Here is a 115343-nt window from a genome sequence, read left to right as displayed (position 1 = left end):
AACGCCTCGTGCACCTGCTGCGCCGAGTGCGGCAGGAACGGCGACAGGATCGTGTTGAGGTCGCTCACGGCCTGGGTCACGGTGTGCAGCACGGTCGCGAGCCGGTCCGGGTCGGTCTTGAGCTTCCACGGCTCGGTGTCCGACACGTACTTGTTCACCTCGCCGACCGTCTTCATCGCCTCGGCGACGGCGGCGCGCTGGCGGTGCGTCGCGATGAGCTCGCCCACGCGCCCGAACGCGGTCGTCGTCGTCGCGAGGACGCCCTCGTCGATCGGCTGGCGCTGCCCCGGCTCCGGGATCGCCCCGAAGTTCTTGTGCACGAGGTTCGCCGTGCGGTTCACGAGGTTGCCCCAGCCGGCCACGAGCTCGTCGTTCGTGCGGCGCTGGAAGTCGGCCCACGTGAAGTCGACGTCCTGCGTCTCCGGACCGGCGGACGCCACGTAGTACCGGAACGCGTCGGGCTGGTAGCGGGCCAGCATGTCGCGCACGTAGATGACGACGCCGCGCGACGACGAGAACTTCTGGCCCTCGACGTTGAGGAACTCGCTCGACACGACCTCCGTCGGGAGCTGGAGGTTCCCGTAGGCCCCCGCCGCCCCGCCCTTGCTCCCCCGGCCGTCGTAGCCGAGCAGCTCGGCCGGCCAGATCTGGGAGTGGAACGTGATGTTGTCCTTGCCCATGAAGTAGTACGACCGCGCCTCGGGGTCGTTCCAGAACGCGCGCCACGCGTCCGGGTCGCCGCTGCGCCGCGCCCACTCGATCGACGCCGAGAGGTACCCGATCACCGCGTCGAACCACACGTAGAGGCGCTTGCTCGAGTTCTCCTCCCACCCGGGCAGCGGGACCGGGATGCCCCAGTCGATGTCTCGCGTCATGGCGCGCGGGCGCACGTCGTCGAGCAGGTTGAGCGAGAACTTCAGGACGTTCGGGCGCCACGCGGTGCGCGTGCGCAGCCAGTCCCCCAGCGCGTCGACGAACGCGGGCAGGTCGAGGAAGAAGTGGTTCGACTCGACGAACTTCGGCGTCTCGCCGTTGATGCGGCTGTGCGGGTTGATGAGGTCGATCGCGTCGAGCTGGTTGCCGCAGTTGTCGCACTGGTCGCCGCGCGCGCCGTCGTAGCCGCAGATGGGGCACGTGCCCTCGATGTAGCGGTCGGGCAGCGTGCGGCCCGTGGACGGCGAGATCGCGCCCATGGTCGTCTGCTCGACCATGTACCCGTTCTTGTGGACCGTGCGGAACATCTCCTGCACGACGGCGTAGTGGTTGCGCGTCGTGGTCCGCGTGAAGAGGTCGTACGACAGGCCGAGCTGGTGCAGGTCCTCGACGATGACGCGGTTGTACCGGTCCGCGAGCTCCTGCGGGCTCACGCCCTCCTTGTCGGCCTGGACGAGGATCGGCGTGCCGTGCTCGTCGGTGCCCGAGACCATGAGGACGTCGTGACCCGCCATCCGCATGTGCCGGCTGAAGACGTCCGACGGGACACCGAAACCTGCGACGTGGCCGATGTGGCGCGGCCCGTTGGCATACGGCCACGCCACGGCCGAGAGGATGTGGGTCATGGTGCCCGATCCTAGTCGGGCAGCGCCGCGCCTCGCGGCGGCGTCCACCGCCGGGGGACGAGCGCCGCCGAGCACGGGGTTGCCGACGTTCTCAGCTCCAGGACGTCGGCAACCCCGTGCTCGGCGGAGGGAAGGCGCGTGCTCAGTACCAGTTGACGGCCTGCGAGTGCGACCACGCGCCGCACGGCGAGCCGTAGGAGCCGGCGATGTAGTCGAGGCCCCAGGCGATCTGGGTCGCGGGGTTGGTCGCCCAGTCGGCGCCCTTGCTCGCCATCTTCGAGCCGGGCAGCGACTGCGGGATGCCGTAGGCGCTCGACGTCGGGTTGTCCGCCGTCGGGTTCCAGTTGGACTCCTTGGTCCACAGCTTCTCGAGGCACGTCCACTGCGAGCCGGTCCAGCCACGCTCGGCGGCCATGGCCTGCCCGATCGTGCGCGGGTCCTTCGGGCGCTCCTTCGTGCCGGTCGTGACGACCTCGTCCACGGGAGCGGTCGTCACCTCCTGCGAGAGCTGCTCGCGCGACTCCTCGACGCCGTCCACGAGCGTGACCTCGAACGTCGTCGTGGTGACGCCGTCGGCACCCGCCTGGGTGACGGCCGACTCGTCCGTGTACTTGGCGTCGTCGGGCTGCTGCACGGTCCCGTGCGGCACGGGGGTCGTGGTCTGCTGCTGCTCGACGACGACACGCTGCACGACGAGCGACACCGCCGGCGCACCCGGCTCGGGCGCCTCGACGCGCTGGACGCTCACGCGGTCCAGGTCGCCGAGCTCGATGCCCTGCTGGTCGAGGATCGCGGGGACGCCGATGCTGCCGTCGGGCGCGACCTTCGTCTGCCCGTCGGCCACCACGTTCACCGGACCGTCGGCGTCGAGGCGCAGGCCGAGCGACGCGCGCTCGCCGGACCGCGACGCGACGAGGCGGACGTCGCCGCCGCGCTCGGCGAGGGTGTCGAGCGCCTCGTCGGCGTCGAGCGCGGTGAGCCAGACGTCGGACTGCGCGCCGTCGGTCTGGACGGTGACCTTCTTGCCGAGGCGCACCACGACGTCGTCGCCGTCGCTGAGCGCGGAGCCGGGGTCGGGAGCGACCTGGTCGCGCGCGCCGACCTCGACGCCCGCGGCGTCGAGCGCGCCACCGACGGAGCCGGCGAGCGTGCTGACGGTGGTCGTCTCGCCGTCGACGTCGATCGTCACGGTCTTGCTGGCCTCGCCGTAGGCGACGGCACCGGAGCCGACGAGCGCGACGGCGGTGGCCGCCGTGACGATCGACCAGCGGCGTCGGCGCGTGGAGCGCAGGGTCCGGGCCGCGCGGGCGGACCGACGGGTGGCGTTCTCGGGGTTCTCGGGGCTCTCGGGGCTCTCGGCGGTCGGCACCGCCTCGGGCGTGGTCTGGGGGGTGTGCGCCGTGACGTCGGCCGTCTCGGGCGCGCGGGAACGGAAGGGGTTGTGCACAGTGGTCCAAGTCGTCGGGGGCTCCCGGGCACGGGGGTCGACGGCGCGCACGCGCCCGCGGGGTGCTCCGCAGCGTGGCGGGCGCACCCGGTTCGACCAGCCGATCCGGCGTCCTGCGGCCCTCGGCGCCCTGGGCGCCCGGGAGAGACCGCGTCCCACGGCCGGCCATTACACCTGTCCCCGGTGAGCGGCTACGCGAGACACTCGACCGTAACCGATTCGTTATCGCACACCAAACCGCCTGGTCAGCTCGCGCGTCCGGCGCGCACACTCCCGGGCGCTCACCCCGCCGGCGTCACCGTGACCCGGAGCAGCCGGTCGTCGCCGTCGCGCGGCTCGCCCCGACCGTCGGTGTTGCTCGTCAGCACGTAGAGCACCGCGCTCCCGTCGTCGCCGGGCGGCGTCGCCGGGTCGACGAGGACCGCGCGCAGCCGCCCCCGGTCCGTGAGCACCGCGTGCGGCGCGCCGAACGCCGCGGCGTCGGTGCCGCCGTCGGGCGAGGCGAACGGCACGCGCCAGAGCCGCTCCCCGCGCAGCCCCGCGAGGTACGCGCCCTCACGGGTCACGGCGATCCCGCTGGGCGAGGCGTCCGACGTCGGCCACGTCGCCACCGGGTCGACGAACCCGGCGGCCGCCCCGCCCGTGCCCTCGACGTCGGGCCAGCCGTAGTTCCCGCCGGGCACGACGACGTTGAGCTCGTCGAACGTGTCCTGGCCGAACTCGGACGCGAGCATCCGACCCGTCGCGTCCCACGCGATCCCCTGGACGTTGCGGTGCCCGAGGCTCCACACCGGCGAGGCCGGGTCCGGGTTGCCCGGCGCGGGGTCGCCGTCCACCGTGACGCGCAGGATCTTGCCCGCGAGCGCACCCGGGTCCTGCGCCGCACCGCGCTGCTGCGCGTCCCCCGTCGTGACGTAGAGGTGGCCGTCGGGCCCGAACGCGAGCCGACCGCCGTCGTGCGTGGACGCCGCGGGCACGCCCTCGACGACCGGCGTCAGGGCGGAGAGCTCGCGCCCCGCGAGCGTCCCCCGCAGCACCTCGTTGCCGTCCGGCGCGGTCCGGTACACGAACACCTCCCCCGCCGCGGCGCCGCCCGCCGGGCCCACCGCGACGCCGAGGAGCCCCGACTCGCCGCGCGCGACCGTGCCGTCGCGCAGGTCGTCCGCTCCCGGCCCGGTCACCGGCTCGACGGCGCCCGTCGCCGGGTCGACGACGACCAGCCGGCGCTCGTCGCGCAGCGAGACGAGCAGCGTGCCGTCCGCGAGCGCCGCGAGCCCCCACGGCGCCGGGAACCCGGTCGCGACCTCCGCCACGTCGACGCGCACCTCCGGCACGACGAGCAGGCCGTCGGCGGCCGGTGCCTGCGACGAGCCCGACGCGTCGGGCGTGCCGGGGTCGGCCGGCGCGGACGTGGCGGTCGTGACCGACGGCGCGGGGGCGGGCGCGTCGTCCGGCGCCCCGCCCGAGCACGCGCCGAGCACGAGGGCGAGCCCGACGGCGAGCACGGGCCCGCCGGCCCGCGCGGGCACGGCGGGACCTCGCCGGGCGGCCCGGGTTCCGTGGTGGCGTCGCACCTGCCCATCGTCACCCGGGTCGGCGCGTCGCGCCGGGTGACCGCCGGCGGGGACGACGGACCTTCGGCCCGCGCCGCCGGTCCTTCGGCGGCCGCCCGGGCCGGGACGGCGAGGCATGCTGGAGCTGTCCCCGAGGTCCGGGGACGTGGGCGAGGAGGCGTGTGCACATGTCGCGGACGTACGTGGTGACGGGATCGGCATCGGGCGTGGGGGCCTGCGTGGCCGGGTTGCTGCGCGAGCGGGGCGACCGGGTCGTCGGCGTGGACCTGCGCGACGCCGAGGTCCAGGCGGACCTCAGCACCGACGAGGGTCGCGAGCGTGCGGTCGAGGAGGTGCTCGCCGCGACGGACGGCACGGTCGACGCCGTCGTCGCGTGCGCCGGGATCTCCGCGCCCGTCCCGACGACCGTCGCGGTGAACTTCTTCGGCGTCACCCGGTTCCTCACGGGCCTCCTGCCCGCGCTCGAGCGCTCGCAGGCGCCGCGCGTCGCCGTCGTGTCGTCGATGGCGACGCTCCAGCCGGTGTCCGAGGCGATCGTGGACGCGTGCCTCGCGGACGACGAGGACGAGGCCCTGCGCGTCGCCGGCACGCTCGCCGAGCAGGGCCCGCAGGTCGGGTACCTCGCCTACCCGTCGTCCAAGCGCGCGCTGTCGCGCTGGGTGCGCCGCGAGTGCGTGACGGCGGCGTGGGCCGGGCGGGGCATCCCGCTCAACGCCGTCGCGCCCGGGACGGTGCTCACGCCGATGACGACCCAGCTCCTGTCGACCCCGGAGTCGGTCGCGATGGTCGACGCCGCGGTGCCGATGCCCCTCAACGGGCACCAGTCGCCCGAGTCGGTCGCGTCGCTCCTGCTGTGGCTGACCGACGCCGCGAACACGCACGTCACCGGGCAGACGATCTACGACGACGGCGGCGCCGACGCCGTGCTGCGCGGCGACGACGTGTGGACGGGGACGGTCCCTAGCCCAGCCGGGTGAGCCCGCGGCGCAGGCCCCGGACGGCCTGACCGATGCGGTGCTCGTTCTCGATGAGCGCGAACCGCACGAACTCGTCGCCGCCGGGGCCGAACCCGACGCCCGGGGACACCGCGACGTCGCACTCCTCGACGAGGTGCGTCGCGAACTCGATCGAGCCCATGTCGCGGTACGGCTCGGGGATCCGGGCCCACGCGAACATCGTCCCGCCGGGCTTGTGGATGTCCCAGCCGATGCGCTGCAGGCCGTCGTACAGGGCGTCGCGACGAGACTCGTAGACGGCCGAGATCTCCTGCGGGAACTCGGTCGCCTCGTTGAGCGTGACGGTCGCGGCGATCTGGATGGGCTGGAACGTGCCGTAGTCGAGGTAGCTCTTGAGCTTCGCGAGCGCCCCGACGACGTCGCGGCGCCCCACGAGGAACGCGACGCGCCAGCCCGCCATGGAGAACGACTTCGTCATCGAGTACAGCTCGACCGCGACCTCGCGCGCGCCCTCGCACTCCATGATCGACGGCGGCTCGAACCCGTCGAACGTCATGTCGGCGTACGCGAGGTCGTGCACGAGCACGACGTCCTTGTCCCGCGCCCAGTCGACGAGACGCTGGAGGTCCTCCTTGGTCGCCACGGTCGTCGTCGGGTTGTGCGGGAACGACAGCACGACGACGCGCGGCTTGGGCCAGCCGAGCTCCCACGCCTCGATGATGCGGTCGATGTACCCGGCGGCGTCGGTCCCGTCGCCGATGGGGACCTGGCGCGCGTCGGCGCCCGCGAAGTAGGGCCCCCAGATGTGGATCGGGTAGCTCGGGGTGGGGACGAGCGCGACGTCGCCCGGCTGCAGCAGCACCCACATGAGGTGGCTGAAGCCCTCCTTGGCGCCGATGGTCGAGATGATCTCGGTGTCCGGGTCGAGGCTCACGCCGAACCGGCGCTGGTACAGCCCGGCGACGGCCTCACGGAGCTTCGGGATGCCGCGCGACGCGGAGTAGCGGTGGTTGCGCGAGTTCTGCGCGGCCTCGGCGAGCTTGTCGACCGCGACCTGCGGGCTCGGCAGGTCCGGGTTGCCGAACCCGAGGTCCACGACGTCGCGCCCCGCTCGGCGTGCCTCGATCTTGAGCCCGTCGATGATCGTGAAGACGTAGGGCGGCAGACCGGGGATCCGGCGGAACTCCATCGCAGTGCTCCAGCTCTGTGCGGCGCTCCCGGGCGCGGGGGTGCGCACGGGTCGCGGGTCTCGCAGGGTACGCCTGCCGCCCGACGACGTGACACCGCGTCTCGCGGTCGGCCCGCCGCCCGCGGGTCAGCCGGACCAGCCGAGGTTGCGCGCCATGCGCTCGAGCGTCGCGACCGTCCGCGCGTACTCCTCGCGGCTCACGCCCTGCGCGACGCGCTCGCGCGCGACCGACACCGCGTCGAGCAGGTCGTGGTACGCGTGGTTGCCCGCGACCGTCACGGACAGGCCCTGGTCGCCGCGCGCGACCCAGCCGCGGCGCACGAGGTCGTCGATCTCCGCCGTCACGGCGCTCGCGCCGCCCGCCCCGGCACCCGTGAAGGGTGACAGCACGCCGTCGACGCTCGTCTCCTCGCTCACGCCGTCACGGATGGTGTTGAGCACCTGCCAGTGCCGGCGCGTGAGGCCCGAGTGCTGGAACACGGCGTCGAGGTTCTCGTCGATGAGCCGGTCCACGAGCTTGAGCCAGTACCCGAGGGGTCGTCCGGCGTCCGTGCCGGAGGTCGTCGTGGGCGGTTCCTGGTGCTCGGTCATCGCTGCCTCCCGGTCGGATCACGGCTGGGCCCCACTCTCGCACCCGCGCTCCCCCGGTGCCCGCCGGGGTGGCAGAGTGGGCGCATGACCGAGAGCACCCCCGCGCCGCGCCGCGCGCTGATCGTCGTCGACGTCCAGCCCACGTTCTGCGAGGGCGGCGAGCTGGGCGTCGAGGGCGGGAACGCCGTCGCCGAGCGCATCGCCGAGCACGCGCGCGACCACCGCGACGCGTACGACCTCGTCGTGACGACCCAGGACTGGCACGTGGACCCGGGCCAGCACTGGAGCCCCGACCCGGACTTCGTCGACACGTGGCCGCCGCACGGGATCGCCGGCACCCCCAACGCCGAGCTGCACCCGGCGCTCGCCGACCTCGCGCCCGACGCCGGGGTGAAGAAGGGCGAGTACCAGGCCGCCTACTCGGGCTTCGAGGGCGTGGACGTCGCGGGCCGACCGCTCGCGGACCTGCTGCGCGACGCCGGGATCGAGGCGGTCGACGTCGTCGGCATCGCCGAGTCCCACTGCGTGCGCGCGACCGCGCTCGACGCGCACGCGCTCGGCCTCGCGACCCGGGTCCTCACCGACCTCACCGTGCCGGTGACGCCCGAGCTCGGTGCCGCCGCGCGCGAGGAGCTCGCCGCGGCGGGCGTCACGCTCGTGGCGAGCGACGCCGTCGGGCGCTGACCACCGCGGTCGCGGTCCGGGCGACCCCGCGGGACGCCCGGACCGCGCTCACCCGCGGCGCGCGTCGAGCGCGGCGGCGTACAGGTCGCGCTTGGGCACCCCGGCACCCTGGGCGACGTCCGCGACCACGTCCTTGAGCCGCTCCCCGCCGTCGACGCGCGCCAGGACGGCGGGCACGAGCTCGGCGAGCGGGACGGGCCCGCGCGGCGGCGCGCCACCGACGACGACGCAGATCTCCCCGCGCAGCTGCTCCTCGGCGGCGTGCTCCGCGAGCTCGGCGAGGGGGCCGCGCAGCACCTCCTCGTAGGTCTTGGTGAGCTCGCGCGCGACGGCGGCCGGCCGGTCCGGGCCGAACGCGCCGGCCATCGCGGCGAGCGTCTCGGCCACGCGGTGCGGTGCCTCGAAGAACACGAGCGTGCGCGGCTCGTCGACGAGCGCCGCGAGCGCACGCGAGCGGTCCCCCGCCTTACGGGGCAGGAAGCCCTCGAAGCAGAACCGGTCCGTCGGGAGCCCCGAGAGCGCGAGAGCGGTGAGCACCGCGCTCGGCCCGGGCGCCGTCGTCACCGGGAGGCCGCGCTCGACCGCGCGGCCCACGACGCGGAAGCCCGGGTCGGACACGCTGGGCATCCCCGCGTCCGACACGACCAGCACCGTGCCGCCGCCGTCGACGACGTCGAGCAGGTCGTCGGCGCGCTCCGCCTCGTTGTGCTCGTGGAAGCTCACGACCCGCCCGCCGACCTGGACGCCGAGGCGGCCCGCGAGCGCGTGCAGGCGCCGCGTGTCCTCCGCCGCGACGACGTCGGCCTCCGCGAGCAGGCGGCGCAGGCGTGGGCTCGCGTCCTCCGCGTTCCCGATGGGCGTGCCGCCGAGCACGAGGTGCCCGGCCTCACGCCGGGTCGTGGGCGCGTCGGGGCCGGGCACGTCGGTCGAGGAGGACATGGCTCCCAGGGTTCCACACGTGCGCGGCCCCTACGATGGCCAGCGTGTCCCAGCCGCCCGCCGACGCGACCCCCGGCCCCCGCCCCCCGGCCGACGCCACCGACGCACCGCCGACGGACGTGAGGGCGGACGACGGCGCACCGCCGTCGGACGTGACGACGGACGACGGCCCCGCGCCGAGCCATCGCGAGCGGCTCCTCCTCGCGCTGCTCGGCCCGCGGCGCCTCGCGCTCGGCGCGACCGCGCACGACCGGCTGTGGGGGTGGCTCGGCGTCGTGATCGTCGCCGTCGTCGCGGCCGTGCTGCGGCTGTGGAACCTCGGCCGGCCCGGCACGCTCGTGTTCGACGAGACGTACTACGTCAAGCACGCGTGGACGCTGCTCCAGGTCGGGTACGAGGCCGACTGGCCCGAGGAGCCGAACCCGGCCTTCGAGGCCGGGGACGTGAACTCGTTCCTGCCCACGGCCGACTACGTGGTCCACCCGCCGCTGGGCAAGTGGATGATCGCGCTCGGCATGAAGGCGCTCGGCGGGGCCGAGAACCCGTGGTCGTGGCGGATCGCGTCCGCCGTCGTCGGGGTGATCGCGGTCGTGCTCGTCGCGCGCATCGCGCGCCGGCTGTTCGCCTCGACGGCGATGGGGATCGTCGCGGGCGCGCTCATGGCCGTGGACGGCGAGGCGATCGTGCACGCGCGCACCGGCCTGCTCGACAACATGCTCATGCTCTGGGTGCTCGTCGCGTTCGGGTGCCTCCTGCTCGACCGCGAGCAGGCCCGGCGACGCCTCGCGGAGCGCTGCGGGGCGATCCTCGACGCGGGCGGGCGCATCGGGCGCTACGGCCCCGGCCTCGGGTGGCGGTGGTGGCGCTTCGCCGCGGCCGTCGCGCTCGGGCTCGCGTGCGGGGTCAAGTGGTCCGGCCTGTACTTCCTCGCGGTCCTCGCCGTCGTCTCCGTGCTCTGGGACGCGACGGCGCGGCGCACCGTGGGCGTCGGGCGCTGGTGGGAGGACGCGCTCGTGCGCGACGCGATCCCGGCCGCGCTCGTCATGCTCCCCACCGCCGCGCTCACCTACGTCGCGACGTGGACGTCGTGGTTCCGCTCGCCCGGCGCCTACATGCGCCAGTGGGCCGTCGAGCACCCTGGCGAGGGCGTCCAGTGGCTGCCCCCGGCGCTGCGGTCGCTGTGGGAGTACCACCTGAAGATGTGGGACTTCCACACGGGGCTCACGTCCGAGCACACGTACGAGGCGCACCCGCTCGGCTGGATCCTCCAGTGGCGGCCCACGTCGTTCTACTGGCGCTCGTACGAGGCCGGCGAGGCGGGCTGCGAGGTCGAGCGGTGCGCGCGGGCGATCACGTCGCTCGGGAACCCCGTCCTGTGGTGGGCGGCGGCGCTCGCGATCCTCGTCGCGCTCTACGCGCTCGTGCGGCTCAAGGACTGGCGCGCGCTCGCCGTGCTCAGCGGGATCGTCGCCGGGTGGGCGCCGTGGTTCCTCTACGCCGAGCGGACGATCTTCACGTTCTACTCGATCGTGTTCCTGCCGTGGGTCGTGCTCACCCTCGTCTACGCGATCACGCTCGCGCTCGAGCGCACGGAGGGCCGGGCGGTCGCCCGGGCCCGGGTGCGCGTCGGGATCACGGTGCTGCTCACGACGATCGGCGCCGTGAGCGTGTTCTTCTACCCGATCTGGACGGCGTGGCAGGTCCCGTACTGGTTCTGGCGGATGCACATGTGGCTGCCCACGTGGATCTGACGCGCTGACCCGGAGCGCCGGCCGGGCGCCCCGGCGCGAGCCGGGCCGGCGTCACTGGTAGCTGACGAAGTCCGGGGTCGGGCTGATGCCCCAGGTCTGCTCGGGCGTGAGCATGGGCGCGTCCTCGTCGTAGAAGTTCTTCCAGCCCCAGAACAGCCCCGCCGGCGCGTCCTGGTGCAGCGTGGACCACGTGGCCGCCTTCGCGCCCTGGCCACCCTGGCCGTCGGCGTGGACGACGGTCGCGAGCTCGGGGTGGGCGGTGTCGAAGCGGGCGCGGTCGGTGATCATCGACGTCCGGAACTGGTGCAGCAGGAAGACCTTCTGCGGCAGGTCGCGCTCGCGCACGAGGCCCGCGAGGTAGTCGCCGACGGCGTTGACCTCGTCCACCCCGACGGAGCCGATCTGGGCGAGGTGCACCTGGTCGGGGCCGAGGCGCCACTCCGGGTCGAGCGCGACGCCGACGTGCGGCTGCGCGACGAGGTCCTCGTACGCGCGCACCTGCGTGAGGAAGTCCGTGCGGCCCGGCTGGAAGTCCAGCACGACGTACACCCCCGCCTCGCGCGCGGCGTCCACGTAGGGCCGCACGAGGTCGGCGGCACGCTCGTTCGAGTAGTTGCCGTCGGAGCCCGCGGACCCCGACGCGACCGTCGTGATGATCTCGAGCGTCGGCACCACGGGCTCCTCCGTGAGGCCCTGGTACCAGGCCGCGTGCTCCTGGGCGCGCGCGATCGTCGCGGCGACGTCCTGCGCGCCGAGCACGCCGAGCACCGGCGCCCCCGGCGACCCGTAGAGCGCGACGTAGCGCTTGCCGGGCAGGGCGAGCTGCCCGCCGCCGGGCAGCTCCGTGCCCGTCGCGGCCGCCTCGACGCGCCACCCGAGGTCGTCGGGGCTGCCGAACGACGCCCCGAGGCCGACGGTCGCCGTCGCCCCGGCCCCCGCGACCGCCTGGACGGCCTCGGACGTGGTGCGCGGGTCGCCGCCGGGGGCGTCGACGACCGCCGCGCCCGACGCGCGGGCCGTCGCGGCCGCCGGTCGGGCCGCGGCCCCGGCGTCGGGGTCCGTCAGCGCGAGGACGCCGGTCGACGTCTCGGCGTCGCCCGACGCCGGGAGGTCCTGGACCGCGAGGTCGGCGGCGCCCGCGAGCGACTCCTCGTCGACGGCGCCGTCGGGCGCGACGGCCGCCGGGTCGACGTGCACCGTGGTCACGTGGTCGAGGCCGGGGACGCTCGTCCCCTCCGGCGCGACGACGACCGCCTCGGCGGTGTCGAGGCGTGCCAGCTCCTCGGCGAGCGCCGCGTCGTCCCCCGCGACCAGGACGGGCGCGACGACCCGCTCGGCGAGCGCCGCGGCGACGCCGACCGCGGTCGCGTCCTCGGCGGCGTCGGCCGGCACGACGACCGCGACCGGCGCGGTCGCGAAGAACGTGCGGCTCGCCGCGAGCGCGAGCGCGGCGGGGCCCTCCTCGGTGAGGGTGAGGACGCCCTCGGGCGTCGCGGCGCGGGCGCCGTCGGGCTCGGCCTCGGCGCCGGCGGCGGGCCCCGTGCTGCTCGCGGCGGGGTCCGGGTCGCCGCCCGTGCACGCGGCGAGCGCGGTCGCCAGGGCCAGCGTCGCGGCGAGCGCGGCCGCACGACGGCGCGGGCCGCTCCGGCGCGCGCGGGAGCCGGGGCGTGGGGTCGAGGAGGGAGTTCCGGACGGGTCGTCGTGGCGGGCGGCGGAGAAGGTCACGAAGGCCATCGATCGATGGTCCGTCAGCGGTCGCCCGCCTCGCGACCGCAGGACGGGTTTTCCCCGGTGACGTCGACCACCCCGCGGGCGTCGCCCGCCCGCGTCACCAGTCGACCTGCTCCGAGGGATGGAAGGGGGTGCCTGAGCGGCGCCACGCGTGCGCCTCGCGGGCGACGCGTCGGCGGTAGTCGTCCCAGTCCTTGCGGTCGGGGGCCGTCCAGGCGACCTCCGCGACGGCGCTCAGGCGCGGCAGGAGCATCGTGAACAGCGCGTCGAGCGTGGGGATGCGCTCCGTCCAGACCGCGGCCTCCACGCCCTCGATCGAGTCGGCAGGGAGCCCGGGGACCACCTGCTCGGGCTCCCAGTCGTACGCGTCGCGGACCTCGACAAGCCCCGCCCACTCCTGCCCGAGCGGGAAGTCGGCCGTGTACTTCATGTCGAGGTAGACGCGGTTCGCGGGCGACATGATGACGCGCGCTCCCGCCCTGGCGGCGTCGACGAGGTACGTGAGGTCCATCGGGTGGGTGTCCCAGTACTGCACGAGGGTGCCCGGGCGCAGGGGCGCCTTCGCCGCCTCCTGCCACGCGACCGGCTTCTTGCCCGCCTCGAGGATCAGCCGCTCGCACAGCTCGACGAAGCGCGCGTACTCGGCGGGCTCCATCTTCAGCACCTCGTCTCCGCCGAGGTGCACGTGCTCGCCGTCGGTCGCGTGGGCGAGGTCCGTGAAGACGTCGCGCAGGAAGGGCTCGGTGGCCGGGAGGTCGAACGTCAGGCGCGAGAAGCCCACCTCGATGCCGTGGTAGGCGTCCGTGGGGACGCCGTCGGGCATGAGGTCGCCGTACACGTGGGTCGCCGCGTTGATGTGGCCCGGCACGTCGATCTCCGGCACGACGCGCACGAAGCGCTCGGCCGCGTGGTCCTGCAGGGCGCGGAAGTCGGCGAGGGACAGGTGGCCGCCCGTCCCGCCGGACGTGTCGCCGCCCGAGGAGAGCTTGGCGAGCTCGGGCCGCGACGGCGACTCGATGCGCCAGCCCTGGTCGTCGGTGAGGTGCAGGTGCAGCACGTTGAGCTTGTACGCCGCCGCGACGTCGACCACGGCCCGTAGCGCGTCGAGCCCGAAGAACGTGCGCGCCACGTCCACGGAGAGACCGCGCCAGGGGTAGCGCGGCGCGTCGTGCACGACGACGTGCGGCACTCGCGCGGGCGCCCCGTCACCCGACGCGACGACGAGCTGGCGCAGCGTCTGCACCGCGTGGAGCAGCCCGGCCGGCTCGGGCGCCGTGGCGGTGACGCCGGCCGCGTCGACGACGAGGCTGTAGCGCTCGGGGCTCGTGGAGCCCTCCGGCCCGGCCGCCTCGTCGACGCGCAGGACGAGCGCCGTGCGCTCCCCGTCCGCGGCGGGCACCGCGACGGCGGCGGGGTCGTCGTGCGTCGCGGTGACGCCGTCGAGGCCGGAGAGGAGCTTCGCGGCGAGGTCGGCGAGCCAGGGGGCGGCGCCGTCGAGACCGACCGCGTGGACCTCCAGGGCGGGGACGGGGACGTGTCCCTCGCCGGGCTCGACGTGCAGGGGCTGGGGGATGATCGAGACCATCAGGTACCTCGTCGTCTGGGTCTGGTCGAATCGATTCGGCTTTTGCGAGCGACACACCCTAACCCGCTCGCGCGGGACCGGCCAAGTGCCCAGAGGAGCGGATCGTCAGCGCGACGCCGCCACGTAGCGCGGGCTCGGGTCGAGCGACAGCACGCCCTCGACGTCCCCCGCCGGGTCCGCCGAACCCGTGGTCCAGCCTCCCACCACGCCCGCCGGGACGTCGTCGAGCAGCGTGCCCCACTCGCGCGCGCGGGCGCCGAACCCGGCCTGCGCCGTCGACTGCAGCACGACGGCCGCCTCGCCCGCACCCACGTCGAGCGCGGCGGCGTCGAGCACCGCCTCGGCGTCGGGCCGCTGCACGACGACGAGCTTCTGCGGCAGGCCCTGCGTGCGCACGACCTCGCCGACGGCGCCGATCGCGGCGCTGAGCTCCGCCGCGCCCACCGTGCCGGCCCGCGACTCCTCGCCCGCGCGACGGGCGTCGACCGCGAGCGCGACGCCCACGGTCGGGCGGGCGAGCAGGTCCGCGTACTCGGCGACCTGCTCGTCGAAGCTCGCGCGCCCGGGCTCGAGGCGCAGCACCACGAGCACCCCCGCGGCCGCCGCGGTGTCGACGAGCGGGACGAGCTCCTCGGCGGGGATCTCGGTCGAGTAGTCGCGGTCCGCGCCCGGGTTGGACGACGCTCGCGTCGCCGGCACCTCGAGCACCGGGACCACCACGTCGTCCGGGGCAGCCTCGGCGTACGCCGCCGCCGCCTCCTGCGCACGCTCGACGGCCTCCGTCGCCGAGCGCTCCCCCACCGCCACGAGGCCCGACGTCACGGCGTCGGCCTCCACCGCGACATACCGGACGCCGTCGGCCAGGACGAGCTGCGAGCCGCTGGGGAGCAGGTCGCCCGCCTCGGCCGACCGCAGCCGCCACGTGAGGTCGTCGGCCGTGCCGAAGCTCGCGCCGATGCCCACGACGGCGAGCGCCTTCGCCGCCGAGATCGCGTCGACGACCTCGGCGGACGCCCGCGGGTCGCCCTGCGGCACCTCGAGCGGCACGGCGCCCGCGGCGCGCGCGGTCGCGATGGCGGCGGACTGCGGTCCGCCCGGTACGGCGAGGCTGCCCGGCTCCGTGAGGGCGAGGACCTCGGTCAGCGTCTCCGGCTCGCCCCGCTCGGGCAGCGCGGCGCGGACCTCGTCCAGGTCGCGCTCGTCGAGCGTCCCGTCGGGGAGGAGTGCCCCGACCTCCAGCAGGACGCGCTCGACGCCGTCGACGTCGCCCAGGGTCGCGCGCGCGGGCTCCTCGCCCACGCCCTCCTGGCCGGGGGGCGCCTCCGGCTCGCCCACCTCGACGACGGCGACCGCGCCGAGCCGGCGCAGCTCCGTGCGCAGCCCACCGTCCGAGATGGCGCCACCCACGAGCAGCACGGGCGCGGCCAGCTCGACGGCGGCCGCGGCCGCGGTCGCGCGCGCGGCCTCGTCGTCCGCCGCGGCGAGCACGACGACCGGCGCGTTGGTGAAGAACGCCTGGCTGCTCGTCAGCGCGAGCTCCGCCGGCTCGGTCGAGCCGAGCACGAGCACCCCGTCGCTCGGCTCGGCGGCGCGGGCGACGAGCCCGGTCTCGCCCGCGGACGGCCCGTCGGCCTCCGCCGTCTCCGCGGCGCAGCCGCCCAGCGCCACGACGGCACCGAGCGAGAGGACGACGGGGAGGGCGACAGGGACGAATCGGACCTTCCGAGTGTTCACGCCCCCATCATCGCGCACCTGGCGCGGCTCGCCGACCGAGGGATGTGAGGGACTCGTGACGGTCGGACCGACCCGCCGCGGGGTCGCGTGACCCCCACCACCCGCGCCGCCCGCCGAGCGCGCCGCGGAACCACAGGGCGGGCGGCGCCCCCGACCGGCATACTGGACGGGCCCTGACCGAACGCCGAGGAGATCGCATGTCGACCCCCGACCAGCCCGACCAGAACCCGCAGCAGCCCGGCGGGACGCCGTCCGGCCCGCCCGCCTACGGGGCGCCGCAGCCCGGCGAGCCGCAGCAGCCGCCGCAGGCCCCGCAGTACGGCGCCCCTCAGGCCCCGCAGTACGGCGCCCCGCAGGCGCCCCAGTACGGCGCCCCGCAGGCGGGCACGCCGTCGTACGCCGCCCCGGGCCAGGACCCGGGCAAGACGATGGGGATCGTCGGCCTCGTGCTGTCGTTCCTCGGCTGCCTCTCGATCGTGGGTCTGATCCTCAGCATCGTGGCCTTCAACAAGTCGAAGAAGGCCGGTTACAAGAACGGCCTGGCGCTCGCCGGCATCATCGTCGGCGCGATCGTGCTCGTCCTGACGATCATCGGCTCGATCGTGTTCTTCAGCACCGTCGGCGCCGTGACGCAGGAGGTCCTCGACGCGTGCTCCGGCGTGCCGTCGGGGACGGTCGTCGAGGTGCGTGGCGAGCCCGTCACCTGCCCCTGACGTCGTCCGACGACGCCGCTCCGCGAAGGCCCTCACCGCTCGGTGGGGGCCTTCGCCGTGTTCGGGCGGGGACGGCGCGCCGACCTGCGGTCAGGGGGCGACCGCGGCGCAGCGGAACCCCAGGTGGGTCGTCGCGCTGTCGTCGGACTGCGCGGACCGGGCCGCGGGTCGGTAGCGGCGGCAGTACTCGGGCGCGCACAGGTACGAGCCGCCTTTCGTCACGCGCAGGACCTCCGGCGACGTCGTGGGGGCCAGCAGGTTCGGCCGCCCGCCGGCGTCCGGCCCCCGAGCGCCCGGGACGACGTGGCGCGGCGTGAACGTGTCCGCCGTCCACTCCCACGTGTTCCCGACGAGGTCCACGAGCCCGTACCCGTTCGGGTCGTACGAGCCGACGGGCGACGTCCCGCCCCACCCCTCGTCGAGGTACGGGAACCGGCCCTGCCACGTGTTGGCCATCACCTGCCCGCCCGGGGCGAGCTCGTCGCCCCACGCGTACTCCGCGTCGTCGAGCCCGCCCCGCGCGGCGCGCTCCCACTCGGCCTCGGTGGGCAGACGACGGCCCGCCCACCCCGCGTAGGCCGAGGCGTCCTCGAACGCGACGAGCACCACCGGGTGGTCCGGCCGGTCGTCGACGTCGGAGCCCGGCCCCTGCGGCGCGCGCCACGACGCCCCGGGCTGCCACCGCCACCACTGCCGCCAGTCGCGCAGGTCGACCGGTCCGGCCGTCGGGGTGAACACGAGCCCCCCGGGCACCAGGTCCGCCGGGTCGGCACCCGGGAAGTCGGCCGGGTCGAGGGGGCGCTCCGCGACCGTCACGTAGCCGGTGTCCGCGACGAACGCCGCGAACTGCGCGTTCGTCACCGCGTGCCGCTCCAGGAGGAACGGCTCGACCTGCCGGTCGTGGGCCGGCCCCTCCTCCGGGTAGTGCCGGTCCGAGCCCATGCGGAACGTCCCGCCGGGGACCGGGACCAGCTCGGTGAGGGTCACGTCGCCAGGATAGGTCCGGCGCGCCGGCCGAGCGCGCGGGCTCGGCACCGCCTCCAGGACGTCGACGTCGGGGCGGAAGGACGGTCGCCGGCATCGCGGGAAAGTCCCGGGACAAGACGAGACCCTCGCCGTCTCAGGTCGTCGACCTGGTCTGGCGAGGGTCTCTCCGGTGGAGCTAGGGGGATTCGAACCCCCGACCTTCTCATTGCGAACGAGACGCGCTACCAACTGCGCCATAGCCCCTCAAGCGAGGAACAGATTAGCACCCCGAGGGCGGGGTCTCGCAAACCGGCCGCCCTCAGGGGGTCTACTGCCCTGCCGCCCGACGGCGCGCCAGGATCTCGTTGAGGTCCAGGCCGAGCGTCTCCGTGGACGGCTTGCGCTCGTCGCCCACGGCCGGGGTCGGGGCGCCGGACCGGGCGTCGGCGGCCACCACCGGCTCGACGCGGGCCGACACCGTGGGCGAGACGACGTCGTCGTCCGTGAGCGGGGCGGGCTCGCGGCGGGGGGCCGTGGGCTTCATGGTGTACGTCGGCGGAGGCACGGGCACGGGGTCCCACGCGCGGCCCGTCGGGACGCGCTCGGCGTCGACGACCTCGACCTCGACGACCGGGGTCGTCTCGCGAACGGTGGTCGGCTCGTCGGCCGCTGGGGCGGGCTCCTCGGACGCGGGGCCCTCGGCCGGACCGGACGCGGTGGCCCGCTCGCGGGACGACGCGCCCGTCGTGGCCGGCGCGCCGGCGTCCGCGGAGGCCGCGGCGTTCGCCCGCGCGAGGTCCTGCGGCGTGACGCGCGGGATCATCTGCGTGCTCACCTGCGAGCCGTGGACGGCGCGACCCGTGACGCGCGGGCGAGCGCCCCGGGGGGCGGGCGGTGCGCCGAGCACGGCGCCGCGAGCCGCGCGGGCCGCGGCACGACGCTCGGCCAGCCACGCGGCGTCGGACCGCTGGGCGGCGAGCACCGCACGGCGGCCGAGCACGAGCACGAGGCCGAGGAACGCCGTCGGGACCACGCCCGCCCACCACGGGACGAGCCCGAGCGCGACGACGACCCACACCCCGACGGTCGCGAGGAGCAGCACGACCGTGAGCGCGAGACGACGGCGCGCCGCGGCGGCGCGCCGCTCGAGGAGCTCGAGGCGGGACTGCTCGGAGGCCGGCTGACGGCGCGGCGGTGCCCCGCGCGAGGGTGACGCGCTGACGGTGCTCCCCATGGCGTGCGTTCCCTCCTCGTCGTGCGTCCGGCCCTCGGACCGGCTCTGCGTCCCGGCTGCCCCGAGCAGGGGGCGCCCTCCGGCTCCGGCGGGACCGGAGGCGATCGCCGCGACGGTCGTGACGCCGTCGAGCCGGGCGTCCCAGCGGTCGAAACCCCCGCCGCCCGGGCCGGCGACGGCCAGGACGCGCAGGGAGCCGGAGAAGCGGTCGTCCGTGCGCGCGTCCAGCAGCTGCTGCCGGTGACGCACCCGGTGCGGGACGTAGAAGCCGACCCACAGCAGGAACACCGCGAGCGCGACGATCCCCGAGGCCGATTCCACATCACGACCGTAGGCGAGGCCCGCGGTCACGCTCCGCACGCGCCCCGGCGTGTCGGGCGGCTCAGATGCTCTCGCGGCGTGTCGCCTGCCAGCGCGCGAGGAGGCCGTCCGGGACCTCCTCGCTCGTGACGGCGAACGTCCGGTGGTCGCGCCACTCCCCCTGGATGTGCAGGTAGCGCTCGCGCACCCCTTCGTCGCGCAGCCCCAGCTTCTCCACGACGCGCAGGCTCGGGCCGTTCTCCGGGCGGATGTTGATCTCGATCCGGTGCAGCCCGAGGATCGTGAAGCAGTAGTCCGTGGCCATCGCGACGGCGGTCGGGATGACGCCGCGGCCCGCGACGTGCTCGCTCACCCAGTAGCCGATGCTCGCGCCGCACAGCGAGCCGTACGTGATGGACGACACGGTGAGCTGGCCGACGAGCTCGTCGTCCAGCTCGACGGCGAACGGCAGGGAGGACCCCGCGCGCGCCTGCGCCGAGAGGACCCGGACGTACTCCGCGAACGTGGGCGGCCCGCCCGGCGTGCCGGGGCGCGGCGACGTGCCCTCCCACCGCTCCAGCCAGTCCGCGTTGCGCGCGCGCAGCCGCATCCAGGCGTTCGCGTCCCGGCGCCGCAGCGGACGCAGGACCACGGACCCGCCCAGGGTGTCGTCCCGCAGCGTCACGGGCCACGGCTTGGCGACGGTCCAGCCGCGCGCGATCTTGTGGGTCATGCGGCGGTGTACCGTCCTCGGCCTGTCGGTGGGCTTGGCGACGAGGACCGGCGGTGCGCCCGGCCCTCGGTGCACAGGGTGACACCACCGGGCGCCCGCGCGCCACCGACCGGTGACGCGGGCACCCGATGGTGTCCCCGTGCTCAGTCCCGCACTCGGACCCGTCCTCAGCCCAGCGTGACGACGACCTTCGCCTCCGTGCCCGCGGGCAGCGCCGGGATCGGGGTCGCCGGGTCGTGCTCGACGCCGTCGACCGTCACCGAGCGCACGCCCTTCGACACGTGGTCCGGGTTGCGGACCTCGATGTCGTAGACGGCGCCGCGCCACTCACGACGCACCTCGAACCCGTCCCAGTCCTTCGGGATCGACGGGTCGACGACCAGGCCGTCGAGCGCGAGGCGGACGCCGAGCACGTACTTGGTCACGGCGGTGTACATCCAGCCGGCCGTGCCCGTGAGCCACGGGTTCTGCGCCTTGCCGAACCACTCGTGGTCGCGGCCGTAGAGGAACTGGACGTACGCGTACGGCTCCGCCCCGCGGACCTCGATGTTGTCGTTCTGGTGGTACGGCAGGATCGCGTCGTAGAACTGCACCGCCTCGTCGCCGCGGCCCAGCATCGCCTCGGCGATGATCGGCCACGCGTTCGGGTGGGAGAAGATCGCGGCGTTCTCCTTGATGCCCGGGTACACGCGCGTCACAAAGCCGACCGTGTCGTCGACCTTCGTGAACGCCGGCCAGTTGAGGTGGTTGCCGTACTCGGAGCCGAGGAGCTCGCGCACCGCGTCCATCGACGCCTCGCCGCGCTCCTGGCTCGTGATGCCCGCGATGACGGGCCAGGCCTGGTGCTCGAGGAAGATCTTGCCCTCGTCGTTCTGCGCCGAGCCGATCTTCACGCCGTCGCGCGTGTAGCCGCGGATCCACCAGCGCCCGTCCCAGAGCTGCGCGTCCGCGACCTTCGCGATGCGCTCGCGCTCCGCCGTGAACCGGACGACGTCCGCCTCGGCGCGCTCGTCGCCCGCCGTCGCGAGCGGCTCCGCGACCTCGAGGAACGCGCCGATCGCCCACGCGTGGAGGAAGGTCACGAGCGACGTCTCGCCGCCGCCGAGGTTGAGGCAGTCGTTCCAGTCGGCGCGCAGGCCGAGCGCGACGCCGTTCTGGCCCACCTGCTCGGCGGAGAACTCGAGCGCGCGGACGAGGTGGTCGTAGACGGTCGCGGGCGTGCCCTCGGCGAACGGGATCTCCAGGTCGAGGAACGCGCGGTCGCCCGTCTCCTTGACGTACTCCACGACCGACGGCACGAGCCACAGGTGGTCGTCGGAGCACGTGTCCTCGAGGCCGTGGATGAGGTCCTTCGGGTCGACCGTCGGGACGATCGTCGGCGACGGGACGTCGGGCAGCTTCTCCGCGTCGGGGTCGAACGCCTTGGGGTCGAACAGGTGCAGGCCGTAGCCGGCCTCGGTCTGGGCCCGCAGGAGCTCGACGATGCGCTGCCGCGTCTTCGTCGGGTTCGAGTGGATGACGCTCATGACGTCCTGCGCCGTGTCCCGGTAGCCGAGCCCGGCGCGCCCGCCCACCTCGACGAACGACGCGAACCGCGACCACACGACGCACGTCTCCGCCTGGAGCAGCGTCCACGCGTTGATCATCGTGTTCATGCCCTCGTGGGGCGTGCGGATGCGCAGCTTGTCCTGCTTGGCGCGCCAGTAGTCGCGCAGCCGCTCGCGCTCGTGGTCGACGGCCGCGACGTCCGAGTACTTCGCCTGGATCGCGCGACCGGCCGCGTCGCGCGAGCCGTAGCCGAGCATGAAGACGAGGCGCTTGGTCTCGCCCGGCGCGAGCGTCACCTTGTGCAGCAGCGCGCCGCAGTGGTTCTGCGTCGTCGCGCTCGCGTTCGAGCCCTCGCCCCGCTCGATCGCGAGCGGGTTGCTCTCGGTGCGGTACGGGCCGATGAAGCTGTCGCGCAGCGAGTCGTACGACGACGGCGTCTCGCTCGACGCAAAGTAGTGGTACGTCCAGGGCTCGTAGTAGAAGTCGTACTCGATGATCCCGTCCTCGTACGAGGAGCCGGACGCGTAGAGCGACATCTGCAGGTTCTGGTTGTCGATCGTGATCGTGTGGAACGAGAACTCCACGTACGACCCGACGGTGAGCTCGCGCACCTCGTCCGTCGTGTTGGTGACGCGCACGTCCCACAGCTCGACGTCGTCGTCGAGCGGGATGAAGACCGTCTGCTCCGCGTCGATGCCCTTGTACTCGGAGCGGAAGGTCGTGTAGCTCAGGCCGTGGCGCGTGGTCCAGCGCCCCGCGCCGCCGGCCGGGTCGAGCTCCTCGTCCGGCCCGACGAACGGCTTGCCGACCGGCTGCCAGGACACCGACCAGTAGTCGCCGTCCGCGTCGTCGCGCAGGTAGACGTAGTGACCGGGGCGGTCGAGCGGCACCCCGTTCTGGCGGAAGCGCGAGATGCGCCCGTACTGCGAGCTCTTGTAGTACGAGTACCCGCCGCCGTGGTGCGACAGGACCGTGCACATGTCCCGGGTGCCGAGGTAGTTCGTCCACGAGACGGGGACGTCGGGGCGCTCGACGACGTACTCGTCGTGCGCGGTGTCGAAGTGGCCGTAGCGCATCGTTGCTCTGGTTCCTGTCCTGGGTGGGGCTGGGGGCTGGGTGCAGCGGGGGTGCCGGGTGGGGGCGCGGGCGTCAGACGCCGGCGGTGACGAACCCCTGCAGCCACTCGAGGAGCTCGGCGGCCTTCTCGGGGGTGTCCGCCTCGACGAACATGCGCAGGACGGGCTCGGTCCCGGAGAACCGCAGGAGCGCCCAGTTGTCGTTCTCGAGGAGGATCTTGGTGCCGTCCAGGTGGGAGACCGAGACGACCGGGTACGGCCCGACGTGCGTGAGGGGCTGCGCCTCGAGCCGGCGCGGCACCTCGACGCGCATCTCCGGGGTGGCCGGCACGCCCGCCTCGAGCGTGTACAGGCGGCCGGTGATCTCGTAGAGCATCGCGCGCAGCTCGGAGATCCGCTTGCCCGTGCGCGCCAGCATCTCGGCCACGAGGGCGCACGCGAAGATGCCGTCCTTGCCGAGGATCCAGCCGCGGATCGTCAGGCCACCGGACGACTCGCCGCCGAGCACGGCGCCGATCTCCGCCATGCCCGCGGTGACGTGCTTGAACCCGACCCTGACCTCGCGCGACTCCTCGCCGAAGTGCGCCGCGAGCCGGTCGAGCAGGTGCGTCGTCGCGAGGTTGCGCACCACGCCGCCCTTCTCCCCGCGGACCTCGTGCAGGTACCAGTACAGGAGGAGGAGCAGGTCGTTCGTCGAGATGTACTCGCCCGTCTCGTCGACGATCCCGATGCGGTCCGAGTCGCCGTCCGTCGCCATGCCGAGGTCGTAGCGGCCGCCGCCCTGCTGGATCATCGTCACGAGCGTGCTGAGGCGCTGGAGGTCCGGTGCCGGCGCGACGCCGCCGAACAGCGGGTTGTGCGCCGCGTGGATGAACTCCGACCGCACGCGCATGTCGGACAGGATGGTGCCGAGCGTGAGCTGGCTCGTGCCGTACATCGGGTCCACGACGACCTGCAGGTCCGAGCCGCGCACGGCCTCGACGTCGATGATCCGCTCGATCGCGTCGACGTACGGGTCCGTGAGCGACCGGTCGACGACGACGCCCGTGCGGCGGGCCACGTCGATGTCGAGCGTGATGACGTCGTCGACCGACAGCGCGTTCGCCTCGTCCTGGTAGCGGTCCGTCTCGTCGTCGAGCGGGAGCGAGCCGTCCTGGCGGAACACCTTCATGCCGTTCCACTCGGGCGGGTTGTGGCTCGAGGTGACGATGATGCCGTAGGCCGCCCCGAGGTAGGGCGCGGCGAAGGTCACGAGCGGGGTCGGCACGTCGTCGGGCAGGAGGGTCACCGCGATGTTGTTGCCCGCGAAGACCTCGGCCGCGGCGATGGCCGACTCGCGCGAGAGGAAGCGGCGGTCGCCGCCGATCACGACGCCCTTCCCGTCCAGCCCGCGGCGGATCGTCTCGTTCGCGATGGCCTGGCACAGCCGGCGCACGTTGGCGAGCGTGTAGCCCTCGCCGATGACCGCGCGCCAGCCGCCGGTGCCGAACACGATCTTCGTGTCCGTGTTCTTCTTCGGCACGAACAGGCGCTTGAGGACGATGTCCGCCGCCTGGGCGAGCTCGTCCGGGGTGTTGATGCCGCGGACCTCGTCCACGTCGACGATGCGGTACGACGAGATGCGCTTGCCCGCCCCGATGACGCGGCGCGCGAGCTCGGTCAGCCGGTGCTCGCCGTCGGCCGCCATGCGCTCCAGCTCGCCGAACAGCAGGCGGGGCGCCGCGACGTACGCCCCCACGTTGATCTCGGTGCCCGGCTCGGGCGTGGCGTCCGCGACCTCGGACGACTCGAGGATCGCCGTGATCTCGCCCCCGGCGCGGACCACGCGCCCGTAGCCGTCCGGGTCGTCGACGACGGCGGAGAGCAGCGACAGGTCCGCGCCCGTGAGGGTGTGGCGCGTCAGCAGCCCGAGGAGCGACTCGGAGCGCAGCAGCGGCGTGTCCGCGTAGGCGACGAGGACCGGCTCGTCGACGCCCGGCCCGAGCACCGACGCGATCGCCTCGCGCGCCGCGAGGACCGCGTCGCCCGTGCCGAGCGGCGACTCCTGCTCCACGTAGACGACGTCCTCGCCGAGCAGCTCGCGCACGGTCGGGTCGTCGGGCGACACGACCACGACGATGCGGCCCGCGTCGACGACGCGGCGGACGTTCGCGACCGCCAGCTCGACGACCGTCGCGCCGCCCAAGGGCCGCGACAGGAGCTCGCGCGACGCGTCGTCGTGGCCCGCGGCCAGCACGACGGCGGCACGACCGGTCCTCGGGTGGGCGCTCCCTCGTGGGGCGGTCTCGGTGGGGTTCGCGGTCGTCGCGGTCATGGCGTCCTCACTGTCGGCACCTCTGTCGGACGGCGACCCATTTGTCAGGAGTCCGAACTACTGGCTCCCTCCGATCATAGGCACCACGGACGCGTCCGCGGAACCCGCTCCGGGACTCCGGGGCCGAAGGTCACCCGCGCGGCGTCGGCGCGGACGCGCGCGCCGGGTGACAATAGGGACATGAGTGGCCCGGTCCAGCCATACCCCCTGCACGGAAGCATCGAAGCCGAGGACGCGAAGGAGATCCTCCGCAAGGCCATCCGCACGCATCGCCAGGCGCGGTCCGAGCGGCTCCGCAAGGAAGCGGACGCCGCCATCGCCGACGTCGTCGAGACCATCCCCGAGGTCGCCGCCGCCACGTGCGTCGCGACCTACGCCGCGCGCCCGGGTGAACCCGGCACGTCGGCGATGCTCGAGCGCCTCGCCGCGCGCGGCGTCCGCCTGCTGCTCCCCGTGCTCGGCGCGGGGCTCCAGCGGGACTGGGCCGTCTACGACGGCCCCGCCGACCTGCAGGTCCGGGCGCCCGGGCGGCCGCCCGAGCCCGGCACCCCGACCCTGGGTCCGGAGGCGATCGCCGAGGCCGACGTCGTCGTCGCGCCCGCGCTCGCCGTCGACTCGCGCGGCGTCCGGCTCGGCCAGGGCGGCGGGTGGTACGACCGCGCGCTCGAGCACGTGCGTCCCGGCACCAAGGTCGTGGCCGTCGTGTTCCCGGAGGAGGTCTACGACGCGAGCGACCGACCGCTGCCGGTCGAGCCGCACGACCGCACGGTCGACGCCGTCGCGACGCCCCTCGGCTGGCGCTGGCTGCCGTAGCAGGCTGCGCCGTCCGCCACCGCGCCGTCCGCCACCGCGCCCGCGCACGGGGGCGGACGCGCCGGCGGCTCCGCTACGGCACGAGGGTGAGCTCGTCCTTGCTCGCCTCGGCGACCGCCTCGGTGGAGAACGGCCACACGTACGTCTCGCCGCGGGACCACGTCTTCAGCTGGTCCGCGTAGTGCTTCGACGCCGGGTGCCCGGAGGTGCCCGTGACGGTCACCCACGTCGAGCGGTCGAGGTCGCCGAGGTCGACGACCATGCGCATCGACGGCCCGGCCGTCACGTCGAACGACCCGGACGCGGCGTCCCACGCGGTCGCGTTGACGATCGACGAGCCACCCGGCATGCCGACCGGGGTGGGGTTGACGTAGTCCCGCACCGGTCCCGGGATCGACTCGCCGCCCAGCACGGGGTGCTCGAGAGCGAGCACGTGGATCTTGCCCCACGCCCAGTCCGACGGCTGCTTGCTCTGCTCGACGGTGAGGTCGAGGCGCGCGGAGACGAGCGCCTGCGTGAGCACCTCGTCGCGCGTCTCGACCACGCTGACCGTCTGGCGGTCGTCCCAGAACGGGTCGGTCGGGTTCTCCAGGAGGTTCTGCACGACGGCGAGCCAGCGGCTGCCGCCACCCGGACGCGCCGACTCGGGCAGGTCGTCCCAGAAGGTGAGCTGGAGCAGGTTCCGCCACACGGCAGCGAAGTACGCCGCCGCGGCGGAGTCGGTGTCGGTCCGGTAGTCCCAGTCCGCGAGGAGCTGCTGGCCCTCGGCCGCGAAGTCGTCGTCGATCTCCTGCTCGAGCAGGGGCTGCACGAGCACCTCGGCGTACGGGCTGCGGTCGTCGACCTGGACCTCGTTCATCGTGTCGACGTCCACGGTGCGCCCGGCCGAGATCTCGGCCTCCAGGAGCTCGCGGATGCGCTGCGAGCGGTAGCCGTAGTCCCAGTCGGTCGTGAGGAACGGCGCGACGCCGTCCGGCAGCACGGCCTGGTTGGCGGCGACGATGAAGCCCTCGGCCGGGTCCACGACGCGCGGCATTTGCTCGCTGGGGACGTAGCCCTGCCAGTCGTAGCGCTCGTCGGACCCGTCGCGCGGCCACGTGCCGTCGGAGGGCACCTCGGCGTCGGGGACCGCCTGGCGCACGGGGATCTTCCCCGGCGCCTGGTAGCCGATGTGGCCGTCCGCGGTCGCGAAGACGATGTTCTGGGCCGGCACCTCGAAGAGTGCGGCGGCCGCCTGCATGTCCTCGGCGTCCTGCGCGAGGTTGAACGCGAAGACGGCGTCGGCGGTGCGGCCCGGCTCGAGCGCGGTCCACTGGAGCGCGACGGCGTACTCCCCCAGCCGCGTGTCCAGCGCGGGCGTGTCGACGGCCGCGTCCGTCGCCGGGATCGCCTCGGAGACGATCGGCCCGTGGAGCGTCGAGCGGACCTCGATCTCGATGTCGTCGCCCCCGGCGACGCGCAGCGTCTCGGTGCGGGTCTCCAGCGGGACCCACTCGTCGCCGCGCAGGTAGGTGTCGTCGCGCACGCGCTCGACGAAGAAGTCGGTGACGTCGGCGCCCATGTTCGTCAGGCCCCAGGCGAGCTGGGCGTTGTGCCCGATGACCACGCCGGGGAAGCCGGCGAACGAGAAGCCCGCGACGTCGAACCCGCACGCCGGGGAGACCTCGTTGCAGTGGAGCCCCACCTGCGCCCAGATGCCGGGCGCCCCGAGGGCGAGGTGCGGGTCGTTCGCGAGGATCGGCTTGCCCGACGCCGTGTGCTCGCCGGAGACGACCCACGAGTTCGAGCCGGTGCCCTCGCCGCGCCCGATGAGCACGGGGACGGCGCCGAGCGCGCGGTCCGCTGCCTGGAGCGCGGCCTGGAGGTGGTCCGAGCCGTACTCGGCGCGGGCCTGCGGGCCCAGCTCGAGCGCGACCTCCTGCGGGTTCTCGAGCTCGCCGGGGTCGAGGATCGGCGCGTTGAGCCCGGACGGGTAGGCAGGGAACAGCTCCGCGACGCGCGCCGTGTCCTGGAGCGTGCCGTAGGCCAGCGCGCGGTCGAGCTCGTCGTCGTAGTTGCCGCGCAGGTCCCAGGCCATCGCCTTGAGCCACGCGAGCGAGTCGACCGGGTCCCAGGGCTCGGGCTCGGCGACGTCGACCTGCAGCCCGAGCACCGTGTACTCGAGCGCGATCTCCGACGGGCTGCGGTCCTCCAGGTAGGCGTTGACGCCCTCCGCGTACGCCTGGAGGTACGCCTTGGTCTCGGGAGAGACGACGTCCCACTCCTCCTCCGCGACCTGGCGCCAGCCGAACGTGCGCGTCACGGTGTCGGCGGCGATCGCGTCCGGGTTGTCGCCGACGAGCTCGGCGAGCCGCCCCGACGTGACGTGCCGGCGGTAGTCCATCTCGAAGAAGCGGTCCTGCGCCTGGACGTAGCCCTGGGCGCGGAAGAGGTCCTCGGGGGTGTCGGCGTAGATCTGCGGCACGCCCTGGGCGTCGCGCAGCACGGTCACCTCGCTGCCGAGGCCGGGCACGGAGATCTCGCCGGACGCCTGCGGGAGCGGGCGCCGGACGGTGACCACGACGAACGCGGCACCCGCGACGAGCGCGACGACGAGCAGCGCCGCCACGCCGATCAGGACGCGCCGGCGCACGGACCGGCGACGGCGCCGCGGCGGGGCCGCGGCCTCGCCCGGGGTCGCGGGGTCGGCACCGGTGGCGGGGTCACCGGCGGGGGCCTCGGCGGGTTCGTGCGCAGACACGGATGCGAGACTACCCCGGCCCTGCCCGGGCGCCGGTCCGCGTATGATTAGCACTCGGAAGTTTCGAGTGCCAGGCGGTGTTGACACCGTCGACCAGGCCGAGACCGTCCCGATCCCGACCCGCCGGTGGCCGCCTCGACGGCCGTCTCGTGAACGAGGAGAACCCGTGCCCACCTACGCCTACAGCTGCACCGCCTGCGGTCACGCCTTCGACATCCACCAGTCGTTCAGCGACGACGCCCTCACGGTGTGCCCCGAGTGCTCGGGCCGCCTGCGCAAGGTGTTCTCCTCCGTGGGCGTGACGTTCAAGGGCTCCGGCTTCTACCGCACGGACTCGCGGTCCGGCGGGAAGACGTCGACGGCGCCCGCCGCCTCGACGTCCAGCGCGTCGTCGTCCTCGTCGTCGTCGGCGGGGTCGCCCTCGTCGTCGGGCGGCACGGGCTCGGGCGGCGCGTCGAGCAGCTCTGCCGCGTCGTCCTGACCTGACGCGGCGCCACCGGGTCGCTCGCCCCTGACGCGCCCGGGCTCCGGCGTCGGCGCCGCACCGGTGCGCGGCCGACCACAGCGGGCCGGTCGGCTCACGGTGGGCGGGCCGCGCGCCGCGTCGTCCACAGACCGCCGCGCACCGCGGCCACCGGCTCGCCGCGCGCGGCTACGGTCGCGCCATGCCTCGCTCCTCCCGCCCGCCCGGCCCGTCAGCCCACCCCGGCCGCGCCGCCGCCCGGCGGCGGCTGCTGCACACCCTGTGGTGGCGGTCCCGGTTCGTGGTCGCGGCGCTGTGCTGCGGGCTCGCGGCGTCGGTGGTCGTCGGCGCGCTGCGGCCGCCGCCCCCGCCGACGGCTCCCGCCGTCGTGACGGCCCGCGCCGTGCCGCCCGGCACCACGCTCGCGGCACCCGACGTGCGGGTGGACCACGTCCCGGCCTCCCTCCTGCCCGCCGGGGCGCCGGCCCGGCCCGACGACGTCGTCGGGCGCCGCGCGACCGTCGCCCTTCCGGAGGGCACCCTCCTCCAGGACGGCCTCGTCGCCGGAGGAGAGCTCACCGCCGGGGCGCCCGACGGGACCGTGGTCGCGCCCGTCCGGCTCGACCCGGGCGTCGCCGCGCTCCTCGGGCCGGGCGACCGCGTCGACCTGCTGGCCGCAGGCGACCCCGCCGTCGCCCCGGGGCCCACGGACTCCGAACAGACGGAGGCCGCTCCCCCGGTCGACCCGTACCTGGCCCGCGCCGCGGTCGTCGTGCCGGCGCCCGAGCCCGACGACGGCGGCGGCCTGCTCGGCACCGGTGGGTCGGGCTCCGACGTCGTGACGCTCGTCGCGGTACGCCCCGAGGAGGCCGTCCGGCTGGCGGCGCGGACCGGGCACGCCCCCGTCACAGCTGTCCTGGTCCCCTGACGACTCCGTGAGACCGCCGACCCGCCGGGCGAAGCCGTTGCCGCTCGCCGCGCCCGTTGGCAGGATCGCGCGTGCACGTGTCGTGGCGCCGCCGCCACGCGTGCCCGTCGACAGGAGAGGGAAGCAGCACATGAAGGGCGTGTTCCAAGGGTTCAAGGAGTTCGTGCTCCGTGGCAACGCGATCGACCTGGCGGTCGGTGTCGTCATCGGGGCCGCGTTCTCCGGGGTCGTCACGGCGATCGTCGAGGACTTCATCAACCCCCTCATCGGGGCGATCTTCGGCAAGCCCGACCTCACCGGCCTGTGGGACATCACGCTGCGCGCGGGAGACGCGGCGAAGAACATCCCGCCCTCCGTCATCTCCGTCGGCGGGGTCCTCAACGCGATCCTCCAGTTCCTCATCATCGCCGTCGCCCTCTACTTCGTCGTCGTCCTGCCGATGAACAAGCTGGCGGAGCGACGCAAGAAGGACGAGGAGCCCGAGCCCGAGGCACCGGCCGAGGACGTGCGCGTGCTCCAGGAGATCCGCGACCTCCTCGCCGCCCAGGCCGGGAGCGGCCCCGCCGCGGCGCCCGGCGGGACGCCGCCCGGCGGGACGACGCCCCCGCAGCACCTCTGACGCCGCTCAGCCGGTCGCCCGGCGAGCCGTCAGTGGCGCCCGTAGTGGGGCGGCACGTCGCCCAGCAGGCGGTCGTCGTTCTCGCCCGGAGCGCCGCGGCGGGGGGCTGACTCGTCGCCCCAGCCCTCGGCCCGCTCGTCGGCGCTCGTGCCGGGCACCACCGTGCTCTCGGTCCCCCGCCGCACGGCCCGCCGCGGACGCCGACGGCGCCCGGTCTCGGCCTCGGGCTCGGTCTCGGGCTCGGGCTCGGGCTCGGGCTCGGGCTCGGGCTCAGGCTCGGGACGGTCGCGCGCGTCGTCGGGCAGGTGCCGCGGGTCGGGGCTCGGGTCGGCGGTCGTGCTCACGCGTCCCATGGTCCCACCGGCGGGCTACAGGTCCTCGTCGCCGTGCTGCTCGTCGTCGTCGATCATCGGCACGACGACGATCCGGTCGCCCCCGCCCGTCTGCGCGACGCCGCCCGTCTCCGGGAGCCGCGCGTCGCGCACGGCCTGCACGACCCGCCGGATGCGCTCGGCCTCCTTGGCGGGGTCGAGGAACGCGGCGGCGGACCAGACCTGCGCGACCGTCCAGCCGATCCGCTCGAGCCGCTCGGCGACCTGCCGGTCGCGCACGCGGACGCTGCGCTCGGCGACGTAGGCCGCGTCGTCGGTGAGCACGGCGACGAGGAGCTCGCCGGGCAGGTCCGGGTGGCCGACGACGAGCGGGATGCGGTCGCCGTCGCCGATGCCGTAGTCGGTCTCGACGACGAGCCCCGCGCGCCAGAGCCGCTCGGCGAGGTCCAGGACGAGCCGGTCGGGGCTGCCGCCGAGGTCGACGCCGTTGCCCAGCGTGACCTGGTCGGCGGCGCCGCTGCGCTGCTCGGCCAGGTCGAGCACCTCGGCGAGCAGCCGGGCGCCCGCGCCGCGCAGGCGCTCGGGGTCGAGGTCGCCCGCCGTGAAGCACGAGACGACGTGGAGACGCCGGCGCGTCGCCCCGACGGCGTCGAGCAGCATGGCCTCGGCGCCCGGGGTGTTGAGGATGCCGAACCGGTGCAGCACGCGGCCGTGCGGCGTCTTCCCGAAGCCGACGGACAGCACGATCGTGTCGCGCACGAGCCCGGCGACGCCGGAGACGTCCGCGACGACGACCGGTTCCGCGCGGGCGCCGGAGAAGAACCCGGCGAGCGCCGGGTTCTGCCGGACCTCGACGAGGAGCGCGTCGCGGATGCGGTCGGCGTGCAGGGGCGTGACGGTGACGATCGCGAGGGACTCGTCCGGCCGGGTGAGCGCGTGCTCGATCGCGACCTCGACGACGCGGTCGACCTCGGCCTGCGTGCTCTCGACCGCGCCGGACGCCGTGTCGGGCATCCCGGCGCCGTCGACGACGTCGAGCTGGACGAGGACCTCCGCGCGCGGCAGCGGCGACGGGCGCAGGACGCCCGCGTAGCCGTGCTCGGCGAGGAACGTGGTGACGAACGGGTCGCGTCGCGAGCCGTCGGCGAGCAGCGCGACCGTCGGCAGGAGCTCGGCGAGCTCGCGCACGGTGTCCGTGGACGCCGCCCGCGGGTCGCCGACGGCGACGACCTGACGCCCGCGCGCGAGCGCCGACAGCACGAGCTCGACGGGCGTGTGCTCGATGGCGTCGAGCACCACGAGGTCGACGGTGCGGGTCGCCGGCACGAGGTGCGGGACGAGCGTCGGGGTGGCGACGAGCACGGGCCGCAGCCGGCGCAGCACGGCGGGGTGCTGCTCCGCCGTCTCGCGCAGGCTCACGAGCCGCCCCTCGAGCAGCTCGGTGAAGAGGGCCTCCGCCTCGTCGCGGTGCTCACGCATCGCGGTCCCGAGGTGGTCGCGGACCGCCGCCCGGACGGGCGCCGCGAGGGACGCGACGTGCGCGCGGTCGAGCTCGCGGAACCGGCGCGCGAGCGCGTCGAGGCCCGCGCCGTCCTGCCCGGCGAGCGCCTGGTCCTGCGCGAGGATCTGCTCGAACACCGAGCTCCACCAGGCGAGCTCCAGCTCGGGGCCCACCTCGTCGGGCTCGACGCGGCGTGCCGCGAGGTCGGTGAGGAGCTCGCCGAGGCCGAGATCGGTGAGCCGGTGCTGGATCGCGGTCCGCGCCGGGAGCGCGTCGAGCGCGGCGGCGTCCTCGGCGAGCGCGTCGAGGCGGGCGGCGAGCGCGTCGAGCGGCGTGTCGAGCAGCCCGCCGCCCGCGGGCGTGCCCGCGAGCACCGGCTCGAGCTCCTCGGCGTCGATGCGGACGGCCTCGTGCGTGTCCTCGATGGCCGACAGCCCCTCCGGCAGCACGGGCCAGCCGCCACGGGGGCACTGCTCCTGCCAGACGGCGCGCTGCGCCTGGACCTCGACGAGCGCGGCGTGCAGGTCGGGCACGCGGACACCCGGCCGCACCATGTCGCGTGCCTGACGGCGCAGCCGGCGACGCGCGAACCAGCCCATCTCGATCCCGTGCTGCTCGCGCCACTGCTTCGTCGCGGTCGCCTCCACCATGTCCTGCGCGGTGCGCTCGAAGATGAGCGGCTGGAACACGTCGAGCGTGCCCCGCATCCCGCCGAGCATGGTGAGCTGGTCGCCCCACTGGCGGAGCGTCGTCGCGGTCGTGAGCCCGGTGCGCTCCGCGACCTGCTCGACCTGCGCGCGCAGCTGCGGGAGCGTGTGGGCACGCAGCCGCTCCACGCGCACGAGGGCGTCGTGCGCCTCCTGCGGCGTGGTGAGCGCCGCGCCGTACCAGGGGGTCGACGTCGCGCGCGCCGTGAAGGCGCCGAGCATCGCGGCCTCGCGCAGCTCTGCGGCGACCCGCTCGCGCTGCGGCCCGACGGCGAGCACGACCTCGGTCGTGAGCCGCACCCGCGTGTCCGGCGCCGGGCGCTCGGCGGTCAGCCGCGCGAGAGCCTGGAGCGCGTCGTACGCCGACACGCCCCACGGGTCGCGCACGAGGTGCAGCGCCTCGATGTACCCCGCGAGCCGGGCGCGCGCGCCGAGCAGGGCGTCGCGTGTGCGCACGAGGTCGTCGTCCTCGACCGGCTCCGGCTCGGTCGCCATCGCGGCGAGCAACCGGTGGGAGGCGGTCTCGCGCCACGTCGGCTCGGGGGCCACGTCGAGCGCGAGCCCGTCGAGGCCCAGCGCGTCGAGACGGGCCAGAAGCGCGTCGGCGGCGCGGCGGTGGCCGGGCACGTAGAGGACGTGGCGTCCCGACGCCGCGGCCTCGGCGACGACGGCGGCGAGCGTGCCCGCGACGTCGGACCCGGTGGGGGCGTCGACGAACAGGTGCGAGCCGGTCGCGAGGACGTCGACGACGTGCCGCTGGGACGGGTCGAGGTCGCCCGCGCCGCGCTCGAGCACGGGGTCGGCGTCGCCGACGCGCGGTGCGGGAAGGTCGGCCCGCAGCGCGGCGGCGGACCGCTCGTCCCCGGCGAGCGCCGCGACGACCTCGTGCCGCTCGAGCGCGGTGGCGAGCTCGTCGAGGTCGTCGACCAGCACCTGGCCCGGGTGCACGAACGTCCCGACGAGCACCCGGTGGGTGAGGTCGAAGTCGTCGAGGACCGCCTGCCCGAGGGCCGCGATCCGCCGGGTCGCGTCGCCCGGGTCGAAGCCCGCGCCGGTGAACGTGGACCGTGCCAGCGTCACGGGGTCGAGCAGGGCGCCGTGCGCCCGGAGGGTGCGCGCGAGGAGCGGGTTGATCTCGGCGGTGGGCTCGAGCGTGAGCTCGTAGTCCGTCTCGCCGTCGCCGCGGGGCGTGACGGTGAGCGGGCGCAGCAGGACGGGAGCGCGCACCGTCCGGGGCGCGGGCTCCTCCTCGGGGCCTGGCACGCCGTCGGAGGGGTCGCCGGGGCGCACGAGCGGCGCGTCCGCGGCGTCGGGGGCCGTCACCGTGGGCTCGACGTCCGCCGGGCCGCTCGCGTCGCCGTCGGCCGGCACCACCGTGGGCGCGCGGCCGGCGACGCGGGCGAGCGCCGCGACGTCGTCCTCGGCGAGGGGCGCCGTCGGGCTCTGGGTCCAGGTCGCCACGCCGATCGCGAGGTACGTCGGGGCGACGCCGTAGCGCTGCGCGTGCTCGGCGGCCCGGACGACGACGGCGCGCGCCCGCCGGCGGGCGGCGGGCAGGGAGCCCCCCTCCCGGAAGAGGTTGGACAACCGGGTCGGCCGCCCCGCGAAGAGCTGGGCGATGCCGGACGGGTGTGCGGCGGTGAGGTCGACGACGGCGTCGCCGAGGAGGGACACGTCGGCGAGCGACGAGCCTCCGGCGAGCTCGACGAGCCCGGCGCGCCAGCGGGCGACCGCCTCCTCGACGAGGTCGGACGTCGTGGGCTCGGGCACGAGCACGGGGCGCGACGACGTCACGTCGCCGGCCTCGGCGTCGGGCTGGTCGGTCCCGCCGGGAGGGGTGGAGGGCAGCCGAGCAGGATCGGCCACGCTCCGGGCGGCTGAGCTGGTGCGGGCTGCGGCATTCACCCTCCGACGCTAACCGTCCGCCCCGCGCCGCTCGACGCGGCGCGCCGGGGAGGACGCGACCCGCTGCGCCGCACGGCGCCGGGCGACGACCGCACCCGGGCGCGGGTCGCAGCGAGAACGACGAACGGCCCCGGATCACGAGAATTCGCGTTCCGAGGCCGTCGTTTTCGAGCAATTCCGAGATGTTCTCCCGGAGAAGTGTGAAACAGCGCGCACCGCGCAGGGGGCAGGCGATGCGCGCTGTCGAGAACTATCTTGCACGGCGCGCAGCCCAGGCGTCAACACGGCCCGGGCGCTGGACGCACGACCACCCGGCGAGCCGCACAAACGCCTGAGAACGACCTGGACGGGCGTCCACGAGGAGGCGCGGCATTCCGCGGATCCCGGGCCACCGGGCCGCCGTCTCGGCGTGTGGTGCGTATCACATCACGCCCTGCCGGGCGGCCACCGCACGGTCACGACGACCCTCGGCAGGATACGGCCCTCCCCCGCCGTCCGGCGCGCAGGAGCGCCCTGCGACCCGGCGGGTGCGGCGTCCGACGCCCTGACCGGCGGCGTCACAGGATCTTCCCGGTTCCTCTGAGGGCCGGGCACGGCCCCCGTGAGCGAGGTCCACACGGACGTCCTACCGTGGAAGGACGCCCGTGGCCCGACGCCGGTCCCTGGCGCGCGGCCGTCACGGCCGGTGGCGGCGGGCGGACCAGCCCGCCGACGACCGGAAACCAGCACCACGTGACCACGCCCTCCGAGAACCCCCGCCTCGACCGCGACGCTCCGCGCGTCCCGCGCGACGAGCCCGGCCCCGACGCCGGACACCCCGCGGGACGCACCACCGCGGAGCCGGCTCCCGAGAAGGAGCGCGAGGCCCCGGCCCGCCTCTCGCTCACCCAGGTCGTCGCGAGCGCGCTCGCCGCGGTGAGCACCACCGTGCTCCTGTCCTACTTCGGGACCGCCGGGACGATCATCGGCGCCGGCATCGCCAGCGCGCTGACCGTCGTCGCGAACTACGTCTACACGCGCTCGATCCAGAAGACGCGCGAGCAGCTCGTGCCCGTCGTCGGCAAGGTCGTGCAGGCCACCGCGGGCACGGGCACCACCCGTACCCGCACCACCACGGCGGTCGCGTCGGTGCCCCGCGGGGCCGTCGAGCCCGACGCGCGGGCGGACACCGTCGAGACGGCGGTGGCCACCGCCGTCGGCTCGGCCGAGGCGGACGACGAGGCGGCCGGGGCGGACCACCCCGAGGGTGGCCAGAACCGCTGGCTGCGGCTGATCGACCGGTACGGGCGCGGCCGCGTGCTCACCGTGACGGCGCTCGCGCTGTTCGTCGCCGTGATGGGCGTGGTCCTCGTCGTCGAGCTCGTTCTCGGCAAGCCCCTCGCGGACGCCGTCCGCGGCGTCGAGGGGTCGGGGACGACGATCAGCCACCAGCGGACCCCGAGCACCGAGGACCCGGCGACGCCGGTGCCCAGCGGTCCCTCGCAGGACCCGTCGACCGTCCCGACCCCGGGCCCGAGCCCCTCGCCGTCGACGACGCCGTCCGACGAGCCGTCCACCACGCCCACGCCCACCCCGGAGCCGACCGTGGACCCCACCCCCGACCCGACGACGCCGGAGGAACCCGCCCCGACGCCCTCGCCCGGCCCGGGCGAGGGGACCGGAGGCACCGGGGGTACCGGCGGCGGTGCCGAGTCCGAGGCGGAGACCGGCGCGGGCGACGGGAGCACCGGGACCGCGCCGACGCCGTCGACACCCGGCACCGGGCACGTCCCGGCACCCGCGTCGGCCTAGCCGACCCAGGCAGCCGGACGGCGGCCGCACGCGAGAGAGCCCCGCAGTCCCGTCCAGGAGTGCGGGGCTCTGCCGTCTGCGGCGCCTACCGGAGGATCGCGTCGATGCGCTCGGCGCAGTCCCCACCGGCGCGTCCCGCCTCGTCGACGACGACGGACGCGAGCTCGCGCAGGCGGACGTTCTTGTCGTTCGAGACCTGCTTGAGGCGAGCGAACGCCTCGTCGCCGCTCACGCCGTGCATGGCGATGAGGATGCCCTTCGCCTGCTCGATCGGGCCGCGACCCTCGGCGGCCGCGGTGATGTCCCGACGCGCGCGCTCCTGCGCGCGCCCCGCGACCGTCGCCGTGATGTCGACGAAGTAGCCGAGGAGCTCGACGACCTGGCCGGAGTCGCGGTCCCGGCGTCCCTGCCCCACCAGGACGACGTACCGCTCGACGCCGTGGGCGTCCATGATGCGGTGCACGCTCGAGAACGGCTCCCCCGTGGCCGCGGCGCGGTCGAGGACCGCACGCACGTGCTCACGGTCGTCGGGATGCTTGTGCGCCAGGACGAGCTCGGTGGTCGGCACCACGTCGCCCGGCTCGAACCCGTGGACCCGGTACGTCTCAGACGACCACCACCAGGTGCCGGTACCCAGGTCGAGGCGATACTGGCCGATCTTCTGACCCGCCCCGCGGGTCAACGAATGGTCGATGGCATGGTCGTCCACGGACATGTCGTGCTCCGTCTTCTCCAGAGGATGAGGAGCCAGGTCCAGACTCAACCCTTCGACCGTACTCCCGAACCGGAGAAGGCGACAGGTGGCGAGCACGGGGAGACGGTTCTTAGGGTGTCCTTGCGGCCGAGGTGCCGCAGGGGGCACCGGTCCGTGAAGAAGCCCGCAGCCGGTGCACCTCTGGCCGAGCGGCGCTCGAGCCGGGCAGGGCGGAGGCCGTCACGCGACTCGGGGTCCGGCGCCGGGGCCCGGGCGCACGCGACCGGGCCCGGACCTCGCGGCCCGGACCCGGTGCTGCTGCGGAAGTCCCGCGTCTACTGCTGGCCCAGGTGCTCGTCAGCCCGCTCGGCGCCCTTGTCGATCTGGTCGTCGTGCTTGCCGCCGGTCGCCTTCGACGCCGCGTCGCCACCCTTGTCCAGCGCGGCGTCGGACGCCTTCTCGCCCTTGTCGCTGTCGAGCGCGTCGGACGCCTTGCCCTTCAGGTCGTCGATCCCCACGATGTCACCTCCGTCCGTCGGCCCGGTCGGGCCGAGACCGCCATCGTGTCCACCGGACGCTCCCGGTCGCACCCTGGCAGGCCCGGCCCCGGACCGGCCGTGCGTTACGGCGTGACGATCGGAAAGTTCGGGTCGAACTCGTCGAGGACCGACGCGTAGGCGTCGAGCACGGAGGTGTCGCCGTCGAGCGTCACCTGCCCGGCGTCCGCGAGCTTCGCCGCCGCCGCGGGCTGCAGCAGCACGGCCGCGACGAGCGGCTTCGGCGCGCGGACCGTGAGGGGTGCGCCGTCGGACGCGCCGGGGCGGGCGTTGAGGACGCCGTCGCGTACGCGCACGTTCCACGTCTCGTCCCGGTCGGTGAACTCCACGTCGAACCGGACGTCGACCTCGGCTGCCTTCTCCCCGACCACGTGCACGGCGGCGTAGTCGAAGAGGATGTCGATCGGCATGCCCGCGACCGTGTCCGGGCTCGCCGTCGCGAACCGCGCGGCGAGGATGCCCTCGCGGAGCTCACGGGCCGCGGTGAGGAACACCCCCCGCCACTGCGGGCCCTCGGCCTGGTAGCCCATCTGCTCGTAGGCGTCGGCCTGGAGGTTCTTGGCCTCCACGTCGTCCGGGTCCGCGAAGACGAGGTGGTGCAGCACCTGCGCGGCCCACCGGTAGTCGCCGGCCTCGACGGCGCGACGCCCCTCGGCGAGGATCGCGTCGCGCCCGAACGCGGCGACGTAGCGCGTCGCGGTGTCGACGGGCGGGTGCGGGTGCAGCGACACGGGGTCGCCGTCCCACATGCCGAGCTCCTTGGTGAAGACGGCGCGGACGTCGTGGTGGAGCGTCCCGTGGTAGCCGCGGTTGTACCACTTGCGGCGCAGGACCTCGGGCAGCTCGACGACCTCCGCCGCCTCGAGCGGCGTGTACCCCTTGTTCGCCAGGCGCAGCGCCTGGTCGTGGATGTACTTGTACGTGTCGCGCTGCGACTCGAGGAACGCGACGACCTCCGCGTTGCCCCACACCGGCCACGTGTGCGGGCCGTAGTGCACCTCGACCTCGTCGCCCCACCGCACGAGCGTCTCGTCGAGGTAGCGCGCGAAGTTCCGGGCGTCGCGCGTGCGCGCCCCGCGCAGCGTCTGGATGTTGTGCAGCGAGTGGTTCGCGTTCTCCGCGCACGTGAGCGCCTTGAGCTCCGGGATCCAGATGTGCATCTCCTCCGGCGCCTCGGTGTCCGGGGCGTAGAGGAACTCGAACGTCAGGCCCGCGATGTGCCGCGACTGGCCCGTCTCGGTGATCGGGTCCGTGGGCGAGATGTAGGAGACCGTGGGTCCGTCCGCCGTGCCCGACCCGATGCCCGAGCTGACGAACTGCCGCGGGTCGCGGTCCAGCAGGCTCCCGAACGCGTACGACGCGCGGCGGCTCATCGCGTTGCCCGCGACGACGTTCTCGCCGATCGCGTACTTGTCGAACGACGCGATCGTGCCCGGAGCGATGATCGGCACCTTCCCCGAGGCGACGTCCGCCTCGTCCACCACGCCCTTGACGCCGCCGTAGTGGTCGATGTGGGTGTGCGTGTAGATCACGGCGACGACCGGCAGGTCGACCACGTGCTCGCGGAACACCGCCATCCCCGTCCGGGCGAACTCGACCGACGACGCGCAGTCGACCACGATCAGGCCCTCGTCGCCGACGACGATCGTCAGGTTCGCGATGTCCGCGTTGCGGAACTGGTAGATGCGGTCGACCACCCGGGTACAGGCCCGCGCGGTGGATGACCTTCGCCTGGCGCCACAGGCTCGGGTTCACCGTGTCCGGGTTCTCGGACGCGTCGTCGTCGAGGAACGCCACGGCGGTGGTGTCGTAGCTGACACGGCCGTCGTCGAGGAGGATCTTCCCGCCGGGGACGTCCGCGAGGTGCCCACGCCGGGCGGTCTCGAAGTCCTCGACGTCGTCGAGCGCGTACAGGGCGCGCGCGTCGCGGTTGGCGGTGGCGGTGGTGGGGGTGGCGTCCTTCGGCGTGTACGGCACGGTGGCTCCCTCGGCAGGCACGTGACGCGGTCGCGGGAGCGGTGGTCTGGGCGTCGCGCCCCCACGGCGACGCTGCCCGCGGGACGGGAGAACCGCAACCGGAAGTCCCGGGCCGACGGCGGACACCCGTCCGTCCTACCCTGAACGGGTGATCCAGGCGACGGACGAGGGGCCCTTCTTCCACGGGACGAAGGCCGACCTGCAGGCGGGCGACCTGCTGACCGCGGGGTTCCGGTCGAACTACCGGCCCGAGATCGTCATGAACCACGTCTACTTCACCGCGCTCGTCGGCGGCGCCGCGCTGGCCGCCGAGCTGGCGGCCGGGGACGCCGCACCGCGCGTCTACGAGGTCGAGCCGACCGGCCCGTTCGAGGACGACCCGAACGTCACCGACAAGAAGTTCCCGGGCAACCCCACGCGGTCCTACCGGAGCAGCGCGCCCCTGCGGGTGGTCCGCGAGGTCGCCGAGTGGCCGCGGCTCAGCCCCGAGGAGCTCGCGAGCTGGCGCGCGCGCCTCGCGGCCCTGCGGACCGAGGAGCGCGGCGAGATCATTAACTGACCGCGCGGGGTCAGTCCCTGCGCCGGTGCCGAGCCTCGCCGTCGTGCCGCGCACGCCGGCCGTGGTCGTGCGGAGGCCTGGAAGGCCGAGGTGACGCCATGACGCTGACCAGTCCGCTCTCCATTCCACGCCTGGGACTGCTCCGTCCCGCTCGCCCTTGCTGTTCAGAACTAGTTCTGAAATCATGGCGGCATGAGTGCCTCCACTGTCGAGCAGCGCGTGAAGTTCTCCGACCTGTCGCGCGACAGCAAGGCCGTCGCCGCGGCAGCCGACCGCGGCCCGGTGACCATCACGCGCCGCGACGGCGACGAGCTCGTCCTCATGCGCAAGGCCGAGGCCGACGCAGACCGCGCCGGGCTCGCCCTGGCCGCGCAGATCGTCGCTGTCGCCGTCTCGGACTGGCCCAGCTCGTTCGCGACCCGTCTTCGCGAGCCGTTCCCGTGGATGATCTTCCTCTCGGACGCCGAGCAGGAGGCGTTCGCCGACGAGCTCGTCCGCACCGCTCGCGCGTGCGCATCCGTTGCGCAGTTCGAACCGTTGTCGACGGTCATCCATGCGTGGATGTCGACGGCGCAGGCCAAGGCAGCCGGCTGGGACCGCACCGAGTACGTGTGGCTCGACGAGCAGGTCGAGGTCGAGCGCCCCGACGGCGGCGAGTGATCGTGCCCAAGGACGTTCAGGTCGAGCGGCCGACGAAACGCACCGAGCACCGACTGGCCTTCGCCACCCAACAGGCGCAGAAGGGCTGGCGCGACCTTCGCGCCACCAAGCTCAATGCACTGGCCGATGCCTGGGACGCCCTGACGCGTGACCCGGTCCGCAACGACCCGACCTGCCACCCGCTGAAGGGCGACCTCGCGACTGTCACCGTCCACGGTGTGGAGCACGTACGACGGCAGTACGAGCTCCCGGGCGGAGCACGACTGTGGTACTTCGTGACCTCGGGTGCCCCAGGCACGGTCCACGTGCTCGACGTGCACACGCACCACCCGAACGCCACGAAGTGACCGCACCGCCACGCGCACCGGGTCTCGGTGCGGGGAGCGCCAGACTCGCTGGACTCTGGACAGCGGTCCTGCTCGGTGCGCCTGGCCAGATTCGAACTGGCGACACCCGCTTTAGGAGGGCGGTCGCACAGCGGGCGTCTTCGCAGGTGAGCCTAGATGCGCTATAGCGCCCGGGGGGTTTGGGGGAGGTCCAGAACCCCCACAGTTCGCCCCACTATCGGGCGGTTTCACCCGTTTCGATACGGGGCGAAAGTCCCGAGCAGTGCCAACGCCCGTAACCGCCTAACCATCACAGAACAACCTCATCGTCAGGTGTTCGTAAACGGCCATACGAGACTATACGAGCAGCCCGCTGTCGTTGAGCAGGCGTCAAGATTTGCCCAGGTCGTGTGTCGGCCCCCTGGTCTGTGAGCGCACAGCGGTCTTCGACGACCGATTGATGCTCACCGCTCTCCGCTTGTTTCACCAGCCCCGTTGCGCGGCACCCCCGACACAGGTGGTGCACTATCGGTGGTGTGCTCGTCACTTCTTCGCTCGTCGTGCTCGCCACAGCCGCCTGCGACGCAAGCACCGAACCAGCACCCTGGTACGAGAGCCAGCTGGCCGGGGTGGTAGCCGGTGCTGTCCTAGGACTGATCGGTGCCTGGCTATCGAACCGGTCCGCGCGTGAGCTGGCGAAGGACCAGCGTTCGTTCGAGAGCCAGCAAGCGGAGGCTCGGCGCGACGACGATCGCTTGGAGGCACGTCGAGACGCACGCAACGAGGCTGTCGTGCGGTTTCTCCGGAACCTCGATGCCGCCGACGCTGCCGTCAGGACATACGTGGACGAGTACTACCTCATGCCCGGAGAGGACATATCGGGGAACGGGCTGCCGAGAGGAGGTCCACCGGATCTTCGTCTGGAAAGTGCTATCACAGAGTTCTACCTGCTCATGCCCGACGATGTGGTCAAAGCAGCTGAGACCGTGCGTGATCAGCACTACAGGTGGGCATACGGCACCGCCATCGACGTCTCGGCGAAGGAGAGACCCGGTGAGCCTCTCCGAAACGACTGGGTCGACGAAGCGGCCTACCAAGCCGCGATCCGCGCATTCCACGAGAAGGCCCGGGCAGTACTGGAAAACGACTGACCGAGCGGGGACGCTGCTTACCATCGCAATCTCCAGCAGTTCCGCCGTGGATCACTGGCGACGGGCCACGGGCATGTTCGTCGAAGCAACGGGGCCCGTTGCCCGCCCATCGCGGCTGGTTCTGCTTCGCAGGCCACTTTGGGGCTCTTACGCGCGTTAGTGGTCTTGGACCTCGATCAGCCGGGCTGCGTCGACCGGCCATGCGACCACCAGCTGCCAGCCCATCCGGATGACGTGATTTTGCTCGCCGGACTCTCTGTGCGTGGCGGTGCACAAGGTGACTCCGGGTGCTTGGGCCATCGGCGCGTCGTATCTCACGTGCAACCTGCGGAGAGGCGGGTCCAGGGTCCGGTGGGCCCCGCTCCCGCGGTTCCGCCAGTTGCTCAGCTGGCGACGGACGAGCTGAGCGACTGGCCACCGCTCGGGCTGTTCAACGATGGCGGGATTCAACGCGCAGGCCGCGAGGTAGGCGTTCTTGAGGATCGCCGCGTAGGACAGACACTGGCAAGGGCGTTCTAGCTGGATCTCATATCCGGGGTCGGTGAACATCGGCCCCGTCCACTCGGGCCAGTCACCGTTCCATGTGGACAGCATGATGTGCCTGTTTTCGTCGAGGCGGAGGATCACGTCAGCGACGCGTCGCTCTCCCCGGAATCCCGGCCCTCGTACTGCCAGCGTGTATCGCTCCTCAGCGCGCTTGAGTAGGGCATCTTCCATGCTGCCGAAGTAGTTGTTGCACGTCTTGCAGGTCTGTGTCAGGACGCTGCCGCCCAGCCGCCCGGGCGGGACATGCTCGTCGCTCAGGTTCTCCTCGCCGCCACAGATCGGGCATACACCGAAGTCCGTACGCTTGGCGACGAGGAGTGGTTCGTACACCCAGGCGTCCTCGTCCTCGGTCTTCGTGAGCCGGGTGGTGAGCAGTCCATGGCCTTCGGTCCGGAACGACAGGACGCTCCCCAGAGGTCGCCCGTTGCCGCGACGTCGGCGACCGGACGCCTCCTCTACGACGCCGGGGCTTGGCGGACCCACGGAGATCGGCCGCCAGCCCGAGACCTCAACCTGATGAGCCATCTACACGTCCTTTCGGCGCGGGAGTTCTCGCGCACCGCGACCAGGGGTCCCTCCCCTTGCCGACGCGCCTTCGGGCTCTCTACCCCTGTGACGTGTCGAGGTCTAGCACAACGACACCACCGACCTTCCCGGGTAGGTCGGCCTGGATGGGGTTGCCGTGCAGTACGTCCAAGGCGTAGCCCGGAGGGGTGCGCCTGAGGCCTCGCAGGATGTTGGGGAACACCTGGTCGCTCATGTGTCCCTGGTCGGAGGGCAGGTGGGAGAAGTACGGGTCGTCAGTAACGTTCTCGGAGACAGCAGTGTCCGTCATGACTCCGGATTGTCTCTCCCTCACGTTCATCACGATCGAGACCAGAGATTTCGCTACACTCAGCACTCCGTCGTGCTTAGACGTGAGGAATGAGCGCAGCGACTCGGGCAGGTCGGCCCTTACTCGCAACGGTCGAGGTCCCAGATCCGCGTCGGTGAGGAACTCCAGCGGCACGGTCGAGGAGAGCTCGAACGGCGCATCGAACCGAGCGAGGTACTCCGCGGCGTTGGCGGGGAACAGCGTCACCGTCGCCGCACGGCACCATTCACAGTCGCCCGTATGGTCAGGACGTCCACATGACAGGCCTCCCCTGGATTCGGGGGTGCCGGTGTACACCGCGTAGACCGGAGCGACGTTGAGTGCCTTGGCCGAATCAACGAGCCTTGCCCACTGCTGTCCGTCTTTGTACCCGAAGTCAGCCGTCCACTTCGGGGGTTTCAGCCGCTTCGCTTGGATCAGCATCCCAAAGGCGGCGTCCTTCTCGAGCCACCACCAGAGCCAGTCGGCGCCGGTCTTGCCTTCCTCGTTCCGGTTGAACGCGACGCCGCGCATGAAGGGCCAGGTGTGCTGCAGAAGCATGTCGGTCACCGTCTCTTCGTGCCATGTCAACCCGGCACGGTCGAAGACGCCCATGTGCTCCTCGACAGCGGTGCGCCCCTTCCGCAGCGTTGCGCGCAGTTCGTCGGCAGGTGTCCTCTGGACTCCTTCGGGGGCCGTCACACCGGGCGCCAGTACTCGTAGATGCGGCGGACCTCGGTGTGCCAGGGGTGGCGGTCGCCGTCGACCCAACCTTGGCCTGGCTTGCCGTCTCGTTTGTTGACCACCAAGGCGGGGAGGCTTGGTTGGTCGGCTTCGTGACACTCGTTCGAGAGGTCTCTGAGGATGTAACGCATCTGGTGGCTCAGCCCGACCCCGCTGATGCCGATGGCACGTCCGAGCTCCTCGTAGGTGAGGAGGGTCCGGCGCATCGCCGCGACAACCAGGGCTGCACGGGCTTCGGCTACGAACGCCTCGCGGGGCTTCGACATAGGCAGAGTTCTACCATCGCTAGGCGGTTGGTGGTACTGCCGCCATATCTTGGGGCGGACGATGGGTGCACTTGCAGTTCTGGCGGTTTTCGGGTCCTGGCGGCCTTGGTGCTTTTGACGTCGGATTGCACGGCGAACCGGGATGGTATCTACCGGGGCCTCAGCGTAAACTGCCTCTGGGTGGCGGTTCTTGGCGCCCGCTCCAAACGGCAGCGGGCTGCTTGGGGAGTCTCCTTTGCTCGTTTACGATCATCTGCCGACGAGGTTGATATGCGGCGGTTACCCTCACAGCCACGACTCGGTATCGCCTCGGATCTCGGCAACGTAGCCCGCAAGATCCTGATAATCCCACGCTATTCGCGAATTCTCTTCGTAGGTCAATATGTCGCCACACTCGTCAGCCTCCAGAGATATTTCAAATGTCTCCTGGTAAAACGAAGGCAAGAGTTCACGAACTCTATCGAGGTAGTTGGACATCGTCTCGCGTGTGATTACCCCTCCTCCTGGCATGCCTGGTTGAGGGCCGAGCGCAGTAAAGAAGTCATCTGGCGTCTCGTCGATCATCGATAATACTCTTGCCCAGATTTTCCGCTCCGGCACTTCTTGTGGGCGTGAGGCGTCACTCTCGACATGTTGCCGCTCGTGATGTGTGGTCACCGTGGCCCGGCCCTCGGCGGCAAGCGGATCGTCAAGCGCGTCTTGTCCGCCTGGTGCGTCTTCCCTGACACCACCCGTGCTCACGCTCTGCCCTGCTACCGACCGTCCTTTGATCGCGTGCTGGTTGGTGCCGCGACCGCCACCCGTCTTGCCCATGACTGATCTCCTTGTCTGTACGAGGGTTGGACCGGCCACAGGAGCATGGCGGTCCTCCACCTTGTACGTTGACGGGGGATTCACGAACCGCACAGGGGTGTTCTCGGCGTTACCCTCGCTGCTAGGTAGCCAGCCCGATGGACGACGTGGCGTGCAAGAGAGGTGTTGCTCCGTGCCCAGCAAGGCAGCGAAATCCAAAGATCGGACCACGGCGGTAGGGCGTGACCTCGAGACGGTGCACCGTTTCACGCTCGACCTCCTCGCCCAGCACGGGCTCGACGACTGGTCGGTGTACTGGGTGCGGTCGCTCGAGAAAACTGATGGCGGGGGTGCAACCTTCTGCCACGCGAGACGCATCCTCTTCAGCGCCGCTCATGTCGCACTGTTCACCCCGGCGGAACGTCGCGATGCGGTCCGCCACGAGGTAGCCCACGCACTCGTCGGGGTCGCGTCCGAGCATTCGCAGGAGTGGAAGCTGAAGGCTGTCGAGCTGGGCGGCTCAGGTACCAAGTCGCAAACGGTGAGCTGGCGGCTGTACCCGTGGTACGGGCTTTGCCCAGACGAGCACGGGTTCGTCTCGGTCACCCCGCCAGGCCCTGACGGTTTTCTCTGCACAGACAAGACCCACGAACAGCCGGTCAAACTGGAATGGTGGAAGAAGAACCCGAGGTCGCCCGCCCTCGACCCCGGAGTGATTCGGATCGTCGAGAAACACCCAGAGCCACCGTCCGAGCCTGGTTTCGCAGTCGGAGACACCGTCTATGTCGTCCCTTACGGGGCTGACAGGTTCGACAACGCTCCGCTCGTCGTCCTTGAGGTAGGCGAGCGTGACTACCTGACGCGCCACGCCGACACAGGTGAGGAAATCCTGGTTCGCCACGAGATGGTCGGGGCAGCCCGGAAGCTCTAGCTCGCGGCCTAGGGGCTCCGACACGGCTCGCTAGACGGCGGTACGACGGTGCACTGCTAGTTGCCCGCAGCGAACTCACTGGGAGGCTTGTAGTACCAGCTCGAGCACCAGGCACAGCGCCATCGCGGCGACTGAGACGGCAGCCGTGACCAGCGACCTGCGGACCAAGGAGTACTTGCGACGCACCGCACGCGAGAGCCTCCACAGCTGGTGGCTCGCCCTGGACGCGTCGGCGAAGCTCGTGCCCGCCAGTGCCTTCGCCAGGTCGGACGCCGAGTCGAAGTCGGCGGCGTGCCCCCAGTAGTAGACGCCCCCGGCTCGGTCCGTGGTGGTGAAACGGGGCCACAGTGCGCTGCCCGCCAGGACCACGGAGACCACAGCTGTTGCCACCGACACCCAGAACAGGACCGCTGCCGGGGTTCGCAGACCGGTAGGTGACCAGTCTCCGGCGAGCAGCCCAGCCCCGAGGACACCGAACCCGACTCCGAGCGTCGCTAGCAGAACGGCCGCCTTGTTGTCGGCCATGGGCGCTTCGGCCCGCGCCTCATCGAGCATGGTCTGCGCGGCGGCGTGCCACTCAAGCTGCTGCCCCGTGCCCTTCCGCCCTGCCACGTGCCCTCCCCCGATCCTTGACCGTCCAGTCCGGGCTGAGTGTCCCCCAACGACACCTGACCAGCCAGGGGCATGGACGCAAATCACCCGCTCCGCCATCCCGCACGAGTGGCGGTAGCCGCTAGCCTGCCGCCGAGAGGAGGTCGTCATGGGGCTTGACGAGCTGATGTCTGGGTTGGGGTCGACCGTGCGCGAGACTCTCAGGGCTGTCCCAGAGGTGACCGAAGACGCCGATCCGAGCATCGACGACATCCCCGGGCAGGGGTCAGGTCGCTGGTTGAAGATCCCCAACCTGGTGGCGGTGGTGTTCGACCTCAAGGGGTCCACGAACCTGGGCACCGGGCGGCATGACACTTCCACGGCGCGTGTGTACAAGTCCGCGGTCGAGTCCGCCGTGGCGATCCTCAACGAGTTCGAGGCGCAGTTCGTCGATATCCAGGGCGACGGAGGGTTCGGGCTGTTCTGGGGTGACCTTGCTTACGAGCGTGCGCTGTGCGGTGCGGTCACCGTGCGGACGTTCAGCGCGGACCTGGTCAAACAGCTCGAGGGCAAGTTCGGTGACGGGTTTCCCGAGACTGGTTTCAAGGTCGGTGTCGCGTGCGGGCGGGTGCTGGTGAAGCAGCTGGGGACACCTCGCAACGTAGACGAGCAGGAGGCGGTCTGGGCTGGACGCCCCGTGAACTATGCCGCGAAGGCCGCCCAAGCCGCCGACCGGCACGAGGTCATAGTCACCGGCAGCGTCTGGGACTACTTCGAGAGCAATGACTACGTCGCGTACTCGTGTGACTGCGGGCACAACGGACCGTCCTCGTCGTTGTGGCAGGACTTCACCATCGACAAGCTTGACGGCGACGAGAAGTACGGGCGCAAACTGACGGTCCCGTGGTGCGAGGTCCACGGGCAAGAGTTCTGCGAGGCGATCCGCTCCGGCAGCAGGGACCGCGATGATGTTTCGGATGACGCCAGGAGGCTGTCTGCCCTGTCGACGATGGTGGGCCGCGGTGCTTCTGAGGCGCGCGGCTCGCGCAAGCAGCGACGTCAGCTCTCAGCCATGAAGTCCAAGCGGCGGGGGTAGTCGCGGGCGGCCGGGATCCAGCCTGGACGCGCTCGACGGCTGACAGTCCCACCAAGTCGGGCAGGCAGAGGTCCAGGGACGCAGCGGCGGACGGGCACCCCCGGGGGTCTCGACCCAGTAGACCAGCTGCTCGTCCGTCAGTGGACTACTTGCAATGGCTTGCCGAGTGCCCAACGCTGACAGTCGAGCCAACACCCAGCGACGCTAGCCACCGGTCCACCACCCTGCCGCGATAGACTGGCGCCCATACCAGTTCGAACCATACCCTGTCCAACAAGTCAGTACCCACGAGATGGGTCGGGATTTGTTGGAGGTCCGGTGGGAATCGATGTAGGCGAACTACTGCGCGAGTTCGGTTTCAGCATCGACGAGGGAGGGCGCGGAGCCCGGTGGTCCCTGCGCGTGCCGGGCGGGAGGAAGTTTGTCGTCGAACCGACTCCGCCGTTGATCCACCTCAACGCGCACGCAGTTCGCAGGCTCCCGGAGGAGGACCGGTCACGCCTGCTGGTCGCAGAGACAGCAACCCACAGTGTTGTCCAAGAGGCTCTGGCCGGCAGGCTGGACATATTGACCGCCCACCCACCGCGGCTGATCCACGACGGGCACGACTTCGCGCTCATCGACGACCAAGCCGCGCCGCCACCAGCCCGTCCGCGCACCGCCCGCACTGCTTGGACACGATGGGCGGTCGAGCGTTACCTGCTGCTGGCGGACGAGCCTTCCCGTCAGCCAGTCATCGCGCATTCTGTCAGGACCACCCAGCAGTCGGTCTCTAATGCTGTGCGGCACCTGTCCGGGCTCGTTACCGAGACGGGCGAGGGATTCGTGGCGACAAACCGTGCCGAGCTCCTGCAGCACTGGTTCACCGACTACGCCGGACCGGGCGGAGTCGAGCTGGGCTGGTACAGCCTGGACCCCGTCGTACGCCAGGTTTCGGCCGCCGTCGAGGCCGCGGACCTGGTCGATGTGCCGGCCTTGGTCAGCGGCGACGTCGCCGCCGACCTGCTGGCTCCTTGGAAGCTCCCAGCGCGTGGGCGTGTGTACCTGACCGGCCCCGTAGACCTGGAGAATGACGGTTTCGTGCCAGCCCCGCTCCAGGAGGCGACTCTTGTGACGTGCGTCCCTGCCGATCCGAGCTTGTGGCGGCTCACGCACCTGCGCGCGACCACACGCAAACCTCTGCCGCTGCCGCTGGCAGACCCCGCGATCGTGTACTGGGACCTCAAGACCAGCGGCGAGATCGACAGCGACGAAGCAGCTGAACACCTGGCGTCCCTGACACTGAAGAGGGCAAATGAGCAGCCCTGGAACTGACCCGTCCACGAGGAGCGAAGCCCCGCTGCCCATGCAGGTCCACTCCATGAGCAAAGCTGACGACCTGAGCTTCCTCGGCCAGAAGGCCGTCGCCGACGCGATGGCCGACGACGGCGAGTATCGGATCGTCGGGGGCACGATGGTACGCCTCCTCGGCCTGGTCTACCCCACCCCTGCAGCGCGGGCGCGAACGACCGTCGACGCTGACACGGCCGTCGGTGACATCGAGATCGTCGGGGCGGTAGCCGAGCGCCTCAAGGCCGACGACTTCACCCAGGAGGGCGGCAACCTCTTCTTCAAACCGCTCGACCCAGAGCGCCGGATCGAGGTGAACCTGCTGCTCTCCCGCCACGGCACGACCTCCGGCATGCAACCTCAAGAGGTTCCCGGCGTGGGACAGGTCGACACCCTCCCCGAGCTTGTCTTCGCGCTGGCCCAGCCACCACTGGAGCTCGCGATGACAGTCACTCTCACCGAGGGCGACGTCATCGAGTACACCACGCGCATTCCCGGCCTGGAGGCAGCCACGGTATTGAAGGCACACGCGCGGAAGAACCGCTACGAAGACAAGGACCTCTTGGATCTGAACTCGCTGCTGGAGATCCGCGAAGCTCACCCCGACCTGCCGTGGCGGCTGAACACCCCGCCCCTCAAGGCGACACGGCGCAACACCGCCCAGATCTTGCACATGCTGCGCGCCAACACCTTGTCCCGTCCGAGCGGTCGCGGACCCAACCTGCCCGACGACATCGACCGGCTCCGCATGGCAGCACTCATCAACCGCCACATCACCACCGTGTAGACCACCAGGCACCCACAGGGCCCCGGGCCTGGGCTTACGGGCCAACATGCCGCCGTAGCACTCGACCCGACGCGGTCTGTGGACAGTCCGTGCCGCGACCGACACCTCCCTTTATCAGACTACCCGGCCTTCTGTCCAACAAGTAGAGGCCCATGGCATGGGACGAGATTTGTTGGTCACCGGACGCGGATCGCTACTCACGAACTGAGGCTCGGACAGCGGAGCCAAACACCTGCGATCGGCATCTTATCGAACGTGTGTTCGAGTGATGGCGTAGGCTGGTCGGTGTGGGTGAGCAGGACGACGGGCGGCGGTTGGTCCGCCGCAAGGGTGACGACCGTGCGGGCGTGGTGGCGTCCGCACCCCGCCCGGGCCAGCTGGAGGACCGGCCCTGGTCGCAGCGCAAACCCTTGAACCACGAGTCACCCGCCCGGGCGCCCGTCCGCCCGTCCGGTGACCTGCCGGTGATCGTCCGGTTGTTGTGGGACACGCACGAGGAGCTGTTGCCGGCCAGGGCGATCCGGTGGACCGACACCCATGTGATGGTGGTCGTGAAGGCTCTGGCTCCTCCGTACAACCAGCACGAGCTGGTGGTGTGGTTGCGCGTGGAGGACGCGTTCCGCACGGTCCCCCGACGGCCTCCCACCCGGTTCTGACACCCCATATGCGGGCCTGCTGACGGGCTGGGAGCAAACCGGACACTGTTGGACCAATGCGGGCATAACGGTGCCGGAACTGGTCTTGGGGGAGGTCGCGAACCCTTGGGGTTCGGTACCGGGTGCCGGCCCCCTGTCGAGGATCGGCTTGTTCGCACCGGTCGCGACCGGGGCTGGACGCCCGCTGCGGGGGAGGTTTGGGGGAGCCCCAGCAGTAACAAGTTTATATAAGTGCAGGTCAGAGCGTTGCAGTTTTGGGCTCTGCTGGGGGAGGTTCCACAGCGGGGGTGTCTACAGAAAGTGCCTGTGACCTGCGGTTTTACTCGGTGCGCCTGGCCAGATTCGAACTGGCGACACCCGCTTTAGGAGAGCGGTGCTCTATCCCCTGAGCTACAGGCGCGTGGCCCCGGGTCAGGGCCGCAGCACAGCCTAGCCGTCACTGGCGCCCGGACGCGAAGCGCACCGGCGGCCCCGGCCCCGGGGACGCGCGAGGATGGGTCGATGTCCGCTCACGCCCCGGCCCAGCCCGTCCCGTCCGCCCCTGACTCCCGCACGACCGCGCCCCGCCGGATCGTCCTCGACTGCGACCCCGGCCACGACGACGCGATCGCGATGCTCCTCGCGCACGGGAGCCCCGCCGTCGACCTGGTCGCGGTGACGACGGTCGCCGGGAACCAGACGCTCGAGAAGGTGACGCGGAACGCGCTCGCCGTCGCGGAGCTCGCCGGGATCGACGTCCCGGTCGCGGCCGGGTGCGACCGTCCGCTCGTCCGGCCCCGGATCGTCGCGCCGGACATCCACGGCGACTCGGGCATGGACGGGCCGGTGCTGCCCGCCCCGCGCCGCGCCGTCGACGACCGGCACGCGGTGGACCTCATCATCGAGACGGTCCTGGCGGCCGAGCCGGGCGAGATCACGCTCGTCCCGACGGGCCCGCTGACGAACGTCGCGATGGCCGCGCGCAAGGAGCCGCGGATCGTGCCGCGCGTCCGCGAGGTGGTCCTCATGGGCGGCGGGTACCACGTGGGCAACCGGACCCCGGTCGCGGAGTTCAACGTCCTCGCGGACCCGGAGGCGGCGCACGTCGTGCTCACCGAGGCGTGGCCGGTGACGATGGTGGGGCTCGACCTCACGCACCAGGCCGTCGCGACGGCGGACGTGCGCGACGGGATCGCCGCGCTCGGCACCGCCCCGGCCCGGTTCGTCGGCGAGCTGCTGGACTTCTACGGCACGACGTACCGCACGGCGCAGGGCTTCCCCTCCCCGCCCGTGCACGACCCGTGCGCGGTCGCGTACGTCGTCGACCCGTCGGTGATGACGACGCGCCGCGCGCCGCTGGACGTCGAGCTGCACGGCGGGCTGACGACCGGCATGACCGTCGCCGACCTGCGCGGCGACGAGCCCGGCCCGGAGGAGTGCCGCACGCAGGTCGCGGTCACCCTCGACCACGGCCGGTTCTGGGACCTCGTGCTGGACGCCCTGCGCCGCGTCGGCGACCCCGCCTGACCGCTGGGTGCGTGATCTCGTCGCGCTCCGACCGGGCGAGCGCGGCGAGCTCACGCACTCAGCGAGGGGGGGCGGGTGTGGGTGACGACGCGGTAGCGCAGTCCGGTGGACGACGTCGCCCACTCTCCCGCGTTCACGGACCACCCGGCGGGGACCTCGGGGGCGAACGTGTCGCCGTCGACGACGGCGTCGATCTCGGTGACCACGCACCGGTCCGCCTCGTCGACGGTCGCGGCGTAGAGCTGGGCACCGCCCATGACCCACACCTCGTCGGAGCTGCTGGTCCGGGCCGCGCTGCGGGCGGCCGCGAGCGCCGCGTCGACCGACCCTGCCACGCGCACGGGCGCGCCGCCGTCGCCCTCCGGGCGGCTGCCGTCGGGCACCCACGACTCCTGGCGCGTGACGACGACGTTGAGGCGCCCCGGCAGGGGCCGGAACCGGGGCGGGAGCGAGTCCCACGTGCGGCGGCCCATGACCACGGGGTGGCCCGACGTGACGCGCCGGAAGTGCGCGAGGTCCTCGGGCAGGTGCCACGGCATGGTGCCGCCCGCGCCGATGACGGGCCGCCCGGCGGCGTCGCGCGCCTGGGCCCAGATCAGTCCGAGCATCAGACCGCGATCGGCGCCTTGATGGTCGGGTGGTGCTGGTACCCGACGACCTCGATGTCCTCGTACTCGTAGGCGTCGATCGAGTCGCGGGGCGCGAGGCGCAGCGTCGGGTACGGGTACGGCTCGCGCGTGAGCTGCTCGCGCACCTGCTCGACGTGATTGTCGTAGATGTGCACGTCGCCGCCGGTCCACACGAAGTCGCCGACCTCGAGGCCGGTCTGCGCGGCGACCATGTGGACGAGCAGCGCGTACGACGCGATGTTGAACGGCACGCCGAGGAAGAGGTCGGCCGAGCGCTGGTAGAGCTGGCACGAGAGCCGGCCGTCGGCCACGTAGAACTGGAAGAACGCGTGGCACGGCGGCAGCGCCATGTCCTCGATCTCCCCGACGTTCCACGCGGAGACGATGTGCCGCCGCGAGTCGGGGTTCGCCCTGATCTGCTCGATCACCTGCGCGACCTGGTCGACGTGGCGGCCGTCCGGCGTCGGCCACGAGCGCCACTGGACGCCGTAGACGGGGCCGAGCTCGCCGTCGGCGTCGGCCCACTCGTCCCAGATGCGCACGCCGCGCTCCTGGAGCCAGCGCACGTTCGAGTCGCCGCGCAGGAACCACAGCAGCTCGTACGCGACGGACTTGAGGTGCACGCGCTTGGTCGTGATCAGGGGGAAGCCCTGCGACAGGTCGAAGCGGATCTGCCGCCCGAACACGCTGCGTGTGCCCGTCCCGGTGCGGTCGCCCTTGGGGGTGCCGTGCGCGAGGACGTCGCGGAGCAGGTCCTCGTACGGGGTGGGCACGGGCCCGGGCGCGCTGCCCGACGGCGCACGCTCACCCTCGGTCGCCACGGCAAGGGTCGAGGAGGTTGCGTCGGGGGCCACGCCCGACAGTGTCGGTCGTCGCCACGCGGTGGGTCAAACACCGCGACCGGCCAGTCCCCACCGCGCCGTCCGTGACCTCCCGGGCCGGAGGTCGGCGTGACGCACGTCATGTCACGCGTCGGCCCGCGGACCGGTCGGAGGGGTAGGGACGTCGGAGAGGCGTCCAAGGGCACCGGGAGGTACGTGATGGAACGCATCGTCGTCGTCGGTGGCGGGTACGCCGGGTTCACGGCTGCCCGGGAGCTCGAGAAGCGGCTGCGACACGAGCTGCGGCGGGGCGAGGTGGAGCTGGTCCTCGTCGACCCCCGTCCGTACATGACCTATCAGCCGTTCCTGCCCGAGGTGGTCGCGGGCTCGGTCGAGGCGCGGCACGCCGCCGTGGCGCACCGTAGGCACCTGCGCCGCACGCGCCTCGTCGACGGGACCGTCGAACGGGTGGACCACGCGCGTCGCACGGTCGTCGTGCGGCCGCGGTCCGGCGAGCCGTACGAGCTCGCGTACGACACGGCGGTGGTCACTGCCGGCGCGGTGACACGGGTCTTCCCCGTGCCCGGTGTGGCGGAGCATGCGATCGGCATGAAGCACGTCGAGGAGGCCGTCGCGATCCGCGACCGTCTGCTCACGTCGTTCGACCGTGCGGCGAGCCTCCCGCCCGGACCGGAGCGCGAGCGCCTCCTCACCGTGACGTTCGTGGGCGGCGGGTTCTCGGGGGTCGAGGGCTTCGCCGAGCTGCTGTCGCTCGCTGACGACCTCCTGCGCCTCTACCCCGAGATCACCGCCTCCGAGGTGCAGTTCCACCTCGTCGAGCGCAGCCGGCGCATCCTGCCCGAGGTGACCGACCGCCCCGGCCGCTGGGTGGTCGGTCAGCTCGAGCGCCGCGGGGCGCACGTCCACCTGGGAGCGGGGATCGAGTCGGCCGAGGGCGGCGTCGTCCGGCTCTCGACCGGGGAGGAGTTCCCCTCGGGCCTCCTCGTGTGGACGGCGGGGAACGCCGCGAACCCCGTCGTCGCGGCGCACACCGACCTGCCCGTGGATGCTCGGGGGTACGTCGTCACGCGAGCGGACCTGCGCGTCGGTACCGCCGACGCGCTCGTCCCGGACGCCTGGGCCGCGGGAGACGGGGCAGCCGTGCCGGACCTCTCGATCGACCGGCCGGGCGCGCTCACCGTGCCCAACGCGCAGCACGCCGTGCGGCAGGGGAGACGCCTCGCGCGCAACCTGGTCGCGGTGCGGCGTGGGCGCCCGACCCACCCCTACCGGCACGGCAGCCTGGGTGTCGTGGCGACGCTCGGGATCGGCTCAGGCTTGTTCGAGTACCGCAGGGTCGTCGTGCGCGGTGTGCTCGCCTGGCTCATGCACCGCGGGTACCACGTGCTCGCGATCCCCACCTGGGAGCGGAAGGTCCGAGTCCTCGCCGTCTGGCTGACCGCAGGGGTCTTCGGGCGTGACGTCGTGTCGCTCACCGCCGTCCAACGTCCCCGTGCGGCGTTCGTCGCCGGCGTGCCGCGGGCGGGCGTCGCCTCCGCCGAGGCGAGCACCGCCGGGCACGCCGACGCTCCGGCACGGACGACCGGGGACGCGCGCTCCACGCCCGAGGACGAGGCGTCGCAGGTCGCCTGAGGCGGTACGGCCGCGCGTCAGTCCGTGGGCGCGTAGCCGCCGAGCTTCTCCGGGTTCACCTGGAGGTACACGTGCTCGATCCCGCGCGCCGTCACGTCGAGCGACACCAGGGCGAACGGCGCGTCGTCGACGACGACGAGGAGCGCGGGGCGACCGTTCGCCTCGACGACGCGCACCACGGCGTCCGCCCAGTACTTGCGCCACACGTTGTCGAGGAACAACGACACCCGGGGCAGCCCGACGAGCTCGACGCGCGACGCGTGCACCTTCCCGCCGCCGTCCGGGCGCGCGACGACGTGGTCAGCCAGGTACCGCTCGAAGCGAGCCAGGTCGCCGTCGTGCGCGGCGGCCACGAACTCGTCGAGCAGCCGACGGTGCTCTCCGGGGTCCACCGGGACCGCCGGGCCCGCGCCGAGCCGCTCCCGCGCCCGACGCGCGAGCTGCCGTGCGTTGGCCTCCGTCAGGCCGAGGATCTCCGCGACGCGCCGGTACGGGTAGTCGAACGCCTCGCGGAGCACGTAGACGGCGCGCTCGACCGGCGCGAGCCGTTCGAGGAGCACGAGGGTCGCGATCTCGAGCGCCTCGGCCCGCTCCGCGCCCAGGGCGGGGTCGTCCGAGGTGTCGACGGGCTCGGGGAGCCACGGACCCACGTACGTCTCGCGGCGCGCACGGGCGGACGTCGCGGCGTTGATCGCGAGCCGCGTCACCGTCGTCGTGAGGAACGCCGCCGGGTTCCGCACCACGGACCGGTCCGTGCCCTGCCAGCGGACCCACGCCTCCTGCACGACGTCCTCCGCCTCCGTCGCGCTGCCGAGCATGCGGTAGGCGATGCCGAAGAGCCGGGACCGGACGCTCAGGAACGCGTCGAGAGCCCCCTCGTCCTCCCGGACGACGGGGCTCTCGGGCGTTCGTGGGCCGAGACTCATGCAGCCACGCTACGACGCGGACCAGGCTCGCGCGGCCCTGCCGCACGACGACGTCACGCGACGCGCTCCGCGTGCTGCGCGAAGGTCGTGGCACCTCGCAGGGACTCCCCCCGGGGCACGAGCGCGTCCTCGACGAGCTGCGCCCCGAAGTAGGTCGCCTCCGGGTCCGCGACCACCTCCCGGTCGTCGCCCTGCGCCGCGAGCGCCTCGCGGACGAACTCGTCGAAGCGGAACCGCTCCGGCCCCGCGAGCTCGACGACGTCCGCGAGCGGCACACCCGTCGCGACGTCGGCCACGGTGCGCGCGACGTCCGCCGAGGCGACGGGCTGGAACGCGACGGGCGGGATGTGCACCACGCCGTCGACGGTCGCGCCGTCCGCGATGGAGCGCGCGAACTCGAAGAACTGCGTCGCGCGCACGACCGACCACCCGTGCCCGGAAGCACGCACGAGCCGCTCCTGGGCGACCTTGGCCCGCAGGTAGCCGGCGTCGGTCCGGTCCGTGCCGACGATCGACAGGACGACGTGGTGCCCGATCCCGGCGCGGGCCTCCGCGTCGAGGAGCGTGCGGGTGGACGTCTCGAAGAACCGCAGGACGTCGTCGTCCGCGAACGACGGCGAGTTCGACACGTCGACGACCACGTCCGAACCCGCGAGCGCCTCGTCGACACCCGCGCCGGACAACGTGTCCACGCCGGTGCTGGGCGCGGCGACGACCACCTCGTGCCCGGCGTCGCGCACGTCCTGCACGACCTGGCTCCCGATCAGCCCGGTGCCTCCGACGACGACGACTCTCATGATGTCTCCTCTCTCCGGCGCGGCGGGTGCCGCGCACCACTCTCACGACCGGACGACCGTCCGCGGTGTGACAGGCACGCGCGCGCGGGAATCGCGCGCGCCCGCCGCACGTTCCCCGGAGGGCGGACGCCCCGACGCCGCGACCCGACGAGTGCGAGGATTCACGCATGACGACGCAGCCTGCCGAGAACACCCTGAGCGCCGCCGACGAGGCCGCGCACGACGTCCCCGCGCCGTCGCCCGCCCCGGCCGACGCGCTGTGGGTCGAGCGCACGGGCACCCGCACGTACACGGGCCGGTCGGCGCGCGGCGCCGAGGTCTCGATCGGCCCGGCGAGCGAGGGTGCGGTGTTCACGCCCGGCGAGCTGCTGAAGATCGCCCTCGCGGCGTGCGCGGGCATGAGCACGGACCGCACGTTCGCCCGCCGCCTCGGCGACGACTACGCCGTGACGATCCACGTCCAGGGCGACAAGCTCCTCGAGGAGGAGCGGTACCCGAAGATCACGGGCACGTACGACATCGACCTCACGTCGCTCGACGACGACGCGCGCGACCGGCTCGTCACCGTCGCCGCGCGAGCGATCGACAAGGCGTGCACGGTAGGACGGACGGTCAAGGCCGGCGCCGAGGTCGAGTACCTGTTCCAGCCGGAGGGTGCCGGCCGCGAGGTCGAGACCCAGGACTGACCGCGGGATGACGGGAGGCGCCATGGCGTACCAGCAGGACCCCTCGAGAAGCCCCGTGCCGCGCGGCGGCGTGCCCGAGTACGGGACCCCGCCCCCGGACGCCGGGCGCAGGGACCTCTCGACGCAGGACGCGGTCGAGTGGTCCGCCTACCGGCCGACGCCGCTGCTCGACGCCGCGCTCGACAAGGCGGTGACGATCCCGTCGCACGTCATCCGGGCGCACGTCGACTCGGTGCGCCGTCGCAACCCCGAGGCCAGCCCCGCGCAGATCGTCCGGATCCTCGAGCGCGAGTACCTGCTCGTCATCCAGACGGCGGGCGGCGCCGTCGGCGCGGCGGCCGCCTTCCCCGCGGTCGGGACGGGCGTCGGGATCGCGCTGACGTCGAGCGACGTCGCGACGTTCTTCGCCTCCTCGGCCGCGTTCGCGCTCGCGGTGGCGGACGTGCACGGCATCGCGGTGGACGACGTGGGCCGCCGTCGGGCGCTCCTGCTCGCGACCGTTCTCGGCGAGAAGGGCGCGCGCGACGTCGAGCGCGCGACCCAGGGGTCGGGCCTCGCGTGGGGCAAGGTGCTCCTGACGAGCATGCCCGCCGGGACGCTCGTCAAGGTCAACAAGGCGCTCGGCAACCGGTTCCTGCGCACCCAGCTCGCGAAGCAGTCCGGCCTCGCGCTCGGCCGGCTCGTGCCGTTCGGCGTCGGCGCCGTCGTGGGCGTGGCGGGGGCGCGGGCGCTCGGGCACGGCGTGATCGCCCAGTCGCGGCGCGCGTTCGGGCCGCCGCCGTCGGTGTTCGGCCGGCTCCTCGAGGTCGTGGAGTCGCCCGTGCAGGACGCGCCGCCGCGGCTCGTCCCCGTCCCCGAGGACGCGGAGCCGCGCCGCCGTCGTCGGCTGCTGCCGGGGCGGGGACGGCGCGACCGCTCCCCCGCCCGCGACGCCGAGTGACGACCCGGGGCGTGCGGCGCGTCGCCGTCGCGCGCGAGCTCGCCGTCGACGCCTCCGTAGCGTTCGCGTGGGTCGCGGACCCGCGGACCCACCCGCGGTTCATCCCGCTCACCGTGATGACGACCCCGGCGGGCCGGGGGCCCGAGGTGGGCGACCGGTTCACCATGGTGAGCGGCCCGCTCGTCCGCCGCACGGGCCGCGGCTTCCCGGACCGCATGGTCGTCGAGTCGCTCGACCGCCCGTCCGTGGCGGCGGGCCGCCCGGGCCGCACCCGGATCCGCAAGCTGGGCCCGGCGCTGCTCGGCGACGCGGGCTTCGAGGTCGTGCCGCTCGGCACGGGCCGCTGCCGGGTCGTGTGGTGGGAGGAGGCGTACCTCGCCGGACCCGTCCCCCGCGGCGTCACGGCGCCCCTCGTGGGGGTCGCGCTGCGCGTCATGATGCACGTCTCGCTGCGCCGCCTCGACGCGCGCCTGCGCGCCCGCCGGTAGCCACGAGCGGCCTGGCTGCCGGGCCGCGCCCCGCGGACGCGACGGACCCGGGGCCCCAAGGGACCGACCAGCGTCGGTACCGCGCGACCCCGGGTCCGGGGTGGTGGGTTCAGGCCGTCGGCCCGTCCTCCACCGGGGCGTCCTCCACCGGGCTGCCCGACGGCGCACGGTCGCCCGCGGCGGTCGTCGGGGCACCCGGCGCCGTGCCGGGCGAGGCGTCGGGGACGGCCGGGCCCGCGAGGACCAGGTAGAGCTCGCGGCGCGTGCGCTCGAGGAGCTCCGCGGCGGCCGTCGTCTGCTCGTCGGTGCCGGTGCGGGCGACCTGGTGGACCGCCGCGGCCACGGCCTCGACGCCTGCGCGCAGCTCGCGCCGCGGGCGGCCGCCGCGACCGGCGGCGTCGGCGAACGGGTCGCCCAGCTCGTCGGCGTGCTCCGCGACGTACGCGGTGCCCGCCTCGGTGAGCGTCGCGAGGCGGCGCCCGCCGTCGGCCGAGAGCTTGACGAGCCCCTCGTCCTGGAGCAGGTTCAGGGCCGGGTAGACCGCGCCCGGGCTCGGGCGCCACTGGCCCTCGCTGCGCTCCGCGATCTCCTGGATGACCTGGTACCCGTGCATGGGCTGCTCGGCGAGGAGCAGCAGGACGGCGGCGCGGACGTCGCCGCGGCCGGCGCGCCCGGGGCCGCGACCGCGGCCCCCGTGCCGACGACCGCCGTGACCGGGACCGAAGCCGGGCCCGCCCGGGCCGAACCCGGGGCCTCCCGGGCCGAACCCGCGACGGTCGTCGGCCGGACCGCCGGGGCCGAAGCCCCGGCCGCCGTCGGCCGGTCCGCCGAACCCGCGCCCGCCACCACGGCGGGCTCCGCCGCGGCCACGGGGGCCGTCGCCGCGGAACCAGGCCGCGTCGTCGGGCACGGGCGGGAAGCCGTCGCGACGACGGCGGTCCGAGCGCGGCCCGGGTCGCTCGCCGAACGGCTGGGACATGTTCTGGACGTTCTCCGGGGTCCTGCCCCGGTGCTGGTGTGCGTGGTGCATGAGAGGTGTCTCCTGTACGTGGATGCTCGAGGGCTCCGGGTGATCCGCGGAGCGTGGCGGGCCGGTCCGGCCGCGCGGTCGACGCGAGCCGCATCTCGGGCTCAGCGATACGGTAACGATATATCGCTAGAATATCGCTGTCAACACCCCGCCGCTCGTGTGCCGTCCCAGGACGCGCCCACCTCCCGGACGTACGCTGACTTCCAGCAGCCAACCGGCAGCCACCAGCAGCACCGGACGCATCCCCCGTCCGGCACCCACCCGGGCCGCACCACCCCGGCGGCCCGGCTCCCGCGAGGAGGCGGCGATGCGCCCAGGCCAGTCCCGGCACTACCTGATGTGCCGGCCGACGTACTTCACCGTCAGCTACGAGATCAACCCCTGGATGGACCGGCGCACACCGGTCGACACCGCGCTCGCGGTCGCGCAGTGGGAACGCCTGCGCGACACCTTCCGCGACCTCGGCCACACCGTCGAGACGATCGACCCCGTCCCCGGCCTGCCGGACATGGTCTACGCGGCCAACGGCGCGACCGTCGTCGACGGCCTCGTCTACTCCGCGCGCTTCGCCCACCCCGAGCGCGGGCCCGAGGGACCCGCCTACCTCAAGTGGTTCGCCGACCACGGGTACGTCACCCACCTGGCGGAGCACGTCAACGAGGGCGAGGGCGACCTGCTGCTGGCCGGCGACGTCGTGCTCGCCGGCACCGGTTTCCGCACCGAGCGCGCCGCGCACGCCGAGGCCGCGGCCCTGTGGGGCCGGGAGGTCGTGACGCTCGAGCTCGTGGACCCGCGGTTCTACCACCTGGACACGGCGCTCACCGTGCTGCGCGGCAACGAGGGCACCGCCGGCACCCGCGGGACCGGCGACGCCGTGCACCCCGACGACGGCACCCACCCCGCGCTCACCGGCCCGCCGGCCGTCGACGTCGTCTACCTGCCCGCCGCGTTCTCCCCCGCCGCGCAGGAGGTGCTGCGCGAGCGCTACCCCGACGCGCTCCTCGCGACCGAGGAGGACGCCGCCGTGCTCGGCCTCAACGCGGTGAGCGACGGGACGCACGTCGTGCACTCGCCGCGCGCGGGCCGGCTCGCCGCGGCGCTCCGCGAGCGCGGCTACGAGACGGTCGCGGCGGACACGTCGGAGCTCCTGCGCGGCGGCGGCGGGGCCAAGTGCTGCACGCTCGAGATCCGCGAGCCCGCCGTCCACGCCCCGGCACCGACCGGGAGCGCGTCGTGACCACCCAGGAGGTCCGCGCGTCGGACGGCGGCACGAGCGCGAGCAGCGCTACCGGCCCGCTCGACGGCGACCGGCCCGCTGACGGCACCGGCGGCGGCGCGCTCGCGCACAACTACCACCCGCTGCCCGTGACGGTCGCGAGCGCCGAGGGGTCGTGGGTCACCGACGTGACCGGTCGCCGCTACCTCGACCTCCTCGCGGGGTACTCGGCGCTCAACTTCGGGCACCGGCACCCCGCGCTCGTCGACGCCGCCACGCGCCAGCTCGGCCGCGTCACGCTCACGTCGCGCGCGTTCGACCACGACCTCCTGCACCCGTTCGCCGAGGCGCTCGCCGCGCTCGTCGGGCCGCTCACCACGGGCGGGGCCGACTCCCTCGTGCTCCCGATGAACACGGGCGCCGAGGCCGTCGAGACCGCGATCAAGACGGCGCGCAAGTGGGGCTACGACGTCAAGGGCGTGCCCCCGGGCGAGGCGACGGTCGTCGTCGGCTCCGGGAACTTCCACGGCCGCACGACAACGATCGTGTCGTTCTCCGACGACCCCGACGCCCGGCGCGGGTTCGACCCGTACACGCCGGGGTTCCGCCTCGTGCCGTACGGCGACGCCGACGCGGTCGCCGCCGCGATCGACGACACGACCGTCGCCGTGCTCCTGGAGCCGGTGCAGGGCGAGTCGGGCGTCGTCGTGCCGCCCGACGACTACTGGCCGCGCCTGCGCGCGATCACGACCGCGCGGGACGTGCTCCTCGTGGCCGACGAGATCCAGTCCGGCCTCGGGCGCGCCGGGGCGACGCTCGCGACCGAGACGTGGGGCGTGCGGCCCGACCTCGTGACCCTCGGCAAGGCGCTCGGCGGCGGGATCGTGCCGGTCTCGGCCGTCGTCGGGCGGCGCGACGTGCTCGAGGTGCTCACGCCCGGGACGCACGGCAGCACGTTCGGCGGCAACCCGCTCGCGTGCGCGGTCGGGCTCGCGGTCGTCGAGCTGCTGCGCACGGGCGAGCCGCAGCGACGCGCGCGCGAGCTCGGCGCCGGGTTCCAGGACCGGCTCACCGGGCTCGTGGACGCGGGCCTGCTCGACGGCGTCCGCGGCCTCGGCCTGTGGGCGGGCCTCGACCTCGACCCGGCGCGCGGGACGGGCCGCGACCTGTGCGAGGCGCTGCTCGCGCGCGGCGTCCTCGCCAAGGACACGCACGGCTCGACCATCCGCCTCGCTCCCCCGCTCACCATCGCGGCAGAGGACCTCGAGACCGGGCTGTCCGCCCTGGAGGACGCCCTGACGGACCTTGCGCAGGGTCGGTAGAGTCCGGAGGGTGACCACGCCCGAGCCCACCGCACCCGGTACCACCACCCTCGCGTCGTCCCTCGACGACCTGCGTCGCGCGTACGCCGACCTGCAGGCGCTGGGGCTGAAGCTCGACCTCACGCGGGGCAAGCCCTCGGCCGAGCAGCTCGACCTCTCCGAGGCCCTGCTCGCGCTCCCGGGCGAGGGCGTGCACACGGACGCCGACGGCACGGACGTGCGCAACTACGGCGGCCTCGACGGGCTGCCCCAGCTCCGGCGCATCTTCGCCGAGCTGCTCGGCGTGCCCGTCGAGCAGCTCCTCGCGGGCGGTAACGCGAGCCTCACGCTCATGTACGACACGCTCGTGTACGCGACGCTCTTCGGCGTCCCCGGGTCCGAGCGCCCGTGGGGCCGCGAGGAGAAGGTCCGCTGGATCTGCCCCGTGCCCGGCTACGACCGTCACTTCTCCGTGTGCGAGGCGCTCGGCATCGAGATGGTCACCGTCCCCATGACGGCGGACGGCCCCGACGCCGCGGCCGTCGCCGCGCTCGTCGCCGACGACCCGACGATCAAGGGCATGTGGGTCGTGCCGACGTACGCGAACCCCGACGGCTCGGTCGTCACGGAGGAGGTCGCGCGGGCGCTCGTGTCCGTGCCCGCCGCCGCCCCCGACTTCCGCATCCTGTGGGACAACGCGTACGCCCTGCACCACCTCACCGACGACGAGGTCCGCAGCGCCGACGCGATCGCGCTCGCCGCCGAGGCCGGCCACCCGGACCGCGTGATCCTCTACGCCTCGACGTCGAAGATCACGTTCGCCGGCGCGGGCGTCGCGTTCCTCGCGTCGTCCCCCGGGAACGTCGCCTGGTACAAGAAGCACCTGTCCGCCCAGTCCATCGGCCCGGACAAGGTCAACCAGCTCCGGCACGCGCTGTTCTTCGGCGACGCCGACGGCGTGCGCGCCCACATGCGCAAGCACCGCGACATCATCGCCCCCAAGTTCGACGCCGTGACGAGCATCCTCGCCGACCGCCTCGGCGGCACGGGCGTCGCGTCGTGGACCGAGCCGAAGGGCGGCTACTTCGTCAGCCTCGAGGTCGTGCCGGGCACCGCGTCGCGCGTCGTCGAGCTCGCGAAGGCCGCGGGCATCGCGCTCACGCCCGCGGGCGCCCCCTTCCCCTACGGCAAGGACCCGGAGGACAAGGTCCTCCGCCTCGCCCCGACCCTCCCCCCGATCGAGGAGGTCCGCGTCGCGATGGACGGCGTCGCGACGTGCGTCCTCCTCGCGGCCGCGGAGCACGCCGCGCGGTAGCCCGCTCTCCCGCCCTACACCGCCGAGCAGGCGGTCGTGGCGCGTCCGGGTCTCCTGACGCGCCATGACCGCCTGCTCGACTTTCGGGGTGCCTTCGCGGGCGTGACGTCTTGGTCTGGTAGGGCGAGCCTCGCTCGGCGCACGATGAGAGGGGTGCGCGACCGATGAGTTCTGCCGACCCGGGCGGTCGGTGGGTGCGTGGGTGGCCCGGACGCTCCGGGCGGCCCGTCGGCAACGGCCAGGAGGGGACATGACCGAACCTGCACGCGGCGACCTCGCCGTCGAGGCGCGCGGCCTCGTCAAGCACTTCACGACCGGGAAGTCGGTGACCAAGGCGGTCGACGGCATCGACCTCCTCATCCCCGAGGGCACCGTGTTCGGCGTCCTCGGGCCGAACGGCGCGGGCAAGACGACCGCCGTCCGCATGCTCGCGACGCTCCTGCGCCCCGACGCGGGCACGGCGCGGGTCCTCGGCCACGACGTCGTGCACGACGCCGACAAGGTGCGGTCGGTCGTCGGGCTCACCGGGCAGTACGCGTCCGTGGACGAGGACCTCACGGGCACGGAGAACCTCGTCATGCTCGCGCGGCTGTACGGGTTCCTCGGTGGCACCGCACGCGGGCGCTCGGCCGAGCTGCTCGACGCGTTCGGGCTCGGGGACGCGGGCGACCGCCAGGTGAAGACGTACTCGGGCGGCATGCGGCGGCGCATCGACCTCGCGGCGAGCCTCGTCATGAGCCCGCGCGTCATCTTCCTCGACGAGCCGACCACCGGGCTCGACCCGCGCAGCCGCAACCAGGTGTGGGACATCGTGCGCGCGCTCGTCGCCGACGGCGCGACCGTGCTGCTCACGACCCAGTACCTCGAGGAGGCGGACCAGCTCGCCGACCGCATCGCCGTGATCGACCACGGCAAGGTCATCGCGGAGGGCACCGCGACCGAGCTCAAGCGGTCGGTGGGTGAGGGCGCGGTCCACCTGCGCCTCGCCGACGCGACGCAGCGGGGCCGGGCCGCGGAGGTCGTGGGTGCGCTGCTCGGCACGGACATCACGCTCGCGAACGACCCGTACGCGTTCACCGCGCGAGTGCCCGACGACGGCGCGGCGGACGTCGCGCGGATCCTGCCCGCCCTCGGCGACGAGGGGATCGTGGTGCCCGAGTTCACGCTGGGCCAGCCGAGCCTCGACGAGGTGTTCCTCGCGCTCACCGGTCAGCCCATGGACGACGACGAGACGATCGAGGAGGTGGCCTGATGGCCGCGGACCCCACGACCACCGCCGCGGAGCTGCGCGCCCCGGAGGCGAACGCGCTGCGCGCGGCGGTCGCGCTCGACCGGCGACCGGACCGGCCGTCGCCCGTCTCGGCGACCCTGACGTACACGTGGCGCGCGCTGCTGAAGATCAAGCACGTGCCCGAGCAGCTGTTCGACGTCACGGTCTCGCCGATCATCTTCACGCTGATGTTCACGTACCTGTTCGGCGGAGCGCTGGCCGGCGACGTGCAGAGCTACCTGCAGTTCCTGCTGCCCGGCATCCTCGTGCAGGCGGTGCTCTTCACGACGATCTACACGGGCTACACGATGAACACGGACATCAGCAAGGGCGTGTTCGACCGGTTCCGGTCGCTGCCCGTGTGGCGGCCCGCGCCGATCGTCGGCGCGCTGCTCGGCGACACCGTGCGCTACACGATCGCCTCGGTCGTGACCCTCGCGCTCGGCCTCGTGCTGGGCTTCCGCCCGCCGGGCGGCGTCGTCGGCGTGGTCCTGGGGATCGTGCTGCTGCTCGTGTTCGCGTTCGCGCTCAGCTGGGTGTTCACGGCCCTCGGGCTCGTGCTGCGCTCCCCCAACGCCGTCATGGGCACGTCGATGCTCGTGCTCATGCCGCTCACGTTCGCGTCGAACATCTTCGTCGACCCGTCGACGATGCCCGTCGTGCTGCAGCGCTTCGTCGACGTCAACCCGGTCACGCACCTCGTCACCGCGGTGCGCGGGCTCATGGCGGGCGAGCCCGCGACGGAGGGGATCGTGTGGGTCCTCGTGGCGTCCGTCGTCCTCACCGCGATCCTCGCCCCGATCACCATGCGGCTGTACCGCAACCGGAGCTGACCCCGCGCCTGGGCACCTGGCGCCGTGGTGCCCAGGCGTGCCGGCGGCTCAGCCCTCCTGGGCCGCCGGCTCGTCGTCCTCGCACTTCTTGGTCACGACCATGACGGGGCACGCGGAGTGGTGCAGCACTGCCTGGCTCGTGGAGCCCAGCAGCAGGCCGCGGAACCCGCCCCGCCCGCGCGAGCCCACGACGATGAGGTCGGACGCCGTGGAGAACTCCGTGAGGAGCTCCGCACCCGTGCCGTCGAGCACGATGCGCTTGATCGTGAGCCCGGGGTGCTCCGCCTCGTGGCGGTCGATGATGACGTTCAGCCCCTCGGTGACGTCGGCCAGGACCTGCTCGTGGTCGATCGACGCGGGGAGCCACGCGAGGAGTCCCGCACCGGCGCCGACGGGGACGCCGGCGACCGCGACGAGCTCGGCGTCCCAGGCCCGGGCCTGACGGATCGCGTGCCGCAGCGCGATCTCGGCGGACGGCGACCCGTCCACCCCGACGACGATCCGGCGCAGGTCCCGCACCGGCGGCAGCTCCTGCGCGCCGCCCTCGTCGTCCTTCCCGCCCGCGCGATACGGCACGACGACCGTCGGGCAGTGCGCGTGCGCGGGCAGCGCGGAGGAGACGGTGCCGAGCAACCGCTCGGTGAAGCCGCCGCGCCCCCGCGTGCCGACGACGACGAGCGCGTGCTCGCGCGACATCTCGACGAGGACCCCCGCGGCGTCGCCGGTCGTGACGGTCGCCGTCGTGCGGACGCCGGCGCCCTCGGCGCGGGCGCGAGCCTCTTCCAGGACGGCGCGCGCGCCCTCCTGGATGGCCGAGTCGTCGAGGGCCGCGTAGCCGCCGTCGAGCGACGCCGCCGTGAACGACGGCAACGAGTAGGTGCACACGATGTGGAGGGGCCACCCCACGCGCAGCGCGTACGCCGCGGCCCAGTCCAGGGCGTGGAGGCTCGGCGCCGAGCCGTCGACACCGACGAGGACGGATTCCGTGCGGGTCATGAGCGACTCTCCTCTCGACGGCCCGGTGCCATCGGACGACCAACCTAGCCGAGACCAGGCCCGGCCGTCCGTCTGCCACGAGTCACGAACACGTCAAGAATGCCACGAACCCCGCCCGCTCGCGCAGAGTGCGAGCGGACGGGGTTCGTCCAGCCAGTGACCGCGGGGGTCCTGATCGGGTGAGCGATCAGGCCACGCGGATGAAGGTGGGGTTCGACTGCCAGATCTGGCGGAACTGGACCGACTTCCCGGGACGCGGGGCGTCGATCATCATGTTGTCGCCCGCGTAGATGGCGATGTGGCCCGGCGTCCAGATGAGGTCGCCCGGCTGCGCCTGGTCGCGCGACACCTTGGTGCCGACCGAACCCTGGGCGCCCGACGTGCGCGGCAGGTTGATGCCGACCTGCGCGTAGACATAGCTGGTGAAGCCCGAGCAGTCGAAGCCGTCGGGCGTGGTGCCGCCGTAGACGTACGGGACGCCCACGTAGCGGGCCGCGATCGAGACGATCGACGAGCCGTGCGCCGACGCGGGGGCGCCGACGGACGCCTCCTGCTGGGCCGAGGCCTGCGACTCGTCGGACGACGACTGCGTGGACTGGCGCTCCTGCGTGCGGCTCGTCTGCGTGGTGCGGACGGGCTCCGGCTCCGGCTCCGGCTCCGGCTCGGGGGCCGGGGTCACGGTGACCGGGGCCTCCTCGATGGTGAACGCCGCGTCGGCCGCGACGGTCACGGCCGGGGCGGCCTCGAGGGCCTGGCGGGCCTGCGCGGTGAGGGCGCTGAGGTCGACGGCGTTGAGCTTGCCGGACTCGTTGTCGACCGGGGCGGCCGTCGCGGGGGCGGCGGCGCCGATCATCGAGACGATGAGGCCGGAGGACGCGGCGACGACGGCGGTACGACGACCGACGCTCGACATCTGGTCCGATGCGGCCTGGGCGATGGTGCTGAGTGGCGTCACGGGACGCCGCGCCGCGCGGTGGCGGGCGCGAGTCGTGCTCACGGTCACTGTTGCCTCTCCTGGACGCCTGCGAGGTCAGCTGTCGGGTTCGGGTGGAAGAGTCACCCGGCCTGGCGGACCGGAGTCCGTCGGGCTTCACCCCAAGGGCGCTGTCTCCAGCACCCGGAAGTGGGTCCCCCGTCCCTGTCATCGGGTCGTCGTGGGCCTCTCGCGGTGACAGGGTTAGGCGTTCCGCGCGAGGTCTCCGCCAGATGGGTATCCCGACGGAGCAGGACGACCGTACAGGACCCCTCGGCAAAAGTCACGTTCCCATCACGACGGAACGCGGCCCTGCGCATCGCCGCAGGTCACGGCGTCTCCCCCGGTGAACGGGCGGCTATCCGCGGGCGACGAAGAGGTGGCGCGCGACGTCGTCGGGCAGGTCGAGGACGACCGGCGCCCCCTCTCCCTGCACGGTGACCCCGCCGGCCGGCGCCGGGCGCACGACGAGCGTCCGGCGCGGCAGCACCCCGGCCTGGGCGAACCGCGCGAGGAGCTCGACGTCGACCTGGACCGGCTCGGCGATCCGCTGGAGCACGACGCGCACCTCGCCGCCGCCGAGACCGTGCTGGGCGAGGTGGACGGGGAGCGACACGACGCCGTCGAGGAAGTCGACCTCCTCGAGCTGCTCCCCGAGCTCCGGCAGGCCCGGGATGGGGTTGCCGTACGGGTCGAAGTGCGGGTGGTCGAGCAACCCGAGGAGCCGCTCCTCGACGAGCTCGCTCATCACGTGCTCCCAGCGGCACGCCTCGGTGTGCACGTACTCCCAGTCGAGCTTGATGACGTCCGTGAGGAGCCGCTCGGCGAGCCGGTGCTTGCGCATGACGCGCGTCGCCTTCTCGTGGCCCGCGGGCGTGAGCTCGAGGTGGCGGTCCCCCGTGACGACGACGAGCCCGTCGCGCTCCATGCGCGCGACCGTCTGCGACACCGTGGGCCCCGAGTGGCCGAGGCGCTCCGCGATGCGCGCGCGCAGCGGGACGATGCCCTCCTCCACGAGCTCGTAGATCGTCTTCAGATACATCTCGGTGGTATCGATCAGATCGGTCACGTCACGCTCCCAGTCGCTCGTCGGCTCGGGGCGCCCGGTCGTCGCTCCACGGGGCGCCTGCCCGCACCGGCGGGCCGCTGGGGGTCAGTCTATGGCGAGCCCGTGACCCGACCGCGGTGTCGTCCAGAGGCACCCGTGGTGCCTGGTGGCCCGCGCCTCCCCGCGGGCCCCGGCGCGGACCGTGCGGTGACGCACGGCCTGTGGACGAGGCTCCCGGGGCGCGCCGCGCGCGCGTAGGGTGACGCCGTGCCCGATCTCGCGAACACCTCGATCACGATCCCCTCGGACCTCCTGCCGGCCGACGGCCGCTTCGGGTCCGGGCCGTCCAAGGTCCGCGCCGCGCAGGTCCGGGCGCTGTCCGACGCCGGCACCTCGCTGCTGGGGACGTCCCACCGGCAGGCGCCCGTCCGGTCGCTCGTGCGCCGCACGCGCGAGGGCCTCGCCGCGCTGTTCGCGCTGCCCGACGGCTACGAGGTCGTGCTGGGCAACGGCGGCTCCACGACGTTCTGGGACGTCGCGACGGCGTGCCTCGTCCGCTCGAAGGCGCAGCACGCGGCGTTCGGCGAGTTCGGCGCGAAGTTCGCCGCCGCGACGACCGCAGCGCCGTTCCTCGCGCCGTCCCAGGTGATCTCGGCCCCCGCCGGGACCGTCGCGCTCCCGGAGCCCGCCGACGACGTCGACGTGCACGCGTGGCCGCACAACGAGACCTCGACCGGCGCGATGGCGCCCGTGCGCCGCGTCCCCGGCTCGCGCGAGCGCGGCGCGCTCACGCTCGTGGACGCCACGTCCGGCGCGGGCGCGATCCCCGTGGACGTCGCGGAGACCGACGTCTACTACTTCGCGCCGCAGAAGGTCTTCGGGTCGGACGGCGGCCTGTGGCTCGCGCTGTGCTCGCCCGACGCGCTCGCGCGCGCGGACGAGGTCGAGAGCAGCGGCACCCGCTGGGTCCCGGAGTCGCTGTCGCTGCGCACGGCCGCGGCGAACTCGCGCCAGGACCAGACGCTCAACACGCCCGCGATCGCGACGCTCGTCATGCTCGCGGAGCAGGTGGAGTGGCTCCTGGGCAACGGGGGCCTGGAGTGGGCCGCCGCCCGGTCCGCCGAGTCGGCCGCGCACCTCTACGGGTGGGCGGACTCGCGCGAGTGGGCGACGCCCTTCGTCGCGAACCCGGCGGAGCGGTCGACGGTCGTCGGCACGATCGACCTGGACGACGCGATCGACGCGACGACCGTCGTCGCCGCGCTGCGCGAGAACGGCGTGCTCGACGTCTTCCCGTACCGCAAGCTCGGCCGCAACCAGCTGCGCGTCGCCATGTTCCCGGCGATCGAGCCCGACGACGTCCGCGCCCTCACCGCGTGCGTGGACCACGTCGTCGACCACCTCGGCTGACGAGCGCGCGACCGACGGCCGCGCCCAGCACGAGGCCGGTGCCGCCCGGGAGACCGGGGTGGCACCGGCCTCGTGGCTCCGGGCGGGAGTGGCGGCGTCAGGCCGCCCGGGCGGCCTCCTGCGCGTCCTCGGCCTCGATCCGGCGCCGCGCCTCGGTGCGGGCGGAACGGTCGGTCGGGGTCCCGGCGTCGAGGTAGCGCACCACGAGGTGCGGGCGCTGCAGGACGCGGTACCGGACCTCGAGGTGCCAGTTGCGCACGGCCCAGACGGCGGCGCCCACCGCGACGAGCGCGGCGGTGATCGACCCGACGCCGATCGCCCAGCGCGGGCCCCACGCCTCGGCGATCCAGCCGACGAGCGGGGAGCCGACGGGCGTCGCACCGAGGAACACGATCATGTAGAGCGACATGACGCGCCCGCGCATGACGGGGTCCACGGACATCTGGATGGTCGAGTTGGCTGCGGTCATCATGGTGAGCGACGCGAGCCCCACGGGGATGCACGCGACGGCGAAGCTCGCGTACGTGGGCATGAGCGCCATGACCCCCGTGGCGACGGCGAACCCGAACGCGGACCCGATGACGAGCCGGACGCGCGGGCGCTCCCGGCGCGCGGCGAGCAGTGCCCCGGTGAGCGACCCGATCGCGAGGATGGACCCGAGGATCCCGTACTCCCCCGGCCCCATGCCGAACTCGACCTTCGCCATCATCGCGGACGTGAGCTGGAAGTTGAGCCCGAACGTCGACACGACGCCGACGACGACCATGATGACGATGATGTCCGTCCGTCCGCGCACGTACCGGATGCCCTCGCGGATCTGACCCTTCTCGCGCGGCGCGCTGGGCAGCACGTGGAGCTCTCGCGTGCGCATGTACAGCAGCGCGAGGATGGTCGCCCCGAAGGTGACGCCGTTGATGATGAACAGCCAGCCGGAGCCGACCGCCGCGATGAGCAGCCCGGCGACGCCCGGGCCCACGAGGCGCGCCGCGTTGAACGACGCGCTGTTGAGCCCGACGGCGTTGGAGAGCTTGTCGGCGGGCACCATCTCGGCGACGAACGTCTGGCGCACGGGGTTGTCGAACGCCGAGACGACGCCGAGCAGGCCGGCGAACACGTAGACGTGCCACAGCTCGACGTTCCCGGACAGCACGAGCGCGCCGAGGCCGAGCGCGAGCAGTCCCATCGCGCCCTGGGTGGCCATGAGGAGCCGACGGCGCGGGAGCCGGTCGGCGAGCAGGCCCGCCCACGCGGACAGGGCGAGCACGGGCGCGAACTGCAGCGCGGTGACGACGCCGACGGCGACGCCGGAGTTGTCCGTCAGGTCGCTGAGGACGAGCCAGTCCTGTGCGACGCGCTGCATCCAGGTGCCGACGTTCGCGACGAGCGCGGCGCCGAACCAGACGCGGTAGTTGTAGTACTGGAGGGAGGAGAACGTGGTGCTCATCGGGCGGCGATCCGGGTCAACAGCTCACTGGCGCGGGCCAAGGTCTCTCTTTCGTCAGGAGTGAGGGAGGACAGCTGCTGCGTGAGCCACGCGTCCCGGCGGCGCCGCGTCTCCTTGACCTCGCGCACGCCGGCGTCCGTGAGGCGCACGACGACCTGCCGGCGGTCGCTCGCGTGCTCCCCCTTCTCGACGAGACCCATCTCGACGAGGGCGTTGACGGCACGGGTCATCGACGGCGGCCGGACGCGCTCGTGCTCCGCGAGCTCGCTGGGCGACATGGCGCCGTGCTTGTGCAGGACGGTGAGGACGCCGAACCGCCCCTCGGGGAGGTCCGCCTCGCCGCGCTGGGCACGCAGCCGCCGGGAGATCCGGGTGAGCGCGACCCGCAGGTCGCCGCCGAGCGTCGCGGGCCGGTACTGGTTCCGGGTAGGAGCAGTGAGGTCCGCAGCAGGCATGATAGTTACCCTAACTCATTACCCTAGGTAAGGAAAGAGGTGCAGGTCACGTCCGGGGGCGCGCCGGAGAGGCACCACGCCTGGGCGCGGGCAGCGCCTCGGCAGGTGCCTGTCGGCCCTGCGGCGAGGACGCGAGGGCGGTCTGCTCGGCGGTCGGGTCAGGGCACGTAGGCGACGACGACGTCACCCTCGCCGTCCACGACGACGGCCCCCGTGCCGTGCGGGACGAACACGGACTCCCCCCGGACGAGCCGCGTCCCGGCCCCGGCGTCCGCGCGGTCGGCCGCGAGCGTCACTGCGCCGTCGAGGCACAGCACGACGCGCGGACCGGCGGCGGGCAGCGGCACCGCGCCCGCGACCCGGCCGGCCCGGAGCGCGAACTCCGCGACGGGCGGGCGGTAGGCGACGAGGCCGGTGCCGTCGTCGACCAGCCGCGGTCGCGCGGCCGGACCGGGCGTGCACGTGGCGCACTCGAGCAGGGCGTCGACGTCGACGAGCTTGCTCGTCAGCCCGGCCCGCAGCACGTTGTCGGAGCTCGCCATGATCTCGACGGCGCACCCGGACAGGTACGCGTGCACGTGCCCCGACGGGACGAACATCGACTCCCCGGGCTCCAGGGTGACGCGGTTGAGCATGAGGGACACGACGGCGCCCGGGTCGCCCGGGTGCTGCTCCGCGAGCGCGAGGACGGTCGCGTCGGCACGGCGCGACGTGCGCCGGCCCCCCGGCGCGGGCGCCGCCGGCTCGCGCCCGGCCCGGGCCCGCACGGACGCGACGGTCAGCGCGAGGTCGGCCGCGACGTCGGGCTCCGCGCGGGCGTGGAGCGCAAGGGTGAACGCCTCACGGACGCCCGTCTCGGTGGGGCGGGCGCGCAGGGTGTCGCGCATCCGTCCGGCGAGCGCGCCGTCGAGCCCGTCGAGCAGCTCGAGGATGCGCGCGGGCCTGCGGAACCCGGAGAGGCCCTCGAAGCGGGAGACCGCCACGACCATCTCGGGCTTGTGCTGGTCGTCGTGGAAGCTGCGCAGCGGCGAGTCGCGCGCGACGCCCTCCCGGTTCTCGCGGTTGAACCCGGCGCGCGCGAGGTGCGGGCGCGGGTGCACCTGCAGCGAGAGGGCGCGATCGGCGGCGAGCACCTTGAGGAGGTACGGCAGCCGGGGCCCGTACTGGTCGAGGACGCGCTGGCCCAGCACCCCCACCGGGTCCGCGCGCACCAGGTCCGCGAGCGTCGTGCCCGACGCCGTCTCCGCGCCCGGGTGCGACGTCCCGCCCGGGCGGGCGCCGCCGTCGGGCACGACGCGCGACGGCGCGAGCGGGTGCGCCCCCATCCACAGCTCGGCCGCCGGACGACCGTCCGGTACCACCCCCAGGAGGTCCTGGATCGCCGACGTCGAGCCCCAGTCGTACCGCTGGACGGTGTTCTCCAGCCGGTAGAACGACGACGGACGAGCGCCGGGGAGGGCGTCGTCCACCGACGCCTCCCCCGACCGCTCGTCCGCCGCGCTCGTCATGGGCCGAGCCTAGAGGCCCAGGGCGTCCCGGATGGGGCCGAGGAGGAAGTACACGACGAACATCGCCGCCGCGACCCACATCAGCGGGTGGATCGCCCGGACCTTGCCGAGCGCGAGCTTGATGAGCACGAAGGCGAGGAAGCCCGCCCCGATGCCGTCCGCGATCGAGTAGGTGAACGGCATGACGATGATCGTGAGGAAGGCGGGGATGCCGATCTCGACGTTCTTCCAGGAGATGCCCGCGATCTGCGTCATCATGAGGAACCCGACGAAGACGAGCGCGGGCGCCGCCGCCTCGTACGGGACGAGGGCGACGAGCGGCGACAGGAACGTCGCGAGCAGGAACGCGACACCCGTGACGACCGACGCGAGGCCCGTGCGGGCGCCCTCGCCGGCGCCCGTCGTCGACTCGACGAAGCTCGTGTTCGACGACACGGACCCGGCACCACCGGCCGCCGCGGCGATCGAGTCGACGACGAGGATCGCGCGCGAGCGCGGCGGGACGCCCTCGGCGTCGTTGAGGCGCGCCTCGGCGCCGACGGCGACCATCGTGCCCATCGAGTCGAAGAAGTCGGCGAGCAGGAGCGAGAACACCAGCAGGATCACGGTGACGGTCGCGATGTTCTGGAACGAGCCCAGGAGGGAGAACTGGCCGAGGAGGCCGAAGTCCGGGACCTGCACGACGCCGTCGAACGTGGGCGCGTTGAGGTTGAAGCCGTCCGGGTTCGAGCCGTCGGGGGCCTTCGCGCCGATGTGGAGCGTGTTCTCCAGCACGACGGCGAGCACGGTCGCCGTGAGGATCGCGACGAGCAGCGCGCCCTTGACCTTGCGCACCCAGAGCACGATCGTCAGCACGAGGCCCACGACGAACACGAGGATCGGCCACGTGCCGAGGTTGCCGAGCGCGAGGAGCGTGCCGCTGCCCGCGGTGACGAAGCCCGCGTTGACGAGGCCGATGAGCGCGATGAACAGACCGATACCGACGCTGATGGCGGTCTTCAGCTCGAGCGGCACGGCCCGGAAGACGGCCTCGCGGAACCCGGTGAGCACGAGCACGAGGATGATGAGGCCCTCGATGACGACGAGGCCCATCGCGTCCGCCCACGTGACCCCGGGCAGCGACGCGATCGAGTACGCGACGACGGCGTTGAGGCCGAGACCGGCCGCGAGCCCGAGCGGGAAGTTCGCGAAGACGCCCATGGCGAGCGTCATGACGCCCGCGACGAGCGCGGTGGCCGCGGCGATCTTGCCGAAGTCCGGCTCGGCGCCCCCGCCGAGGAACTGGCCCGTGCCGTCCTGGACGGTCCCGATGATCAGCGGGTTCAGCACGATGATGTAGGCCATCGCGAAGAACGTCACGAGACCGCCGCGGATCTCGGTGCCGATCGTCGAGCCACGCTCGGTGATCTTGAAGAAGCGGTCGATCGCGCCGCGCGCAGGCGCGGGGGCGTGCTCGTCCTCACGGACGGAGGTGGGGGTGGACATGGGGAGAATGCTGCCAGAACCGTGTGACCGCGCGGTAACGCGCCGGACACGGTCGGGCATCGCCCGCCCGGGCCGTCCGTGCACGTCAGGCCGCGCCGACGGCGTCGAGCGCCGTCCGGGGTGTGCTCGACACCACGTCAGCCGGCCCAGGCGCCGTCCCGTCGTGCGCGCGGGGCACGCCGTGACCGTGCCCGAGGGACTCGGCCGTCGCGAGGTCGGTGACGCTGCGCGGCGCGCCCGAGGCGAGTTGCACCGCGTGGAGCACGTCGAGGATCGCGTTCGCCCGCTCCCCGGCGGGGCCCGCGGGGACGCCGTGCACCACCCGGGCCGGATGCAGGAGGTCGACGACGGCGTGGCCCGGCCGGTGCTCGTCGGGCACCCAGGCGACCGTGGCCGGGACGCCGTCCGCGGCGAGGCACGCGGCGAGCAGCTCGGCGGTGCCCGCGGGGACGCGGGCCCGCCCGACGACGAGGTCGCCCGGGCCGAGGTGCGGGGCGAGGCCGTCGAGCGCGTCCCGCAGCGTCGCGACGCGCGCCGCACCGCCGGCGTCGGGCGTGGCCCCGGCGCCGACGCAGAGCAGGTGCACGCGCGCACCGGCGACGGCCGTGCGGTCGGTCGTCGGGCGCAGGCGCCCGCTCACGAGGCCGAGCGCGAGGAGCCGGGGCAGCCGCGGCTCAGCGATCCTCGACGCGGAGCGGAGCGCGGCGAGCGCGCGCGGGTCCGGGTCGAGAAGCACGACCTCGTGCCCGGCGGCGGCGAGGCAGGCCGCGTGCAGGACGCCGCGGCGACCGCCTCCCGAGACCGAGACCCGCACGACGCACCTCCTCCTGCCCGCCCCGACACCGCGGCGGGCCTCAGTAGGCCCCGGAGCCGGAGAACACCGCGCGCGCCGTGCGCGCGAGGATGAGGAAGTCGCCGAACATCGTCCAGTTCTCCACGTAGTACACGTCGAGACGGACGCTCTCCTCCCACGACAGGTCCGACCGGCCGCCGACCTGCCACAGGCCCGTGAGACCGGGCTTGACCAGGAGCCGACGGCGGACCTTCTTCTCGTACTTCTGCACCTCGCGCGGCAGCGGGGGCCGCGGGCCGACGAGGCTCATGTCGCCGCGCAGGACGTTGAAGAGCTGCGGCAGCTCGTCGAGCGAGTAGCGGCGCAGCACCCGGCCGACGGGCGTCACGCGCGGGTCGTCGCGCATCTTGAACAGGAGGCCGGAGCCGTCGTTCTGCTCCTCGAGCTGCTCGACCTCGCGGTCGGCGCCCACGCGCATCGAGCGGAACTTGAACATCGAGAACGTGCGACCGTTGCGCCCGACGCGCTCCTGGCGATAGAGGACGGGACCGCGGCTCGTGAGCCGGACCGCGAGCGCGACCGCGACGAGCACGGGCAGCGCGACGAGCGTGATGAGGGCCGCGCCCGTCCAGTCCACGACCGACTTCACGGCGAACTTGGGCCCCGTGAAGCGGGGCGCGTCCACGTGCAGGAGCGCGACGCTCTCGGCAGGCGTGATGGTGATGCGGGGGCCGGCGACGTCCGCGAGCTCCGCCGTGAGCATGAGGTCGACGCCGAACGGCTCGAGCTCCCAGCCCAGGCGGCGCACGACCTCGGCCGTGATGGCGTCCGAGCCGGAGACCGCGACGACGTCCGCGCCCACCCGGGTCGCGACCTCGCCCGCGTGCCGGAGCTCGCCGAGCACCGGGACGCCGTGGATCTCCTCGCCCGCCCCGAACCCGCCCGACGGGACGCACACGCCGACGACGCGGTAGCCCGACTCGTCGCGGGAGTTGAGGTCACGGATGAGACGCTCGGCCTGGTCACGGTGCCCGATCGCGAGCACCGCCGACCGCATGCCGCCGTGGGCGCGCTGACGGTGGAGCCACTGGCGCCACGCGTATCGGCCAACGAGCAGGCCGCCGAGGCCGAGGGGGAACGCGAACGCGAGGTAGCCCCGGGTCTCCGGGAAGCGGAGCAGGAAGGCGAGGACGGCGAGCACCGCGAAGAGGCGCCACGACGCGTCGAACACGCGGTGGTACTCGGTGGGCCCGCTGCCCATGACGCGGGGGTCGCGCGTCCGGCTGGCCACGAGGGACACGGACCAGGCGACGCCCACGAGCACGGACAGCACCACGTAGGGGACGCGGGCCCGGCTCACGGGCTCGTCGATCACGGCGTCCCAGCGCAGGAAGTAGGCGACCAGCACGGCCACGACGATCACCACCGTGTCGGTGACGAGCAGCCGACGGCGGTAGGCGACCTCCCAGCCCTGCGCGGCGAACGCGGCCCGAGCGGCGCGGATGCGTGCCGCGGGCGACGCGGTGAGAAAGGTGCGCAGACCTCGTCTCGTGTCGTCGGTGACGCTGTGGGACATGCGTCCACCTCCGGTCGGCTCCACACCCTGCATGGCGACTCATCCTAGGTTCGAGAAAGTGCGATAACGAGGGTTGACGAGGGCTTTCACCCGGGTGAGAAGGCGTTCCGGACGACTGCTGTCCGGAAGGTCCCAGGCCGCAGGATCCTGCGGTTCTCACGTCGACTGCATATCGCGGAGGAATTCACTGGACAGGTGTCCAGGTCTGGCGTTCCGCAGCACGCGACGCAGCGTACGGAGAAGGCGTGAGGGAGTTCCCACCCACAGACCGGGGCGGTTCGAGCTGGACGGGCGACCACGAACGGGAGAGCGTGGTGGGCCGCTTGCATCGTAGCGCGCGGTTGCGGGTGCTCCGGACGTGTGCTCACACCAGAGGAGAAGAGACGCAGGTCACGCCAGTGACGCGCCGTGGGGGTGAAAAAACCGGCGCGTCGCTACGATGCTCGGGTGCCCTCGGTCGTGACCCTGCTCCTCCACCCCGAACGCCGGCGCCCCGACCCGGCGCCCTGGCGGGTCGACCTGCGCGTCGTCATCCTCGCCGGCATGGCGCTCTGGACGGTCGCGCTCGTCGTGTGCGCCGTCCTGCTCGCCACCGGGACGCTCGCGCCCCGCGCGGTCGCGACGTGCGCCGTCGGGCTCGCGCTCGGCGCGCTCGGGCTCGGCTGGGAGCGTCGGAACCGGACGCGCTACCGCGCGTCCGCCGACGACTGAGGGTCGTCCCAGGCCGTCCGCGCCACCGCGCCCTGCGCCCCGCGCGGGTCGCGGAGCACCTCCTCGAGCACGTGCCGCGCGCGGTAGCGCCCCGCGACGACGGCGAGCGCCGCCGCGAGCCCCGCCGGGCCGGTCGCGTGCACGACGACGTCCGCTCCCCCACGACCCTCGACCCACCACGGGACCGCGACCCCGTCGACGCGGAGGTCGTCGTGCCGTTCCCAGGTACGCGGCAAGGGCTCGCCGACGACGGTCCCCGCCTCGGCAGGGACCTCCTCTCGCTGCCCGGGGTCGTCCGGCGCGGGCGCGGGGCCTGCGACCGTCGCGACGTCGAGCAGGTCCGCGAGGTCGTCGACCAGGTCCCGTCCGGCGGGCACGAGCGGGCGCAGCGGGACCCACATCGGGTCCGCGGCCACCGCGACGTCGTCGGTCGCCGCGACGACGACCGTCCCGCCGTGCAGCGCGGGTACCCGCGCGGGGGCCGGGTCGAGCCGCACGCCGCTCTCCGCCAGCGTCTCCAGGGCGCGCCACAGTGGCAGCGCGGCCGCGGCGTCGACCGGTGACCCGACGCGCGGCAGCCCGTCCAGCAGGTCGGCCCACTCCTCCGGGTCGAGCTCGGCGAGGTCGTGCACGCCCCCGACGGCGGCGAGCGAGGCGTCGTCGAGCCCCGCCACCTCCGGCGGTGCCGGACGCAGGAACGCAGAGGCGGGGCCGCCGTCGAGCGCGAAGGGGCCGCCGAGCTCCTCGCGCAGCCACCACGCCGTGTACGACCGGGCCGACGCCGCGCGCCCGCCCTCCGCGCGCACGGGCGTCAGCAGCGCCTCCCGCGCCGCGGGGTCGCCCGCGAGCCGGGCGAGCACGTCGGGCCACGCGCCGTCGGCCACCGCGTCCAGGTCCGCGACGGCGAGCACGTCCCCCACGTACGCCTCGGGGCCGAGCGTCGCCGCGAGGTGCTCGAGGTACCCGGCCCAGTCGGAGAGCCAGCCCTCCGGCGCGTGCGGGTCCAGGTCGGGCTCGTCGTCGTCCGACGCGGGCGTGAGGACGTCGCGCACCCGCAGCACGGTCGGTCCCGCCGCCGCGCCGACCGCGCGCAGCGCCGGCTCGCCCCAGCGCGCGACGACCCCCGGGTCGACGACGTCGAGCCCGTCGAGCACGTCCGCCGCCCAGGTGCCCGGCAGGGCGCAGCCGCGCACGGGCGACCAGCCGCCGTCCGTCGTCGGGACCGGGAGCTCGCCCCACCAGAACGGCAGCACGTCGCCGGCCGGGTCCCGGACGTCGCGGAGCGCGGTGGCGACCAGCGCGAGCAGCCGCTCGACCTCCGCCGCGGGGTCGTCGCCCGCGTCGGCGGCGTCGGCGGCGGCGAGCACGCGCTCGCGCACCGCGCCGTCGGCGAGCACCGCGCGCAGGTCCGTCGCGCGCGCGCCCAGCCGTTCGAGCAGCGGGTGCGCGGCCCGCGGGTCGACGACGCGCAGACCGAGGTCGACGGCGTCCCGCGGGTCGAGCGCCCCGCCGTCCGTGCCGTCGTCCGTACCGTCGTCGAGGAGCAGGACGCCGCGCGCCCCGCGCACGACCTGCCCGCCGAGGAGCGGGACCGGGAGCGCGCCCAGCGCCTCGAGCACCGACCGGTCCCCCGCGTGCGGCGCGAGCGCGTCGTACAGCGCCCGCCAGCGCTCGGGGTCGGCGACGAGCGGGAGGTCGTCCACGACGTCGGCCAGGTCCACGACCTGCGCCCCGAGCGACCGCGCGACCGCGCGCAGCGGGCCCGGCACGTCCACGAGGTGCGCCGCCCCGAGCTCGACGCGCACGCGCGCGTCGCCCACGTCCCCGGCGAGGACGCGCGCCTCGGCGGGCGCGAGGAGCCGCCGCTCGGCCCGCTGCGGCGCACCGTGCTCGTCACGGTCCGCGAGGATCGACGGGCCTTCCCAGGTCTCGTCGAGCGAGAGGCCGGGCTGGTCGGGGGGCACGTCGAGCGGGAGGAGCGGCGTGCGGGCCAGGGCCGCCGTCGCCGCCGTGCGGACCCCCGCGTCGACCGCGCTCGCCGGCAGCCCGGTCGGGACGAGCGCGAGCACGTCGGCACCGCGGTCGGCCGCGAGCGACCCGAGGAGCGCCGCGAACGCGCGACCCGCCTCGTGCGCGACGTGATCCGTCACGGCACCGCGCGGGACGTGCCGGCGCGCGGGGTCGAGCGGGAACGTCGCGAGGAGCAGGGCCGGGAACGTGAGCCGCTCGTCCGTCGGGGTGGGGGCGTGCAGCACGGTCGGCGCCGCTGCGTCGTGGGGCAGGGCCCAGGTCACCGACCAGCGGTCCGCGCCGCGCTCCTCGACGGGACGGTCCGCGAGGAGCGCGGGGTCGAGCGTCCCCTCGCGCCGCAGCACCGTCCAGCGCTCGTCGACGTCCGCGACCCGGCGCTCCGCGACGCCGTCGCCCGCCACGACGACCTCCGTCAGCGCGGGCAGGGCGAGCAGCAGCGGGTCGCCGAGGTCCGCGAGCTCGGCCCGCACGGCGTCGAGCGCCGCGTCGTCGCGCAGCTCGACCTCGACCACCGTGTCGTACCCCGCCGGCACCTCGACATGCGCCGGGAACGGGAGGCGCAGCACCGGGAGCCGGTCGCCGCGCCCCGCGACCTCGGCGGCGAGGTCCGGGCGGTCCGCCACGACGTCGTCGAGCGCGACGCGCGTGCGGTCGAGCGAGAGCTCGACGGCGTGGTCTCCCGCGCCGACGCGCACGCGGTCCGCGACCGAGCGGACTGCCGCGAAGCCGACCCCGAAGCGCCCCACCGTGCGCGGGCCATCGGCTGCGCCCGCGCCCCGACCCGTGGCCGAGGCCCGCATCGCGACGAGCGACGCGACACCCGCCGCGTCGAGGGGCTCGCCCGTGTTGGCCGCGCGCAGCACCCAGCGCCCGTCGGGGTCGGACGGCGCGTGCAGGCTCAGCCGGAGGCGGCCGGGGACACCTGCGCGGACGGCGGCGTCGGCGGCGTTCTGCGCGAGCTCGACGACGACCCGCCCCCGGTACGACCCGTGGGCGTGGTCCTCCTCCGTGTTCGCGTCCTCGCGCAGGCGCGTCGGCGAGGACCGCCACGCCTCCAGGACCGCACGACGCAGCGCGGCCGTCCCGAAGACGTCCTGCGTCACTCCCGCGGCTCGTCCGGCGCGGCGTCGACGGCGGCGCCCGGCGCGGTCTCGGGCTCGTCCGGCGTGGCGTCGGGGTCAGAGGCGGTCTCCGCGTCGTCCGGCACGGCGTCGGGGACCGGGGCGGTCTCCGCCTCGTCCGGCGCGGCGTCCGGCTCGACGGCCACGGCCGCGGGGGCCTCCGGCGCGGTGTCGACGGGCGTCGGGGCGTCGGCCACCGGCGTCGGCTCGTCCTGCGCCGCCGGAACCGTCTCGTCCAGGGCGGTCTCGTCCGCGGCAGTGTCCGTCGGCGCGGCCCCGTCCCGGGCCGCCTCCTTCCGGGCGACCGCGGACTCGAGGAGCGTGACGATCTCGACGTGCAGCTCGTCGACGAGCGGGTCCGGGTCCGGCCACTCGCTGCGCTGCGGCTCGACGTCCGTCTCCGAGTGCGCGCCGCAGCCGTGGTCGAGGCTCACGACCTTGCCGTCGTCGGGCGACCACTCGTTCGCGCACACGCCGAAGACCTGGCCGAGGCTGCCCTGGAGCGGCACGAGGAAGCCGCACGACCCGCAGTCGGCCGCGGCGGCGACGGCGCCGCGCGTCGTCGGGCCGCGCGACCCGCGGTACCAGCGCTCCGCGGCCTCGTCGCGGCCCTGCGGCGACAGCACGCGGGCACGCGCGAGCGCGAGCTCCTCGATCGCGACGGCGTCCTGCTCCTCGTCGCCCGTGGGCACGTAGCCGGGCTCGAGGCGCGGGTCGTCGGCGCGGAAGGGCAGCACGTCGCCCGGGCCGACGTCGCCCGGGCGCAGGCGCTCGGACCACGGGAGCCACGACGGCGCGAGCAGCGCACCGTCACCGGGCAGGAGATCGACCTCGCACACGGTGGCCGTCCGGCCGCGCGGGACGCGCGCGAGCGTGACTGTCCAGTGCCAGCCGCGGTAGCCGCGCATCGTGCACGCGAACCGGTGGGAGATGAGCCGGTCCGCCTCGGCGACCGTCCCGAGGTGCTCGCCCACGTCCTCCGGGCTCTCGGCCACCTCCTGCGCCGCGGCGCGCGCGAGCTCGACCGCGCCCGTGAGCACGGCGTCCCGCGCCGCGCGTGCGGAGACTCCTCGGACGCGCTCCTCTGCGGCTGCCACGGCGGACATCGTCAGGCCTCGATCTCGTCCGCGACCGCGCGCAGGACCGCGGCGACCTTGGTGGCCTTGCCCTTCTCCGGGTAGCGGCCACGGCGCAAGCCGTTGCCGATCCCGTCGAGCTCCTTGATGAGGTCCTCCACGATGACCGCCATCTCGTCCGCCGAGCGACGCTTCGCCTTGACGACCGAGGGCGCCGGGTCGAGGAACGTGACGGCGAGCGCCTGCGGGCCACGGCGCCCGTCGGCGACGCCGAAGTCGACGCGAGCGCCCGGCTTGGGCGCGGGGGCGTCCGCGGGCAGCGCGGAGGCGTGCAGGAAGACCTCGCCGCCGTCGTCGTTGGCGATGAAGCCGAACCCGCGTTCGGTGTCGAACCACTTGACCTTGCCGGTGGGCACGTGGACCTCGTTCGTGCTCGTAGGAACCAGAACCCCCAGGTTACCGGCCACGCGGCGGCAAAGCCGCATCCATACCGCGGGCGAGCCCAGGGCGAGCCCGGACGACCGGCCGAGTCCCCGCCGTCGTCCCGGTCAGCGCGGGGCCGACCGCGGGACCACCCCGGCGTCCGCCCCGACCCGCAGCGCGACGGCGTCGAACCAGTCGGTGTAGTCGGCGACCGTGCGGTGGAGGTGGCCGAACAGCTCGAACGACACCGTGCCGAACAGGGTCGTCCACGCCATGAGCGTGCGCACGACGGCCTCGGGCGGGGCGTCGGGCGTCGTGAGCCCGCGGGCGCTCACGTACGCGACGGCGGGGGCCACGAGCGCGGCCGCGTCCCCGCCCGACGGCGGTGCGGGCACGGGGCCCTCGCCGTCCGCCCAGGAGTCGGCGACGACCCGGACCAGGGTCCGCACGACGCGCGTCGCGGGCTCGACCGTGTCCTGCGGCGCCGCGTACCCCGGCACGGGGGTGCCGTAGAGCAGCCCGAACTCCCCGGGCCGCGCGACGCACCAGGTGCGCAGCGCGCGGCACGCGGCGAGCCAGCGGCCGGGCAGGTCGTCGCGCGCGACGGCGACCTCCGCGGCCTCGACGGCGGCCCCGAGCTCGTCGTAGCACTCGACGAGGAGCGCGGTGAGCAGCGCGTCCCGGCTCGGGAAGTAGCGGTAGACGGCGGACGACACCATGCCGACGTCTCGCGCGACGGCCCGCAGCGAGAGCGCGGCGGGCCCGTCGGCCACGAGCCGCGCGCGGGCGGCGCCGAGGATCTCGCGCGTGAGGGTCTCGCGCGCCAGGGCGCGTGCCGTCCGAGGTGCCGTCATACCGTCAGGGTCGCAGACGAGAGCGCTGACCACCAACGAGAGCGGTGCTCTTGCTTTGTCGTGGTCGTCGTGCCAGGCTGCTGTCGAAACGAGAGCACTGCTCTCGGAAAGGAGCCCTCATGTCCAGCACCTCGTCCTCCGACGACCGGCACGTCGTCGTCGGCGCCGGCCCCGTCGGCCGCCACGTGGCCGCCGAGCTCGCGGCCCGCGGGTCGCACGTCACCGTCGTCACCCGCAGCGGACGCGACACCGGGCTCGACGGCGTCACGCACCTCGCGCTCGACGCGTCCGACGCCGACGCGCTCAGCCGTGCCGCGGACGGCGCCGCCGTGCTCTACAACTGCGCCAACCCCGGCGACTACACGCAGTGGGAGAAGGTCTGGCCGCCGCTCGCCGCCGCGCTGCTCACCACGGCGGAGCGGACGGGCGCCGTCTACGCGATCACGGGCAACCTCTACCCCTACGGGCCGGTCGACGGACCCATGACCGAGGACCTGCCGGACGCCGCGACCGACCACAAGGGCGTCCTGCGGGCCCGGCTGTGGGCCGACGCCCTCGCCGCGCACCGCGCCGGCCGTGCGCGGGTCGTCGAGGTGCGCAGCTCCGACTTCGTGGGGCCCGGGGTGGGCACCAACGGCCACGTGTCGCGCGTCGTCCCCGCCGCGCTGCGCGGCCGGGCCGTCACGATGATCGGCCGCACCGACCTGCCCCACTCCTTCACCGACGTGCAGGACGCGGCGCGCACGCTCGTCGCGGCGGCCGCGGACCCGGGCGCCCTCGGCCGCACGTGGCACACCCCGAGCAACCCGCCGCGCACCCAGCGCGAGGCGCTGACCGACGTCCTCGCGAGCGTCGGGCGCCCCCCGGTCCGGGTGCGCTCGCTGCGCGGCCCCGGGCTCGCCGCCGCCGGGCTGTTCTCGCCGCTGCTGCGCGAGCTGCGCGACCTCGCCTACCAGTGGGAGCGCCCCTACGTCCTCGACGACACCGCGTCCCGCGACCGCTTCGGCATCGAGCCCACGCCCTGGGACGAGGTCTGCCGCCGGACCGCCCGCGGCTGACCACAGCGCGAGATCGGCACCTCTCGCCGAGGTCGGCGCTCTGCTGCGAGCTCGGCAGTCGCGACTACCGATGTCGACCGGACCTGCCGATCTCGGCGCGTCAGGTCGGCCCGTCGTCCACAGATCCGCCGACCACCGCACCGCGACCCGGCCAGGAGCGGCACGATCACGCTCCATTTCGAGACGAGAAGCTGCGCTCCCGCTGCACCTCGCGCGCGAGCACCTCCCGGAAGAGGCCCGGCGACGTGTGACCCACGGCGAGTGGGAACGCGTGCGGCGCGGCGCCTACCGCGACGCGCTCCCGCCGGACTCGGCTCCGGCCACGGCCGCGCGAGGACTCGCGGTGGACCGCGCACGTGCCGTCGCCCGGAGCCTCCGTGCCGACCCGGTCGTGAGCCACGCGTCCGCGGCGCTCCTGCACGACCTGCCTCTGTGGGAGCTCCCGGCGACCACCCACGTGGTCCAGTCCTACCGCCGCTCGGGTTCCGCGGCACGGGACGTCACGCGGCACGTGGGCGAGGTCGCCGCCCACGACCGCACGACGGTCCTCGGCATCACCACGACCTCGCTGGTCCGCACCGTCGCCGACTGCCTGAGCACCATGCCCGCCCTCGACGGGCTCGTCGTCGTCGACGCGGCCCTCGCCCGGGGCGTCCGACGGTCGGACGTCGCGGCCGTCCTCGACCGCCGGCCACGGGGTCGTGGGTCGCGCCGGTCTCGCCACGTACTCGCGCTCGCGGACCCGGGCGCCGAGTCGGCCCGCGAGACCTGGCTCCGGTACGTCCTGCTGCGGACCGGGCTGCCCCGGCCGGAGACGCAGGTGGCGCTCCGCACCGAGGTCGGCGCGGTCCGGGTCGACCTCGGCTGGACGCGGTGGCGCCTGCTGCTGGAGTTCGACGGCCTCGTGAAGTACCGCACCGGCCCCGCGGGCCTGGCGCCGCGTGCGGACCCGGGCCGTGTGCTGGTCCGGGAGAAGCTGCGGCAGGAGGCGATCGAGCGCACGGGGCACCGCCTCCTCCGCGTCACCTCCCGGGACCGTCCGGAGGACGTCGTGACGCGGGTGCTGCGGCACGTCCCGCCCGACGTCGTCCGTGGCCTGCGCGCCGATCCGTTCCTCCCGCCGCGGTGAGGTCGGCAACCGGGGACGAGATCGGCGGGTCCGGTCGGCGTCGGCAGTCCCGACTGCCGTTCTCGCACGCGAGCGCCGATCTCGTCCCACCCGGCTGGCGCGTAGCATCGGACGGATGGCCACCTCCCGGCCCGAGCGGGCTCCGACGTACAGCGAGTCGCTGCGCCAGCGCGACGACGACGCGCTGGTCGCCCTGCTCGCGGGGCGTCCCGACCTCGCCACCCCCTCCCCCTCGACGCTGCTCTCGCTCGCCGCGCGCGCGATGAACCGCACGAGCCTCGAGCGCGCGCTCGCCGGGCTCGACGAGCTGACGCTGCACGTGCTCGAGTCGGTGCTCGTGCTCGACTCCGTGGGCACGCCCGCGACGGCGTCCGCGGTCGCGCGCGCGACGGGGGTGGACCGCGCGTCGGTCACCGCGGCGCTCGCGCGCCTCGACGAGCTCGCGCTCGTGTGGTCGCCCGGCACGCGCTCGGCCAGGTTCCGCCCGGCGCCCGGGACGGCCGAGGTGCTCGGCCCGCACCCCGCAGGCCTGGGCCCGGTCTCCGGCGACGCCCCGGCGCCGTCCGCCGTCCTGCCCGACGACGCGCCCCCGGGCGCGCGCGCGATCCTCGACGCGCTCGCGTGGGGGCCGCCCGTGGGCGTCGCGCCCCGCTCCGACGCGTCGGCACGCCGGGCGACGGCCTGGCTGGTCGAGCGCGGCTACCTGCGCGCGACCGACGAGCGGCACGTCGTCCTGCCGCGCGAGGTGGGGCTCGCGCTGCGCGGCGGCCGCACCCACCGCGACGTGCGCACGACGCCGCCCGTGCCCGACGTGCGCGAGCTCCCCGCGGCGACGGTCGAGGCGGAGTCCGCGAGCGCCGGGCTGGAGGCGGTGCGCCTCGTCGCGCGCCTCGTGACGCACTGGACCGAGCACCCGCCCGGCGTCCTGCGCGCGGGCGGCCTCGGGGTGCGCGACCTGCGCCGCGCGGCCCTCGCCCTCGAGGTCGACGACGCGACGGCGGCCGCGGTCGTCGAGGTCGCGGCGGCGGCGGGCCTCGTGGCCGACGACGGCGACGACCCGCCCACGTTCGCCTCGACCCCGACGGCCGAGGACTGGCTCGACGACGACCTGGGCGACCGCTGGGCCGCGCTCGCGCGCGGGTGGTGGCGGTCGCGCCGCACGCCGTGGCTCGTCGGGAGCCGTGACGAGCGGGGCGCCCTGCGCGCCGCGCTCGACCCCGAGCTGTGGCGGCCCTGGGTCCCGCGGCTGCGTCGCTCGGTCCTCGACGTGCTCGCTCTCGCGCCCGACCGGCCGCTCGGCCCGGCCGACGTCGTCGCGGTCCTGCGCTGGCGCACGCCGCGCGCGGTGCCGCCGGAGCAGGCCGTCGCGGGGCTGCTGCGCGAGGCCGCGCTGCTCGGCGTGACGGGCGCGGGCGCGCTCGCTCCCCCGGGCCGGGCGCTCGTCGCGGGCGACGACCCCGCGCCGTCGTCGGAGCCCGTGGACCTGGGCGCCGCGTTCGAGGCCGTGCTCCCGCCCGAGGTGGACGACCTCCTGCTCCAGGGCGACCTCACCGGCATCGTGCCGGGCCGGCCGTCGCGCACCCTCGAGCGCCTCGTGGAGGTCGCGGCCGACGTCGAGTCGCGCGGTGCCGCGACCACGGTCCGGTTCACCGCGGAGTCGGTGCTGCGCGCACTCGACCGGGGCGCGACGGCCGACGAGCTGCTCGCCGAGCTCGCGTCGCACTCCCGCACGCCCGTGCCCCAGCCGCTGGAGTACCTGGTGCGCGACACCGCGCGACGTCACGGGCGCGTGCGGGTCGGGACGGCGTCGTCGTACGTGCGCGCCGAGGACCCGGCGCTCCTCGCGGGCATCGCGGAGGACCCTGCGCTGCGCGGCCTCGGCCTCGTGCTGCTCGCGCCGACCGTGCTCGCGTCCGGCGCACCGGCCGGGGAGCTACAGGACGCGCTGCGGGCGCGCGGCGTGCCGTCGGTCGTGGAGGGCCCGGACGGGCGCGTGCTCGTCGCGGACCGTGCGGGCCGTCGCGACCTGCCCGACGCCGCGGGCCCGGCCCGGCGAGGACGGGCCGGGGCGGTCGTCGGGCGGCGCGGGGGCCGCGCCCGGACCGGGGTCGTGCCCGGCTCCGGGGCCCGCGTGGACGAGGCGCGGGACGGGGCAGGGCGTGGCGAGCAGCGGTTCGCCGACCTCGTCGCCCGGCTCCGCGCCGCGGAGACGCGCTCGGCGGAGCAGGCCCAGACCCGCGCGGCCGGCGGGGCACGCGCCGACGGCGACGGGTCGCGCCGGGGCGGGGGGACGTCGTCGGGCCGGGCAGGACGCGGGGACGACGGCCCCGAGGGAACAAGCGACCCGGTGGCGGCGTTGGGGCTGCTGCGCGAGGCGATCGCGGACGGCGCCATGGTGTGGCTCGAGGTCGTCGGGTCGACGGGCGCGCCGGACCGCCGCCGCGTGCGGCCCCTCACGCTCGACGCCGGACGGCTGCGCGCGCAGGACCCGGCACGCGACGCCGAGCTCACGGTCGCGGTCCACCGCATCGCGTCCGTGACCCCGGACTGACCCTGGCCCGGCCCCCGCACTACCCCCGGACCGTCACCCGACCGACCCCGGACCACCACCGGCCCGCCCGGCGACCGCCCGGACCGCACGACCCTCGGCCACCCACGGCAAGGAGAACGCATGACCGACGGACCTCTCATCGTCCAGAGCGACAAGTCGCTCCTGCTCGAGGTCGACCACCCCCGTGCCGACGACGCGCGGCGGGCCATCGCGCCGTTCGCCGAGCTCGAGCGCGCCCCGGAGCACGTCCACACGTACCGGCTCACGCCGCTCGGCCTGTGGAACGCGCGCGCGGCCGGGCACGACGCCGAGCAGGTCGTCAACACGCTCATCGAGTACTCGCGCTACCCGGTGCCGCACGCGCTGCTCATCGACGTCGCGGAGACCATGTCGCGGTACGGGCGGCTCACGCTCGCGCAGCACCCCACGCACGGGCTCGTGCTCGAGGCGACGGACCGGGCCGTCCTCGCCGAGGTGCTCAAGTCCAAGCGCACCGCCGGGCTGGTGGGCGACCGGATCGACGACACGACCGTCGTCGTGCACCCGTCCGAGCGCGGCCACCTCAAGCAGGTCCTCGTGAAGCTCGGCTGGCCCGCCGAGGACCTCGCGGGGTACGTCGACGGCGAGAAGCACGCCATCGCGCTCAGCCCGACGACGCCGCCGCGCGCCGAGGGCGAGGAGCCGAAGCCGTGGGAGATGCGCCCGTACCAGGCGCAGGCGGTGGACGGGTTCTGGCACGGCGGGAGCGGCGTCGTCGTGCTGCCGTGCGGCGCCGGCAAGACGATCGTGGGCGCGGGCGCGATGGCGAGGTCCGGGACGACGACGCTCATCCTCGTGACGAACACCGTGAGCGCGCGCCAGTGGCGCGACGAGCTCGTACGGCGCACGACGCTCACCGAGGACGAGATCGGCGAGTACTCCGGCGCGCGCAAGGAGATCAAGCCCGTCACGATCGCGACCTACCAGGTGCTGACGACCAAGCGGAAGGGCGTGTACACGCACCTCGAGCTGCTCGACGCGCGCGACTGGGGCCTCGTCGTGTACGACGAGGTGCACCTGCTGCCCGCGCCGATCTTCCGCATGACGGCGGACCTGCAGGCGCGCCGCCGCCTCGGGCTCACCGCGACGCTCGTGCGCGAGGACGGCCGGGAGGACGAGGTGTTCTCGCTCATCGGGCCCAAGCGGTACGACGCCCCGTGGAAGGACATCGAGGCGCAGGGGTACATCGCGCCCGCGGACTGCGTCGAGGTGCGCCTCACGCTGCCGGAGTCCGACCGCATGACGTACGCCGTCGCCGAGCCAGAGGACAAGTACCGGCTCGCCGCGACCGCCACCGGCAAGAACCGGGTCGTGGAGCAGATCGTCGCGCAGCACCCGGACGACCAGGTGCTCGTGATCGGCCAGTACCTCGACCAGCTCGAGGAGCTGTCGCAGCACCTCGACGCGCCGCTCATCACGGGCGCGACGACGGTCCGCGAGCGCCAGCGCCTGTTCGACGCGTTCCGCACGGGCGAGATCTCGCGGCTCGTCGTGTCGAAGGTCGCGAACTTCTCCATCGACCTACCAGAGGCGTCCGTCGCGATCCAGGTCTCCGGGTCGTTCGGGTCGCGCCAGGAGGAGGCCCAGCGCCTCGGCCGCGTCATGCGCCCCAAGGCCGACGGCCGCACCGCGCACTTCTACGCCGTCGTCGCGCGCGACACGGTGGACCAGGACTTCGCGGCGCACCGCCAGCGGTTCCTGGCGGAGCAGGGGTACGCGTACCGCATCGTCGACGCGGAGGACCTGGGCGTCGTGCAGTGACGGGTGGGGACCGCAGCGCAGCAAGGTACCCGCCCGGCACGGAACGACGCCCAGGGCCGACCAGGAACGCGGAGGACCTGGGCGTCGTGCAGTGACGGGTGGGGGTCCCGCGACGTAGGAGCGCGGCACCCGCCCGACACGGAACGACGCCCAGGGCCGACCAAGAACCCGGAGGACCTGGGCGTCGTGCAGTGACGGGTGGGGACCGCAGCGCAGCAAGGTACCCGCCCGGCACGGAACGACGCCGGAGGCCTACCGAGACACCGGGACCTGGGCGTCATCCGGCGACCGAGGGCCCCGCGGCACCGATTGCGGGTCCTGGGCCGCTGGGAAAGGATCGGGCCGTGAGCACGGCCGATTGTCCCTGGCACCCCCGCGCGGCCGGGGGCCGCGGCGCCCGCGCGTTCCTCGCCCTCGTCGTCTCGACGCTCGTCGGGCTGCTGACGTGCATCGCCCTCGTCGCCCCGGCGGGCCTCGCGCACGCCGTCCCGCCGATGGACGTGACGGACGAGATCACCGACCCGTCCGGCGTCCTCGGGGACCGTACGGACGACGTGCGCGCGGCGCTCGACCGCCTGGCCCAGGACACGGACCTGCAGCTCTTCGTCGTGTACGTGGACGACCTCGACGGCATGGACGGCGTCGACTGGGCGAACGCGACGGCGAACCAGTCGGGGCTGGGGGTCGACGACCTGCTGCTGGCCGTCGGGACGCAGGACCGGCGGTACGGGCTGTCGTACGACAACAACGTCCCGCTGTCGGACGCCGAGCTGGACCGGATCACGTCCGCCGTGGAGGACGAGCTGCGCGCCGACGACTGGGCGGGTGCGGCCATCGCGGCGGCCGAGGTGGCGCGGGGTGCGAGCCAGGGTTCGGGCGGCGTGTCGTGGTTCTGGGTCCTGCTCGTCGGCGGCGTGCTCGTGATCGTGGTCGTGGTGGTCGCCCGCGCGGCGGGACGACGCCGCCGGGCCGCGACTGCCGTCGGGCCGGCGGGCGACCCGCTCGCGGCGCTGCCCACGGCCGAGCTGGACCGCCGCGCGAGCGCGGCCCTCGTGGCGATCGACGACGCCGTGAAGACGTCCGAGCAGGAGCTCGGCTTCGCGCAGGCGCAGTTCGGGATCGAGGCGACGCAGCAGTTCTCCGCCGCTCTCGCCGAGGGCAAGCAGCAGGTCGCGGAGGCGTTCGCGCTGCGCCAGCAGCTCGACGACGACCAGCCCGAGGCGGAGCCCCAGGCGCGGCAGATGATGGCGCGCATCGTCGCCCTGTGCGACGAGGTCGCGGACTCGCTCGACGCCCAGTCCCGCACGTTCGACGAGCTGCGCGACCTGCAGGCCCGCGCGCCGCAGGTGCTCGACGAGACTGACCAGCGCGCGACCGAGGTGCTCGCCCGCGTCGAGCCCGCGCGCGCGACGCTCGAGGCGCTCGGGCGCACGTACCCGTCGACGGCGCTCGCGTCCGTCGCGCAGAACCCCGAGCAGGCGCAGGCGCTCCTCGCGGGCGCGCGCGAGTCGGTGGCGCGCGGTCGGGAGGCGCTCGCCTCCAAGGACCGGGCGACGGCGGTCGCGCTCGCCCGGGCCGCGCAGAACGCCGTCGGGCAGGCGGTGACGCTGCTCGACGCCGTCGACCGCGCGGGCACCGAGCTCGCCGAGTCCGGTCCGCGGCTCGACCGGGGCGTCGCGTCGATCACGTCCGACATCGCGGACGCCGGGCGGCTCGCCCCGGGGGACCCCGCGGTCGCGCCGGCGCTCGCGGAGGCGCAGGCCGCCGTGGCGACGGCCGGGGCTGCGCGCGACGGCGGCGACCCGCTCGCCGCGCTCCGTCGCCTCACGGACGCGGAGGCGGCGCTCGACGCCGTCCTCGCCCCGTTCCGCGAGCGTGCCGAGCAGGCGGCGCGTGCGAACGCGCTGCTGCGCGAGACCCTCGCGCGCGTCGACTCGCAGGTCCGCGCGACGAACGACTTCATCGAGACGCGGCGCGGCGCCGTCGGCCCGGAGGCACGGACCCGGCTCGCGGAGGCGATCCGCCTGCTCGGCGAGGCGCGCGCGCTCCAGCCGACCGACCCCGTCGCCGCGCTCCAGCGCGCGCAGCAGGCGGACGCGCAGGCGCAGTCCGCGGCCCAGCGCGCGCAGCAGGACGCGTCGAGCTGGCAGTCGTCCCAGGGTGGCGGGTTCGGCGGGGGTGGCGGCAGCAACGTCGGGGGCATGGTCCTCGGCGGGATCCTCCTCGACTCCATCCTCCGCGGCGGGGGCGGCGGCGGACGCTCGGGCGGGTTCGGCGGCGGCAGCTTCGGCGGCGGCTACGGGGGTGGCGGGTTCGGCGGCGGACGCTCCGGCGGACGGTCGGGCGGCCGGTCCTCGGGCGGGCGCTCCGGCCGCGGCGGACGCTTCTGAGCACGGGCGCCACCTCACGCCCCGCACCACCGGACGACGGCACGACGGCACGACCAGCACCAGACGGCTCACCAGAGAGGGACGACCATGGCGGAGAAGCAGAGCATCTTCGGACGGATCGCGCAGCTCGCCCGCGCGAACATCAACGCGCTCCTGGACAGCGCCGAGGATCCGCAGAAGATGCTGGACCAGCTCGTGCGCGACTACACGAACAACATCGCCGAGGCGGAGCAGGCCGTCGCGCAGACCATCGGCAACCTGCGCCTCGCCGAGCAGGACTACAACGAGGACGTCGCCGCCGTCCAGGAGTGGGGCCAGAAGGCCGCGGCCGCGTCGGCGCAGGCCGACCGGTACCGCGAGCAGGGCGACGCCGCGAACGCCGACAAGTTCGACAACCTCGCGAAGATCGCGCTCGGCAAGCAGATCGCCGCCGAGGGCGAGGCGCGCCAGGCCGAGCCGCTCATCGCGTCGCAGCGCGAGTCCGTCGAGAAGCTCAAGTCCGGTCTCGCGATGATGAAGGACAAGCTCGGTCAGCTGAAGTCCAGGCGTGACTCGCTCGTCGCGCGGCAGAAGAGCGCGCAGGCGCAGCAGACGGTGCAGGGCGCGCTGAGCTCCATCAACGTGCTCGACCCGACGAGCGAGCTCTCCCGCTACGAGGAGATCGTCCGCCGCGAGGAGGCGCTGGCGCTCGGCCAGGCGGAGGTCGCCGCGTCGAGCATCGACGCCCAGTTCGCCGAGCTCGAGACGTCGGGCGAGGCCGTCGAGATCGAGGCCCGCCTCGCCGCCCTCAAGCAGGGCTCTGCCCCGGCCGCGCAGGTGTCGCCCACGCAGGTCACGCCCGCGATCGGTTCCGGGACGACCACCCAGGACGGCCCCTCGACCGACTGGTGACCTCGGCCCGGGTCAGGCGGGGACGCGTCGTCGGCTGACCCGGACCGCGGTGACGAACGACTCCGCGAGCCGGCGTCCGCCGTCGAGCAGCGCGGGGGCGTGCTCGTCGAACCCGGCGAGCGCCGCCGCGGTGTCGACGTCGTCGTACCGGTCGCACCAGGCCGCGAACCCGGCGCGCGACGCCTCGGGGTGGAACTGGACGCCGAGCGCGGACCCGAGGTGGAACGCCTGGTAGGGGTACATGTTCGACGACGCGAGCCAGACCGCGCCGGCCGGGAGCTCGACGATCGCGTCGCCGTGCATGCTCGTCACGCAGCGCACCGGGTCGTCGCCCGTCGCGAGCGGCGCCAGCACCGGGTCGGTGTCCGCCTCGGCACGCCAGAAGACGCGGGTCGCGCCGACCTCGCGCCCGGGCGGGGCGGCGACCGCCACCTGTCCCCCGCCCGCGACGGCGAGGAGCTGTGCGCCGAGGCAGATCCCGAGCGTCGGGACGCCCTGCGTCGCGGCGGCGACGAGGGTCTCGCGCAGGGCGGGCAGCCAGGGGGCGCGCGCGTCGTCGTACGCGGACACGTGGCCCCCGAGGACGACGAGACCGTCGCCGAGCTCGTCGAGCCGGTCTGCGGCGGGGACGGGCTCGCCGTCGTGCGCCCGGACGACGCGGAGCTCCGCGTCGAGGAGGTCGGCGTAGGCGTCGAGCGTGACGTCCGGGGAGTTCTCGACGACCGTGAGCCGGACGGTCCCGGTCGCGGTCGTGGCGTCGGTGTCGTGCGTGGTCACGAACCCTGACGGTACCCACTCGGGGGTGGGGCGACGCAAACACCCACGTCGTGGACAGGGCGGCCGGGCGCACCGGGACGGAGCGCGGCGGGTCGCGCGCCGATAGGCTGACCGGCATGTCCGACCTCCAGACCTCCGACGGCCGAGCGCTGACGACGCCGCGCCGCACCTACCTCGTCGTCGACGGCGAGAACATCGACGCGACGCTCGGCATGAACGTCCTCGGCCACCGCCCCGCCCCGGAGGAGCGGCCGCGCTGGGACCGCATCGTCGACTTCGCGCGCCAGGCCTGGGGCCAGGACGTCACGCCCCTGTTCTTCCTCAACGCGTCGTCGGGCCAGATGCCGATGTCGTTCGTGCAGGCGCTGCTCGCGATGGGCTACCGCCCGATCCCGCTGTCGGGGTCGAGCAACGAGAAGGTCGTCGACATCGGTATCCAGCGCATGCTGGACGCGATCGCCGGCCAGCCGGGCGACGTGCTCCTCGCGAGCCACGACGGCGACTTCCTGCCCCAGGTCGAGACGCTGCTCGACGACAAGGACCGCCGCGTGGGCGTCCTCGCGTTCCGCGAGTTCGTCAACGTGCGCCTCACCGAGCTCACGGGCCGCGGGCTCGAGATCTTCGACCTCGAGGACCACGCGGGCGCGTTCACGGCCGTGCTGCCGCGCGTGCGGATCATCCCGCTCGACGAGTTCGACCCGATGCGCTACCTCTGACCGGCCGTACCGCGGGCTCCGGCGCTCAGGCGTGGAGCTCGCGGTACAGCGGCGTCGGGAACGACGCCGTCACGCCGTCGCCGCCGAGGAGCGCCGCGATCCGCTCGGCCTCGGCCGCGACGGCCCGCTCGCCGTCCGAGCCGACGTCGTCGAGGAGACGCCACGCGGGCTCGCCGCCCGGGCGCACGACCCAGGCCCCGACGATCCGGCCCTCCCACCAGACGGTCGCGCCCGCGTTGCCGATCGTGTCGAAGACGGCGGCCTTGTGCGCTCCCAGGTACCAGTCGCGTGCGGTCCAGCCCATCGTCGTCGGGTCGAGCGAGGGCAGGAGCGCGACGTGGCCCTCGATCGGCACCTCGTCCGGGCCGGGCAGGTCCGTGCCCCGCAGCATGACGCCGGGGCGGGCGTCCTCGCCGCCCGACGCACCGACCTCGACCTCCACCTCGACGACGTCGAGACCCGCGAGCGCCGCGACCGTGTCGCGGCGGTTCCAGCCGGTCCACCACACGAGGTCCTCGACCGTCGCGGGCCCGAACACGTCGAGCCAGGCCCGCGCCAGCGCGGTCCGCGCCGCGGCCTCGTCGAGCACGGGGATCCCGCCGGGAAACCAGTCCTCGACGGGCGACCAGACGTGCCGGTTGGAGGACCACGTGCCCCGCGGCTCGCCCCGCACGACCGCGCCCTCGGCCGACAGGAGCGCGAGGAGCTGGGAGGTCATCGTGCGGCGCACGTCCCACGTCTTGGTGGTCGTGGGCAGGAACGCCGTCCGCAGCAGCGGCGCGGCCCGCGACAGGCTCGCGCCGTCGAGCGGGCCGTGCTCGGCGAGCGCCGCGTGCACCTGGGCCTCGACCGCGGCGAGGAAGGTCGCGGCGTCGTCGACGGGCGGGTCCGTGGGCAGGGTCGCGAGCTCCTTGAGCAGGCGGGTGCGCAGCCGTCGCGCGACGGCGAGGGCCGCCGCCGCGTGCACGACGGGCACCGTCTCGCGGCGCACGACGAACATCGTGCGCCGCATGGCGAGCACCTTGACGAGCGAGCGCCGCCGGAAGACGGCGTCCCGGACGTCGTCGAGCACGAGGCCGGGGACCCGCGCGAGCACCGACAGGTAGACGCTCGGGGCGTCGGTCGCGTGCAGCGCGAGGAGCCGGTCCACCACGTCCTCCGGGCTCCGGGCCGCCGGCCTGCCGGGAAGGTCCGCGGCGAGCGCGAGCTGCTGCGCGACGAGCCGACGCCGCCTCTGGTCCACCGTGATCCGCACGGCGGCCATCCTGCCCCGGGCCACCCACGCCCGCCCGCGTGCCGCGTCCGGCGCCCGGTGCCGGCGCCGACGTCGCGCCGGGTGCCGCCGGGTCGAGCACGTTCCCAGGCGGCTCCCAGACCGCGGGAGCACACTGGACGCATGAGCACCACCCCCGAGGCACGCCTCGTCGTCGTCGACGACGAGCCGAACATCCGCGAGCTGCTGGCCACGTCCCTGCGCTTCGCCGGGTTCGAGGTGCACGCCGCCGCGGACGGGCAGAGCGCCCTGCGGCTCGTGCGCGACGTCGAGCCCGACCTCGTCGTGCTCGACGTGATGCTCCCCGACATGGACGGGTTCACCGTGACCCGCCGCCTGCGCGAGAAGGGCCAGCACACGCCCGTCGTCTTCCTCACCGCGAAGGACGACACGCGCGACAAGGTCACGGGGCTCACCGTGGGCGGCGACGACTACGTGACGAAGCCCTTCAGCCTGGAGGAGGTCGTGGCGCGCATCCGGGCCGTGCTGCGCCGCACGCACGCCGAGCCGGTCGACGACGCCGTCCTGCGCTTCGCCGACCTCGAGATGGACGAGGACTCGCACGAGGTCCGCCGCGCCGGCGTCGACATCGACCTGTCCCCCACCGAGTTCAAGCTGCTGCGCTACCTCATGCTCAACGCCGGGCGCGTGCTGTCCAAGGCGCAGATCCTCGACCACGTGTGGCAGTACGACTGGGGCGGCGACGCGAACATCGTCGAGTCCTACATCTCCTACCTGCGCCGCAAGATCGACAACCTCACCGTGCCCGGCCCGGACGGCGAGCCCGTGGCCCTGCCGCCGCTCATCCACACCAAGCGCGGCGTCGGCTACCTGCTGCGCCAGCCGCCCGCGGCGTCATGACGGCCGGCCCCGACCGCACGACGGCCGGGTCCCCGCCGGTCCCGCCCCCTCCCCCGCCCCCCGGGGCGGCCTCGCAGCCCGGCAGCGCGGCGTCGGGCGAGCACGCGGCGTCCGCACCCGTCCCCGACGGCCCGACGGCGGAGCGCCCCTTCGGTCGGCCCGTCCCCACCGAGGGGTGGGGCTGGTTCGCGCGCGTGCCGCTGCGGGCACGTCTCGTCGCGATCACCGTGCTCCTGCTCGCGGCGGGGCTCGGGCTGGCCTCGGTCGTGACGACGACCGTCGTGTCCAGCTACCTGGTCGCGCAGGTCGACCAGGACCTCCAGGGGTCGGCGACGACCGTCGCCCGGTCCTCGTTGCTCAGCAACCCGCGCACCGCGAGCCAGATCCCGAGCGAGTACTTCGTGCTGCTCCGCGAGCTGTCCGGCAACGAGACCGGCTACAGCTGGCAGGCCACGACGTCGCGGTACGGGGAGCCCGACATCCCCGCGCTGTCCGACCAGGAGATCGAGCGGCTCGCGGGCGAGCCCTTCACGGTGCGGTCCGTCGGAGGCTCCGACCCCGCGCAGTGGCGTGTCGTCGGGCGGTTCCTCTTCGTGGACGGCCAGCAGGCCGGGACCGTCTTCGTCGCGCTGCCGCTGACGGGCATCCACGAGACGGTCAAGGTGCTCGGCCGGGCGCTCGCGCTGTCGGCGCTCGGCATCGCGCTCGTCGGCGGCGCGGTCGCCTACCTCGCCGTCCACCGCGCGCTGCGCCCGCTGCGCGAGATCGAGGAGACCGCGGCCGACATCGCCGCGGGCGACCTGTCGCGACGCGTGCGCCCCGCGCCGCCGACGACGGAGGTCGGCTCGCTCGCGGTGTCGCTCAACGCGATGCTCACCCAGATCGAGGAGGCGTTCGCGGTCCAGGAGGCGTCCGAGGAACGGATGCGGCGCTTCGTCTCGGACGCGAGCCACGAGCTGCGCACGCCGCTCGCGACGATCCGCGGCTACGGCGAGCTGTACCGCATGGGCGCGCTCGACACCCCGGACAAGGTCGACGACACGATGGGCCGCATCGAGGACTCGGCGACCCGTATGGGCACGCTCGTCAACGACCTGCTCGCCCTCGCGCGGCTCGACGAGGGCCGGCCGCTGCGCCACGAGCCGGTCGACCTCGTCTCCCTCGCGCGGGACTCCGCGCAGGACCTGCACGCGCTCGACCCCGCGCGCGACGTGCGGGTCGTCGGGCTCGCGCCGGGCGCGGACGCTCCGGCGTCGCTGCGCGTCGTGGGCGACGAGGACCGGCTGCGGCAGGTGCTCGCCAACCTCGTCGGCAACGTCGCGCGCCACACGCCGTCGGGCACTCCGGTGGAGATCGCGCTCGGCGCGGCGCCCGCGCCCCCGTCGGACGACGCGCCGTCGGGCGACACCCGGGGCGGCGACGCTCCGCGCGGCGACCTCGCGCGGGGGGACGTCGCGCGGGGGGACGTCGCGCGCGGCGACGTCGCGGTGCTCGAGGTCCGCGACCATGGCCCCGGCGTCCCGACGACACAGCGGGGCCGCCTGTTCGAGCGGTTCTACCGGGCGGACACGTCGCGCAACCGCTCGTCCGGCGGGTCCGGGCTCGGCCTGGCGATCGTCGCCGCGATCGTCGGGGCGCACCGCGGCCGCGTGTCGGTCCGTGAGACGCCGGGCGGCGGGCTCACCGTCCGCGTGGACCTCCCGCTCGGCTCCTGACGGCCCGCACCCCGCCCGACCTGGGGGTTCGTCGACAACCGTCCGCCTCGTCGCGCGGGAGCCCGCCGAGGCGTCCCGACGCGCCGCCGACTGGGGCTACGATGGCGGGTCGTCCCGCGAGACCTAGGCTGAAGACGAGGCCGCGCGGCGACGCGGGGGCCTCCGCGCCGGGCAGCACGCCCGGCGACGACGACCTCCGTCCTGCTCGTCTCCGTCGAAGAAGGCTGAAGTTCATGGGCGTCAACAGCGCCGACGCACCGCAGTGGTTCCTCTCCTCGTTCGTCCGCAGCGCCCGGGGCGCCGGGGCGACCGCCCCGGACGACGAGATCCGCGCCGTCGGGCAGGGGCTGCTCGACCGCTGGGACCAGCCGGGACGCCACTTCCACAACCTGCGCCACCTGGCCGACGTCCTGGGCCGGGTCGACGAGCTCTCGCAGGAGACGCACGACCCCGACCTCGTGCGCCTCGCGGCCTGGTACCACGGCGCCATCTTCGACGCGAAGGGCGGCGCGACCTACGCCAACAAGGGCGGCGAGGACGAGACCGCGAGCGCGGCGCTCGCCGTCGCCGAGCTCACGCGGCTCGGCGTCCCCGAGCCCGCGGTGCGGCGCGTCGCGCACCTCGTCAACGCGCTCGTCCGCCACGCCCCGGACGCCTCCGACTTCGACTGCGCGGTCCTGTGCGACGCCGACCTCGCGATGCTCGCGGCCGAGCCGCAGCGCTACAAGGAGTACCTCAAGGACGTGCGCGACGAGTACGCGCACATCCCCAAGCCCGACTACGTGCGCGCCCGCATCGCGATCCTCACGAAGCTGCTCGACCGGCGCACGCTCTTCTCGAGCCCGCTCGGCGCGGCCTGGGAGGAGGCCGCGCGGCAGAACCTCGACGCGGAGCTCCAGCGCCTGCGCAAGGAGCAGGCCAAGCTCGCGGAAGCGTCGACGGCGTCCCCAGCCTCCGGCGCCTGAACCGCCGTCCACAGGCCTGACCTCCGCTCCTCCGGACCCGGGGAGGTCCGCCTACCGTCGTCGCCACGCCCCGGTGCTCACCGGGGCGACGGACGGCCCCCGGGCCGAGGGACGACGGAGGTTCGGATGAGCCGGTTCGAGGTGGACAGCGCGCGCGTCGCGCAGGCGAGCGCCGCGGTGCACGGGTCGGTCACGGCGATCCGTGCGGAGGTCGGCGCCATGATGCGGCACCTCACGGACCTGCAGGCGTCGTGGCGCGGTGGGGCGGCGACGTCGTTCACGGGCGTCATGGCGCAGTGGCAGACGACGCAGACCCAGGTCGAGGTCGCGCTCGACGACATCACGGCCGCGCTCGGCGCCGCCGCCCAGACCTACGCCGACGCCGAGTCGCAGGCCGCGCGCCTGTTCACGGCGCGGTAGACCCCGCCCGGGACCTCCCAGCGGGCACGACGAAGGCCGCCGGCCGGGCGAACCCGGCCGACGGCCTTCGGTGTCCTACGACTCCCCGTGAGGGGAGGCAGGTCGGCTCAGAAGTCCATGCCGCCCATGCCACCGGTCGGGTCGCCCGCGGGGGCAGCCTTCTCCGGCTTGTCGGCCACGACGGCCTCGGTCGTGAGGAACAGCGCCGCGATGGAGGCGGCGTTCTGCAGCGCGGAGCGCGTGACCTTGACCGGGTCGTTCACGCCGGCGGCGAGGAGGTCCTCGTACACACCGGTCGCGGCGTTGAGGCCCTGGCCCGACGGGAGGTTGCGCACCTTCTCCGCCACGACGCCACCCTCGAGGCCCGCGTTGACCGCGATCTGCTTGAGCGGGGCGTCGATCGCGGCGCGCACGATCTGCGCACCGGTCGCCTCGTCACCCTCGAGCTCGAGCTTCTCGAACGCCACGGCACCGGCCTGGATGAGCGCGACGCCACCACCGGCGACGATGCCCTCCTCGACGGCAGCCTTCGCGTTGCGGACGGCGTCCTCGATGCGGTGCTTGCGCTCCTTGAGCTCGACCTCCGTCGCGGCACCCGCCTTGATGACGGCCACGCCGCCGGCGAGCTTCGCGAGGCGCTCCTGGAGCTTCTCGCGGTCGTAGTCGGAGTCCGACTTCTCGATCTCGCCACGGATCTGGTTGACGCGACCCTGGATCAGGTCGGCGTCGCCCGCGCCCTCGACGATCGTGGTCTCGTCCTTCGTGACGACGACCTTGCGCGCCTGGCCGAGCAGGTCCAGCGTCGCGTTCTCGAGCTTGAGGCCCACCGTCTCGGTGATGACCTGGCCGCCGGTGAGGATCGCGATGTCCTGGAGCATGGCCTTGCGGCGGTCGCCGAAGCCCGGGGCCTTGACGGCGACGGACTTGAACGTGCCACGGATCTTGTTGAGCACCAGGGTCGCGAGCGCCTCGCCCTCGACGTCCTCGGCGATGATGAGGAGCGAGCGGCCGGCCTTCATGACCTGGTCGAGGACCGGGAGCAGGTCCTTCACGTTCGAGATCTTGGACTCGACGATGAGGACGTACGGGTCCTCGAGCACGGCCTCCTGGCGCTCGGGGTCCGTCTCGAAGTAGCGCGCGAGGAAGCCCTTGTCGAAGCGCATGCCCTCGGTGAGCTCGAGCTCGAGGCCGAAGGTGTTCGACTCCTCGACCGTGATGACGCCCTCCTTGCCCACCTTGTCGAGGGCCTCGGCGATGAGCTCGCCGATCGCGGGGTCGCCGGCGGAGATGGCGGCCGTGGCGGCGATCTCCTCCTTGGTCTCGATGTCCTTCGCGGCGTTGAGCAGCTGCTCCGTCACCGCGTCGACGGCCTTCTCGATGCCGCGCTTGACGGCGATCGGGTTGGCGCCGGCCGCGACGACGCGCAGGCCCTCGCGCACGAGCGCCTGGGCGAGCACGGTCGCGGTGGTCGTGCCGTCACCCGCGACGTCGTCGGTCTTCTTGGCGACCTCCTTGACGAGCTCCGCACCGATCTTCTCGTACGGGTCCTCGAGCTCGATCTCCTTGGCGATGGAGACGCCGTCGTTCGTGATGGTCGGCGCGCCCCACTTCTTGTCGAGGACGACGTTGCGGCCCTTGGGGCCGAGGGTGACCTTGACGGTGTCGGCGAGCGTGTTGAGCCCGCGCTCCATGCTCCGACGAGCCTCCTCGTCGAAGGCGATGATCTTGGCCATGGGGAATGATCCTCCGCTGGTGGCGTATGGCGGTCGGCCGGCGCCCGCGACGGACGGCCCACGACGGCGGCGTTCATGTCACGCCGCCAGGGCGGGCCTCACCTGTCGACCTGGTGGGTTGCGCCGCAGCCGCCTGAGCGGCTGCCTGCGCTGGTCACTTCTGTCACTCTCGTGACGAGAGTGCTAACGCCATTATTGGCACTCGCACGGTGCGAGTGCAAGACAGCGGTCCGCCACGCCGCCGCGTATCGCGAGGGGCGAAACCGAGCGTCGCGAGACTCGCTCTAGGATGCGCGGTGTGATCCGCGCAACACCGTCGTGGCGCCCCCTCGCAGCCCTGGCCGGCTTCGTGCTGGTCCCTGCCCTCGGCCTGACCGCCGCGACCGCGGTCGCGGCGCCCTCGGGCGAGCACATCGACCTCTACCAGGACGGCGTCGCGGTGACGACCGGGCCCGACGGCGGCCCCGCGGTGCTGCGCCTCGCGCCCGGCGTCGGCGCGACGTACCTCGAGGGCAGCCGCGTGCTCGACCCGGCGTCGCTCGACCCCGGCGCGCTCGCCGCAGGCGTCGACCCCGCGGACGGCGAGGCGGACCGGCTCGCGCAGGTCGCCGGGGCGCGCCTCGACGCGACGGCGCTCCTCGACCCCGGTCTCGCCCACCAGACCGCCACCGCGTCGCGGGCCTGGCTCGCGTCCGGCGTCGTACCGGGGGCAGGCGGTCCGTTCGCCGCGCTCGGCGAGGCGGCCCTCCTCGACCTGCGCGCGCTGACGCTCGGCGACGGCGCCGCCCTCGCCGCGCCGTCGCCCAAGTGGCGCTACGTGTGGCCGCGCGACGCGTCGTTCACCGCGGCGGCGTTCGCGCGCACCGGTCACGTCGACGACGCGCGCGCCGTCCTCGGCTTCCTCGCCCGGGTCCAGGAGGACGACGGCTCGTTCCACGCTCGCTACCTCCCCGACGGGTCGGGCGTCCCCGACGACCGGGGCATCCAGTCCGACGGCGTCGGCTGGGTCCTGTGGGCCGCGGACGTCGTGCTGGAGGAGACGCCCGCGGCGGACCGCGCCGAGGTGGCCGCCGAGCTGCGCCCGCTGGTCGACGCCGCGACGGACCACGCGCTCGAGCTCGTCGACGGCGAGGACCCGCTGCCGCCGCCGTCGAGCGACTACTGGGAGGTCGAGCCCACGTCTCTCACCCTCGGGACCGCCGGTCCCCTGCTCGCCGGCCTGGAGGCCGCGGCGGACGTGTACGCGGCCGCGGGCGAGGCGCCGCGCGCGCACGAGGCGACCCTCGCTGCCGCCCGCCTGCGCATGGCGGTCGAGCGCTCGTTCGGGTCCCAGGGCTACCCGCGCCACGTCACCGGCGGCGCGCGCGACGCCTCGACGGCGTTCGTGCTGCCGCCCTTCCAGCCGGAGCCCCTCGCCGGCGCGGACGAGGCCTGGCGCACGTCCGTGCGCGAGATGCTGCGCCCGGCCGGCGGGCTCGCGCCGGGCGCGGGCTGGCGGGCCGACGGCATCTCGTGGACACCCCAGACCACGCTGTACGCGCTGGCCGCGGCGTCGTCGTCGGACCCCGAGGACCGCGCCGACGCCGAGGAGTGGCTCCGCTGGGTCGACGACCACCGCACCGCGTCCGGGGCCATCCCGGAGAAGGTCCTCGCCGACGGCTCGCCCGCCGCCGTCGCGCCGCTGTCGTGGAGCTCCGCGCTCGTCGTGCTCGCGCTCGTGGAGCTCGGCGCCCAGGGCACGCCGGGCGGCGCGGGCTGACGCTCCTCCTGGGCTCTCCCGGTCCGCTGCGCCGGCGCGCCGGGGCTACCGGGTGGTCGCGCCGCTCGTCGCGACGGGCCCCAGGTCGGGCGCGTCACGCACGTCGAACTCGCGCCGCAGCACCCGTTGCGCGGCGTACCAGCCCCCGAGGCCGTGCACGCCCGGCCCGGGCGGCGTGGACGCCGAGCACAGGTAGACGCCCTCCAGCCCGACGGCGTAGGGGTCGAACCGGGGCGTGGGCCGCGCGACCATCTGCCACATGCTCACGGCGCCGCCCGCGATGTCGCCGCCCACGTAGCTCTCGTCGTGCGCCGCCATCTCCGCCGCGGGCACGCAGCGCGACGCCACGACGACGTCCCGGAAGCCCGGCGCGAACCGCTCGACCTGCGCGACGACGTCCTCCGTCACGTCACGCGTCGACCCGGCGGGCACGTGCGCGTAGGTCCACAGCGGGCGCAGCCCGCTCGCCCCTCGCCCGGGGTCGACGACGGTCGGGTCGCTCACCAGCACCACGGGCCGGGCAGCGTGGCGACCGGCCGCGACGTCGGCCTCGCTGCGCGCCATCTCGGCGCGCGTCCCGCCGAGGTGCACGGTCCCCGCGCGCCCCACCTCCGGGTCGGCCCAGGGCACGGGCCCGGAGAGCACGAGGTCGACCTTCGCGGCCGCGTCGCCGTGCCGGAACCGGCGCAGCGCATCCTCCGCACGCCGCGGGAGCCGGTCCGCGAACACGTCCGCGACGACGCGCGGCGTCGTGTCGAACACGTAGGCGCGGGCCCGCGGCAGGTCGGCGAGCGAACCGACCCGGTGGCCCGTGACGACGTCGCCCCCGTGGGCACGCAGGTCGTCCTCGAGCGCGGCGACGATCGCGCCGGAGCCGCCACGCGGCAGCGGCCAGCCGCCCGGCGCGTGGCCGAGCGACGCCAGCAGCACCGCCGTCCCGGCCGCGGCGAGCGACGGGAGGCGCGAGATGGCGTGCGCCGCGACGCCCGTGAGGAGCGCGCCGGCCTCGTCGGTGCGGAAGCGCCGCGTCCACGCGGGGCTCCCCTGCTCCAGCACCGCCGCGCCGAACCGGGCCGTCACACCGGCGCCGCTCGGCGTGAGCACGCGCCCCGGCACCGAGCGCTTGTCACCGAGAGCGACCGCGACGACGTCGCGCCACCCCTCGGCGAGCGGGCCGAGCAAGGCGCGCCAGGCGGCGCCGTCGACCCCGAGCCGCTCGACCGTGCGCTCGAGGTCGTGATAGGCCACGCCCGCACGACCCCCGTCGAGGGGGTGGGCGTACGAGACCTCCGGCGCGAGCAGCTCCACGCCGCGCGCGCCGAGGTCGAACGCCTCGAAGAACGGCGAGGCCCACGCCATCGGGTGCACCGCCGAGCAGACGTCGTGCACGACGCCGTCGGCCAGCCCGAGGTCGAGCGTGCGGGCCCCGCCGCCCGACGTCGGCTGCGCCTCCAGCACGCGCACGGAGAGACCGGCGCGCGCGAGGGTCACGGCGGCGGCCAGGCCGTTGGGGCCCGAACCGACGACGACGGCGTCGAGGTCCTCCGTCACGCGACCCTCGGAACCGGGATCAGAGCGGCCGCACCTGCTCGGCCTGCGGGCCCTTGCTGCCCTGGCCGAGCTCGAACTCGACCTCCTGGCCCTCGTCGAGCGTGCGGTAGCCGTCCGTCTGGATCGCGCTGAAGTGCACGAAGAGGTCCTGTCCACCCGCTGCGGGCGTGATGAACCCGTAGCCCTTCTCGGCGTTGAACCACTTCACGGTCCCCTGAGCCATGTACGTCTCCTCGTGCATCGTCGCCCGCGAGGCGACCGCCGCCCCGTGGTAGCCCGAGCCTAGCCCGCAGGCGGCGTGCACGGAAGGTCGAACGGCAGGTCGCGATTCTCGGGCTCCGGGCCGAACGAGCAGGTCACGCGGGTGCAGCGTCAGGTCGTGGCGCCACGGCCGGGGCGGCCCGGGGTCCGGGTCAGCCGACCGGCGCCAGCTCGGACTTGATGATCACCGCGACGTCGCCCTCGCGCAGGCTGTCGACCTGGACGACGTTCTCCGCGGGGATGCCCAGCGTCGCGGCGACCGCGGCGGCGGTGTCGCTCCGCTCGGGCACGTACCAGACCGTGGTGACGTCGACCGGCGCCGGCCCGTTCGTGTAGTCCGTGGCGACGGTGTTGCTGAAGCCCTGCGCGTCGAGGGCATCCTTGCCCTTGGCCGCCTCGCCGCCGATGCCGCTGTCGTTCAGCACGCGGACGTAGGCGCTCGGGTCGGCCGCCGCCATGAGCGTCGCGAGGTCCGGGGTCTCGGGCGTCTCCTCGGTCGCGGGCGGCTCCTCCGCAGCCGGGGGCTCCTCGGTCGCGGGCGGCTCCTCCGCCGCGGGCGGCTCCTCGGCCTCCGCGGGCGGCGGCTCCGTGGACTGCGCCTGCGGCGGGTCCTCCGTGGCACCGTTGTCGGACAGCAGCGCGACGCCCCCGTACGCGAGGCCGGCGAAGACGACGGCGACCAGCAGGAACGGCCACGTCTTGCTCCACCCGCTGCGCGGCGTGCGGTGCACCCCCACGGGCGCACCCTGCGGCGCGGGCGCGTCGAACTCGTCGGGCGCGTAGGGGTAGCGGCTCTTCGTCACGGCGACAGGGTAGCCCGGTCGGGGCTCTCGGCTAAACGCCCTGTTCGCCCGGACTTCACGCGCACCCGGTCGTCCCGGGTCAGAGGCCCTCGAGCCGACGCGCCGTGCGCGCCCGCTGCCGGGTGGAGCGCATCCGCCGCAGCCGCTTGACGAGCATGGGGTCGTGCGCGAGCGCGGCCGGGGAGTCGATGAGCGCGTTGAGCACCTGGTAGTAGCGCGTCGCGGACATGTCGAACAGCTCGCGCACCGCCTGCTCCTTGGCGCCCGAGTACTTCCACCACTGCCGCTCGAACGCCAGGATCTCCTGGTCCCGCTCGCTCAGGCCCGACGCCGGCGCCTCCGAGGTGGTCGGGTCGCCGACCGCGTCGGGTCCGTCGAGCACGTACGCCGCCTCGCTCATCGTTCCCTCCCTGCACTCTCTCGTCACCGGACCTGCGCACTCCCGCGCGCGGCCGCCTCTCAGCCTACGCACGAACCACACCCGTGTCATTCGTCCTCGCCGCACGCTGCGGACGTGCCGAGGACGCCGGTTAGGCTCGGGGCCGTGGAGAGCGCACCCGCCCAGCCCGTCGCCGTCGACCCGGTCGCGACCGCCTCGACGGCCGACCCCCGCCCGGCCCTCGCGAGCATCATGGCGCCCGACTGGGCCGAGGCCCTCGCACCCGTCGAGCCGCAGCTGCACGCGCTCGGCGACTTCCTGCGCGCCGAGGTGGCGGCCGGACGGGAGTACCTCCCCGCGCCGTCGGCCATCCTCAACGCGTTCTCGCGCCCCCTGGCCGAGGTGCGGGTGCTCGTCGTCGGGCAGGACCCGTACCCCACGCCCGGGCACCCGATGGGGCTGTCGTTCTCCGTGCAGCCGCACGTGCGCCCCGTGCCCCGCTCGCTCCAGAACATCTTCGCCGAGCTCGCGGACGACGTCGGCGCCCCGACGCCCGCGAACGGCGACCTGTCCGCGTGGAGCGACCAGGGCGTCATGCTCCTCAACAGGGTGCTCACGGTCCGGCCGGGCGAGCCCGGGTCCCACCGCGGCCAGGGCTGGGAGGCCGTCACCGAGGCGGCGATCCGGGCGCTCGTCGCGCGCGACGCCCCGCTCGTCGCGATCCTCTGGGGTCGCGACGCCGCGACCCTGCGCCCGATGCTCGGCGACACCCCCGTCGTCGCGAGCGCCCACCCGAGCCCGCTCTCCGCGCGCCGCGGGTTCTTCGGGTCGCGCCCGTTCTCGCGCGTCAACGAGCTCCTCGTCGTCCAGGGCGCCGCCCCCGTCGACTGGACCCTCCCCCCGGCCTGACCCCCCGCCCGCCCCCGGCCCCCGGCCCCCGGCCGAGCAGGTGGTCCTGGCCCGTCCGCGCCACGTGACGCGCCAGGACCACCTGCTCGACCCGCCAGGATCGCCGGGTCGACGGCACGCCGCCCCGCAGGAGCAGAATGGGGCGGGTGACGACGCAGAACCCGACGACCACTCCCCTGGCCGGTGACACCGCCGACGCACGCCGACCCGACGACCCCGCTCCGCGCTGGACGAGCTACGTCGCGATCGGCGACTCGTTCACCGAAGGGCTGTGGGACCCGTATCCCGGCGAGGAGGACCACCAGCGAGGATGGGCCGACCTCCTCGCCCAGCACCTCGCGACCCGGCGCGTCGCCGCCGGCGAGGCCCCGCTGCGGTACGCGAACCTCGCCATCCGCGGGCGCAAGCTGCGCTCGATCCTGACGGAGCAGGTGCCGGCGGCGCTCGAGCTCCGGCCGGACCTCGTGAGCGTCATCGGCGGCGGCAACGACATCCTGCGGCCGAACGCCGACGTCGACCGCCTCGCGCGCAACCTCGAGCACGCGGTCTCGCGCCTGCGCGGCGCGGGGATCGACGTGCTCATGGCGACCGGCTTCGACGCCTCGCAGTCGCCGCTCGTCGGCCTCACGCGCCCGCGCGTCGGCGTGTACAACGCCCACATCTGGTCGATCGCGCGCCGACAGGGCGCGTACGTGCTGGACCTGTGGGGCATGCGCGCGCTCCAGGACTGGCGCGTGTGGTCGGAGGACCGCATCCACCTGACGCCCGCGGGGCACGCGCGGGTCGCCCAGGCGGCGCTCGTCGCGCTCGGCCAGGCGCCCGACGACGCCGCGTGGGACGACCCGCTGGCTCCCCTCCCGCCCGCGCCGGCTCTCGACCGCGCGCGGCAGAACGCGCAGTGGGTGCGCACGCACGTCGTGCCGTGGGCGCAGCGGCGGCTGCGCGGGACGTCGTCGGGCGACGGGCGGCTCCCCAAGGCGCCCGAGCTCCTGCCCGTCCCGCTCGCCGACCGCTGAGCGCGGGCGACCTCGGCAGCACCTGCCGAGATCGGCTCGCGCGACCACCGATCCGGGCAGCGACTGCCGACCGACTGCTGACCCCGCGGTGCGCACCGGCACGACGACGCCCCCGGCTCCGTGGAGCCGGGGGCGTCGTGGTGGAGCCGCCTGTCGGATTCGAACCGACGACCGTTCGCTTACAAGGCGAGTGCTCTACCGGCTGAGCTAAGGCGGCGTTCCCGGGGCTGCCGGGCGAGCGAACAGACTACCTGCTCGCCCGGCGCGCCCCGGCCGGCGGCCCGTGCGGTCGGGGGCGCGGGCCTGGCCGGTCGGGTACCGGTGCGGTGCCGGTCAGCCCTGGGCGGCGGTGACGGCCTGCGGGAGCGCGTTCGGGTCGCTCCAGTTGCCGTCCCACCGCTCGCCGTTGATCGTGATCGTCGGCGTGCCGAACCCGCGCTCGCCGTGCAGCGACGTGTCCTGGTTCACGAGGCTCGACGCCGTCGCGACCCAGTCGCCGAACGTCTCGACGGCCGTCCCGTCCTCGATGCCGGCGGCGACGTCGGCGGGCACGCCCGCCTGCTCCGCGATGTCGGCGATCTGGGCGTCGGTCAGGGTCTCGCTGCCCTCCTGGGGCTGGTTCTGGAACATCGCGGTGTTGAAGTCGTTCATCGACTCGGGCGCGCGGTCGGCGACCCAGGCCGCCGCGGCGGCAGAACGCGTCGAGAACTGCTGCGACTGCGCGACGCGGTCGAGGATCGAGATCGGGTGCAGCACGACGGTCACGTCACCGGACTCGCGGAGCTGGTCGAGCGTCGCGCCGTTCGTCTCCTCGAACTGGCCGCAGATGGGGCACATGTAGTCGAGGTAGACCCCGACCTCGACGGCACCCTCGTTCTGCGTCCCGGCGGCGCCGTCCGCACCGATCGGGATGCCGCCGTCCTCGGCGTCGCTCGTGGCGGGGCTCGTGACGTCGGCGAGGTTGCCCGCCGCGACGGCGTCGATCGTCTTGTTCCGGTCGTTCATGGCCGGGATCCACACGGCGAGGAACACGCCGACGAGGACGAGGACGCCCGCGACGAGCGCTCCGATCGTGATGAGGCGGTTGCGCTTGTCGCGCTTGGCCTGCGCCTCACGCAGCGCGAGCGCCTCCGCGCGTGCGGCCTCGCGACGCTGGGCCTTGGTCTGGGTTTCGTTGCTGGGCATGGTCGTCCTCCGAGGGAGTGCCGAGAGCTGGGGATGTGTCAGGGTGCGCGCCGACGGGGTCGCGCGGGCCGTGCGTCCGACGACGTCGTCAGACGAGCGCGACCTGCGGAGGCCCGCGCCGGGTGCGCACCACCGCGTCGGCGAGGTGGTGCAGCGCGGTGGGGACGGCGTCGGGCACCGGGCGCACGACGCGGCGCGCGACCCCGACGAGCGACCCCACGGGGCGCAGCGCCCCCCGGAGCACGGCGCGCAGCGCACGCCCGGCCCCGGTCACGACGGCGCGGGAGCGCTCGTGCGCGCGTCGCGCCCACGCGGAGAGCCCCCACGCGACGGCAGCCGCCGCCGCGTGGGCCACGACGACGGGCAGCGCGAGCGCGCCCACGACGGTGACCATGGCGGCCGGGTCGCCCCCGAGCGCGGTGCCCGACGGGCAGTCCGGCACCTCGTGGACGAGCGCGAGGTGCATCCCGGCGGCTCCCCACACCCCCGGCACCGTCACGCACTGGTGCACGACGGCGTACCCGCGGTCGGCGAGGTGCGTCACCACGGCGGCGAGGAGGGTGAGGAGCAGGAGCGCGGGGCCGAGCAGACGGCCGGCTGCGGGCACGACGGACGTGCGCGTCACGCCGCGCGACAGGGCGCGCGGCACCGTCGTCCGGAGCACGGCGCCCATCCTACGCGCGCGGCCTGGCAGCGGGCTGGGAAGGGCCGGTGCCGGCTCAGCGCAGCGACGGCGGGCCGGGGAACGGCCACCAGGTGACGCCCGGGTCGCCCCCGAGGAGCACGAGGGACACGACGGTGAGCACGAGACCCAGGCCGGCGAGCACGAGCGTCCCCGTGCGGCCGGGGGCGAGCCGCGCCAGCGCGGTCCGCGTCCCGTACCGCGTGAGGTGCGTCAGGGGCCCGACCCAGGCCAGGGTCACCGCCGCGACCGCCGCGAGGCACAGGAGCACGGTCGTCACGACGGGCGCGTTGCCGCCGTCGGGACCCTCGACGACGACCCAGCGGTCGGACTCGAGCAACCACCACCCGGCCACGACCACGAGCACCGCGGCGCACGCCGCGACCAGGAGGGACGGGAGCGCGCCGACGAGCGCGCGCACGACGTACCACGGCGACGCCGCGACCGCGCGCACCGTGTCCCGCGACGAGACGCCGCGCCGCTCGCGCCGCGCGTGCAGCGACTCGGTCGTCACGCCGACGACGCGCGCGAGCACGACCAGCACCGACAGCACGACGAACGCCACGCCGGGGTACGTCCCGCCGAGCAGCACGAGCGGCACGGCGAGCAGGAGCAGCGCGGTGCGCCGTGCCGCGGGCACGGGGCGCACGTAGAGCGGTTCGCCGTCCTCGCCGAGGGGAGGGGCGCCGAGGTCGTCCATGAGGTCGTGCCCGACGGGGACGGCCATCGTGCGGCCGTCGTTGACCTGCGCCTGCGACGTGGGCAGGGGCGGCGGCACGACCTGGGCCTGGCCGGTCCACGCGGACGCGCCGGTCCACGCCTGGGCCCCCGTGCCGCCGGGCACGACGGCGACGGGCGGCACCACCTGGGTCGGTCCGGTGGGCGGCGCGACCACCTGGGTCGCGGGCGCGGCGTCGCCGGTGTCGGCCGCGTGCCGCAGGGCGGCCACGACCTCGGTCGGCCCGAGGCGCTGCGCCGGGTCGGCGTGCAGCGCACGACCGATCGCGCGCGCGGTGACGGGCCCCAGGCCGGCGAGGTCAGGGCGTCCGCTGCGCGCGCGGGCGAGCACGACGTCCGTCGGGCGCACGCCGAACGGCGCCCGTCCGGTCGCCGCGTAGGCGAGCAGAGCAGCCCACCCCCACCAGTCGGTGTCCACGCTGGGGGCCGCGCCCTCGAGCAGCTCGGGCGCCAGGTACCCCGGGGTGCCCATGACGAGGCCCGTGGACGTGACGCGCGCGTCCTCGAGCCCCTGGGCGATGCCGAAGTCGATGAGCACGGGTCCCCGGGAGGACACCATGACGTTGCTCGGCTTGAGGTCGCGGTGCACGACGCCGGCCGCGTGCACGGCCTCGAGCGCCGCGGCGAGCTGGTCGGCGAGCTCGTAGAGGTCCCAGGCGTCGAGCGGCCCGCCCTCGGCGATCTCGTCCTCGAGCGTGGGTCCGTCGACGAGCTCGGTGACGATGAAGGCGTCCGGGCCGTCGAGCTCGACGTCGAGGATCTGCGCGACGGCGGGGTGCCGCAGGCGCTGGAGGGCGCGGGCCTCGCGGCGCAGCCGTTCGCGGCCCTGCGCGGCGGCGTCGAGGTCGACGTGCGCGTGCAGGAGCTTGATCGCGACGAGGTTGCCGCCGCCGTCGTGCGCGCTGTGGACGGTGCCCATGGCGCCGGACCCGAGCCGCGCGCCGATGTGGTAGCCCCCGACCTCGCTGCCGGGGGCGGGTCCGCGCGACGGCCCCCCGGCGACGTTCCGCGCCTCGACGCGCTGCGTGGGCTCCTCCATGGTGACAAGGTAGCCGCAGTGGACGGGCCGGTGCTGGAGGGTGCGGCCCCGACGGGCCCGGTGGGCGACCCGGCCCGGGGCGGCCTCCGACGTGCGACCGGCACCGGACGACCCGTCCATGCGCCCGACGAGCGGACTACCCTGGGCCGCCCAGGCGCGATTCATCGAAGCTCAAGGAGAGGTCCATTGACAGGCAAAGAGGGATTCGATCTCGTCGTGGTGGCCAACCGGCTGCCCGTGGACTTCACGGTCGGCCCCGGCGGTGAGATCGAGTGGAAGCGGTCGCCCGGAGGCCTGGTCACGGCGCTCGAGCCCGTCATGCAGGCGTCCGACGGCGCCTGGGTCGGCTGGTCCGGCGCGCCCGACCTGGCGAGCGAGCCGTTCGACGCCGACGAGATGCGCCTCGTGCCCGTGACGCTCTCGGCCGACGAGATCGAGCGGTACTACGAGGGCTTCTCGAACGACACGCTCTGGCCGCTCTACCACGACGTCATCTCGCCGCCCACGTACCACCGCACGTGGTGGGACGCGTACCGCCGCGTCAACCAGCGCTTCGCCGACGCCGCCGTCGCGCAGGCGGCACCGGGCGCCGTCGTCTGGGTGCACGACTACCAGCTCCAGCTCGTGCCGCAGATGATCCGCGCCCAGCGCCCGGACGTGCGGATCGGGTTCTTCAACCACATCCCGTTCCCCCCGCTCGAGCTGTTCCAGCAGCTGCCGTGGCGCCGTCAGGTGATCGACGGCCTGCTGGGCGCGGACCTCGTGGGCTTCCAGCGCGCGGGCGACGCCGCGAACTTCATCCGTGCGGTGCGGCGGCTGCGCGCCCACACCACGCGCGGGCCGATCATCACGGTCCCGGGCGAGGACGGGCGCGACCGCCACGTCCGCGCCGCCGCGTTCCCCATCTCGATCGACTCGCGCCGGTTCGACGAGCTCGCCCGCACGCCCGAGGTCCAGCAGCGCTCGCGCGAGATCCGCGCGGACCTGGGCGACCCGGACATCATGATGCTCGGCGTCGACCGCCTCGACTACACCAAGGGCATCCGGCACCGCATCAAGGCGTACGGCGAGCTGCTGCAGGACGGCCGCCTCGACGTCGAGCACGCCACGCTCGTCCAGGTCGCGAGCCCGAGCCGCGAGAACGTCGACGCCTACCAGGAGCTGCGCGAGCACGTCGAGGGCGCGGTGGGCCGCATCAACGGCGAGTACGCGGAGATCGGGCACGCCGCGATCCACTACCTGCACCACTCCTACCCGCCCGAGGAGATGGCCGCCCTGTACCTCGCGGCCGACGTCATGCTCGTCACGGCGCTGCGCGACGGCATGAACCTCGTCGCGAAGGAGTACGTCGCGGCCCGCTCCGACGACCGCGGGGTGCTCGTGCTCTCCGAGTTCACCGGTGCCGCCGACGAGCTCTCGTCCGGCGCGCTCCTCGTCAACCCGCACGACATCGACGGGATGAAGGACATCATCGTCGCGGCCGCGCACATGGACCACCGCGAGCAGCGCAAGCGCATGCGCCGGCTGCGCCGCAAGGTCCTCACCGACGACGTCGCGCGCTGGTCGGAGTCGTTCCTCGGCGTCCTCACCGCGATGCCGTCCCGCGTGCCGCGCCGCCGCCCGGAGGACGACGAGCCGGGTGCGCCGCAGGACGCCCGCGAGGGCGCCGACCAGCCCGCGGAGCAGGGCGCGTGACCGCGACGCACCACCCCGCGCCGGTGCCCGAGCCGGTCGCCGACGCCGTGCGCGCCTTTGCGGCGGACGCGGACGGCGCACCCGCCGCCCGGCTCGTCGCGCTCGACTTCGACGGCACGCTCTCGCCGCTCGTCGACGACCCGCTCACCGCGCGCATGGCGCCGTCCGCCCGGGCCGCCGTCGACCGGCTGGCCGCCGCGCTCGTCGGCACGACGACGCGCCTCGCCCTCGTCTCGGGCCGCAACCTCGCGGACCTCGCCGAGCGCAGCGAGCCGCCCGTCGGCACGTACCTCGTGGGCAGCCACGGTGCCGAGACCGGGCACGTGACCGAGGACGGGCTCGACGCCGTCCCGCTCGACCTCACGCCGGAGCAGGCCGACCACCTCGCCGCCCTGCGCGCGGGCATGGCCGACGCCGTCGCGGGGCGCGAGGGCGCGTGGGTGCAGGAGAAGCCGAGCGCCGCCGTCCTGCACACGCGGCTCGCCTCGGCGGCGGACACGCAGGCCGCCGAGGACCTGGCCGACGCGGTGGCCGAGCGGCTCGGGCTGCACGCGATGCACGGCAAGGACGTCGTCGAGGTCGCGGTCGTCGAGACGTCGAAGGGCGAGGCGGTGGACCGGCTGCGGGACGTCGTCGGGCAGGACGCCGGGTGCCCCGACGCGCGCACGCGCGTGCTCTACGCGGGCGACGACACGACCGACGAGACGGCGTTCGCCGTGCTCGGCCCGGGCGACCTGGGCATCAAGGTGGGCGACGGCGACACGCTCGCCGAGCAGCGTGTGCCCGACGCCGAC

The 115343-nt window shown here is 74.2% G+C and carries 99 protein-coding genes, 3 tRNA genes and 1 riboswitch (2 of these 103 running past the window's edge); of the genes, 46 read left to right on the top strand and 56 right to left on the bottom strand.

The window, feature by feature from the left end:
* The 3 genes from metG to GWJ10_RS13980 form a co-directional block, all read right to left on the bottom strand.
* Window positions 1–1559 carry the 5' portion of a methionine--tRNA ligase gene (metG, locus tag GWJ10_RS13990; protein ID WP_163188110.1) on the bottom strand. It extends 235 nt beyond the left edge of the window, so the window shows 1559 of its 1794 coding nt (coding positions 1–1559); the start codon lies at window positions 1557–1559; its stop codon lies off the left edge, out of view.
* A 142-nt stretch (window positions 1560–1701) separates the two neighbouring features.
* Window positions 1702–3006 carry a ubiquitin-like domain-containing protein gene (locus GWJ10_RS13985; RefSeq protein WP_241005817.1) on the bottom strand — a complete coding sequence of 435 codons (1305 nt, stop codon included), beginning with the start codon at window positions 3004–3006 and terminating at the stop codon, window positions 1702–1704.
* A 281-nt stretch (window positions 3007–3287) separates the two neighbouring features.
* Window positions 3288–4535 carry a PQQ-dependent sugar dehydrogenase gene (locus GWJ10_RS13980; protein WP_241005816.1) on the bottom strand — a complete coding sequence of 416 codons (1248 nt, stop codon included), beginning with the start codon at window positions 4533–4535 and terminating at the stop codon, window positions 3288–3290.
* A 212-nt stretch (window positions 4536–4747) separates the two neighbouring features.
* Here GWJ10_RS13980 and GWJ10_RS13975 point away from each other — a divergent pair, with 212 nt between their 5' ends.
* A complete protein-coding gene (locus GWJ10_RS13975; protein WP_061268073.1) occupies window positions 4748–5557 on the top strand; it encodes an SDR family oxidoreductase in 810 nt (269 codons plus the stop codon).
* On the opposite strand, the gene GWJ10_RS13970 is transcribed toward GWJ10_RS13975, so the two are convergent.
* Window positions 5541–6725 (bottom strand): aminotransferase class I/II-fold pyridoxal phosphate-dependent enzyme, encoded by a 1185-nt coding sequence (locus tag GWJ10_RS13970; RefSeq protein ID WP_061268072.1) that lies wholly within the window; start codon window positions 6723–6725, stop codon window positions 5541–5543. The genes GWJ10_RS13975 and GWJ10_RS13970 overlap by 17 nt on opposite strands.
* A gap of 126 nt (window positions 6726–6851) precedes the next feature.
* Window positions 6852–7316, bottom strand: a complete 465-nt coding sequence (locus GWJ10_RS13965) for a hypothetical protein (protein WP_051028253.1) — start codon at window positions 7314–7316, stop codon at window positions 6852–6854.
* Between the two features lie 84 nt (window positions 7317–7400).
* Here GWJ10_RS13965 and GWJ10_RS13960 point away from each other — a divergent pair, with 84 nt between their 5' ends.
* Window positions 7401–8000 (top strand): isochorismatase family protein, encoded by a 600-nt coding sequence (locus tag GWJ10_RS13960; protein WP_043656105.1) that lies wholly within the window; start codon window positions 7401–7403, stop codon window positions 7998–8000.
* Window positions 8001–8048: 48 nt separating this feature from the next.
* Here GWJ10_RS13960 and rsmI read toward each other — a convergent pair whose 3' ends face one another.
* The gene (gene rsmI / locus GWJ10_RS13955) at window positions 8049–8939 is read right to left on the bottom strand and encodes a 16S rRNA (cytidine(1402)-2'-O)-methyltransferase (protein WP_051028254.1); all 891 of its coding nucleotides are present in this window, start codon (window positions 8937–8939) and stop codon (window positions 8049–8051) included.
* Window positions 8940–8974: 35 nt separating this feature from the next.
* On the opposite strand from rsmI, the gene GWJ10_RS13950 reads away from it, so the two are divergent.
* The gene (locus GWJ10_RS13950) at window positions 8975–10690 is read left to right on the top strand and encodes a phospholipid carrier-dependent glycosyltransferase (protein ID WP_163188106.1); all 1716 of its coding nucleotides are present in this window, start codon (window positions 8975–8977) and stop codon (window positions 10688–10690) included.
* Window positions 10691–10741: 51 nt separating this feature from the next.
* On the opposite strand, the gene GWJ10_RS13945 is transcribed toward GWJ10_RS13950, so the two are convergent.
* The 3 genes from GWJ10_RS13945 to GWJ10_RS13935 form a co-directional block, all read right to left on the bottom strand.
* Complete coding sequence (locus GWJ10_RS13945) at window positions 10742–12424, bottom strand: hypothetical protein (protein WP_241005815.1); 1683 nt, start codon at window positions 12422–12424, stop codon at window positions 10742–10744.
* A 94-nt stretch (window positions 12425–12518) separates the two neighbouring features.
* Window positions 12519–14006, bottom strand: coding sequence for a family 20 glycosylhydrolase (locus GWJ10_RS13940; protein ID WP_061268070.1), 1488 nt, complete (start codon window positions 14004–14006; stop codon window positions 12519–12521).
* A 105-nt stretch (window positions 14007–14111) separates the two neighbouring features.
* Window positions 14112–15740 carry a hypothetical protein gene (locus GWJ10_RS13935; protein WP_163188104.1) on the bottom strand — a complete coding sequence of 543 codons (1629 nt, stop codon included), beginning with the start codon at window positions 15738–15740 and terminating at the stop codon, window positions 14112–14114.
* A gap of 197 nt (window positions 15741–15937) precedes the next feature.
* Here GWJ10_RS13935 and GWJ10_RS13930 point away from each other — a divergent pair, with 197 nt between their 5' ends.
* Window positions 15938–16453, top strand: a complete 516-nt coding sequence (locus GWJ10_RS13930; protein WP_163187984.1) for a DUF4190 domain-containing protein — start codon at window positions 15938–15940, stop codon at window positions 16451–16453.
* 90 nt (window positions 16454–16543) lie between these two features.
* Here the strand turns inward: GWJ10_RS13930 and GWJ10_RS13925 are convergent, their stop codons facing one another.
* From GWJ10_RS13925 to GWJ10_RS13900, 6 genes are all read right to left on the bottom strand, one after another.
* Window positions 16544–17440 carry a formylglycine-generating enzyme family protein gene (locus tag GWJ10_RS13925; RefSeq protein ID WP_163188103.1) on the bottom strand — a complete coding sequence of 299 codons (897 nt, stop codon included), beginning with the start codon at window positions 17438–17440 and terminating at the stop codon, window positions 16544–16546.
* 170 nt (window positions 17441–17610) lie between these two features.
* Window positions 17611–17683, bottom strand: a tRNA-Ala gene (locus GWJ10_RS13920).
* A 64-nt stretch (window positions 17684–17747) separates the two neighbouring features.
* Window positions 17748–18974 carry a hypothetical protein gene (locus GWJ10_RS13915; RefSeq protein ID WP_163188101.1) on the bottom strand — a complete coding sequence of 409 codons (1227 nt, stop codon included), beginning with the start codon at window positions 18972–18974 and terminating at the stop codon, window positions 17748–17750.
* A 61-nt stretch (window positions 18975–19035) separates the two neighbouring features.
* Window positions 19036–19686: a GNAT family protein gene (locus tag GWJ10_RS13910; protein WP_043657664.1), complete on the bottom strand. Its 651-nt coding sequence runs from the start codon at window positions 19684–19686 to the stop codon at window positions 19036–19038.
* Between the two features lie 167 nt (window positions 19687–19853).
* Window positions 19854–22310, bottom strand: coding sequence for a N,N'-diacetylchitobiose phosphorylase (locus GWJ10_RS13905; RefSeq protein WP_163188099.1), 2457 nt, complete (start codon window positions 22308–22310; stop codon window positions 19854–19856).
* Between the two features lie 73 nt (window positions 22311–22383).
* On the bottom strand, window positions 22384–24624 hold the full coding sequence (locus GWJ10_RS13900) for an NTP transferase domain-containing protein (RefSeq protein WP_163188097.1): 2241 nt from the start codon (window positions 24622–24624) through the stop codon (window positions 22384–22386).
* A gap of 180 nt (window positions 24625–24804) precedes the next feature.
* Between GWJ10_RS13900 and GWJ10_RS13895 the strand changes: the two genes are divergently transcribed.
* Window positions 24805–25437, top strand: coding sequence for a 5-formyltetrahydrofolate cyclo-ligase (locus tag GWJ10_RS13895; protein WP_034654285.1), 633 nt, complete (start codon window positions 24805–24807; stop codon window positions 25435–25437).
* A gap of 73 nt (window positions 25438–25510) precedes the next feature.
* Here GWJ10_RS13895 and GWJ10_RS13890 read toward each other — a convergent pair whose 3' ends face one another.
* Window positions 25511–28069: a penicillin acylase family protein gene (locus tag GWJ10_RS13890; protein ID WP_163188212.1), complete on the bottom strand. Its 2559-nt coding sequence runs from the start codon at window positions 28067–28069 to the stop codon at window positions 25511–25513.
* Between the two features lie 274 nt (window positions 28070–28343).
* Between GWJ10_RS13890 and GWJ10_RS13885 the strand changes: the two genes are divergently transcribed.
* The 3 genes from GWJ10_RS13885 (at window position 28344) to mscL (ending at window position 30187) form a co-directional block, all read left to right on the top strand.
* Window positions 28344–28658 carry an FmdB family zinc ribbon protein gene (locus tag GWJ10_RS13885; protein ID WP_082774532.1) on the top strand — a complete coding sequence of 105 codons (315 nt, stop codon included), beginning with the start codon at window positions 28344–28346 and terminating at the stop codon, window positions 28656–28658.
* A gap of 184 nt (window positions 28659–28842) precedes the next feature.
* A complete protein-coding gene (locus GWJ10_RS13880) occupies window positions 28843–29568 on the top strand; it encodes an SAF domain-containing protein (RefSeq protein ID WP_163188095.1) in 726 nt (241 codons plus the stop codon).
* A gap of 130 nt (window positions 29569–29698) precedes the next feature.
* A complete protein-coding gene (gene mscL, locus GWJ10_RS13875) occupies window positions 29699–30187 on the top strand; it encodes a large conductance mechanosensitive channel protein MscL (protein WP_163188093.1) in 489 nt (162 codons plus the stop codon).
* A gap of 29 nt (window positions 30188–30216) precedes the next feature.
* Here the strand turns inward: mscL and GWJ10_RS19620 are convergent, their stop codons facing one another.
* Together GWJ10_RS19620 and GWJ10_RS13865 are read right to left on the bottom strand one after the other, a co-directional pair.
* Window positions 30217–30531 carry a hypothetical protein gene (locus GWJ10_RS19620; RefSeq protein WP_206158412.1) on the bottom strand — a complete coding sequence of 105 codons (315 nt, stop codon included), beginning with the start codon at window positions 30529–30531 and terminating at the stop codon, window positions 30217–30219.
* A gap of 24 nt (window positions 30532–30555) precedes the next feature.
* Window positions 30556–34593 carry a hypothetical protein gene (locus GWJ10_RS13865; RefSeq protein ID WP_241005814.1) on the bottom strand — a complete coding sequence of 1346 codons (4038 nt, stop codon included), beginning with the start codon at window positions 34591–34593 and terminating at the stop codon, window positions 30556–30558.
* 771 nt (window positions 34594–35364) lie between these two features.
* Here GWJ10_RS13865 and GWJ10_RS13860 point away from each other — a divergent pair.
* Window positions 35365–36423: a hypothetical protein gene (locus tag GWJ10_RS13860; RefSeq protein WP_163188089.1), complete on the top strand. Its 1059-nt coding sequence runs from the start codon at window positions 35365–35367 to the stop codon at window positions 36421–36423.
* Between the two features lie 85 nt (window positions 36424–36508).
* On the opposite strand, the gene GWJ10_RS13855 is transcribed toward GWJ10_RS13860, so the two are convergent.
* The 3 genes from GWJ10_RS13855 to GWJ10_RS13845 form a co-directional block, all read right to left on the bottom strand.
* Entirely contained in the window at window positions 36509–37186 is a 678-nt protein-coding gene (locus GWJ10_RS13855) for a PAS and ANTAR domain-containing protein (RefSeq protein WP_241005813.1), read from the bottom strand.
* Window positions 37187–37452: 266 nt separating this feature from the next.
* Window positions 37453–37635, bottom strand: a complete 183-nt coding sequence (locus GWJ10_RS13850) for an antitoxin (protein ID WP_076406227.1) — start codon at window positions 37633–37635, stop codon at window positions 37453–37455.
* Window positions 37636–37739: 104 nt separating this feature from the next.
* On the bottom strand, window positions 37740–39371 hold the full coding sequence (locus GWJ10_RS13845; RefSeq protein WP_206158409.1) for an alkyl sulfatase dimerization domain-containing protein: 1632 nt from the start codon (window positions 39369–39371) through the stop codon (window positions 37740–37742).
* 428 nt (window positions 39372–39799) lie between these two features.
* Between GWJ10_RS13845 and arr the strand changes: the two genes are divergently transcribed.
* The 4 genes from arr to GWJ10_RS13825 all read left to right on the top strand — a co-directional run bounded on the left by arr (window position 39800) and on the right by GWJ10_RS13825 (window position 42347).
* Window positions 39800–40210, top strand: coding sequence for an NAD(+)--rifampin ADP-ribosyltransferase (gene arr / locus GWJ10_RS13840; RefSeq protein ID WP_021481156.1), 411 nt, complete (start codon window positions 39800–39802; stop codon window positions 40208–40210).
* A gap of 192 nt (window positions 40211–40402) precedes the next feature.
* Window positions 40403–40870, top strand: coding sequence for a type II toxin-antitoxin system Phd/YefM family antitoxin (locus GWJ10_RS13835; RefSeq protein WP_163188087.1), 468 nt, complete (start codon window positions 40403–40405; stop codon window positions 40868–40870).
* Window positions 40867–41217 (top strand): hypothetical protein, encoded by a 351-nt coding sequence (locus GWJ10_RS13830; protein ID WP_241005812.1) that lies wholly within the window; start codon window positions 40867–40869, stop codon window positions 41215–41217. The genes GWJ10_RS13835 and GWJ10_RS13830 overlap by 4 nt, the downstream gene beginning before the upstream one ends.
* 515 nt (window positions 41218–41732) lie before the next feature.
* Window positions 41733–42347, top strand: a complete 615-nt coding sequence (locus tag GWJ10_RS13825; RefSeq protein WP_163188085.1) for a hypothetical protein — start codon at window positions 41733–41735, stop codon at window positions 42345–42347.
* A 156-nt stretch (window positions 42348–42503) separates the two neighbouring features.
* On the opposite strand, the gene GWJ10_RS13820 is transcribed toward GWJ10_RS13825, so the two are convergent.
* From GWJ10_RS13820 to GWJ10_RS13805, 4 genes are all read right to left on the bottom strand, one after another.
* Window positions 42504–43418: an HNH endonuclease gene (locus GWJ10_RS13820; RefSeq protein WP_163188083.1), complete on the bottom strand. Its 915-nt coding sequence runs from the start codon at window positions 43416–43418 to the stop codon at window positions 42504–42506.
* A gap of 79 nt (window positions 43419–43497) precedes the next feature.
* The gene (locus GWJ10_RS13815) at window positions 43498–44361 is read right to left on the bottom strand and encodes a DUF6615 family protein (protein WP_163188081.1); all 864 of its coding nucleotides are present in this window, start codon (window positions 44359–44361) and stop codon (window positions 43498–43500) included.
* Between the two features lie 83 nt (window positions 44362–44444).
* Entirely contained in the window at window positions 44445–44756 is a 312-nt protein-coding gene (locus GWJ10_RS13810) for a hypothetical protein (RefSeq protein WP_163188079.1), read from the bottom strand.
* Between the two features lie 285 nt (window positions 44757–45041).
* Window positions 45042–45569, bottom strand: a complete 528-nt coding sequence (locus GWJ10_RS13805) for a hypothetical protein (RefSeq protein ID WP_163188077.1) — start codon at window positions 45567–45569, stop codon at window positions 45042–45044.
* 172 nt (window positions 45570–45741) lie between these two features.
* Between GWJ10_RS13805 and GWJ10_RS13800 the strand changes: the two genes are divergently transcribed.
* Entirely contained in the window at window positions 45742–46479 is a 738-nt protein-coding gene (locus GWJ10_RS13800; protein WP_163188075.1) for a hypothetical protein, read from the top strand.
* Window positions 46480–46554: 75 nt separating this feature from the next.
* Here the strand turns inward: GWJ10_RS13800 and GWJ10_RS13795 are convergent, their stop codons facing one another.
* On the bottom strand, window positions 46555–47091 hold the full coding sequence (locus GWJ10_RS13795; RefSeq protein WP_163188073.1) for a Pycsar system effector family protein: 537 nt from the start codon (window positions 47089–47091) through the stop codon (window positions 46555–46557).
* A gap of 148 nt (window positions 47092–47239) precedes the next feature.
* Here GWJ10_RS13795 and GWJ10_RS13790 point away from each other — a divergent pair, with 148 nt between their 5' ends.
* The 4 genes from GWJ10_RS13790 to GWJ10_RS13775 all read left to right on the top strand — a co-directional run bounded on the left by GWJ10_RS13790 (window position 47240) and on the right by GWJ10_RS13775 (window position 50938).
* The gene (locus GWJ10_RS13790; RefSeq protein WP_163188071.1) at window positions 47240–48166 is read left to right on the top strand and encodes a hypothetical protein; all 927 of its coding nucleotides are present in this window, start codon (window positions 47240–47242) and stop codon (window positions 48164–48166) included.
* A 318-nt stretch (window positions 48167–48484) separates the two neighbouring features.
* The gene (locus GWJ10_RS13785; RefSeq protein ID WP_163188069.1) at window positions 48485–49480 is read left to right on the top strand and encodes a hypothetical protein; all 996 of its coding nucleotides are present in this window, start codon (window positions 48485–48487) and stop codon (window positions 49478–49480) included.
* Between the two features lie 46 nt (window positions 49481–49526).
* On the top strand, window positions 49527–50282 hold the full coding sequence (locus GWJ10_RS13780; protein ID WP_163188067.1) for a hypothetical protein: 756 nt from the start codon (window positions 49527–49529) through the stop codon (window positions 50280–50282).
* A gap of 287 nt (window positions 50283–50569) precedes the next feature.
* The gene (locus GWJ10_RS13775; protein WP_241005810.1) at window positions 50570–50938 is read left to right on the top strand and encodes a hypothetical protein; all 369 of its coding nucleotides are present in this window, start codon (window positions 50570–50572) and stop codon (window positions 50936–50938) included.
* A gap of 327 nt (window positions 50939–51265) precedes the next feature.
* Here the strand turns inward: GWJ10_RS13775 and GWJ10_RS13770 are convergent.
* Window positions 51266–51338: transfer RNA gene (locus GWJ10_RS13770), tRNA-Arg, on the bottom strand.
* 101 nt (window positions 51339–51439) lie between these two features.
* On the opposite strand from GWJ10_RS13770, the gene GWJ10_RS13765 reads away from it, so the two are divergent.
* Complete coding sequence (locus GWJ10_RS13765; RefSeq protein WP_163188065.1) at window positions 51440–52444, top strand: nucleoside hydrolase; 1005 nt, start codon at window positions 51440–51442, stop codon at window positions 52442–52444.
* Between the two features lie 50 nt (window positions 52445–52494).
* On the opposite strand, the gene GWJ10_RS13760 is transcribed toward GWJ10_RS13765, so the two are convergent.
* Complete coding sequence (locus GWJ10_RS13760) at window positions 52495–53052, bottom strand: dihydrofolate reductase (RefSeq protein WP_163188063.1); 558 nt, start codon at window positions 53050–53052, stop codon at window positions 52495–52497.
* Window positions 53052–53846, bottom strand: a complete 795-nt coding sequence (locus GWJ10_RS13755) for a thymidylate synthase (RefSeq protein WP_163188205.1) — start codon at window positions 53844–53846, stop codon at window positions 53052–53054. Before GWJ10_RS13755 ends, GWJ10_RS13760 begins: the two co-directional genes overlap by 1 nt.
* 267 nt (window positions 53847–54113) lie before the next feature.
* Between GWJ10_RS13755 and GWJ10_RS13750 the strand changes: the two genes are divergently transcribed.
* Window positions 54114–55547, top strand: coding sequence for an FAD-dependent oxidoreductase (locus GWJ10_RS13750; RefSeq protein WP_163188061.1), 1434 nt, complete (start codon window positions 54114–54116; stop codon window positions 55545–55547).
* 17 nt (window positions 55548–55564) lie between these two features.
* Here the strand turns inward: GWJ10_RS13750 and GWJ10_RS13745 are convergent, their stop codons facing one another.
* On the bottom strand, window positions 55565–56473 hold the full coding sequence (locus GWJ10_RS13745) for an RNA polymerase sigma-70 factor (RefSeq protein WP_163188059.1): 909 nt from the start codon (window positions 56471–56473) through the stop codon (window positions 55565–55567).
* A 53-nt stretch (window positions 56474–56526) separates the two neighbouring features.
* The gene (locus GWJ10_RS13740; RefSeq protein WP_163188058.1) at window positions 56527–57270 is read right to left on the bottom strand and encodes an SDR family oxidoreductase; all 744 of its coding nucleotides are present in this window, start codon (window positions 57268–57270) and stop codon (window positions 56527–56529) included.
* Window positions 57271–57437: 167 nt separating this feature from the next.
* On the opposite strand from GWJ10_RS13740, the gene GWJ10_RS13735 reads away from it, so the two are divergent.
* Genes GWJ10_RS13735 through GWJ10_RS13725 form a run of 3 tightly spaced genes read left to right on the top strand, consistent with a single transcriptional unit; the run spans window position 57438 to window position 59384 of the window.
* Window positions 57438–57956, top strand: a complete 519-nt coding sequence (locus GWJ10_RS13735) for an OsmC family protein (protein ID WP_081895945.1) — start codon at window positions 57438–57440, stop codon at window positions 57954–57956.
* A 22-nt stretch (window positions 57957–57978) separates the two neighbouring features.
* Entirely contained in the window at window positions 57979–58896 is a 918-nt protein-coding gene (locus tag GWJ10_RS13730; protein ID WP_241005809.1) for a hypothetical protein, read from the top strand.
* Window positions 58897–58907: 11 nt separating this feature from the next.
* Entirely contained in the window at window positions 58908–59384 is a 477-nt protein-coding gene (locus GWJ10_RS13725) for an SRPBCC family protein (protein WP_163188056.1), read from the top strand.
* A gap of 109 nt (window positions 59385–59493) precedes the next feature.
* Here GWJ10_RS13725 and GWJ10_RS13720 read toward each other — a convergent pair whose 3' ends face one another.
* Window positions 59494–60414, bottom strand: a complete 921-nt coding sequence (locus GWJ10_RS13720) for a PadR family transcriptional regulator (protein WP_346773835.1) — start codon at window positions 60412–60414, stop codon at window positions 59494–59496.
* Window positions 60415–60655: 241 nt separating this feature from the next.
* On the opposite strand from GWJ10_RS13720, the gene ddaH reads away from it, so the two are divergent.
* The 5 genes from ddaH (at window position 60656) to GWJ10_RS13695 (ending at window position 66349) form a co-directional block, all read left to right on the top strand.
* Window positions 60656–61651: a dimethylargininase gene (ddaH, locus tag GWJ10_RS13715; protein ID WP_346773836.1), complete on the top strand. Its 996-nt coding sequence runs from the start codon at window positions 60656–60658 to the stop codon at window positions 61649–61651.
* A complete protein-coding gene (gene rocD / locus GWJ10_RS13710; RefSeq protein WP_163188052.1) occupies window positions 61648–62952 on the top strand; it encodes an ornithine--oxo-acid transaminase in 1305 nt (434 codons plus the stop codon). Before ddaH ends, rocD begins: the two co-directional genes overlap by 4 nt.
* 10 nt (window positions 62953–62962) lie before the next feature.
* Window positions 62963–64246, top strand: a complete 1284-nt coding sequence (locus GWJ10_RS13705) for an aminotransferase class I/II-fold pyridoxal phosphate-dependent enzyme (protein ID WP_021482572.1) — start codon at window positions 62963–62965, stop codon at window positions 64244–64246.
* A gap of 250 nt (window positions 64247–64496) precedes the next feature.
* Window positions 64497–65498, top strand: coding sequence for an ATP-binding cassette domain-containing protein (locus tag GWJ10_RS13700; protein WP_163188050.1), 1002 nt, complete (start codon window positions 64497–64499; stop codon window positions 65496–65498).
* Complete coding sequence (locus tag GWJ10_RS13695) at window positions 65498–66349, top strand: ABC transporter permease (protein WP_051028222.1); 852 nt, start codon at window positions 65498–65500, stop codon at window positions 66347–66349. Before GWJ10_RS13700 ends, GWJ10_RS13695 begins: the two co-directional genes overlap by 1 nt.
* Before the next feature lie 48 nt (window positions 66350–66397).
* On the opposite strand, the gene GWJ10_RS13690 is transcribed toward GWJ10_RS13695, so the two are convergent.
* The 3 genes from GWJ10_RS13690 to GWJ10_RS13680 form a co-directional block, all read right to left on the bottom strand.
* Window positions 66398–67345 (bottom strand): universal stress protein, encoded by a 948-nt coding sequence (locus tag GWJ10_RS13690; protein WP_076406209.1) that lies wholly within the window; start codon window positions 67343–67345, stop codon window positions 66398–66400.
* A gap of 187 nt (window positions 67346–67532) precedes the next feature.
* Window positions 67533–68348, bottom strand: coding sequence for a C40 family peptidase (locus GWJ10_RS13685; RefSeq protein WP_241005808.1), 816 nt, complete (start codon window positions 68346–68348; stop codon window positions 67533–67535).
* 1 nt (window position 68349) lies between these two features.
* Window positions 68350–68539: riboswitch (cyclic di-AMP (ydaO/yuaA leader) on the bottom strand.
* A gap of 137 nt (window positions 68540–68676) precedes the next feature.
* Window positions 68677–69387 (bottom strand): metal-dependent transcriptional regulator, encoded by a 711-nt coding sequence (locus GWJ10_RS13680; RefSeq protein ID WP_021482469.1) that lies wholly within the window; start codon window positions 69385–69387, stop codon window positions 68677–68679.
* Between the two features lie 246 nt (window positions 69388–69633).
* On the opposite strand from GWJ10_RS13680, the gene serC reads away from it, so the two are divergent.
* Window positions 69634–70776 (top strand): phosphoserine transaminase, encoded by a 1143-nt coding sequence (serC, locus tag GWJ10_RS13675; protein ID WP_241005807.1) that lies wholly within the window; start codon window positions 69634–69636, stop codon window positions 70774–70776.
* A gap of 97 nt (window positions 70777–70873) precedes the next feature.
* On the opposite strand, the gene GWJ10_RS13670 is transcribed toward serC, so the two are convergent.
* From GWJ10_RS13670 to GWJ10_RS13645, 6 genes are all read right to left on the bottom strand, one after another.
* On the bottom strand, window positions 70874–72220 hold the full coding sequence (locus GWJ10_RS13670) for an MFS transporter (protein WP_163188048.1): 1347 nt from the start codon (window positions 72218–72220) through the stop codon (window positions 70874–70876).
* Window positions 72217–72675, bottom strand: a complete 459-nt coding sequence (locus GWJ10_RS13665) for a MarR family transcriptional regulator (protein ID WP_021483075.1) — start codon at window positions 72673–72675, stop codon at window positions 72217–72219. Before GWJ10_RS13665 ends, GWJ10_RS13670 begins: the two co-directional genes overlap by 4 nt.
* A 158-nt stretch (window positions 72676–72833) precedes the next feature.
* A complete protein-coding gene (gene manA / locus GWJ10_RS13660; RefSeq protein ID WP_163188046.1) occupies window positions 72834–74183 on the bottom strand; it encodes a mannose-6-phosphate isomerase, class I in 1350 nt (449 codons plus the stop codon).
* 9 nt (window positions 74184–74192) lie between these two features.
* Window positions 74193–75668, bottom strand: coding sequence for an NCS2 family permease (locus GWJ10_RS13655; RefSeq protein WP_021483129.1), 1476 nt, complete (start codon window positions 75666–75668; stop codon window positions 74193–74195).
* A gap of 85 nt (window positions 75669–75753) precedes the next feature.
* Window positions 75754–76482 (bottom strand): hypothetical protein, encoded by a 729-nt coding sequence (locus tag GWJ10_RS13650; RefSeq protein WP_163188044.1) that lies wholly within the window; start codon window positions 76480–76482, stop codon window positions 75754–75756.
* 40 nt (window positions 76483–76522) lie between these two features.
* Complete coding sequence (locus GWJ10_RS13645; protein WP_076406200.1) at window positions 76523–78037, bottom strand: sugar transferase; 1515 nt, start codon at window positions 78035–78037, stop codon at window positions 76523–76525.
* Window positions 78038–78484: 447 nt separating this feature from the next.
* Here GWJ10_RS13645 and GWJ10_RS13640 point away from each other — a divergent pair, with 447 nt between their 5' ends.
* Window positions 78485–78748 (top strand): DUF2530 domain-containing protein, encoded by a 264-nt coding sequence (locus GWJ10_RS13640; RefSeq protein WP_051028378.1) that lies wholly within the window; start codon window positions 78485–78487, stop codon window positions 78746–78748.
* Here GWJ10_RS13640 and GWJ10_RS13635 read toward each other — a convergent pair.
* The 4 genes from GWJ10_RS13635 to GWJ10_RS13620 form a co-directional block, all read right to left on the bottom strand.
* Window positions 78724–81882, bottom strand: coding sequence for an ATP-binding protein (locus GWJ10_RS13635; RefSeq protein WP_206158408.1), 3159 nt, complete (start codon window positions 81880–81882; stop codon window positions 78724–78726). The two genes, GWJ10_RS13640 and GWJ10_RS13635, sit on opposite strands and share 25 nt — an antisense overlap.
* A complete protein-coding gene (locus tag GWJ10_RS13630) occupies window positions 81879–83006 on the bottom strand; it encodes a DUF3027 domain-containing protein (protein ID WP_163188042.1) in 1128 nt (375 codons plus the stop codon). Before GWJ10_RS13630 ends, GWJ10_RS13635 begins: the two co-directional genes overlap by 4 nt.
* Before the next feature lie 2 nt (window positions 83007–83008).
* Complete coding sequence (locus GWJ10_RS13625; protein ID WP_034651071.1) at window positions 83009–83392, bottom strand: cold shock domain-containing protein; 384 nt, start codon at window positions 83390–83392, stop codon at window positions 83009–83011.
* A 132-nt stretch (window positions 83393–83524) separates the two neighbouring features.
* Window positions 83525–84253, bottom strand: a complete 729-nt coding sequence (locus tag GWJ10_RS13620) for a TetR/AcrR family transcriptional regulator (RefSeq protein WP_163188038.1) — start codon at window positions 84251–84253, stop codon at window positions 83525–83527.
* A 119-nt stretch (window positions 84254–84372) separates the two neighbouring features.
* Between GWJ10_RS13620 and GWJ10_RS13615 the strand changes: the two genes are divergently transcribed.
* From GWJ10_RS13615 to GWJ10_RS13590, 6 genes are all read left to right on the top strand, one after another.
* Window positions 84373–85311, top strand: a complete 939-nt coding sequence (locus tag GWJ10_RS13615) for an NAD-dependent epimerase/dehydratase family protein (RefSeq protein ID WP_163188036.1) — start codon at window positions 84373–84375, stop codon at window positions 85309–85311.
* A 343-nt stretch (window positions 85312–85654) separates the two neighbouring features.
* The gene (locus tag GWJ10_RS13610) at window positions 85655–86440 is read left to right on the top strand and encodes a hypothetical protein (RefSeq protein WP_163188035.1); all 786 of its coding nucleotides are present in this window, start codon (window positions 85655–85657) and stop codon (window positions 86438–86440) included.
* Between the two features lie 115 nt (window positions 86441–86555).
* Window positions 86556–88991: a helicase-associated domain-containing protein gene (locus GWJ10_RS13605; protein WP_163188032.1), complete on the top strand. Its 2436-nt coding sequence runs from the start codon at window positions 86556–86558 to the stop codon at window positions 88989–88991.
* 120 nt (window positions 88992–89111) lie between these two features.
* The gene (locus GWJ10_RS13600; protein WP_163188030.1) at window positions 89112–90791 is read left to right on the top strand and encodes a DNA repair helicase XPB; all 1680 of its coding nucleotides are present in this window, start codon (window positions 89112–89114) and stop codon (window positions 90789–90791) included.
* A 344-nt stretch (window positions 90792–91135) separates the two neighbouring features.
* On the top strand, window positions 91136–93181 hold the full coding sequence (locus tag GWJ10_RS20015; RefSeq protein WP_277394953.1) for a TPM domain-containing protein: 2046 nt from the start codon (window positions 91136–91138) through the stop codon (window positions 93179–93181).
* Between the two features lie 87 nt (window positions 93182–93268).
* Entirely contained in the window at window positions 93269–94072 is an 804-nt protein-coding gene (locus GWJ10_RS13590) for a PspA/IM30 family protein (protein WP_163188028.1), read from the top strand.
* 12 nt (window positions 94073–94084) lie between these two features.
* Here GWJ10_RS13590 and GWJ10_RS13585 read toward each other — a convergent pair whose 3' ends face one another.
* Complete coding sequence (locus tag GWJ10_RS13585; protein WP_163188026.1) at window positions 94085–94849, bottom strand: type 1 glutamine amidotransferase; 765 nt, start codon at window positions 94847–94849, stop codon at window positions 94085–94087.
* Window positions 94850–94965: 116 nt separating this feature from the next.
* Here GWJ10_RS13585 and GWJ10_RS13580 point away from each other — a divergent pair, with 116 nt between their 5' ends.
* Window positions 94966–95565 (top strand): NYN domain-containing protein, encoded by a 600-nt coding sequence (locus tag GWJ10_RS13580; protein ID WP_061268040.1) that lies wholly within the window; start codon window positions 94966–94968, stop codon window positions 95563–95565.
* Between the two features lie 25 nt (window positions 95566–95590).
* On the opposite strand, the gene GWJ10_RS13575 is transcribed toward GWJ10_RS13580, so the two are convergent.
* Complete coding sequence (locus tag GWJ10_RS13575; RefSeq protein WP_163188024.1) at window positions 95591–96820, bottom strand: winged helix DNA-binding domain-containing protein; 1230 nt, start codon at window positions 96818–96820, stop codon at window positions 95591–95593.
* A 141-nt stretch (window positions 96821–96961) separates the two neighbouring features.
* Between GWJ10_RS13575 and GWJ10_RS13570 the strand changes: the two genes are divergently transcribed.
* From GWJ10_RS13570 to GWJ10_RS13555, 4 genes are all read left to right on the top strand, one after another.
* A complete protein-coding gene (locus GWJ10_RS13570; protein ID WP_043654159.1) occupies window positions 96962–97699 on the top strand; it encodes a response regulator transcription factor in 738 nt (245 codons plus the stop codon).
* Window positions 97696–99414: a HAMP domain-containing sensor histidine kinase gene (locus GWJ10_RS13565; RefSeq protein ID WP_163188022.1), complete on the top strand. Its 1719-nt coding sequence runs from the start codon at window positions 97696–97698 to the stop codon at window positions 99412–99414. Before GWJ10_RS13570 ends, GWJ10_RS13565 begins: the two co-directional genes overlap by 4 nt.
* A gap of 233 nt (window positions 99415–99647) precedes the next feature.
* Window positions 99648–100379 (top strand): hypothetical protein, encoded by a 732-nt coding sequence (locus GWJ10_RS13560; protein WP_061268038.1) that lies wholly within the window; start codon window positions 99648–99650, stop codon window positions 100377–100379.
* Between the two features lie 126 nt (window positions 100380–100505).
* Window positions 100506–100799 (top strand): WXG100 family type VII secretion target, encoded by a 294-nt coding sequence (locus GWJ10_RS13555; RefSeq protein ID WP_061268037.1) that lies wholly within the window; start codon window positions 100506–100508, stop codon window positions 100797–100799.
* Window positions 100800–100906: 107 nt separating this feature from the next.
* On the opposite strand, the gene groL is transcribed toward GWJ10_RS13555, so the two are convergent.
* A complete protein-coding gene (gene groL / locus GWJ10_RS13550) occupies window positions 100907–102532 on the bottom strand; it encodes a chaperonin GroEL (protein ID WP_031315159.1) in 1626 nt (541 codons plus the stop codon).
* 289 nt (window positions 102533–102821) lie between these two features.
* Between groL and GWJ10_RS13545 the strand changes: the two genes are divergently transcribed.
* Complete coding sequence (locus GWJ10_RS13545; protein ID WP_241005806.1) at window positions 102822–104291, top strand: glycoside hydrolase family 15; 1470 nt, start codon at window positions 102822–102824, stop codon at window positions 104289–104291.
* A gap of 45 nt (window positions 104292–104336) precedes the next feature.
* Here GWJ10_RS13545 and GWJ10_RS13540 read toward each other — a convergent pair whose 3' ends face one another.
* The 4 genes from GWJ10_RS13540 to GWJ10_RS13525 all read right to left on the bottom strand — a co-directional run bounded on the left by GWJ10_RS13540 (window position 104337) and on the right by GWJ10_RS13525 (window position 107306).
* Window positions 104337–105842 carry an NAD(P)/FAD-dependent oxidoreductase gene (locus GWJ10_RS13540; protein WP_163188020.1) on the bottom strand — a complete coding sequence of 502 codons (1506 nt, stop codon included), beginning with the start codon at window positions 105840–105842 and terminating at the stop codon, window positions 104337–104339.
* Window positions 105843–105861: 19 nt separating this feature from the next.
* Window positions 105862–106065: a cold-shock protein gene (locus GWJ10_RS13535; protein WP_021482750.1), complete on the bottom strand. Its 204-nt coding sequence runs from the start codon at window positions 106063–106065 to the stop codon at window positions 105862–105864.
* Between the two features lie 190 nt (window positions 106066–106255).
* On the bottom strand, window positions 106256–106906 hold the full coding sequence (locus tag GWJ10_RS13530) for a LytR C-terminal domain-containing protein (RefSeq protein ID WP_076406175.1): 651 nt from the start codon (window positions 106904–106906) through the stop codon (window positions 106256–106258).
* Between the two features lie 79 nt (window positions 106907–106985).
* The gene (locus tag GWJ10_RS13525) at window positions 106986–107306 is read right to left on the bottom strand and encodes a DUF3263 domain-containing protein (protein ID WP_021482752.1); all 321 of its coding nucleotides are present in this window, start codon (window positions 107304–107306) and stop codon (window positions 106986–106988) included.
* Between the two features lie 228 nt (window positions 107307–107534).
* Here GWJ10_RS13525 and GWJ10_RS13520 point away from each other — a divergent pair, with 228 nt between their 5' ends.
* Both GWJ10_RS13520 and GWJ10_RS13515 read left to right on the top strand, forming a co-directional pair.
* Entirely contained in the window at window positions 107535–108194 is a 660-nt protein-coding gene (locus tag GWJ10_RS13520; protein ID WP_277394955.1) for a uracil-DNA glycosylase, read from the top strand.
* A 176-nt stretch (window positions 108195–108370) separates the two neighbouring features.
* A complete protein-coding gene (locus GWJ10_RS13515) occupies window positions 108371–109210 on the top strand; it encodes an SGNH/GDSL hydrolase family protein (protein WP_241005826.1) in 840 nt (279 codons plus the stop codon).
* A 141-nt stretch (window positions 109211–109351) separates the two neighbouring features.
* Here GWJ10_RS13515 and GWJ10_RS13510 read toward each other — a convergent pair.
* From GWJ10_RS13510 to GWJ10_RS13495, 4 genes are all read right to left on the bottom strand, one after another.
* A tRNA-Thr gene (locus GWJ10_RS13510) sits at window positions 109352–109427 on the bottom strand.
* Window positions 109428–109543: 116 nt separating this feature from the next.
* The gene (locus tag GWJ10_RS13505) at window positions 109544–110395 is read right to left on the bottom strand and encodes a thioredoxin domain-containing protein (RefSeq protein ID WP_076406173.1); all 852 of its coding nucleotides are present in this window, start codon (window positions 110393–110395) and stop codon (window positions 109544–109546) included.
* A gap of 88 nt (window positions 110396–110483) precedes the next feature.
* Window positions 110484–111059 carry a hypothetical protein gene (locus tag GWJ10_RS13500; RefSeq protein WP_076406171.1) on the bottom strand — a complete coding sequence of 192 codons (576 nt, stop codon included), beginning with the start codon at window positions 111057–111059 and terminating at the stop codon, window positions 110484–110486.
* 55 nt (window positions 111060–111114) lie between these two features.
* Window positions 111115–112854 carry a serine/threonine-protein kinase gene (locus GWJ10_RS13495; RefSeq protein ID WP_061269076.1) on the bottom strand — a complete coding sequence of 580 codons (1740 nt, stop codon included), beginning with the start codon at window positions 112852–112854 and terminating at the stop codon, window positions 111115–111117.
* A gap of 216 nt (window positions 112855–113070) precedes the next feature.
* On the opposite strand from GWJ10_RS13495, the gene GWJ10_RS13490 reads away from it, so the two are divergent.
* Complete coding sequence (locus tag GWJ10_RS13490; protein WP_306303339.1) at window positions 113071–114549, top strand: trehalose-6-phosphate synthase; 1479 nt, start codon at window positions 113071–113073, stop codon at window positions 114547–114549.
* Window positions 114546–115343 carry the 5' portion of a trehalose-phosphatase gene (gene otsB, locus GWJ10_RS13485; protein ID WP_163188016.1) on the top strand. Its footprint extends 57 nt past the window's final position, so only the first 798 of its 855 coding nucleotides appear in the window; the start codon lies at window positions 114546–114548; the stop codon falls past the right edge of the window. The genes GWJ10_RS13490 and otsB overlap by 4 nt, the downstream gene beginning before the upstream one ends.

The sequence above is a fragment of the Cellulosimicrobium sp. SL-1 genome, assembly GCF_011033075.1.
Lineage (GTDB): Bacteria > Actinomycetota > Actinomycetes > Actinomycetales > Cellulomonadaceae > Cellulosimicrobium > Cellulosimicrobium funkei.
The sequence above is the reverse complement of the archived record's forward strand: the minus strand, read 5'-3'. Positions and strand labels throughout refer to the sequence as shown.

Excerpts from the sequence above, each read along its gene's own strand:
- manA (WP_163188046.1), bottom strand. The coding sequence starts at position 74,183 with ATGACGAGCGCGGCGGACGAGCGGTCGGGGGAGGCGTCGGTGGACGAC.
- GWJ10_RS13880 (WP_163188095.1), top strand. The coding sequence starts at position 28,843 with ATGCCTCGCTCCTCCCGCCCGCCCGGCCCGTCAGCCCACCCCGGCCGC.
- GWJ10_RS13930 (WP_163187984.1), top strand. The coding sequence starts at position 15,938 with ATGTCGACCCCCGACCAGCCCGACCAGAACCCGCAGCAGCCCGGCGGG.
- GWJ10_RS13505 (WP_076406173.1), bottom strand. The coding sequence starts at position 110,395 with ATGCCCAGCAACGAAACCCAGACCAAGGCCCAGCGTCGCGAGGCCGCA.
- GWJ10_RS13945 (WP_241005815.1), bottom strand. The coding sequence starts at position 12,424 with ATGGCCTTCGTGACCTTCTCCGCCGCCCGCCACGACGACCCGTCCGGA.
- GWJ10_RS13690 (WP_076406209.1), bottom strand. The coding sequence starts at position 67,345 with ATGACCCGCACGGAATCCGTCCTCGTCGGTGTCGACGGCTCGGCGCCG.
- GWJ10_RS13940 (WP_061268070.1), bottom strand. The coding sequence starts at position 14,006 with ATGGTCTCGATCATCCCCCAGCCCCTGCACGTCGAGCCCGGCGAGGGA.
- GWJ10_RS13665 (WP_021483075.1), bottom strand. The coding sequence starts at position 72,675 with ATGCCTGCTGCGGACCTCACTGCTCCTACCCGGAACCAGTACCGGCCC.
- GWJ10_RS13720 (WP_346773835.1), bottom strand. The coding sequence starts at position 60,414 with ATGCACCACGCACACCAGCACCGGGGCAGGACCCCGGAGAACGTCCAG.
- GWJ10_RS13835 (WP_163188087.1), top strand. The coding sequence starts at position 40,403 with ATGAGTGCCTCCACTGTCGAGCAGCGCGTGAAGTTCTCCGACCTGTCG.
- GWJ10_RS13960 (WP_043656105.1), top strand. The coding sequence starts at position 7,401 with ATGACCGAGAGCACCCCCGCGCCGCGCCGCGCGCTGATCGTCGTCGAC.
- GWJ10_RS13765 (WP_163188065.1), top strand. The coding sequence starts at position 51,440 with ATGTCCGCTCACGCCCCGGCCCAGCCCGTCCCGTCCGCCCCTGACTCC.
- GWJ10_RS13655 (WP_021483129.1), bottom strand. The coding sequence starts at position 75,668 with ATGTCCACCCCCACCTCCGTCCGTGAGGACGAGCACGCCCCCGCGCCT.
- GWJ10_RS13905 (WP_163188099.1), bottom strand. The coding sequence starts at position 22,310 with ATGCGCTACGGCCACTTCGACACCGCGCACGACGAGTACGTCGTCGAG.
- GWJ10_RS13495 (WP_061269076.1), bottom strand. The coding sequence starts at position 112,854 with ATGGAGGAGCCCACGCAGCGCGTCGAGGCGCGGAACGTCGCCGGGGGG.
- GWJ10_RS13950 (WP_163188106.1), top strand. The coding sequence starts at position 8,975 with ATGGCCAGCGTGTCCCAGCCGCCCGCCGACGCGACCCCCGGCCCCCGC.
- GWJ10_RS13670 (WP_163188048.1), bottom strand. The coding sequence starts at position 72,220 with ATGAGCACCACGTTCTCCTCCCTCCAGTACTACAACTACCGCGTCTGG.
- GWJ10_RS13630 (WP_163188042.1), bottom strand. The coding sequence starts at position 83,006 with ATGTCCGCCGTGGCAGCCGCAGAGGAGCGCGTCCGAGGAGTCTCCGCA.
- GWJ10_RS13545 (WP_241005806.1), top strand. The coding sequence starts at position 102,822 with ATGCGCGGTGTGATCCGCGCAACACCGTCGTGGCGCCCCCTCGCAGCC.
- GWJ10_RS13695 (WP_051028222.1), top strand. The coding sequence starts at position 65,498 with ATGGCCGCGGACCCCACGACCACCGCCGCGGAGCTGCGCGCCCCGGAG.
- GWJ10_RS13815 (WP_163188081.1), bottom strand. The coding sequence starts at position 44,361 with ATGGGCGTCTTCGACCGTGCCGGGTTGACATGGCACGAAGAGACGGTG.
- GWJ10_RS13605 (WP_163188032.1), top strand. The coding sequence starts at position 86,556 with ATGGCCACCTCCCGGCCCGAGCGGGCTCCGACGTACAGCGAGTCGCTG.
- GWJ10_RS13620 (WP_163188038.1), bottom strand. The coding sequence starts at position 84,253 with ATGACGGCACCTCGGACGGCACGCGCCCTGGCGCGCGAGACCCTCACG.
- GWJ10_RS13790 (WP_163188071.1), top strand. The coding sequence starts at position 47,240 with ATGGGGCTTGACGAGCTGATGTCTGGGTTGGGGTCGACCGTGCGCGAG.
- GWJ10_RS13740 (WP_163188058.1), bottom strand. The coding sequence starts at position 57,270 with ATGAGAGTCGTCGTCGTCGGAGGCACCGGGCTGATCGGGAGCCAGGTC.
- GWJ10_RS13600 (WP_163188030.1), top strand. The coding sequence starts at position 89,112 with ATGACCGACGGACCTCTCATCGTCCAGAGCGACAAGTCGCTCCTGCTC.
- rsmI (WP_051028254.1), bottom strand. The coding sequence starts at position 8,939 with ATGTCCTCCTCGACCGACGTGCCCGGCCCCGACGCGCCCACGACCCGG.
- GWJ10_RS13700 (WP_163188050.1), top strand. The coding sequence starts at position 64,497 with ATGACCGAACCTGCACGCGGCGACCTCGCCGTCGAGGCGCGCGGCCTC.
- GWJ10_RS13900 (WP_163188097.1), bottom strand. The coding sequence starts at position 24,624 with ATGACCGCGACGACCGCGAACCCCACCGAGACCGCCCCACGAGGGAGC.
- GWJ10_RS13570 (WP_043654159.1), top strand. The coding sequence starts at position 96,962 with ATGAGCACCACCCCCGAGGCACGCCTCGTCGTCGTCGACGACGAGCCG.
- GWJ10_RS13525 (WP_021482752.1), bottom strand. The coding sequence starts at position 107,306 with ATGAGCGAGGCGGCGTACGTGCTCGACGGACCCGACGCGGTCGGCGAC.
- GWJ10_RS13965 (WP_051028253.1), bottom strand. The coding sequence starts at position 7,316 with ATGACCGAGCACCAGGAACCGCCCACGACGACCTCCGGCACGGACGCC.
- GWJ10_RS13820 (WP_163188083.1), bottom strand. The coding sequence starts at position 43,418 with ATGGCTCATCAGGTTGAGGTCTCGGGCTGGCGGCCGATCTCCGTGGGT.
- GWJ10_RS13580 (WP_061268040.1), top strand. The coding sequence starts at position 94,966 with ATGTCCGACCTCCAGACCTCCGACGGCCGAGCGCTGACGACGCCGCGC.
- GWJ10_RS13810 (WP_163188079.1), bottom strand. The coding sequence starts at position 44,756 with ATGTCGAAGCCCCGCGAGGCGTTCGTAGCCGAAGCCCGTGCAGCCCTG.
- GWJ10_RS13730 (WP_241005809.1), top strand. The coding sequence starts at position 57,979 with ATGGCGTACCAGCAGGACCCCTCGAGAAGCCCCGTGCCGCGCGGCGGC.
- GWJ10_RS13535 (WP_021482750.1), bottom strand. The coding sequence starts at position 106,065 with ATGGCTCAGGGGACCGTGAAGTGGTTCAACGCCGAGAAGGGCTACGGG.
- GWJ10_RS13615 (WP_163188036.1), top strand. The coding sequence starts at position 84,373 with ATGTCCAGCACCTCGTCCTCCGACGACCGGCACGTCGTCGTCGGCGCC.
- GWJ10_RS13745 (WP_163188059.1), bottom strand. The coding sequence starts at position 56,473 with ATGAGTCTCGGCCCACGAACGCCCGAGAGCCCCGTCGTCCGGGAGGAC.
- groL (WP_031315159.1), bottom strand. The coding sequence starts at position 102,532 with ATGGCCAAGATCATCGCCTTCGACGAGGAGGCTCGTCGGAGCATGGAG.
- GWJ10_RS13970 (WP_061268072.1), bottom strand. The coding sequence starts at position 6,725 with ATGGAGTTCCGCCGGATCCCCGGTCTGCCGCCCTACGTCTTCACGATC.
- GWJ10_RS13780 (WP_163188067.1), top strand. The coding sequence starts at position 49,527 with ATGAGCAAAGCTGACGACCTGAGCTTCCTCGGCCAGAAGGCCGTCGCC.
- GWJ10_RS13590 (WP_163188028.1), top strand. The coding sequence starts at position 93,269 with ATGGCGGAGAAGCAGAGCATCTTCGGACGGATCGCGCAGCTCGCCCGC.
- mscL (WP_163188093.1), top strand. The coding sequence starts at position 29,699 with ATGAAGGGCGTGTTCCAAGGGTTCAAGGAGTTCGTGCTCCGTGGCAAC.
- GWJ10_RS13560 (WP_061268038.1), top strand. The coding sequence starts at position 99,648 with ATGGGCGTCAACAGCGCCGACGCACCGCAGTGGTTCCTCTCCTCGTTC.
- GWJ10_RS13895 (WP_034654285.1), top strand. The coding sequence starts at position 24,805 with ATGAGTGGCCCGGTCCAGCCATACCCCCTGCACGGAAGCATCGAAGCC.
- GWJ10_RS13555 (WP_061268037.1), top strand. The coding sequence starts at position 100,506 with ATGAGCCGGTTCGAGGTGGACAGCGCGCGCGTCGCGCAGGCGAGCGCC.
- GWJ10_RS13975 (WP_061268073.1), top strand. The coding sequence starts at position 4,748 with ATGTCGCGGACGTACGTGGTGACGGGATCGGCATCGGGCGTGGGGGCC.
- GWJ10_RS13735 (WP_081895945.1), top strand. The coding sequence starts at position 57,438 with ATGACGACGCAGCCTGCCGAGAACACCCTGAGCGCCGCCGACGAGGCC.
- GWJ10_RS13760 (WP_163188063.1), bottom strand. The coding sequence starts at position 53,052 with ATGCTCGGACTGATCTGGGCCCAGGCGCGCGACGCCGCCGGGCGGCCC.
- GWJ10_RS13750 (WP_163188061.1), top strand. The coding sequence starts at position 54,114 with ATGGAACGCATCGTCGTCGTCGGTGGCGGGTACGCCGGGTTCACGGCT.
- GWJ10_RS13805 (WP_163188077.1), bottom strand. The coding sequence starts at position 45,569 with ATGGGCAAGACGGGTGGCGGTCGCGGCACCAACCAGCACGCGATCAAA.
- GWJ10_RS13645 (WP_076406200.1), bottom strand. The coding sequence starts at position 78,037 with ATGTCCCACAGCGTCACCGACGACACGAGACGAGGTCTGCGCACCTTT.
- GWJ10_RS13910 (WP_043657664.1), bottom strand. The coding sequence starts at position 19,686 with ATGACCCACAAGATCGCGCGCGGCTGGACCGTCGCCAAGCCGTGGCCC.
- GWJ10_RS13565 (WP_163188022.1), top strand. The coding sequence starts at position 97,696 with ATGACGGCCGGCCCCGACCGCACGACGGCCGGGTCCCCGCCGGTCCCG.